General features: G+C 69.2%; 84 protein-coding genes, 1 tRNA gene, 3 rRNA genes and 4 pseudogenes (1 of these 92 cut by a window edge). 38 read left to right on the top strand and 54 right to left on the bottom strand.

Going from position 1 to position 115,343, the window contains the following annotated elements:
• The 5 genes from DEJ47_RS28585 to DEJ47_RS28565 all read right to left on the bottom strand — a co-directional run.
• On the bottom strand, positions 1–885 hold the 5' portion of the coding sequence (locus DEJ47_RS28585) for an ATP-dependent DNA helicase (RefSeq protein WP_150172993.1). Its footprint begins 1,086 nt before the window's first position; only the first 885 of its 1,971 coding nucleotides appear in the window; it begins with the start codon at positions 883–885; its stop codon lies off the left edge, out of view.
• A 40-nt stretch (positions 886–925) separates the two neighbouring features.
• Positions 926–3,016 carry an IucA/IucC family protein gene (locus tag DEJ47_RS28580; protein ID WP_150172991.1) on the bottom strand — a complete coding sequence of 697 codons (2,091 nt, stop codon included), beginning with the start codon at positions 3,014–3,016 and terminating at the stop codon, positions 926–928.
• 58 nt (positions 3,017–3,074) lie between these two features.
• On the bottom strand, positions 3,075–3,839 hold the full coding sequence (locus DEJ47_RS28575) for a GNAT family N-acetyltransferase (RefSeq protein WP_398336739.1): 765 nt from the start codon (positions 3,837–3,839) through the stop codon (positions 3,075–3,077).
• Between the two features lie 35 nt (positions 3,840–3,874).
• The gene (locus DEJ47_RS28570; RefSeq protein ID WP_150172989.1) at positions 3,875–5,899 is read right to left on the bottom strand and encodes an IucA/IucC family protein; all 2,025 of its coding nucleotides are present in this window, start codon (positions 5,897–5,899) and stop codon (positions 3,875–3,877) included.
• Positions 5,900–6,003: 104 nt separating this feature from the next.
• Positions 6,004–7,425, bottom strand: a complete 1,422-nt coding sequence (locus tag DEJ47_RS28565; RefSeq protein WP_150175916.1) for a diaminobutyrate--2-oxoglutarate transaminase family protein — start codon at positions 7,423–7,425, stop codon at positions 6,004–6,006.
• Positions 7,426–7,876: 451 nt separating this feature from the next.
• Here DEJ47_RS28565 and DEJ47_RS28560 point away from each other — a divergent pair, with 451 nt between their 5' ends.
• Both DEJ47_RS28560 and DEJ47_RS28555 read left to right on the top strand, forming a co-directional pair.
• Positions 7,877–9,106, top strand: a complete 1,230-nt coding sequence (locus DEJ47_RS28560) for a trypsin-like serine peptidase (RefSeq protein ID WP_150172987.1) — start codon at positions 7,877–7,879, stop codon at positions 9,104–9,106.
• A gap of 182 nt (positions 9,107–9,288) precedes the next feature.
• The gene (locus tag DEJ47_RS28555) at positions 9,289–10,500 is read left to right on the top strand and encodes a trypsin-like serine peptidase (protein WP_150172985.1); all 1,212 of its coding nucleotides are present in this window, start codon (positions 9,289–9,291) and stop codon (positions 10,498–10,500) included.
• 143 nt (positions 10,501–10,643) lie between these two features.
• Here DEJ47_RS28555 and hflX read toward each other — a convergent pair whose 3' ends face one another.
• The 6 genes from hflX to miaA form a co-directional block, all read right to left on the bottom strand.
• On the bottom strand, positions 10,644–12,134 hold the full coding sequence (gene hflX / locus DEJ47_RS28550) for a GTPase HflX (RefSeq protein ID WP_150172983.1): 1,491 nt from the start codon (positions 12,132–12,134) through the stop codon (positions 10,644–10,646).
• A gap of 195 nt (positions 12,135–12,329) precedes the next feature.
• Positions 12,330–13,814, bottom strand: coding sequence for a M1 family metallopeptidase (locus tag DEJ47_RS28545; RefSeq protein ID WP_150172981.1), 1,485 nt, complete (start codon positions 13,812–13,814; stop codon positions 12,330–12,332).
• Positions 13,815–13,897: 83 nt separating this feature from the next.
• On the bottom strand, positions 13,898–16,051 hold the full coding sequence (locus tag DEJ47_RS28540) for a RelA/SpoT family protein (protein WP_150172979.1): 2,154 nt from the start codon (positions 16,049–16,051) through the stop codon (positions 13,898–13,900).
• A gap of 142 nt (positions 16,052–16,193) precedes the next feature.
• A complete protein-coding gene (gene dapF / locus DEJ47_RS28535; protein WP_150172977.1) occupies positions 16,194–17,072 on the bottom strand; it encodes a diaminopimelate epimerase in 879 nt (292 codons plus the stop codon).
• Positions 17,073–17,119: 47 nt separating this feature from the next.
• Positions 17,120–17,596 carry a hypothetical protein gene (locus DEJ47_RS28530; RefSeq protein ID WP_150175915.1) on the bottom strand — a complete coding sequence of 159 codons (477 nt, stop codon included), beginning with the start codon at positions 17,594–17,596 and terminating at the stop codon, positions 17,120–17,122.
• Positions 17,597–17,703: 107 nt separating this feature from the next.
• Positions 17,704–18,642: a tRNA (adenosine(37)-N6)-dimethylallyltransferase MiaA gene (gene miaA / locus DEJ47_RS28525; RefSeq protein WP_150172975.1), complete on the bottom strand. Its 939-nt coding sequence runs from the start codon at positions 18,640–18,642 to the stop codon at positions 17,704–17,706.
• A gap of 182 nt (positions 18,643–18,824) precedes the next feature.
• Between miaA and DEJ47_RS28520 the strand changes: the two genes are divergently transcribed.
• Complete coding sequence (locus tag DEJ47_RS28520) at positions 18,825–19,124, top strand: hypothetical protein (protein WP_150172972.1); 300 nt, start codon at positions 18,825–18,827, stop codon at positions 19,122–19,124.
• Positions 19,125–19,149: 25 nt separating this feature from the next.
• Positions 19,150–19,434, top strand: a complete 285-nt coding sequence (locus DEJ47_RS28515) for an antitoxin (RefSeq protein ID WP_150172970.1) — start codon at positions 19,150–19,152, stop codon at positions 19,432–19,434.
• A gap of 109 nt (positions 19,435–19,543) precedes the next feature.
• On the opposite strand, the gene DEJ47_RS28510 is transcribed toward DEJ47_RS28515, so the two are convergent.
• Together DEJ47_RS28510 and miaB are read right to left on the bottom strand one after the other, a co-directional pair.
• Positions 19,544–20,284 carry a class III extradiol dioxygenase subunit B-like domain-containing protein gene (locus DEJ47_RS28510; protein WP_150172968.1) on the bottom strand — a complete coding sequence of 247 codons (741 nt, stop codon included), beginning with the start codon at positions 20,282–20,284 and terminating at the stop codon, positions 19,544–19,546.
• Positions 20,285–20,323: 39 nt separating this feature from the next.
• On the bottom strand, positions 20,324–21,814 hold the full coding sequence (gene miaB, locus DEJ47_RS28505; RefSeq protein WP_150172966.1) for a tRNA (N6-isopentenyl adenosine(37)-C2)-methylthiotransferase MiaB: 1,491 nt from the start codon (positions 21,812–21,814) through the stop codon (positions 20,324–20,326).
• A gap of 139 nt (positions 21,815–21,953) precedes the next feature.
• On the opposite strand from miaB, the gene DEJ47_RS28500 reads away from it, so the two are divergent.
• Positions 21,954–22,949 carry a TAXI family TRAP transporter solute-binding subunit gene (locus DEJ47_RS28500; protein ID WP_150172964.1) on the top strand — a complete coding sequence of 332 codons (996 nt, stop codon included), beginning with the start codon at positions 21,954–21,956 and terminating at the stop codon, positions 22,947–22,949.
• Between the two features lie 30 nt (positions 22,950–22,979).
• Here the strand turns inward: DEJ47_RS28500 and DEJ47_RS28495 are convergent, their stop codons facing one another.
• Both DEJ47_RS28495 and DEJ47_RS28490 read right to left on the bottom strand, forming a co-directional pair.
• Positions 22,980–24,395: a sensor histidine kinase gene (locus tag DEJ47_RS28495; protein ID WP_150172962.1), complete on the bottom strand. Its 1,416-nt coding sequence runs from the start codon at positions 24,393–24,395 to the stop codon at positions 22,980–22,982.
• A gap of 16 nt (positions 24,396–24,411) precedes the next feature.
• Positions 24,412–25,101: a response regulator transcription factor gene (locus DEJ47_RS28490; RefSeq protein ID WP_150172960.1), complete on the bottom strand. Its 690-nt coding sequence runs from the start codon at positions 25,099–25,101 to the stop codon at positions 24,412–24,414.
• Positions 25,102–25,403: 302 nt separating this feature from the next.
• Here DEJ47_RS28490 and DEJ47_RS28485 point away from each other — a divergent pair, with 302 nt between their 5' ends.
• The 8 genes from DEJ47_RS28485 to DEJ47_RS28455 all read left to right on the top strand — a co-directional run bounded on the left by DEJ47_RS28485 (position 25,404) and on the right by DEJ47_RS28455 (position 32,074).
• Positions 25,404–26,183, top strand: a complete 780-nt coding sequence (locus tag DEJ47_RS28485) for an amino acid ABC transporter ATP-binding protein (RefSeq protein ID WP_150172958.1) — start codon at positions 25,404–25,406, stop codon at positions 26,181–26,183.
• A gap of 46 nt (positions 26,184–26,229) precedes the next feature.
• Positions 26,230–27,150, top strand: a complete 921-nt coding sequence (locus DEJ47_RS28480; RefSeq protein WP_150172956.1) for a glutamate ABC transporter substrate-binding protein — start codon at positions 26,230–26,232, stop codon at positions 27,148–27,150.
• A 120-nt stretch (positions 27,151–27,270) separates the two neighbouring features.
• A complete protein-coding gene (locus DEJ47_RS28475) occupies positions 27,271–27,918 on the top strand; it encodes an amino acid ABC transporter permease (protein WP_150172954.1) in 648 nt (215 codons plus the stop codon).
• Complete coding sequence (locus tag DEJ47_RS28470) at positions 27,915–28,883, top strand: amino acid ABC transporter permease (RefSeq protein WP_150172952.1); 969 nt, start codon at positions 27,915–27,917, stop codon at positions 28,881–28,883. The genes DEJ47_RS28475 and DEJ47_RS28470 overlap by 4 nt, the downstream gene beginning before the upstream one ends.
• A 288-nt stretch (positions 28,884–29,171) precedes the next feature.
• On the top strand, positions 29,172–30,842 hold the full coding sequence (locus DEJ47_RS28465; protein ID WP_150172951.1) for an FAD-dependent monooxygenase: 1,671 nt from the start codon (positions 29,172–29,174) through the stop codon (positions 30,840–30,842).
• Positions 30,843–30,849: 7 nt separating this feature from the next.
• Entirely contained in the window at positions 30,850–31,050 is a 201-nt protein-coding gene (locus tag DEJ47_RS37695) for a putative leader peptide (RefSeq protein ID WP_398336716.1), read from the top strand.
• An 80-nt stretch (positions 31,051–31,130) separates the two neighbouring features.
• Positions 31,131–31,670 carry a cysteine dioxygenase gene (locus DEJ47_RS28460; RefSeq protein WP_150172948.1) on the top strand — a complete coding sequence of 180 codons (540 nt, stop codon included), beginning with the start codon at positions 31,131–31,133 and terminating at the stop codon, positions 31,668–31,670.
• On the top strand, positions 31,667–32,074 hold the full coding sequence (locus DEJ47_RS28455; protein ID WP_317850845.1) for a rhodanese-like domain-containing protein: 408 nt from the start codon (positions 31,667–31,669) through the stop codon (positions 32,072–32,074). The genes DEJ47_RS28460 and DEJ47_RS28455 overlap by 4 nt, the downstream gene beginning before the upstream one ends.
• 16 nt (positions 32,075–32,090) lie before the next feature.
• On the opposite strand, the gene DEJ47_RS28450 is transcribed toward DEJ47_RS28455, so the two are convergent.
• The 6 genes from DEJ47_RS28450 to DEJ47_RS28425 form a co-directional block, all read right to left on the bottom strand.
• A complete protein-coding gene (locus tag DEJ47_RS28450; protein ID WP_150172944.1) occupies positions 32,091–34,655 on the bottom strand; it encodes an FtsX-like permease family protein in 2,565 nt (854 codons plus the stop codon).
• Positions 34,652–35,443 (bottom strand): helix-turn-helix domain-containing protein, encoded by a 792-nt coding sequence (locus DEJ47_RS28445; protein ID WP_150172941.1) that lies wholly within the window; start codon positions 35,441–35,443, stop codon positions 34,652–34,654. Before DEJ47_RS28445 ends, DEJ47_RS28450 begins: the two co-directional genes overlap by 4 nt.
• Positions 35,444–35,587: 144 nt before the next feature.
• Positions 35,588–36,457: a recombination regulator RecX gene (gene recX, locus DEJ47_RS28440; RefSeq protein ID WP_150172939.1), complete on the bottom strand. Its 870-nt coding sequence runs from the start codon at positions 36,455–36,457 to the stop codon at positions 35,588–35,590.
• A gap of 3 nt (positions 36,458–36,460) precedes the next feature.
• Positions 36,461–37,585, bottom strand: coding sequence for a recombinase RecA (gene recA, locus DEJ47_RS28435; RefSeq protein WP_150172937.1), 1,125 nt, complete (start codon positions 37,583–37,585; stop codon positions 36,461–36,463).
• 278 nt (positions 37,586–37,863) lie between these two features.
• On the bottom strand, positions 37,864–39,141 hold the full coding sequence (locus tag DEJ47_RS28430) for an AI-2E family transporter (protein WP_150172935.1): 1,278 nt from the start codon (positions 39,139–39,141) through the stop codon (positions 37,864–37,866).
• A 115-nt stretch (positions 39,142–39,256) separates the two neighbouring features.
• Positions 39,257–39,451, bottom strand: a complete 195-nt coding sequence (locus DEJ47_RS28425; RefSeq protein WP_055564104.1) for a DUF3046 domain-containing protein — start codon at positions 39,449–39,451, stop codon at positions 39,257–39,259.
• A 78-nt stretch (positions 39,452–39,529) separates the two neighbouring features.
• On the opposite strand from DEJ47_RS28425, the gene DEJ47_RS28420 reads away from it, so the two are divergent.
• On the top strand, positions 39,530–40,492 hold the full coding sequence (locus DEJ47_RS28420; RefSeq protein WP_150172933.1) for a hypothetical protein: 963 nt from the start codon (positions 39,530–39,532) through the stop codon (positions 40,490–40,492).
• A 36-nt stretch (positions 40,493–40,528) separates the two neighbouring features.
• Here DEJ47_RS28420 and DEJ47_RS36615 read toward each other — a convergent pair whose 3' ends face one another.
• The 4 genes and pseudogenes from DEJ47_RS36615 to DEJ47_RS37685 all read right to left on the bottom strand — a co-directional run.
• Positions 40,529–40,711, bottom strand: coding sequence for a hypothetical protein (locus DEJ47_RS36615; RefSeq protein ID WP_164441065.1), 183 nt, complete (start codon positions 40,709–40,711; stop codon positions 40,529–40,531).
• 43 nt (positions 40,712–40,754) lie between these two features.
• A pseudogene (locus tag DEJ47_RS28415) lies at positions 40,755–41,361 on the bottom strand (AzlC family ABC transporter permease); the annotation flags it as partial.
• 172 nt (positions 41,362–41,533) lie between these two features.
• Positions 41,534–41,623 (bottom strand): annotated as a pseudogene (locus tag DEJ47_RS37690) (AraC family transcriptional regulator); the annotation flags it as partial.
• 262 nt (positions 41,624–41,885) lie between these two features.
• Positions 41,886–42,149, bottom strand: a pseudogene (locus DEJ47_RS37685) (AraC family ligand binding domain-containing protein); the annotation flags it as partial.
• A gap of 80 nt (positions 42,150–42,229) precedes the next feature.
• Between DEJ47_RS37685 and DEJ47_RS28405 the strand changes: the two are divergent.
• The 3 genes from DEJ47_RS28405 (at position 42,230) to DEJ47_RS28395 (ending at position 48,699) form a co-directional block, all read left to right on the top strand.
• A complete protein-coding gene (locus tag DEJ47_RS28405) occupies positions 42,230–46,915 on the top strand; it encodes an ATP-dependent helicase (protein WP_150172931.1) in 4,686 nt (1,561 codons plus the stop codon).
• Positions 46,916–46,996: 81 nt separating this feature from the next.
• Positions 46,997–47,797, top strand: coding sequence for an Fpg/Nei family DNA glycosylase (locus DEJ47_RS28400; RefSeq protein ID WP_150172929.1), 801 nt, complete (start codon positions 46,997–46,999; stop codon positions 47,795–47,797).
• 107 nt (positions 47,798–47,904) lie between these two features.
• Positions 47,905–48,699 carry an SDR family NAD(P)-dependent oxidoreductase gene (locus DEJ47_RS28395; RefSeq protein ID WP_150172927.1) on the top strand — a complete coding sequence of 265 codons (795 nt, stop codon included), beginning with the start codon at positions 47,905–47,907 and terminating at the stop codon, positions 48,697–48,699.
• Here DEJ47_RS28395 and DEJ47_RS37110 read toward each other — a convergent pair.
• The 10 genes from DEJ47_RS37110 to DEJ47_RS28345 form a co-directional block, all read right to left on the bottom strand.
• Positions 48,647–49,009: a hypothetical protein gene (locus DEJ47_RS37110; RefSeq protein WP_398337099.1), complete on the bottom strand. Its 363-nt coding sequence runs from the start codon at positions 49,007–49,009 to the stop codon at positions 48,647–48,649. The genes DEJ47_RS28395 and DEJ47_RS37110 overlap by 53 nt on opposite strands.
• A 272-nt stretch (positions 49,010–49,281) precedes the next feature.
• Positions 49,282–49,752, bottom strand: coding sequence for a Dps family protein (locus DEJ47_RS28385; protein ID WP_150172923.1), 471 nt, complete (start codon positions 49,750–49,752; stop codon positions 49,282–49,284).
• Between the two features lie 205 nt (positions 49,753–49,957).
• Complete coding sequence (locus tag DEJ47_RS28380; RefSeq protein WP_055564110.1) at positions 49,958–50,332, bottom strand: helix-turn-helix domain-containing protein; 375 nt, start codon at positions 50,330–50,332, stop codon at positions 49,958–49,960.
• 109 nt (positions 50,333–50,441) lie between these two features.
• Positions 50,442–51,014 (bottom strand): CinA family protein, encoded by a 573-nt coding sequence (locus tag DEJ47_RS28375; protein WP_398337097.1) that lies wholly within the window; start codon positions 51,012–51,014, stop codon positions 50,442–50,444.
• A 71-nt stretch (positions 51,015–51,085) separates the two neighbouring features.
• Positions 51,086–51,784: a CDP-diacylglycerol--glycerol-3-phosphate 3-phosphatidyltransferase gene (pgsA, locus tag DEJ47_RS28370; RefSeq protein WP_150172920.1), complete on the bottom strand. Its 699-nt coding sequence runs from the start codon at positions 51,782–51,784 to the stop codon at positions 51,086–51,088.
• The gene (gene rimO / locus DEJ47_RS28365; protein WP_150172918.1) at positions 51,781–53,253 is read right to left on the bottom strand and encodes a 30S ribosomal protein S12 methylthiotransferase RimO; all 1,473 of its coding nucleotides are present in this window, start codon (positions 53,251–53,253) and stop codon (positions 51,781–51,783) included. The genes pgsA and rimO overlap by 4 nt, the downstream gene beginning before the upstream one ends.
• 137 nt (positions 53,254–53,390) lie before the next feature.
• On the bottom strand, positions 53,391–54,281 hold the full coding sequence (locus tag DEJ47_RS28360; RefSeq protein WP_150172916.1) for a helix-turn-helix domain-containing protein: 891 nt from the start codon (positions 54,279–54,281) through the stop codon (positions 53,391–53,393).
• 205 nt (positions 54,282–54,486) lie between these two features.
• Complete coding sequence (locus DEJ47_RS28355) at positions 54,487–57,303, bottom strand: DNA translocase FtsK (protein WP_150172914.1); 2,817 nt, start codon at positions 57,301–57,303, stop codon at positions 54,487–54,489.
• A 146-nt stretch (positions 57,304–57,449) separates the two neighbouring features.
• Complete coding sequence (locus DEJ47_RS28350) at positions 57,450–58,133, bottom strand: two-component system response regulator (protein WP_150172911.1); 684 nt, start codon at positions 58,131–58,133, stop codon at positions 57,450–57,452.
• A 244-nt stretch (positions 58,134–58,377) separates the two neighbouring features.
• Positions 58,378–63,786, bottom strand: a complete 5,409-nt coding sequence (locus DEJ47_RS28345) for a HAMP domain-containing protein (protein ID WP_164441066.1) — start codon at positions 63,784–63,786, stop codon at positions 58,378–58,380.
• A gap of 446 nt (positions 63,787–64,232) precedes the next feature.
• Here DEJ47_RS28345 and DEJ47_RS28340 point away from each other — a divergent pair, with 446 nt between their 5' ends.
• On the top strand, positions 64,233–66,854 hold the full coding sequence (locus tag DEJ47_RS28340; RefSeq protein WP_150172907.1) for a SpoIIE family protein phosphatase: 2,622 nt from the start codon (positions 64,233–64,235) through the stop codon (positions 66,852–66,854).
• Positions 66,855–66,958: 104 nt separating this feature from the next.
• On the opposite strand, the gene DEJ47_RS28335 is transcribed toward DEJ47_RS28340, so the two are convergent.
• A tRNA-Thr gene (locus DEJ47_RS28335) sits at positions 66,959–67,031 on the bottom strand.
• Positions 67,032–67,148: 117 nt separating this feature from the next.
• On the opposite strand from DEJ47_RS28335, the gene DEJ47_RS28330 reads away from it, so the two are divergent.
• On the top strand, positions 67,149–68,069 hold the full coding sequence (locus tag DEJ47_RS28330; RefSeq protein WP_150172905.1) for an alpha/beta hydrolase family esterase: 921 nt from the start codon (positions 67,149–67,151) through the stop codon (positions 68,067–68,069).
• 17 nt (positions 68,070–68,086) lie between these two features.
• Here the strand turns inward: DEJ47_RS28330 and DEJ47_RS28325 are convergent, their stop codons facing one another.
• From DEJ47_RS28325 to thyX, 7 genes are all read right to left on the bottom strand, one after another.
• Positions 68,087–68,749, bottom strand: a complete 663-nt coding sequence (locus DEJ47_RS28325) for a DegT/DnrJ/EryC1/StrS family aminotransferase (RefSeq protein WP_150175913.1) — start codon at positions 68,747–68,749, stop codon at positions 68,087–68,089.
• A 114-nt stretch (positions 68,750–68,863) separates the two neighbouring features.
• Positions 68,864–68,980 (bottom strand): 5S ribosomal RNA (rrf, locus tag DEJ47_RS28320).
• Positions 68,981–69,067: 87 nt separating this feature from the next.
• Positions 69,068–72,188: ribosomal RNA gene (locus DEJ47_RS28315) — 23S ribosomal RNA — on the bottom strand.
• Between the two features lie 296 nt (positions 72,189–72,484).
• Positions 72,485–74,010, bottom strand: a 16S ribosomal RNA gene (locus DEJ47_RS28310).
• The 16S, 23S and 5S rRNA genes sit together here, the layout of an rRNA operon.
• 516 nt (positions 74,011–74,526) lie before the next feature.
• Positions 74,527–76,212, bottom strand: a complete 1,686-nt coding sequence (locus DEJ47_RS28300; protein WP_150172903.1) for a ribonuclease J — start codon at positions 76,210–76,212, stop codon at positions 74,527–74,529.
• 149 nt (positions 76,213–76,361) lie between these two features.
• The gene (gene dapA / locus DEJ47_RS28295; protein ID WP_150172901.1) at positions 76,362–77,261 is read right to left on the bottom strand and encodes a 4-hydroxy-tetrahydrodipicolinate synthase; all 900 of its coding nucleotides are present in this window, start codon (positions 77,259–77,261) and stop codon (positions 76,362–76,364) included.
• 190 nt (positions 77,262–77,451) lie between these two features.
• Positions 77,452–78,192 (bottom strand): FAD-dependent thymidylate synthase, encoded by a 741-nt coding sequence (gene thyX / locus DEJ47_RS28290; protein WP_150172899.1) that lies wholly within the window; start codon positions 78,190–78,192, stop codon positions 77,452–77,454.
• A 200-nt stretch (positions 78,193–78,392) separates the two neighbouring features.
• Between thyX and DEJ47_RS28285 the strand changes: the two genes are divergently transcribed.
• Positions 78,393–78,632 carry a hypothetical protein gene (locus DEJ47_RS28285; RefSeq protein WP_150172897.1) on the top strand — a complete coding sequence of 80 codons (240 nt, stop codon included), beginning with the start codon at positions 78,393–78,395 and terminating at the stop codon, positions 78,630–78,632.
• Positions 78,633–78,753: 121 nt separating this feature from the next.
• Positions 78,754–79,317, top strand: coding sequence for a hypothetical protein (locus DEJ47_RS28280; protein ID WP_150172895.1), 564 nt, complete (start codon positions 78,754–78,756; stop codon positions 79,315–79,317).
• Here the strand turns inward: DEJ47_RS28280 and DEJ47_RS28275 are convergent, their stop codons facing one another.
• From DEJ47_RS28275 to eccD, 6 genes are all read right to left on the bottom strand, one after another.
• On the bottom strand, positions 79,318–79,770 hold the full coding sequence (locus tag DEJ47_RS28275) for a hypothetical protein (protein WP_150172894.1): 453 nt from the start codon (positions 79,768–79,770) through the stop codon (positions 79,318–79,320).
• An 8-nt stretch (positions 79,771–79,778) separates the two neighbouring features.
• The gene (gene dapB / locus DEJ47_RS28270) at positions 79,779–80,531 is read right to left on the bottom strand and encodes a 4-hydroxy-tetrahydrodipicolinate reductase (protein WP_150172891.1); all 753 of its coding nucleotides are present in this window, start codon (positions 80,529–80,531) and stop codon (positions 79,779–79,781) included.
• A gap of 45 nt (positions 80,532–80,576) precedes the next feature.
• Entirely contained in the window at positions 80,577–81,956 is a 1,380-nt protein-coding gene (locus tag DEJ47_RS28265; RefSeq protein ID WP_150172889.1) for a M16 family metallopeptidase, read from the bottom strand.
• Positions 81,953–84,169 (bottom strand): polyribonucleotide nucleotidyltransferase, encoded by a 2,217-nt coding sequence (locus tag DEJ47_RS28260; RefSeq protein ID WP_150172887.1) that lies wholly within the window; start codon positions 84,167–84,169, stop codon positions 81,953–81,955. The genes DEJ47_RS28265 and DEJ47_RS28260 overlap by 4 nt, the downstream gene beginning before the upstream one ends.
• A 382-nt stretch (positions 84,170–84,551) precedes the next feature.
• Positions 84,552–84,839, bottom strand: a complete 288-nt coding sequence (gene rpsO / locus DEJ47_RS28255; RefSeq protein ID WP_055568703.1) for a 30S ribosomal protein S15 — start codon at positions 84,837–84,839, stop codon at positions 84,552–84,554.
• A 239-nt stretch (positions 84,840–85,078) separates the two neighbouring features.
• Positions 85,079–86,548, bottom strand: a complete 1,470-nt coding sequence (gene eccD / locus DEJ47_RS28250; protein WP_150172885.1) for a type VII secretion integral membrane protein EccD — start codon at positions 86,546–86,548, stop codon at positions 85,079–85,081.
• 162 nt (positions 86,549–86,710) lie between these two features.
• Between eccD and eccCa the strand changes: the two genes are divergently transcribed.
• The 8 genes from eccCa to DEJ47_RS28210 all read left to right on the top strand — a co-directional run bounded on the left by eccCa (position 86,711) and on the right by DEJ47_RS28210 (position 98,327).
• On the top strand, positions 86,711–90,670 hold the full coding sequence (eccCa, locus tag DEJ47_RS28245) for a type VII secretion protein EccCa (RefSeq protein WP_150172883.1): 3,960 nt from the start codon (positions 86,711–86,713) through the stop codon (positions 90,668–90,670).
• Positions 90,671–90,726: 56 nt separating this feature from the next.
• A complete protein-coding gene (locus DEJ47_RS28240) occupies positions 90,727–91,245 on the top strand; it encodes a hypothetical protein (RefSeq protein ID WP_223828534.1) in 519 nt (172 codons plus the stop codon).
• A gap of 147 nt (positions 91,246–91,392) precedes the next feature.
• Positions 91,393–92,940 carry a hypothetical protein gene (locus DEJ47_RS36610; RefSeq protein ID WP_223828533.1) on the top strand — a complete coding sequence of 516 codons (1,548 nt, stop codon included), beginning with the start codon at positions 91,393–91,395 and terminating at the stop codon, positions 92,938–92,940.
• Between the two features lie 17 nt (positions 92,941–92,957).
• Complete coding sequence (mycP, locus tag DEJ47_RS28230; RefSeq protein WP_150172881.1) at positions 92,958–94,319, top strand: type VII secretion-associated serine protease mycosin; 1,362 nt, start codon at positions 92,958–92,960, stop codon at positions 94,317–94,319.
• Between the two features lie 32 nt (positions 94,320–94,351).
• The gene (locus DEJ47_RS28225) at positions 94,352–94,774 is read left to right on the top strand and encodes a hypothetical protein (RefSeq protein WP_190415604.1); all 423 of its coding nucleotides are present in this window, start codon (positions 94,352–94,354) and stop codon (positions 94,772–94,774) included.
• Between the two features lie 20 nt (positions 94,775–94,794).
• Entirely contained in the window at positions 94,795–97,071 is a 2,277-nt protein-coding gene (locus DEJ47_RS28220) for a DUF6571 family protein (protein WP_150172879.1), read from the top strand.
• Between the two features lie 3 nt (positions 97,072–97,074).
• Complete coding sequence (locus tag DEJ47_RS28215; RefSeq protein WP_150172877.1) at positions 97,075–97,737, top strand: hypothetical protein; 663 nt, start codon at positions 97,075–97,077, stop codon at positions 97,735–97,737.
• A 272-nt stretch (positions 97,738–98,009) separates the two neighbouring features.
• Positions 98,010–98,327: a DUF397 domain-containing protein gene (locus tag DEJ47_RS28210; protein ID WP_150172875.1), complete on the top strand. Its 318-nt coding sequence runs from the start codon at positions 98,010–98,012 to the stop codon at positions 98,325–98,327.
• Positions 98,328–98,400: 73 nt separating this feature from the next.
• Here DEJ47_RS28210 and DEJ47_RS28205 read toward each other — a convergent pair whose 3' ends face one another.
• The 4 genes from DEJ47_RS28205 to eccB all read right to left on the bottom strand — a co-directional run bounded on the left by DEJ47_RS28205 (position 98,401) and on the right by eccB (position 102,104).
• Positions 98,401–98,709: a WXG100 family type VII secretion target gene (locus DEJ47_RS28205; protein ID WP_150172873.1), complete on the bottom strand. Its 309-nt coding sequence runs from the start codon at positions 98,707–98,709 to the stop codon at positions 98,401–98,403.
• 32 nt (positions 98,710–98,741) lie between these two features.
• Positions 98,742–99,074: a WXG100 family type VII secretion target gene (locus DEJ47_RS28200; RefSeq protein WP_150172871.1), complete on the bottom strand. Its 333-nt coding sequence runs from the start codon at positions 99,072–99,074 to the stop codon at positions 98,742–98,744.
• Between the two features lie 210 nt (positions 99,075–99,284).
• Positions 99,285–100,523 (bottom strand): type VII secretion-associated serine protease mycosin, encoded by a 1,239-nt coding sequence (mycP, locus tag DEJ47_RS28195; RefSeq protein WP_223828532.1) that lies wholly within the window; start codon positions 100,521–100,523, stop codon positions 99,285–99,287.
• 51 nt (positions 100,524–100,574) lie between these two features.
• Positions 100,575–102,104 carry a type VII secretion protein EccB gene (gene eccB / locus DEJ47_RS28190; RefSeq protein ID WP_150175911.1) on the bottom strand — a complete coding sequence of 510 codons (1,530 nt, stop codon included), beginning with the start codon at positions 102,102–102,104 and terminating at the stop codon, positions 100,575–100,577.
• 174 nt (positions 102,105–102,278) lie between these two features.
• Here eccB and eccE point away from each other — a divergent pair, with 174 nt between their 5' ends.
• The 3 genes and pseudogenes from eccE to DEJ47_RS37680 all read left to right on the top strand — a co-directional run.
• Positions 102,279–103,613 carry a type VII secretion protein EccE gene (gene eccE / locus DEJ47_RS28185; RefSeq protein ID WP_150172867.1) on the top strand — a complete coding sequence of 445 codons (1,335 nt, stop codon included), beginning with the start codon at positions 102,279–102,281 and terminating at the stop codon, positions 103,611–103,613.
• A gap of 92 nt (positions 103,614–103,705) precedes the next feature.
• Entirely contained in the window at positions 103,706–104,527 is an 822-nt protein-coding gene (locus DEJ47_RS28180) for a hypothetical protein (RefSeq protein WP_202456534.1), read from the top strand.
• Between the two features lie 334 nt (positions 104,528–104,861).
• Positions 104,862–104,942 (top strand): annotated as a pseudogene (locus DEJ47_RS37680) (SCO5717 family growth-regulating ATPase); the annotation flags it as partial.
• 23 nt (positions 104,943–104,965) lie between these two features.
• Here the strand turns inward: DEJ47_RS37680 and DEJ47_RS37675 are convergent.
• Positions 104,966–105,160: a hypothetical protein gene (locus DEJ47_RS37675; RefSeq protein ID WP_161235349.1), complete on the bottom strand. Its 195-nt coding sequence runs from the start codon at positions 105,158–105,160 to the stop codon at positions 104,966–104,968.
• Positions 105,161–105,830: 670 nt separating this feature from the next.
• On the opposite strand from DEJ47_RS37675, the gene DEJ47_RS28175 reads away from it, so the two are divergent.
• From DEJ47_RS28175 to DEJ47_RS28150, 6 genes are all read left to right on the top strand, one after another.
• Positions 105,831–108,572, top strand: a complete 2,742-nt coding sequence (locus tag DEJ47_RS28175; RefSeq protein WP_190415601.1) for a MinD/ParA family protein — start codon at positions 105,831–105,833, stop codon at positions 108,570–108,572.
• Between the two features lie 327 nt (positions 108,573–108,899).
• Complete coding sequence (locus DEJ47_RS28170) at positions 108,900–110,813, top strand: ABC transporter substrate-binding protein (protein ID WP_150172863.1); 1,914 nt, start codon at positions 108,900–108,902, stop codon at positions 110,811–110,813.
• Positions 110,814–110,816: 3 nt separating this feature from the next.
• A complete protein-coding gene (locus DEJ47_RS28165; protein WP_150172862.1) occupies positions 110,817–111,911 on the top strand; it encodes an ABC transporter permease in 1,095 nt (364 codons plus the stop codon).
• Positions 111,908–112,873, top strand: a complete 966-nt coding sequence (locus DEJ47_RS28160; RefSeq protein WP_150172860.1) for an ABC transporter permease — start codon at positions 111,908–111,910, stop codon at positions 112,871–112,873. The genes DEJ47_RS28165 and DEJ47_RS28160 overlap by 4 nt, the downstream gene beginning before the upstream one ends.
• Entirely contained in the window at positions 112,870–113,904 is a 1,035-nt protein-coding gene (locus tag DEJ47_RS28155; RefSeq protein WP_223828531.1) for an ABC transporter ATP-binding protein, read from the top strand. The genes DEJ47_RS28160 and DEJ47_RS28155 overlap by 4 nt, the downstream gene beginning before the upstream one ends.
• A 29-nt stretch (positions 113,905–113,933) precedes the next feature.
• Positions 113,934–114,944, top strand: coding sequence for an ABC transporter ATP-binding protein (locus tag DEJ47_RS28150; RefSeq protein WP_150172857.1), 1,011 nt, complete (start codon positions 113,934–113,936; stop codon positions 114,942–114,944).
• Positions 114,945–115,343 lie beyond the last annotated feature (399 nt).

The raw sequence follows: 115,343 nt of genomic DNA, 5'->3' as shown, positions 1-115,343 counted from the left end.
GCCCGGCAAGGCCAGCTCCATCAGCCGCTCGAAGCCCTCCGAGGCGGTCTGGAGCTGGTCCGCGGCCTTCTCGTTGACCAGCTTCGCTGCACGGCGCACGGCACGGTTGACCTGCCCAGGAGTGAGCTCCCCCGTGGCCACGCCGGTGACGCGGGACACCAGCTCATGAGCCTCGTCCACGATCAGCACTTCGTGCTGGGGCAGGACAGGGGCGCCCTCGATGGCGTCGATGGCGAGCAGCGCGTGGTTCGTGACGACGACATCGGAGAGCTTGGCGCGCTCGCGGGCCGCCTCCGCGAAGCACTCAGCCCCATAGGCACACTTCGAAGCTCCCAGGCATTCCCTGGAGGAGACGGATACCTGGGACCAGGCCCGGTCGGAGACCCCGGGGGTCAGATCGTCGCGGTCACCGGTCTCGGTCTCGTCCGCCCAGTCCCGCATGCGCAGGAGGTCCTGGCCCAGCTTGCTGGTGGGAGCGGCAGCCTCGAACTGATCGAAGAGGCCTTCTTCCTCATCCTGCGGCATGCCTTCGTGGAGGCGGTGCAGGCACAGATAGTTCGAGCGGCCCTTGAGCATCGCGAACTGCGGACGGCGGCGCAGCAGCGGATGCAGGGCGTCCACGGTGCGCGGCAGGTCGCGTTCCACGAGCTGGCGCTGCAGGGCGAGGGTGGCCGTCGCGATCACCACACGCTCGCCGTGGGCGAGGGCCGGCACCAGGTATCCGAGGGATTTACCGGTGCCGGTTCCGGCCTGGGCCAGCAGGTGGGAGCCGTCGTCGATCGCCTCGGCGACGGTCTCGGCCATGGACACCTGGCCAGGGCGTTCCGTACCGCCGACAGCGGCGACGGCGGCGTGCAGGAGCTCGGGGAGCGAGGGCTTCGTCATAGCGCGACCACCCTACGGTGCCCCACTGACAATCCGCCGATCAAGGCTGATGGAGGGGGTTGGCCACCGTTCCGTGCACGGCGGCGTGCGGACGCTGGGGCCGGTCACGGTATCCGTCGAGGTGAAGGCGGTTCCGGTTCAGGCAGAGCCGCTCGATACGGGGGGTGAGCAGGTCGAACATCTCGTACCGTTCCTTCAGCTCGGGAGCGCGGGCCTGGTGACGCAAAATCTCGGCCCGTACGAAGGACCAGAAGTCGGCCTCCGCAACACCCAGTTGTTCCTCGCAGAGCGGCGCGAGGTACCGGAAGACACCCACGAAAAGACCCGAGTGGATGAACTGGGTGAGGAAGCCGGGCGGCTCGGTGAGGAGTACGTCGCGCACATCGCCGGGCATCGCGTCGTGTTCGGGCAGCGGCACCGCGCTCACGTTGACGTCGTCCACGAAGTCCTTCACCGCGAGTCGGACGGGCACGTCCTTGTCGTCGAAAACGACGATGGCGTTCTCCCCATGAGGGGAGAACACCGTGCCGTAGCGGTAGAGGAAGTGCAGCAGGGGCGGCAGCAGTGCGGCGAAGAGCCGTCGCAGCCAAGCCTCGGGGGCCAGCCCCGAGCGCTGCACGAGCTCGGCGACGAACGCGCGCCCGTCGGAGTCGGTGTGCGTGAGGGAGGCGAGGGTACGGGCACGTTCACCGGGCGCGAGGTACCGGTGGAGGGGCTCCCGCCAGATGGCGCCGAGCAACTCGCGGTACTGGTAAGGGACTTCCGGCAACCCGTCGTACACGGGGTGCTCGACGGCCACCGACGCCACCTCGCCGAGAAGAATGACCCCGCATTCGTCACGCAGGAAGGGGTCGGCGTCCCGCAGCGCGTGCATCCAGGCCGTGACGGCGGGTGCGGCGACCGTGCGGCCGGTGGGCAGGCCCCTCCACACGAGCGTGTTCAGGACCGACAGCGGAAGCTTCACGGTGTGCCGGTCGGGGCGGGTGGTGTTGAGGAACGTACGGATGGACTGCTGGGGAAGGCGCAGGTCACCGTCGGAGAAGAGCGGAACGATGGCGTTCGCGGCGATGGACGGGGCAAAGAGCGGGAGCACGGTCTCGTCCCACTGCCAGGGGTGCACCGGCAGGTAGAGGTAGTGCGCCGGGTCCAGCCCGCGTGCGCGCAGTAAGCCCGCGAAAGCTTCCCTTATGTCGGCGGAGAGTTCACGCGCGTACAGCTGCTGGGCAGTGTCCAGTCCCGCGACGCCGCGGTACACGGCGAGGTCGGAGTGGACGGCGATCCATGGAAGCGTCGTGGAGCGGCGTGCCTCGGGCGCCCAGCGGTCGGTGTCGCCTGCGGAGAATCCGATCCGGCCTTTGTTGAGGACGAGCCACGGGTGGCCCGTCTGATGCCCTTCGAGTTCCGCATAGCCGAGGTCGGCGAGCTGAGCCGCGCTGAGCGCCGTGTGATCGATCCGGGCGTCGGCACTGAGGGTCACGGTGAGCTCGCGGATGAGATGACCAAGGGTGGCACCGTCCAGGCCCAGGGTCCGACGGGCCAGTACGAGGAAGCGCAGGGGGTCGCTCAACGCGACGGCCGGCCCGTTGCCCTCGGTGAGGGTCAGGCCGGCCGGGTCCACATACCAGCTTCCGTACGATCCGCGGCGCGCCCGGAAAGTGAGGACGGTGCCTTGCTGCCCGGCGGAGCCGGTGGGTTCGGCCGAGCGGGTGCGTTCGTGAGCGCCGGTGGGCTCGGCGGAGCCGGTGGGTTCGTGAGCGCGGGTGGGCTGCTGGGCGCCGGTGGGTTCGTGGGAGCCGGTGATTCCGCCCCGCTTCCCCGCCGCATCGACGGCCTCGCCCCACCTCCGCGGCCCGTCCACGGCTGCCTCCGGTCCGGCCGGTTCGAGTCGAAGCCGGTAGGTGGCCGCTTCACCGCCCCCGGCACCGCCGCGGCTCGCGTCCCCCTCTCCATCCCGCTCCCCTTCGGCCAGGGGCACGGGGACCGGCCGGATGATCTCTTCGTACGCGAACTCGCCGATCATCTTGGCCAGCAGCCTGCGTCCGGCCTCTCGCCATCTGTCCTGGGTCAGTTCGGGTGGGTCGTGGAGCTCGGTGGACGGTCGGAGAAACGGGCTGGGGGACGGATTCGGCACGGGGACTCCTCAGGGAGGGAACCGGATCGGGTCGAGCGGTGCACTAAGAGTGACCAGGTCAGAGCAGGGCGCGCAGGGCCCGGTCACGGACCATGAGCGCCGCGCGTTTGTCGGGCAGATCCACCTCGGCGAAGAAGCGGAAACCGGCGCTCAGGAAGGCGGAGACGGAGGGGGTGTTGCGCAGGTCGGGTTCAGCTACGACGCGTGCGCAGGAAGGGCGGTGGTCGAGCACGAGGTCGGCCACGGCTCTGAGCAACGAAGTGCCGAGGCCGCGGCCGCGGTTGGCGACGCTGCCGATGAGGAGGTGGATGCCGGTGTCGTGCGGCCGCGAGGCGTAGTGCCGGGCCAGCGGATCCAGGTCCGCCCGGTACAGCTCCCAGTAGCTCATCGGCATGCCGTCCAGCACACCCAGGCAGGGAACACTGCGTCCGTCCCCGTCCAGCTGTGTCCGGAGGTGGGTCTCCGTCACGGCCTCGGGTCCGGCCAGTTCCCAGAAAGCGGCCACCGCGGGGTCGTTCATCCAGCGGCTGATCACTCGGAGGTCACGTTCGAGACGTACGGGCACGAGTTGGAAGACACCGGCGCCGGTGGTGACAGGGCCCCAGTCACCGACGCCGTCCAGGAGATCGTCCTGCGCCCCACCGATCCGCCGCTCGCCCTCTGCCAACAGGGCGACGAGCTCATCGGGCAACCGCAGGTCGAGGGTGTCCGCGCAGTCGGCGCCGCCCGCAGTGGATTCGATTCCGGCATCGCGTCCGGGGTCAATACCGGCGTCGATCCCATCGTCGATCCCGTCATCGGTGCTCGCATCGGTGGGAGACACGACGTCGCTCCTGTCAGCAGAGGTGGGGCATGTCCTCAGGAATGGAGGGGGTTGGGGATGGTGACGTAGACGGACTGGGTGTCGACCGGGCCGACGAGCTCGTCAAGACCGTGCAACCGGGTCAGCAGGTTGGCCTTGCAGCGCAGCACGGGTGAGTCGAGCAGGGTCGCGGGCAGCGAGGTGCGCAGCTTGGCGGGGCCCGAGGCCACGTCGGCGAGGAAGCGACGGAAGGCGGCGAGCAGCAACCGTTCGTCCGCGAGCCGTTCGGCGCCGAGAGCTCCGATGAGGCCGAGGACGTTGTTGATGCCGAGGTAGTAGGCGAACCGTTCGTCCGTCACCCCGTCGGACACGAACGTGTCGCTGTCCCTCCCGATGCCGGGAAGGCGTCGTTCGAGGTCGGCGCGCCGGGACTCGCGGAAGTAGTAGCCCTGGTTGTCGCGGTACCGGCCGCCCACGGGCCAGCCGTCGGGGTCGAGCAGGAGGAGGGTGTTCTGCTGGTGCGCCTCCAGGGCGACCCCTGCCTCGCTGTCCAGCCAGAGCACGGGGCGTACGACGGTTTCCAGATAGCGCAGGAACCACTCGGTGGCAACTGCGCCCCGGGAGCGGCCCGTTCGTCCGGCGAGGCGGGTGACGGTCTCGCCGAGCCGGGAGCGCATCGCGTGGCTGTCCTGGCAGGAGGGCAGCACCGAGGGCCGGGGTGAGACGAGTCCGGCGATGCAGGTGGCGTCGTCTCCGGGTCGGAAGGGGTTGTGCCGGATCATGACGTCGAGCCCGGCGACGGGCGTGCCGTCGGGCTGCGTCACGGCGAGCCATGCAGGGTCGCGGACCACGTCGAAGCAGGGGTGGACCGACTGCCACTCCTCGGCGAGGCCGCTGCGCAACAGCCGGTGGACCTCGACGCCGCGGTGGAGTTCTTTGCGGAGGTTCTCACGACGGGAGTTGGTGATGCGCAGGCCGAGCGACAGCTTCAGCATGGCGGCCGCGCCGGGGCGGTAGAGGGTCCGGACGGAGGAGGTGGGGCGCCAGGGGGCGCCGTGGGTGCCGAGATCCTGGATGAGATCGGCGTCGAAGAGCGCGGCGGTCGAGGGCCGGTGCCGGAGCTCGCGGATTTGCCACGGGTGCACGGGAAGGGCGACGCGGTCGTCCGGGAGCGGCAACTCGCCGCCTACGAGGCGGGCGGCGAGCTGGTCGGCGGGGACGGTGCGGCCGCGCTCGGTCCACGCCGAATCGGAGGCCAGTACAGAGCGGTCGACAGCGAGCCAGTGCAGCGCGAAGGTGCCGCGCAACTCCGGGGAGTACAGGCGGGATTCGGTGTCGGAGAGGCCCTCGCGGCTCTTGGGGGTCGGATGCAGGGGGTGCCCGAGAAGGAGGGACTGCTCGGCGGCGAGGAAGAGGTCGGGTTCGTCGGCGGGCCGGTCACGACGGTCGGCGATGAAGGTGGCCGTGCGCCGAACCGAGTCGGCGACGCGACCGACGAGGTCGGCACCGTCGACGGGCTCGGACGGGTTGACCGCTGCTTCCGTGCCGACCGCTGCGGCTTGGTCGGCCGCATCGGCTTTGTCGGCCGCATCGGCAACGGTTGTCGCTTGCTCCGCACTGCCGTCCTGAGCCCATGGTTCCGTCGTACGCCGGGCTGACTCGCGGCCAAGGAGGGCTGCGACGGTGACGGCGTCCACGGGTGGCGCGCCGGCGGGGCCGTCCTCCAGGTAGGGGAGGCTGAAGCGGTGCCAGCCGGTGGCCGACCAGTAGTGCACGGGGACGAGCAGCGCCGTTCCGCTGGCTTCGAGGGGGACCCGCAGGATTCCGTGGTCCGGAGCGGGGAGGTTGTTCTCCCTGACCCAGCAGCGGAGGAGGTTCTCGACGGCCGCTGCCTGTGCGGCGATGTGCGGGTCGGGGTGTTCCAACAGGTCGCTGGAGACCCCGCGCAGGCGCTCGGCCTCCTGGCCGCCACCCTTCTGCCGGGGGACCGTACCGGACTCCGCCACCAGTGAGGTGTGCGCGCCGCACGCGCCTGGGGCGTCGGGTTGGGGGCGGCCTTCGGATGCGGGGGTGGCGTTCAAGAGGGCTTCCTTGTGGGGTTGTTCGGGGTCTCCGTGTGGCGATGCGGCCCGGGACGTGCTCGGCGGATCACGTCCACCGGGACGGCCGCTCGGGCCCGTCTCGGCTATCTGAGGTGGGCGTGCGCCGCGGTGGCCAGCGCGTCGGCGAGGCGGTCGAGGACCGCGGTCGCCTGTTCGTCGGTGAGGGTGAGGGGAGGCAGGAGACGTACGACGCTGGAGTGGCGGCCGCCCAGTTCGACGATGAGGCCGCGGCGCAGACACTCCCGCTGCACGGCGGCGGCGAGTTCGGGCGCCGGGGGGCGGGGCTGCGCGGTGGGGGCGAGGTCGGCGAGGGGTGCGTCGAGGTGCTGCTGTGCGGATGCGGCACCCGGTTCGGCGTTCGCGTGCGGGTCCACCAGTTCCACGCCGATCATCAGTCCCCGACCGCGGACCTCGCCGATGCAGGGGTGGTGCGCGGCCAGCGAGCGGAGTTGGGCAAGCATGCGGGCGCCGAGGGTGGCGGCGCGTTCGGCGAGGCCGTTCTCACGGACGTACGCGAGGGTCGCCGCACCCGCGGCCATGGCGAGCTGGTTGCCGCGGAAGGTTCCCGCGTGGGCGCCGGGGGGCCATACGTCGAGGTCGTCGCGGTAGACCACGACGGCCAGGGGGAGGCTGCCACCGATCGCCTTGGAGAGCACCATCACGTCCGGGACGATGCCGCTGTGCTCGACGGCCCAGAAGGCGCCGGTGCGGCCGACGCCCGTCTGCACCTCGTCCGCGATGAGCGGGATGCCGCGGGCGGCGGTGATCTCGCGCATCCGGCGGAGCCAGGCGTCGGGTGCGGGGTAGACCCCGCCTTCTCCCTGGACGGGTTCGAGGATCATGCCGGCGGGGGACGGTACGCCCGATTTGGTGTCGTCGAGGAGGTTTTCCGTCCACCGGGCGGACAGTTCGGCGCCTCGTGCGCCGCCGAGGCCGAAGGGGCAGCGGTAGTCCTGGGGGTAGGGCAGGCGTCCGACCCGGACGGTCGATGCGCCGCCGGATGCTTCGAGCGCCCCGGCGGTCATGCCGTGGTAGGCGCCGGTGAAGGCGAGCAGGCCGTCGCGGCCGGTGGCCGCACGGACGAGCTTCAGCGCCGCCTCCACCGCGTCCGTCCCGGCCGGGCCGCAGAACTGGATCCGCGCACGGTCCGCGAGGCCGGGCGGCAGCGTGCGGAACAGTTCCGTGGTGAAGGCGTCCTTGACCGGTGTGGCCAGATCGAGGACGTGCAGCGGGGCCCCGGAGTCGAGGACCTTCCTGATCGCTTCGAGCACCACGGGGTGGTTGTGGCCCAATGCGAGGGTTCCTGCGCCGGAGAGGCAGTCGAGGTAGCGGCGGCCGTCGGCGCCCTCGATCGTCAGGCCGCGGGCCCGGACCGGGACGATCGGGAGGGCTCGCGCGTAGGTACGGGCGGCCGATTCGCGTGCGGCCTGGCGCCGCAGGATGCCTTCGTGAGCTGTGGTCTGCGCCGCGGGAGCCGCCACGGGCTGCGCCCCTGCGTGCGGCAGCGGTTGCGTCACGGGCTGCGTCACGGAATTCACTGCGGACGCCGCCGCGGGCGCAGGATCGGTCACGGCCACGACTGTTGGTCCTCCCGCTGTGGACGGATGCGGCCGTCCGATGACGGTCCGGAGAGCGTCATGTGGGCGAACGCGCAGGCGAGTTGGGCAGGGGGATGAACGCATGCGGCGATTCCCCCGTACGTACCAACGACGAGAGGCCCGGCGGAACACGGGCAAGGGGAAGATCCTTGCCGTGACGGAACCGTTGCCCTTCCGTCGGCCGTCCCCAACGGCACCGGCATAGTGTGGGGGCCGTTCATCAGCCACGGATGGCGCCGCTCCCCCGAGCAAACCCGAGCAAATCGAGCGAAGGGGTGCCGCACCGGTGGCAACGGGTGCTCCGTACCCGGATGTCCAGCACTTTGGAACAATTTCGAGGCCCAGGGGGAATCTCACGATGCGACCCATACGTCCGCTCTTCGCTGTTCGCAGTAGGAGGAGCACGCGCTCCAGAACTTCCTCTGTGGCGGCTGTGGCGCTCGGCGCGGCGCTCGTACTGACCGCCACGGCCTGCGGTCCCAGCGAGGACAACGCCGCCGGTGACTCGTCCTCGGCCCAGCCCGGCGACAGCAACGGTGACGACAAGATCCAGATCCCGGACGCCTGGAAGGACAAGCTCAAGGAGAACGGGATCGACCTGGACGAATGGAAGAACGGCGCCTGGAAGAACTGGAACAAGGACGACTGGCTGCGCGAGGCCGGCGACTTCGTCAACCCGATCATCGAGGACCTGTGGGACCCGGACCGGATGCGGGACGCCGACAAGAACCCCGACCGGGGCGTCGACGAGAACGACATCTCCGGTGACCAGGGCGTCACCGACCCGACCCCCAAGCCCGTGGAGGCAGCCGCCGTGAAGGCGCCGTACCACGACCAGGTCGCCGAGTCGGGCAAGCTCTTCTTCGACGGCCCCGAGGGTTCGATGGTCTGCTCCGCGACCGTCGTGAAGGACCCCGCCCACCCGGGCAAGTCCAACATGGTGTGGACCGCGGGCCACTGCGTGCACGCGGGCGCCAAGGGCGGCTGGTACCGCAACATGGTCTTCGTGCCGTCGTACAACAACAGCGGCAAGTCGGTCGCGGAGCTGCAGAACGCTCCGAAGGAAGAGGTCGCTCCGTACGGCGTCTGGTGGGGTGACTGGGCGCAGACCTCCGACCAGTGGATCGAGCAGGGCGGTCCGACCGGCGGCGCGGGCGCGCCGTACGACTTCGCGGTCATCCACGTGAAGCCGGAGAAGGGCAGCGAGGGCAAGTCGCTCGAGGAGACGGTCGGTTCGGCGCTCCCGGTGGACTTCAACGCCCCGGCCGTTCCGCAGATCGACACGATGACGGCGACGGGATACCCGGCGGCGCCGCCGTTCGACGGCCAGAAGATGTTCCAGTGCGCCGACAAGCCGGGCCGTCTCTCGCTGACGAAGCCCGACCCGACCATGTACCGCGTCGGCTGCACCATGACCGGCGGGTCGTCCGGCGGCGGCTGGGTCACCAAGGGCCAGGACGGCAAGCCCGCGCTCGTGTCGAACACCTCCATCGGTCCGGTGACGGCGGGTTGGCTGGCCGGTCCGCGCCTCGGCAAGGAAGCCAAGGGCATCTACAGCGCGGTGAGCAAGAAGTTCGCCGACAAGTAGTTCGTTCCCACAGGGATTCCTGTACGGCGGCGGGGCGCCGGAAACCTTCACGCCCCCGCCGCCGTTCGTACCCAACCCCACGGGCATAGTGGGGTGTCGCATCGACGTCCGGCGTGGGGAGCCGCGCCGACAGACATGACACGCACATGGCAGATTTTCGTTCCATCGGGGGTAACAGCACCATGCGTTCCACTCGTGCGCCGTTCGCGCGCAACCGCGGACGGCGGGTGGCGCTCGCCGCCACCGGGCTCGCGGCCACTCTGGCGCTCACCGCCACCGCCTGTGGTCCCAGCGACGACAAGGCAAGCGACAAGCCGGACTCCACCACGTCCCAGGGAGCCGACGGCTCCGACTCCGGTTCCGACGTCAGGCTTCCCGACGGCCTCGCCGACAAGCTCAAGGACAAGGGCATCGACCTGGACGACTGGAAGAACGGCGCCTGGAAGAACTGGGACAAGGACGACTGGGTCCGGGAGGCCAAGGACTTCGCCAACCCGGTCATCGAAGGGCTCTGGAAGCCCGAGCGGATGAAGAAGGCGAAGGACCCGAACAAGACGATCGCCGCGAAGGACGCGGTCGCCGATCAGGGCGCGACCGACCCGGCGCCGACGCCGGTCCAGGCCAAGCAGGAGAAGACGCCGTACCACGAGAACGCCGCTCCGGTCGGCAAGATCTTCTTCGACTCCCCCAAGGGTTCGATGGTCTGCTCGGGCACCGTGGTGAAGGACCCGCGCAACCCCGGCAAGTCCAACCTCGTGTGGACCGCGGGCCACTGCGTGCACGCGGGCGCCGAGGGCGGCTGGTACCGCAACATCGCCTTCGTGCCCTCGTACAACGACCTGGGCAAGTCCGAGACCGACCTGCGCAACGCGGCTCCGCAGGAGATCGCCCCCTACGGCCAGTACTGGGCCGACTGGGTCTCGACCTCGAATGAGTGGATCAACGACGGGGGCCCGACGGGCGGCGCCGGTGCGACGTACGACTACGCCGTCATGCACGTCAAGCCGGAGCAGGGCGGCAAGTCCCTCGAGGAGACCGTCGGCAACGCGCTCGACGTCGACTTCTCGACCCCGGCCGCGCGGAGCGTGAGCTCGATGGGCGCCTGGGGCTACCCGGCCGCTCCCCCGTACAACGGCCTGATCATGCACAAGTGTGTCGACAGGCCGGGCCGTCTCTCGCTGTCGCCGTCGCTGCCGACGATGTACCGCATCGGCTGCACGATGACGGGCGGTTCGTCCGGCGGCGGCTGGTTCCGCGTGGCGAACGGCAAGACCACGCTCGTGTCGAACACCTCGATCGGCCCGGCCGAGAACACCTGGCTGGCGGGCCCGCAGCTGGGCCGCGGCGCCCAGCAGGTCTACGACATGATGAGCAAGAAGTACGGCGCTCAGTGAGCGCCTCCCGGCCGCGCGACCTCATGTGCGCGCGCCCGGACTGACACGGCGAAGGCCCGCCCCCTGCGAGAGGGGGCGGGCCTTCACTCATGCGCGCACCTGGTCTGCGCGTACCTGGGCGCCCGCGCGGGGCGCGCCGAGGTTCAGTGCGTGGCCAGCACGTACGGAGCGAGCTCCGCGGCGAGTTCCTCGTGGACCTGCGCCTTGAGCAGGGTGCCGTCGGCGGTGTGCTCCTCGGAGAGCACCTCGCCCTCGGCGTGCGCCCGCGAGACGAGCTGTCCGTGCGTGTACGGAACGAGGGCCTCGATCTCGACCTCGGGCCGCGGCAGCTCGGTGTCGATGAGCCCGAGCAGCTCCTCGATGCCGGCGCCGGTCCGCGCGGAGACCGCGATCGCGTGCTTCTCGTTGCGCAGCAGGCGCTGGAGGACCAGCGGGTCCGCCGCGTCCGCCTTGTTGATCACCACGATCTCGGGCACGTCGGTCGCGCCCACATCACGGATGACCTCGCGAACGGCGGCGAGCTGCTCCTCGGGCACCGGGTGCGAACCGTCCACCACATGCAGGATCAGGTCGGAGTCGCCGACCTCTTCCATCGTGGAGCGGAACGCCTCGACGAGGTGGTGCGGCAGGTGCCGGACGAACCCGACGGTGTCCGCCAGGGTGTAGATCCGGCCGCTCGGCGTCTCGGCCCTGCGGACGGTGGGGTCCAGAGTGGCGAACAGTGCGTTCTCCACCAGGACGCCCGCGCCCGTGAGGCGGTTGAGCAGCGAGGACTTGCCCGCGTTCGTGTATCCGGCGATGGCGACCGAGGGCACCTTGTTGCGCCTGCGTTCCTGGCGCTTGATGTCGCGGCCGGTCTTCATCTCCGCGATCTCCCGGCGCATCTTCGCCATCTTCTCGCGGATCCGTCGCCGGTCCGTCTCGATCTTGGTCTCACCGGGGCCACGGGTGGCCATGCCGCCACCGCCGCCGCCACCCATCTGCCGGGAGAGCGACTGGCCCCAGCCGCGCAGCCTCGGCAGCATGTACTGCATCTGCGCGAGGGCGACCTGCGCCTTGCCCTCGCGGGACTTGGCGTGCTGGGCGAAGATGTCGAGGATCAGGGCGGTCCTGTCGACCACCTTGACCTTGACGACGTCTTCGAGGTGGATCAGCTGGCCGGGGCTCAGCTCACCGTCGCAGACGACGGTGTCGGCGCCGGTTTCGAGCACGATGTCGCGCAGCTCCAGGGCCTTGCCGGAGCCGATGTACGTCGCCGGGTCGGGCTTGTCGCGGCGCTGGACGACGCCGTCGAGCACGAGCGCGCCCGCCGTCTCGGCGAGAGCGGCCAGCTCGGCGAGGGAGTTCTCCGCATCCTGGACCGTGCCGGAGGTCCATACGCCGACGAGCACCACGCGCTCCAGGCGGAGCTGTCGGTACTCGACTTCGGTGACGTCCTCGAGCTCGGTGGAGAGGCCGGCGACGCGGCGCAGAGCCGCGCGCTCGGAGCGGTCGAGCTGCTCGCCGTCCCGCTCTCCGTCGATCTCGTGGCTCCAGGCGACGTCCTCTTCCATCAGGGCATCGGCCCGAAGACCTTCGGGGTAGTTCTGCGCGAAGCTCTGTGCGTCCTGGGAAGGGGAAGAAGAGGAGGTCATTGGGTCCTTACGTCGATCCGTCGATGGGAAGGCGACGGATGCGGGATCCGTCACAGTCGACAACGCCCGATGCGGTCCGGAGATTCCCGGAACCTGCCGATCGTGCCCTGGGATGTCCCCGAGGGGATGTCCCTGACGGGCCCGTGCCGTCGACCTGACGATGGTTGCACGACACGGCCCGTCTCGTCATCCGGGTTATTTCCCGGACTTCCACTCCGGATGCCCCGGCATCGGCGGCGTCTTCTTTCCGTACAGCCAGCCGTCGAAGAAGGCGGTGAGGTCACGCCCGGCGACGCGGGAGGCGAGCCGCACGAAGTCGGCGGTCTCGGCGTTGCCGTCGTGGTGGACGCGGGCCCAGTTCCGCTCCAAGTGCTCGAAGGCCGGTCGGCCGATCTCCTGGCGGAGGGCATAGAGCACGAGGGCGCTGCCGTCGTAGACGACGGGGCGGAAGATGCTGATCTTCTTGCCGGGCGCGGGCGCCTTCGGCCTGGCCGGAGGCCCTCCGGCCGCGCGCCAGCTGTCCGACTGCCGGTAGGCCTGCCGCATCCGGTCGGCCACGGGCTTGTGCGCCTTCTCCTCGGCGTAGAGGGCCTCGTACCAGGTGGCGTGGCCCTCGTTGAGCCAGAGGTCCGACCACGACTTCGGGCTGACGCTGTCGCCGAACCACTGGTGCGCGAGCTCGTGCACCATGATCGAGTCGACGTACCACTCGGGGAACTCGGGTCGGGTGAAGAGCTCTCTCTCGAAGAGAGAGAGCGTCTGCGTCTCCAGTTCGTAGCCGGTCTTCGCCTGGGCGATCAGGACACCGTAGACCTCGAAGGGGTAGCGACCGACCTTCTTCTCCATCCAGCCGAGCTGGGCCGGGGTCTTGTTCAGCCAGGGCTCCAGGACCTTGCGGTCCGCCGTGGGCACCACGTCGCGTACGGGGAGGCCGTGCGGCCCCTCGCGGTGCAGCACCGTGGAGCGGCCGATGGACACCTGCGCCAGCTCGGTCGCCATGGGGTGGTGGTGCCGGTACGCCCACGTGGTGGTGGCCCCGCGCCGCGTCGCGCCGGCGGGGAGGCCGTTGGCGACGGCGGTGTACCCCTTCGGGGTGGTGACGCGGAACGTGAACGCCGCCTTGTCCGCCGGATGGTCGTTGCAGGGAAAGACCAGGTGGGCGGCGTCGGCCTGGTTGGCCATGGCAAGACCGTCGTCGGTGCGCACCCAGCCTCCCTGGGTGCCCTTCGCGTACACGGGGTCGCTGGTGTGGCGGACGGTGATCCGCAGCCTGTCGTCCCGTCGGACGGGCGCGGTCGGCGTGACGACCAGGTCCTCACCGCTGCTTTCGAAGCGTGCGCGCCGGCCGTCCATGTCGACGGAGCGCACTTTGCCGTGCGCGAAGTCCAGATTCACCCGGTCCAGGGCTTCGGTCGCCTTCGCCTCGATCTTGGTGACGGCGTCCAGCGGCTTGCGGTTGTCACCGCGGTAGGTGAAGGCGATGTCGTACGACTGCACGTCGTATCCGGGGTTGCCCAGGTGCGGGAAGAGTCGGTCGCCGATGCCGAGCGGGGTGGCGGGCGAGGGCGCGCTCGCCGCGAGGAGGGCGGCGGACACGGTCGCCGTGATCAGTGCGGCGGCGACGCGAGGGGGGCGGAGGGCCTTCGGCCCCGAGGCCGTGGTCCGAGGGGTGAGCAGCATGAACAACCGCTATCAGCGCACGTCTTCCCCGTGGTGACGGCGCGCACGGGGCCACTCGAACGAGTTGCCGTCGGCAGTGCTCTTCAGTGGGCGGCGGCCGCCGGATGCTGGGCGCGGCTCACGTCGTACACCCCGGGGACCTCGCGCATTGCGCGCATCAGTCCGGGGAGGTGTGCGGCGTCGGGGAGTTGGAGCGTGTACGTGTGGCGTACGCGCTGCTGCGTCGGCGGCTCCACGGTCGCGGAGATGATCGCCACACCTTCGAGGGCGATCGCCTCGGTGAGGTCGGCGAGCAGATGCGCCCGGCCGAACGATTCGGCGATCAGGGTGACGCGGCATTCGGCGGTGTCTCCCCAGCGCACGCCGATCTCCGGGCGCCCCACTTCCTTCATGCGCTCCACGGCGGGACAGCCGACCCTGTGGACGGTCACGACGCCGCCGCGCACGGCGAACGCGGTGACGTCGTCGGGGGGCACCGGCGTACAACAGCCCGCGAGGCGCACGCTGGCGCCCTCGCGGTCCACGACGGCGTTCGCCGCCGTGGGCCGCAGGGCAGCGGAGTCCTCCGGCGCGGGGACGACCGCTGGCGTCTGCTGGGGCGGCCGCCGTGTGGACGCCATCGGCGTGACGGCCGCAGGTGCGGGCGCGGGGTGCGTGGTGAGCCAGCGCCGGATGGCGATCCGCGCGGCGGGCGTGCGCGCGTGGTCCAGCCAGTCGCGCGAGGGCCCGGACGTGGGGTCCTGGCTCATGAGCAGCTGGACGGTGTCGCCGTCCCTCAGGACCGTGCTGAGCGTCGCCAGGCGGCCGTTCACGCGCGCGCCGATGCAGGCGTGGGCGTCCTCGCCGTACTGGGCGTAGGCGGCGTCCACGCAGCTGGCGCCCGCGGGCAGGCCGAGGGTGCCGCCGTCGGGCCGGAAGACGGCGATCTCTCGGTCCTGGGCGAGGTCCTCGCGCAGCGTCGACCAGAACGTGTCCGGGTCGGGCGCGGCCTGTTGCCAGTCGAGGAGCCGGGAGAGCCAGCCGGGCCTGGTCGGGTCCGCGCGCTCGTCGTCGGCGCGGTCGGACGGCTCCTCCGAAGGAGGAGCGTAGGGATTGTGCAGGGCGACGACGCCGGCCTCCGCGACCTGGTGCATCTGGTGCGTGCGGATGAGGACTTCGGCGACCTCGCCGTCGGAGCGGGTCACGGCCGTGTGCAGCGACTGGTAGAGGTTGAACTTCGGTACGGCGATGAAGTCCTTGAACTCCGAGACGACCGGGGTGAAGCAGGTGTGCAGCTCGCCCAGGACTCCGTAGCAGTCGGCGTCCTCGTTGACGAGCACGAGGAGGCGGCCGAAGTCGGATGCGCGGAGTTCGCCGCGTTTGCGGTGCACGCGGTGGACGGAGACGGAGTGCCGGGGCCTGATGAGCACCTCGGCGGTGATGCCCGCGTCGCGCAGGACGTTGCGCACCTCGCCCGCGATGTCCCCGAGGGGGTCTCCCTCGCTCTCGGCGTTGGCGGCGATCATGGCCTTGACCTGCGCGCAGTCCTCCGGGTGCAAGATGGCGAAGACGAGGTCCTCCAGCTCCGTCTTGAGCGCCTGCACGCCGAGACGCTCGGCCAGCGGGATGAGCACGTCCCGGGTGACCTTCGCGATGCGGGCCTGTTTCTCGGGGCGCATGACGCCGAGGGTGCGCATGTTGTGGAGGCGGTCGGCGAGCTTGATCGACATGACGCGCACGTCGTTGCCGGTGGCCACGAGCATCTTGCGGAAGGTCTCGGGTTCGGCCGCCGCTCCGTAGTCCACCTTTTCGAGCTTGGTGACGCCGTCGACCAGGTAGCAGACGTCGTCGCCGAACTCGGCCCGCACCTGGTCGAGTGTGACGTCGGTGTCCTCGACGGTGTCGTGGAGCAGGGAGGCGGTCAGGGTCGTGATCTCGGCGCCGAGCTGGGCGAGGATCAGGGTGACCGCGAGCGGGTGGGTGATGTACGGCTCACCGCTCTTGCGCGTCTGGCCGCGGTGCGAGGACTCCGCGAGGACGTACGCACGACGCAGCGGCTCCAGATCGGCGTCCGGGTAGTGGTTCCGGTGGGCCTCCGCCACATGGCCGATCGCGTCGGGCAGACGGTCCCGGGTGCCGGATCCGAGCAGGGCGGCCCTGCCGAGCCTGCGCAGGTCGAGACGCGCACGGCCGCGCTTGCGCTGGCCCCCGGACACGACGGGGCCGGGCGTGGCAGGGTTCGTGGCCTCCGCACTCATGAGCACCTCCGGCTGCTTCGACCGGCGGTGTGCGGACGGCGGCGTACTCCGTCCGGGCCGGTGCTTGATGCTACCGAGCCCATCACGTGGCGCTGACCGCCTCTCGCCGAGCGTGAAACGGATCACCCATTCGAGCGACAGTTCATGCGCTTGCCGTTTCGAACCATTCGGACGCGATCTCGCCCTCGGCGACGATCACGGCGCCGCCCGTCATCTCGATCTCGCCGTCGGGGCGCTCGGTGATCACCAGGCGCCCACCGGGCAGGTCGACGGTGTATGTGGCCGGGGCCCCGGTCACGGTCGGATCGAGGCCGTCCTTGCGGGCCGCCGCCACGGCCACGGCGCAGGCGCCGGTGCCGCAGGAGCGGGTCTCGCCCGCGCCGCGCTCGTGCACGCGCATGGCGACGTGCTGCGGGCCCCGGGGGACGACGAACTCGACGTTCACGCCGTCCGGGTAGGCGGAGGCGGGGCTGAAAGGGGGTGCTTCGTAGAGGTCGCCCGCTTCGGAGAGGTCGTCGACGAACGCGACCGCGTGCGGGTTGCCCATGTTCACGTTCCGCGCGGGCCATCGGCGGTCGCCGACCGAGACGGTCACGTCTCCTTCGGGGAGGAGCGCCTTGCCCATGCCGACGGTGATGTCGCCGCCGGACTCCTCCTTGGCGATGTGCACGGTCTTCACGCCACCGCGGGTGGCCACCGCCAGGTCGCCTTCGACGGCGTGCCCGGCGCGCTGCAGGTAGCGGGCGAAGACACGCACTCCGTTGCCGCACATCTCGGCGACGGACCCGTCGCCGTTGCGGTAGTCCATGAACCACTCTGCGCGGTCGGCCAGATGGCGGGCGTCGGGGTGGGCCGCGGAGCGTACGACGTGGAGGAGGCCGTCGCCACCGATGCCCGCGCGGCGGTCGCACAGGGCGGCCACGGCCGACGGGGACAGCTCGACGGCGTTGTCGGGGTCGGGGATGATCACGAAGTCGTTCTCGGTCCCGTGCCCCTTGAGGAAGGCGATCCGCGTGCTCATTCCTCGATCGTACGGTGTGGGTACGACACCCGGTCCACGCGGTGGGCTCAGCGGAGCCTGGCCACCCGCCACACGGCGAGCACCACGGCGCCCAGGAACAGCACGGCGTACCCGGAGACGACGCGCCAGTCGGGGCGGCTCCCTGAGCCGCGCTCGGGCAGTCCCGGCCAGGTGTGACCGACGCGGCGGGCGGCCATCATGCCCCAGCCGGCGGCGCAGCAGCTGATCAGCAGACCGAGCATGGCGACCACCGCACCGCCGTCGCCGAACTCGAAGGCGAGCGGGAAGGCGAACATCAGGGAGCCGACGGCGGCCAGGATCACGATCGGCGCGAGCTGCCAGACGCGCAGCCGGGGCTGGGGGCGCAGCTCGACCTCGACCTCGGCCGCGGCGGACATCTCGTCCGCGTCGGGACCGTCGTCCGTGACGCCGCTCGACGTCACACCACCCGACACCTCGTCGGGACCGTCGGGACTGAGTTGCTCTCCGCCGTCATGTGCGGTGTCACGAGGGCCGGCCTCCATCGCCACGCGCCCTCCCACTTCGGACTTCACCGGTCGATCGATGGTCGATGATGGCACGGCGTCAGGTGCCGGGATGACCGCCGGAGCGTCCCGATGCCATCACGTGATCAGGCTGTGACCGGTCGTTCGACCAACGCCAGCGCGCGTGCCGGGAGTTCCTCGTGGTCGGCCAGTGCCCCGCTCAGCCAGTGCACCCGTGGATCGCGGCGGAACCAGGAGTCCTGGCGCCGCGCGAAGCGCTTGGTGGCGCGCACGGTTTCGGCGCGCGCCTCGTCCTCGGTGCACTCCCCCGCGAGCGCCGCGAGCACCTGCTGGTAGCCGAGTGCGCGTGCGGCCGTACGCCCCTCGCGCAGCCCCTGAGCCTCCAGGGCCCGCACTTCGTCGACCAGGCCGCGCTCCCACATGCGGTCCACGCGCGTGGCGATGCGTTCGTCGAGCTCGGGGCGTGCCACGTCGACGCCGATCTGGATCGTGTCGTACACGGATTCGTGGCCGGGGAGGTTGGCGGTGAAGGGCTTGCCGGTGATCTCGATGACCTCCAGAGCGCGGACGATCCGACGGCCGTTGCTGGGCAGGATGGCCCGGGCCGCCTCGGGGTCGGCGGCGGCGAGGCGGTCGTGCAGGGCCCCCGAACCGCGCAGCGTGAGCTCTTCCTCCAGGCGGGCCCGCACGTCGGGGTCGGTGCCGGGGAACTCCAGGTGGTCCACGGCCCCCTTGACGTAGAGGCCGGAACCGCCGACGAGGATCGGCCAGCGCCCCTCGGCGAGGAGACGGTCGATCTCGGCGCGGGCCAGCTTCTGGTACTCGGCGACACTGGCGGCCTCCGTGACGTCCCAGATGTCGAGGAGGTGGTGGGGCACGCCGCCGCGCTCATCAGGCGTCAGCTTGGCGGTACCGATGTCCATCCCTCGGTAGAGCTGCATCGAGTCGGCGTTGACGATTTCGCCGCCGAGACGCTGGGCGAGGAAAACGCCCAGATCGGACTTTCCTGCCGCGGTCGGACCGACGACGGCGATGACCCGCGGGGCGGGGGCAGTGCTACTCACCGCCCCAGTCTCGCAAACATCGGACCTCGTCCCCGAACGAGCTACGTGACGGCACGGCTCTGGGGTCGTTGCCTGTTGCGAGGTTCCGGCCGCCGGTTTCGAGGACCGATGACCCGGGCGACGCAATGGGACGCACCGGGCGGGGCGGGATTTCGCCCACACGAGTAACGTATGGAGTAGATATGGGCGTTTTTGCACGTTTCCGCCGAAAGTCCAAGGACAGCGACGAGGCGTCGACGACTGACGCGACAGCGGCCACGCTGACGGCCGAGCCCGAGGCAGCCGAGGAGGCCGCCTCCGAGGCCGACAGCGACGCGAAGCCCGCAGCCGATGCCAGTGCCGACACCGACACCGAGAGCGCCGCCGAGGACAAGTCCGCGGAGTCCGGCGAAGCGGCTGATGCGGAGGGTGTGGACATTCCGAAGCAGCAGTCCGCCGGAGAGGCGGCCGACAACGAGGCCGGCGAGGGCGCCCGCAAGTAGATCCCCAGCGAGGGAAGGTGGACCCATGGGCTTCCTGGACCAACTGAAAGCCAGACTCGCCCCTGCCAAGGGCAAGGTCTCGGACCTGGCGCAGCAGCACGGGGGCAAGATCGACCAGGGCCTGGACAAGGCTGCGAAGGTGGTCGACGAGAAGACCAAGGGCAAGTACAGCGACAAGATCCAGGCGGGCACGGGGAAGGCGAAGGACGCCCTCGGCCGCATCGCCGGGGCCGACGGGGAGAAGGGCGCGGGCGGCAGTGCCGGGCCTTCGACCCCACAGTCGCCTCCGTCGCCCCCGCCTGCTTCCTGAACCGCAGCGGAGGACGGCCGCGAAGCACCTCGCTTCGCGGCCGCCACCGTGTGTACGCGGGCGCGCCGGACCGCCGCGGCAGCCGGACCACGACGACACGGCAACCCCGCTACGACCAGGCAGCCACCATGTACCCGACACCGTACGGCGCGTCCTCGTAGAGCAGCTCGCCGCGCAGGGCAGCGCCCTCCGCCGCTCCGGCGAGCACCTGCCAGGGCGCACGGCCGGCCGCCTTCAGTTCGTGCGCGAGGCCCGCGTCCAACGCCTTCAGCGCCTCGATGTCGGCCTCGCCGAGGGCACGCCCGACCGCGGCGTCGAAGCCGGCCGCCCGCTCGTCGAGGTACCCCGGCGCCTTCAGCGTGCGGCACGCGCTGGCGTCGCCCATCACCAGCAGTGCCACCCGGTCGGCCCGGGACCCGAGGCCCCCTCCGACTTGGATACACCGCTCGGCCTCGTCTGGTTCCCCCACACCGAGACCTTCCACCGGCGCCGCCGACCACTGTGCGCGCTCCAGCAGCCAGCCGGCGACAGCGAGCGACGACGGAAGCTCACGACGTCCCTCGGCTCCGACCTCCGATACTGCTTCCGCTTCCGGCGGTACCGGGCCGAGCCGCACGTCCACGTCCACGCCGAAACCCCGGAACGACCCGGCCGTGCCCTGCGGGTGCGGACCGCGCCCGTTCTGCTCGGCCGGCCCGATGACGACGAGGAGATCGGGCCGAGCGGCGGCGAGCACCCCGATGGCATCCGAACACGCCGCGCGCGCGGCGTCGAGTTCGGGAGCGGCACCCGCGGCGACCTCGGGAACGAGCACCGGCGGACAGGGGCAGACGGCTGCGGCGACAAGCATGATCCGCAGCGTAACGCGCCTCGGTCGGAGCCGGCTCCGTCAGTCGCAGCCGCAGCCGCTGCCCGTCGTCACCGGCAGCGGCGCCGGAGCGCCGATCTTCGGCAGGCCCAGCATCACGCCCGCGGGCTTGGCGGCAGCCTCGGTGTTCCGCTTCTCCCAGGCGTCGCCCGCGCGCGTGGGACGCACGTTGAGGACGGCCCCCTCGGCGAGCAGGTGGTGCGGTGCGGCGTAGGTGATCTCGACGGTCACGACGTCACCGGGACGCACCTCGGTGTCCGGCTTGGTGAAGTGGACCAGGCGGTTGTCGGGTGCGCGGCCGGAGAGACGGTGGGTGGCGCCGTCCTTGCGGCCCTCGCCCTCGGCGACCATGAGGTCCAGGGTGCGGCCGACCTGCTTCTTGTTCTCCTCCCAGGAGATCTCCTCCTGGACGGCCACCAGGCGCTCGTAGCGCGACCGGACGACCTCCTTGGGGATCTGGCCCTCCATGGTGGCCGCCGGGGTCCCGGGGCGCTTGGAGTACTGGAAGGTGAAGGCGTTCGCGAAGCGGGCCTCGCGGACCACGTGCATCGTCTGCTCGAAGTCCTCCTCGGTCTCGCCGGGGAAGCCCACGATGATGTCCGTCGAGATGGCCGCGTCCGGCATGGCCGCGCGGACCTTCTCGATGATGCCCAGGAAACGATCCTGCCGGTAGGAGCGGCGCATCGCCTTGAGGATCGGGTCCGAGCCGGACTGCAGCGGCATGTGGAGCTGCGGCATCACGTTCGGCGTCTCGGCCATGGCGGCGATGACGTCGTCGGTGAAGTCGCGCGGGTGCGGGGAGGTGAAGCGCACGCGCTCCAGGCCGTCGATCTTGCCGCAGGCCCGCAGGAGCTTGCTGAAGGCCTCGCGGTCACCGATGTCCGAGCCGTACGCGTTCACGTTCTGCCCGAGGAGGGTGATCTCGGAGACGCCCTCGCCGACGAGCGCCTCGATCTCCGCGAGGATGTCACCGGTCCTGCGGTCCTTCTCCTTGCCGCGCAGCGCGGGCACGATGCAGAAGGTGCAGGTGTTGTTGCAGCCGACGGAGATGGAGACCCAGGCCGCGTACGCGCTCTCACGGCGGGTCGGCAGCGTCGACGGGAAGGCCTCGAGCGACTCGGCGATCTCGACCTGCGCCTCTTCCTGGACGCGGGCACGCTCCAGAAGGACCGGCAGCTTGCCGATGTTGTGGGTGCCGAAGACGACGTCGACCCAGGGCGCCCGCTTGACGATGGTGTCGCGGTCCTTCTGCGCCAGACAGCCGCCGACGGCGATCTGCATCCCGGGCCGCTTGGTCTTCATCGGCGCCAGGCGGCCGAGATTGCCGTACAGGCGGTTGTCGGCGTTCTCGCGCACGGCGCACGTGTTGAAGACGACGACGTCGGCGTCGCCGTCGGCTCCTTCGGGCGCACGTTCGTAGCCGGCGTCCTCCAGGAGGCCGGAAAGCCGCTCGGAGTCATGGACGTTCATCTGGCACCCGTAGGTGCGCACCTCGTAAGTCTTCGCGCTCATCTCGCCCCCCAGGGTACGGGGTCGCCACGCGCGCGTGCCCGCGGATTGCGACCGCGGCACCCGGGGGCCGGGCCGCGCGACGGCCCGGTGTGACCTCTCCCCTGGTCATCACGGTGAGTGGGCTGGCAGGATCGCGCGCATGCTCAAGGCACTTCCCCAGATCAGCAGGCGCCGCGCTCTGCAGGGTTCCGCCGCGGCCCTCGTGGTGTTCGGTCTGCTGATGTGGTGGCTGCTGCCCATGGGCGAGGACTCCCCGAGCGGGCGGATCACGTTCAGCACGGGCGTACGGGAAGGCGTGTACGAGCGGTACGGCAAGCTCCTGGAGACGGCGATCTCCAAGGACATGCCGGACGTCGACGTCGAGCTCCTCAACAGCGAGGGCTCGCAGCAGAACGTCGCGCGCGTGGCCACCGGGAAGTCCGACTTCACCATCGCGGCGGCCGACGCCGTGGAGACGTACCGTCTGGACGCCGCACCGGGCTGGTACCGGCTGCGTGGCTGCACGCGCCTGTACGACGACTACGTCCAGCTCGTCGTGCCCCGGTCCTCGAAGGTCAAGGACGTCGCCGACCTGCGCGGCAAGCGCGTGGCGGTGGGCCAGGACCACTCCGGGGTGCGGCTCATAGCCGATCGGGTGCTGAGTGCCGCGGGCCTCGAACCGGGAACCGACATCAAGCCGGTATCCGCCGGGATAGACACCATGCCCGGTCTCCTGAAGAGCGGCTCCATCGACGCGTTCTTCTGGTCCGGCGGGCTCCCGACCAACTCCGTGCGTGCCCTCTCCAAGAAGATGGACATCAGGCTGGTGAAACTGGGTTACCTCGTGGAGGCGCTGCACAAGCAGGGCGGCGGCTCGCGGTACTACCGGGCCGCGACGATGCCGGCGGACGCGTATCCCGAGGCCCAGCAGGGGTCCGCCGTCCCGACGCTGGCCGTGGCGAATCTCCTGGTGACCACGGACCGCACCGATCCCGCGCTCACCGAGCAGCTGACGCGCACCGTCATCGACAGCCGCGACCACATCGGCGACCAGGTGCACGCGGCGCAGGTGGTGGACTTGCGCACCGCGCTCTTCACGGACCCGCTCCCGCTGCACAAAGGGGCGCGCCGCTACTACCGCTCGGTCAAGCCCTGACCCGTCGTCCGCGCGGCGCCGAGCCGTTCGTCAGGCCGTGTCCGGAGGCTCGCTGCGCGGGATGCTGACCGTCACCCGCAGGCCGTGCGGTTCGTGGCGTGCGTACGCGATGGAGCCGCCGCCCGCCGCGAGCAGCGTCCGCGAGATGGACAGGCCGAGCCCTGAGCCCTGCACGTTCTGGTGACGGTTGCTGCGCCAGAAGCGGTCGCCGACGCGGGCGAGCTCGTCCTCGGTCAGGCCGGGCCCGCCGTCGGTGACCACGACGGTCGTCGTCCCGTTGCTCGACGCGACCGCCACCCGCACGTCCCCGCCCTCGGGCGTGAACTTCAGGGCGTTGTCGATCACCGCGTCCAGCGCGCTGGAGAGGGCGATCGGGTCGGCCCAGCCCGTGGTGGCCGGGCAGTCGCCCGTGAGCCGCACGCCCCGCTCGTCGGCGAGCGGCCGCCAGGCGGCGACGCGCTCGGCGGTGAGCTCCCCGATGTCGACGACGCTTAGGTCCGCCGCGGCGTGCTCGGCCAGCGCGAGGTCGAGCAGATCGTCCAGAACCTGGGCCAGGCGTTTGCCCTCGGTGCGGACCGACGCGACCTCTTCATTGCCCTCGGGCAGTTCGAGGGCGAGGAGCTCGATGCGGAGCAGCAGCGCCGAGAGCGGGTTGCGCAGTTGGTGGGAGGCGTCGGCGACGAAGGCACGCTGCTGCTCCAGGACGTCCTGGACGTTGTCGGCCATCTCGTTGAACGAACGGGCGAGGCGCTGTAGTTCCGGTGGGCCGCCCGCCGCCGCGACCCGGGACTTGAGACGCCCTGTCGCTATGTCGTGCGTGGTCGCGTCCAGGATCCGCACCGGGCGCAGCACCCAGCCGGTGAGCCGCAGGGCCGCGCCGACGGCCAGCAGCATCGCCGCCGATTCACCCGCGGCGATGAGCAGCCAGCCGTGCAGGGTCTTGGAGCGCATGCGTCCGGTCGGCGAATCCGTGACGACGACCGCGATGACGTCCCCGTCCTTGATCACCGGGGAGGCGACGGCGAGTCGCCCTCGCTGCCAGGGCCAGACCTGCTCCGGGTCATGGCTGCCGCGGGAGCGCAGCGCCTCCTCGAAGGCGCCGCGCAGGGCGCCGTGGCGGGGCAGGAACCAGCCGCTCGGGGACTTTGCCATGGCGCCGTCGTCGCGGTAGAAGACGCCCGCGCGGATGCCGTAGACGTCGTAGTAGTCGTCCAGTTCGTTCTGCAGCGTCTCGCGGCGCTCGTCCGTGCCGCCCGATCCCGATGGACCTCGGGGACGTTTGGTGACGAACTGTGCGAGCGAGGCGAAGCGCGCGGTGTCGTCGATCCGGTCGACGACCACCTTCTGCTGCTGGGCCGCGGCGACGCTGACGGCGAGCGGGAAGCCGAGTGCGAGCAGTACGCCCGCCATGAGGACGATCAGCAGCGGGAGGAGGCGGGAACGCACCTGTTCTTGCTCCTGGCTACGCGGCCGGGGCGACGAGGCGGTAGCCGACGCCGCGCACGGTCTCGATCAGGGCGGGCATGTGCAGTTTGGAGCGCAGGGAGGCCACGTGCACCTCCAGCGTGCGTCCGGTCCCTTCCCAACTGGTGCGCCACACCTCGCTGATGATCTGCTCGCGCCGGAAGACCACTCCGGGGCGCTGTGCGAGGAGTGCGAGCAAGTCGAACTCCTTGCGGGTCAGTTGGACGACTGAACCGTCAACGGTGACCTGCCGGGTGGGCAGCTCGATGTGCACCTGCCCGAGACGCAGTTCGCTGTCCTCGGATGCCGGTGCGCCTCCGGGGGTGGGCCGGCGGATGACGGCGTGGATGCGGGCGATGAGTTCCCCGGTGTCGTACGGCTTCACTACGTAGTCGTCGGCTCCGAGGTTGAGGCCATGGATCCGGGAGCGTACGTCCGAGCGCGCCGTCACCATGATCACGGGTATCGAGCCGCGCTTGCGGATCTTGCCGCACACCTCGTATCCGTCCTGGTCGGGCAGCCCCAGGTCGAGGAGGACCACTCCGAAGGGGGGCGTTTCCGCGGGCAGCAGAGCTTGCAGGGCTTCCTCGCCGTTGCGGGCGTGCTTCACGTCGAAGCCGTGCCGGGCGAGGACCGCGGAGAGGGCGGCCGCCACATGGTCGTCGTCCTCGACGAGAAGCAGTCTCATAGGGGCCCCCTCCAGTTCACCGGTCGTTCCGTCGCGGCTGGTCATCATGGTCGGCGGTCGCGCGCGAGGAAGCCACACGCGAGCCATCAAGGCATCCACGCCGATGCATAAGGACCACGTCAAGGGGGTTCAGGTCACGAGCACGTTCCGTTACCCACCCGGTACGCACTCCGTGGACCCTCTTCACACGGAGTGTCCGGTTGCGGCCGGATCGTTATGCTCAATTTCCCCTCAGATGTAATGACGCTGGTCGCACTGGGTTATTACTGTCCTCCCAACCGAGGAGGATGGAGCAACAAGCCGTGACCGAAGTATCGGTGACCAAGGACGCCATACCGCCCGGGGCGGACGACCTGGTCGTGCTGAAGAACGTCAACAAGCACTTCGGCGCTCTGCACGTGCTCCAGGACATCGACCTGACCATCGCCCGCGGTGAGGTCGTCGTCGTGATCGGCCCCTCCGGGTCCGGCAAGTCGACCCTGTGCCGTGCCGTCAACCGCCTGGAGACGATCGATTCGGGAAGCATCTCGATCGACGGCAAGCCGCTGCCCCAGGAGGGCAAGGAGCTCGCGAGGCTCCGTGCGGACGTGGGCATGGTCTTCCAGTCCTTCAACCTTTTCGCGCACAAGACCGTGCTCGAGAACGTGACGCTGGGCCAGACCAAGGTGCGCAAGATCGGCAAGGCCGAGGCGGAGGCGAAGGCACGCGGTCTGCTCGACCGGGTCGGCGTCGCCTCCCAGGCCGACAAATACCCCGCGCAGCTCTCCGGCGGCCAGCAGCAACGCGTGGCCATCGCGCGCGCGTTGGCGATGGACCCCAAGGTGATGCTCTTCGACGAGCCCACGTCGGCGCTCGACCCGGAGATGATCAACGAGGTCCTCGAGGTCATGCAGCAGCTCGCCCGGGACGGGATGACGATGGTCGTCGTCACCCACGAGATGGGCTTCGCACGCTCCGCGGCCAACCGTGTCGTCTTCATGGCGGACGGCCGCATCGTCGAAGAGGCAGTGCCGGACCAGTTCTTCAACAACCCGCGCAGCGACCGGGCCAAGGACTTCCTGTCGAAGATCCTTAAGCACTGAGGCTCCCACGCCGTCTCAACACCAGTCGAAACAGAGGATGTTCACCATGAAGCTCCGCAAGTCCGCTGCCGCGGCGGCCGTCGTCGCCGCTCTCGCCCTGACCGCCACGGCATGCGGCGGCGAGGAGGGTACGGCCGGCGACAAGCCGAAGGACCCGACCGGCGGCAAGAACGCGCCCAAGCTGCCCACGTACGAAGTGAAGTCCGACGTCAAGGTCGACTCCTCGGTTCTGAAGAAGGCCCAGAAGGCCGGCAAGCTCGTCATCGGCGCCAAGGACGACCAGCCGTACCTGGGCTTCAAGGACAGCGCCGGCAAACGCTCCGGCTTCGACATCGAGATCGCCAAGATGGTCGCCGCCGACCTCGGTTTCAAGCCCGACCAGATCGAGTTCAAGACGATCGACTCCGGCGTCCGCGAGACCACCATCTCCAAGGGCGACGTCGACCTCTACGTAGGCACGTACACGATCAACGACGAGCGCAAGAAGCAGGTCGGCTTCGCCGGTCCGTACTTCATGGCGGGCGCCGACCTCCTCGTCCGCTCGGATGAGAACGACATCACCGGTCCGGACACCGTGAAGGGCAAGAAGGTCTGCTCGATCGTCGGCTCCACTCCGCTCCAGGAGATCAAGAAGTCGAAGTACGGCGCGAAGACCGTCGAGCTGGCCAAGTACTCCGAGTGCGTGCAGCAGCTCATCAACAAGGAGGTCGACGCCGTCACCACTGACGACGCCATCCTCAAGGGGTACGCGGCGCAGCAGCCGAAGGCGCTGAAGGTCGTCGGCAAGCCCTTCACCAAGGAGCCGTACGGCATCGGCATGAGCAAGGACGACAAGGCCCTGCGCGACGCCGTGGCGGACGCCGTCGAGGCGCACCAGAAGAACGGTGACTACAAGAAGGCGTACGACGCGACGCTCGGCCTGTCGAAGTCCAAGTACACCGAGCCGCCGGCCCTCGAGCGCTACTGACCGCGCCGAACCGTCCGTCCCACTCCCCGGCAGTGAGTTGACCGGGTCCCCGTACGCATCACGGTGCGTACGGGGGCCGGCTCACCCTGCCCGACCACTGCCGCCCACGAGGACATCCCCGTGAACGTACTGCTCGACCACTTCGCGGAATTCCGCGAGGGATTCATAGGCACGGTCTGGCTGACCGTGGCCAGCAGCGTGCTCGCGCTGATCCTTGGCGTCGTGCTCGCCGGTTTCCGGGTCTCCCCGGTACCGCCGCTGCGGTTCTTCGGCGCCGCCTGGGTCACCCTGTTCCGGAACACGCCGCTGACGCTGCTCTTCCTCACCATCTGGTTCGCCGTGCCGCAGGTCTTCGACTTCGGCTTCGACCCCTGGACCAAGGCGCTGATCGTACTCAGCGTCTACACCTCGTCGTTCGTCTGCGAGGCCGTACGGTCCGGTATCAACACCGTGCCGCTCGGGCAGGCCGAGGCGGCCCGCTCGCTCGGCATGACGTTCTTCCAGACGCTCGGCACGATCGTCCTGCCCCAGGCCGTGCGCACCGTCCTGCCGCCGCTGAGCAGCATCTTCATCGCCCTGACGAAGAACTCCGCCATCGCGGGCGCCTTCAGCGTCACGGAACTGTTCGGCTGGCAGAAGATCCTCAGCGACCGGGGCTTCGCCATCGCCTGGCTGTTCCTCTGGGTGGCGCTCGGCTACCTCGTGATCACATTCACCATCAGTGGCCTGTTCCGGCTGCTCGAGCGGAGCCTGGAGGTCGCACGATGAGCTCCAGCGTCCTGTACGACGCCCCGGGCCCCAAGGCCCGGATGCGCAACCGCATCTACTCGGTCATCGGAACGGCCGCGATCATCGGCCTCATCGCCTTCGTGATCATGCGGCTCGCCGACCGGGGCCACTTCGCGTCCGAGGTCTGGAACACCTTCAACTACGCCAACGTGCGGATCGCCATCCGCGACGGCATCTTCACCACGCTGAAGGTCTTCGCCCTCGCCGGTGCGCTGTCCCTGGTGCTCGGCGCGCTGCTCGCGGTCACCCGCGCGTCGGATCACCGCGCGATCCGCTGGCTGGCCACGGGATTCATCGAGCTGTTCCGCGCCATCCCTCTGCTGATCACGATCTACGCCCTCTGGGTGCTCTTCCTCACCTACAAGAGTGACCTGGGGTTCGTCGGCGAGAACAACGGCTTCTGGGCCCTGGTCATCGGTCTGGCCGTCTACAACGGCGCCGTGCAGGCAGAGGTCCTGCGGGCCGGTTTCAACGCCGTGCCGCGCGGCCAGGTGGAGGCGGCGTACGCACTGGGACTGCGCAAGTCCCAGGTGATGACGATGCTGCTGCTGCCGCAGGCGGTCAGGTCCATGCTGCCGACGATCATCAGCCAGCTGGTGGTCACGCTCAAGGACACGTCGCTCGGCTACATCATCACGTACGCGGAGCTCCTGTACGCGGCGCGACAGCTGGCCAACACGACCCTCGTCAACGGCCAGTACATCTACGTTCCGGTGATCATGGTCGTCGGCACGATCTACGTGGCGATGTGCATGGCCCTCTCCGGCCTGGCCACCTGGGTCGAGAAGCGCGGACGCCGGGCCAAGACGGGCATCGCCGTCGCCGCGGCCGCCGAGCCCGCCGAGGCACCGGGGGCGCTCGACCCGTCCGACCCCAAGGGGCCGACGGTCGACGCCGAGCAGGCGGCCGCCAAGGCCGACGAGCCGCCCGGCAAATCGGACTGAGCGGGTCTCGGCGAACGAACCGAGGTAAGGGGCGGTGTCCATGGGACGCCGCCCCTTACCGTTCCCGGACCTGCCTCCGGCCTCCGATGTAACGACATGTGACGATCGGACAGGGCGATGGCACGGTAGGTCCCGTCGGAGCGGGCGTCGCTTGACGCAAGCAGCGGCAATAGGTTGCATACGTTCTGTGATCGTGCACCGGGCTCCAACTGCCAGTTCCTGTACGTACGTCCAGAGCATCCGGGCAGCCCGGACCCTCGGAGCCCGCCGGGCCGGAGGATGTGCGCCGTGGACCCGGTGATCGTCGTCGGCGCGGGTCCGGTCGGACTCGCGCTCGCCCTCGCACTCGCCCGCCACTCGGTGCCCACCGTCGTCCTCGACGAGGGCCCCGGCAAGGACGAGCAGCGACCCGCGCGGACCGTCGTCCTCCGCGACGACACCGCGGCGTTCGCCGAGCGGCTCGCGGGTCACTCGTTCGGCGACACGGAGACGGGCGCGCGGTGGGCGGGCTGGCGCTCCGTGCGGCGGAAGCAACTGATGCGGGAACTCGACTTCGACGAAGCGACCCCGTCACCGCTGCACCTGCCACAGCACGAGCTGACCTCCGCGCTGCGCGAAGCGATCGCCGACGAGCGGCTGGTCAAGGTCGCGGTGGACAGCAAGCTCGACTCCCTCGAACAGGACGCCGGCGGCGTGACCGTCCACACCCGCGGCCCCAAGGGCACATGGTGGCGTGGCAGTTACCTCGTGGGCTGCGACGGCTCGCGCTCCACCGTGCGCAAACTCCTCGACGTCCGCTTCCCGGGCCGTACCGCCGTCGAGCGACACGCCGTCGCCGCGCTGCGCACGGAACTTCCGTGGCCCGGTCAGGCGTTGTTGCACCGGATGCCTCCGTGGCGCCACGGAGGCGCCGAGGTGGTGGGGCGACCGCTGGCCGGCGGCGTGTGGCGGCTCGACTGGCTGCTTCCGCCGCGCGGCGACCTGGTGACGCCCGACGCCCTCGTCGTCCGCATCCGGGAGACCCTCGCGGGCTGGTGCGGGGGCTCCACACCTCCGTACGAACTGCTGGACACGGGCGTGCACACCGTCCACCACCGACTTGCCCGACGGTGGCGGGTCGGCCGCGCCTTCCTCGCCGGGGACGCCGCGCACCTGCTCGGCGCGCTCGGCACCCAGGGGCTCGACGAAGGGCTGCGGGACGCCGACAACCTGGCGTGGAAGCTGGGGTTCGCCTGGCACCACGGCGCGCGCGAAGCGCTGCTCGACAGCTACCAGGTCGAGCGCCGGGCCGGTGTGGCCGCCCGCCTGCGCGCCGCCGACCAGTCGCTGCCCGCGCTGCGCGGCAACAAGAACCTGCGCTCGTACGTCCCCGGATCGGCCCGGGGGCACGACACGCTCCTCACGGACGGTCACGTCGGACGCGGCCCCCTGGGCGCTCCCTCGTCCTACGCCGATTCGCCGCTGGCCCCCGTGTTCTCCGAGTCCTTCACGGCGGTCGGCACGGAGCCCGGCGCGCCCGTCGTCGATGTGCGGGTGACGGCGCCGGACGGGTCCTTCGTCCAACTGCGCGACCGGCTCGGACTCGGGCACCTGATCGTCGTCCTCGTCGCGCCGGGCACCGTGGTGTGGGAGCGGCGGCACTGGGTGACCGCGGGGATCATGCCGCGGCTCGCCGCCGCGGTCACGGCCCTGCCGCACGCCGCCGAGCTGCTCGTCGCGGAGAGCTACCCCGGTGCCGCGGCCCACTCGGTCCTGCTCGTACGCCCCGACGGCCACCTGGTCACCGCGCTGTCCGGGGTACGCCCGGCCGAGCTGTACGCGGCGGCCGAGACAGCCCTGGGCGGGTCTGCCCCGACGGGACGGGCGGACGGCGAGGAGCGGCCCGGTCGCACGGGTACGAGTACGGGCGAGGAGGAGAACTCGGCGGGGGCCGCGGGGGTGGCACGGCGTTCAGGGTGAGGAGCAGGTGAGGGCAAGGGGCACCACCTCGGTCGTGCTCCCCACCGCGTCCGCGGACGGTCCCCGTTCGCATGTTGAGCCGGGGTTGACCGGTCTGCACCCCCGTGGTCTACTCCGGATCGTGACCGACACCGATGTGCGCCTGTGGCGGAGGGTCCATATGGACCTCGTCCGCTACGCAGGCTGCGTGTGTCACCCGTCCTGCTGAATTCGCACTCTTCCCCCGCGCACCGAGCACCGCTTTGGGCCATACGTGCGCGCATTTCGCGAACCTCCAGGACGGTATCCGTGTCTGTTGCCCCTTCCTCCGCCGCGCCCTCGGCGTCGCGCTCTTCGGCGCCCACCGCCGCCGAACTCCTCTCCTTCGTCCGCCGCACCGCGGCCGACGCCGAACTCATCGCCTCCTTGCCGCTCGACCCCGAAGGCCGTACCTGGGTACGCCTGGAGGGGCCAGGCGGCAGTGAGGCCTGGCTGATCGGCTGGCCGCCCGGCACCGGCACCGGCTGGCACGACCACGCGGAGTCGGTCGGCGCCTTCCTCACGGCGGCGGGCACCCTCAAGGAGAACTCCTTGGCCGCGCGCCTGCCCACCGACGGGTGGAAGACCCTGGAGCTCTCCGAGGACGTCGATCGCGAACGGGAGTTGACGTCCGGCGAGGGCCGTGCCTTCGGCCGGAACCACGTGCACGAGGTGCTGAACGAGTCGACGACCGAGCACGCCGTCTCCGTGCACGCCTACTACCCGCCACTGCCACGGATTCGCCGCTACAGCCGAACGGGCGACGTGCTTCGCCTTGAGTCCGTCGAGCGTCCGGAGGACTGGCAGTGAGCGACGAACAGCCCTTGGGCATCGACGCGTTGCTGGAGCGCGTACGCCTCGATCTCGACCGGCTCTCTCCGGAGGAGGCGTACGAAACCGCCGAGGGCGGTGGTCTGCTGGTCGACATCCGCTATGCGGCACTGCGGGAGCGGGACGGGCTCATCCCCGGCGCACTCGTCGTCGAACGCAACGAACTGGAGTGGCGGCTCGATCCCCAGGGCAGCCATCGTGCCCCGCAGGCCACGAGCCATGACCTGCGCGTCGTCGTGGTCTGCAACGAGGGGTACGCGTCCAGCCTCGCGGCCCTCTCCTTGCGGCAGTTGGGGCTCCGCCACGCCACCGACCTCACGGGGGGATTCCAGGCGTGGCGGGCGGCGGGCCTGCCCGTCGTGACCGCCACCCAGGAGGCGTGAGAACCGGCCGTGCCGCCTACTCCTTGGCCGTCGCCACCGCTACGGGGAGCGGCCTCAGGGCGGCGCGGCCGGGCAGGGCGGTCGCGGTGAGGGCGAGCAGGCCGGCGACAGTGAGCACGGAAACGTACACCAGAGGGACGACCGTCGGCGCGGCGCTTCCGGTCATGCCGACGCTGAATGCCGTCAGGACGGCGAGCGCCACCCCGCTGCCGAGGCCGGTACCGATGAACAGGACCGCCAGTGCCTCGGTCCGGAGCATCCGCAGCACCTGACGACGCGTCGCACCGGCCAGGCGCAGCATCGCGAACTCACGGATGCGTTCGGAGACGGACATCGCCAGCGTGTTGACGACGGCGATGGCGGTGAAGGCGAGGACGAGGCCCATCGCCAGCAGATTCACCTCGGCGTTGGTCCTGCGGCTCTCCGCCTGGAGGTCGTCCGCCGCTGACGGGGTGAGCACATGGACACCCGGGAACTTGTCGAGGGCCGCCGCGAGTTGTTGCTGTGTACGGTCACTCCTGACGAGGACCGTGGTGGCGAGCGGGTTGTCCACGTGGCGGGCGACCAGATCGTGCGCCATGGTCAGATCCCCGAAGCCGAGCCCGCGTGCGTAGACGGCGCGCACGGTGAGCTCTGTCCTCGTGCCGTCTCCCAAGGTGAACTTGAGCGTGCTGCCCGGCTTCAGCCCGAGCCGGTCGGCGGCCAGTTCACTGACGGCGACGCTTCTCTCGCCGAAGCCCTCGATCGTTCCGGCGGTGACGTCAGGGTCCCAGGTCCGGGCGAGGTCCTCGGGGGTGACGCCCTGCGCGGAGTACTTGTCGAGCCCCACGCGGACCGTCGTGCGGACGACCTCGGTGGCCGCCTCCACCCCGTCGGTCGTACGCAGCTTCCGGGCGGCCTGCGCCGGAACACCGGGTCCCTGCGCGGCCAGTACCCAGTCCGCGCGGATGCCTTCGCGTGCCTGGGCGCGGGCGGCGTCGTCGAGGGTGGGCTGGACGAAGAGGACGGTGCAGGCCATGCCGGTGAGGAGGGCGAGCGGCGTGACGACGGCGGCCATGCGGGCCGCGTTGCCGCGCAGGTTGGCGTGGGCGAGCTTGCCGCCGGGGCCGGTCAGCCGGAGCGGGCCCCGGAGCAGTGCGGCCGCTGCTCGGACGACGAACGGGCCCAGGAGGGCGATGGCGCAGGCGAACACCACGACCGTCAGGAACGTCACGGGGGTCGACGCCGCCTCGGTGTGCAGCACGCTCAGCACGGCGACCAGGACGACACCGCCGACGAGCAGCACCAGGCCGGCGACGATGCGGCTCCACGCGGCCCGCCCCGGCTCGACCTGCGCTTCGGCGAGGGCCTGCGCCGGGCGGATACGGACGATTCTGCGCCCCGCGATACGCGCGGCGGCCCAGGCTCCCAGCAGGGTGGCACCGACGGCGACGAGCGGCGGGAAGACGCTGACGGTGCGCTCAAGGGTGGCGGGCACGGCCCCCGTCGCCACGAACCGCTCGTGCAGCCACCCTCCGAGCGGGAGCCCGGCGAGCGCACCGACCGCACCCGCCACCGCGCCGACGACCAGTGCCTCGCGCCCGAGAAGCCTACGGATCTGCTTCGGGGTCGCGGCGACGGCACGCAGCAGGGCGAGTTCGCGGTGGCGTTGCTGGATCGAGAGAGCGAAGGTGCCGACCACCACGAGGACGGCGACGAGAAGCGAGGTGCCACCCATGGCCCCGCCCATGCTGACGAGCTTGACGCGCGCTCCCGCAGCGTCCAGAAACTCCACGGGCCCGCGATCGTCCCCCGTGCTGATCTGCGCCGTCGTCCCTTCGACGGCCTGCTCGACCGCCGTCTTGAGATCAGCGACGGAGGTGCCCTTCGCCGGTACGACGCCGAAGGCGGTGACCTTCCCGGGATGCGCCGCGAGCCGTTCGGCCTTTTCGGAGGAGAAGAAGAGCGAGGTCTGATGGGTCAGGGCGCCGTGCTGGGGCGCGGCCACTCCGGTGATGCGGTAGTCGCGCGGGCTCTGCGTCGACTGGACGGTGAGGCGGTCGCCGGGCCGCAGCCCGGTGCGGTCGGCGAGACCGCGGTCGATGACGAGATCGTGCGAGGACCGCGGCGCCTTTCCGTCGACGAGGTGGAAGGGGGTGAGGGTCGCGGACTTCCACGCGTGCCCGTACGTGGGTGCGTCGGCCCCGCCGTCGGGTCCCGCTCCCTTTCCGGCTTTAGGGATCACCGGCTGGGCGAGGAAGGTGAGTTCCGGTACGACGGTGGCGACGCCCGGGGCGCTCTTGATCCTGCTCTCGATGTCGTCGGCCCGGAGCCACGCGCGTTCGGCGATCGGTTTCGCCTTGTGCTTGACCTTGGTCTTGCCCTTTTTGTGCTTGACCGTGGTCTGGTGCACGTTCTGGTCGGCAGAGACGATCACGGGGGCCGCGGCGTAGCGCTCGGTCTTGATCGTGCCGCGCAGGCCGGTTTCCAGGAGGGTGCCGCAGGCCGTGACGAGGGCCGCGGCGCACATCAGCGCGAGGAAGGCGCCGACGAAGCCACCCTTGCGGTCCCTGACGGTCTGCAGTGCGTAGCGCAGCATCATGAGGGCTCGGACTCTTTTCGGTTGTCGGAGGAGGCTGGGGGCGCGGAGGGGGCCAGGGGCGCGGAGGAGACCGGGGGCTCGGAGGCAGCTGTAGGCGCGGGGAAGGCCAGGAAGCGGGTGAGAACGGGGCGGGCGCCGTCCGGGGTGGCGGCGTCGGACCGCTTGTAGCGGTTGAGGAGCGCGATGTACTCCTCGAAGAACTCATGGAGTTCGGGGAGGGTCAGCCGGATCGTGCCTCGTGAGTGAGGCAGTGCGTCCGCCCACTCGTCGGAGCCGGGCTCCCGTTGCAGTTGCGCGAAGAGCTCCAGGTCGGCCGCGTACGAGAGGCGGCTGAGCTCGTCCATGACGAGCCGCGTCTCCGGGCTCTGCCGGCTGCGCGGCGGGAAGCGCCGGTCGCCCGGGACGGCGCGCCACCAGCGCTCACGTCCGTGCCCGGAGCCGCGTGTCTCCTCGACGAAGCCGTATCGGGCGAGTTCGCGCAGGTGGTAGCTGGTCGCGCCGGTGTTGAGCCCGAGGGCCCTGGCGAGCGTCGCGGAGGTGGCCGGGCCCTGCACGGTGAGGTGCTGCAGCATCTGCTGCCGCCGCGGTTGCGCGAGCGCCTTCAGTACGCGCAGATCACTCAGTTCTTGCGGGCCCTCGACCGCGCTCGGTTCATACGCGCCCTCGCCCGCACTCAGCTCTCGCGGGCCCACGGACGCGCTCGGATCGTGCGGGCCCCGGGTCCGGGGCGGCCGTTTCGCGCCGGTCGCGGGCCGTTTCGCGCCGGTCCTGCCGGGTTCCTCTGCCATGCGTACACAGTCGCCTGTGCACACGACCCTGTGCATTGCGGCAACCCGGCGTCTCCGCAGGGGGGTTGCCCCCACCCTGCGGAGCGCGAGCCGGAGTGCGGGGATCGTTCCGACTGCCGCCCCACCCCCGTGGGGGCGGCCCGCTCAGAACGCCTCGTACCCCAGGTCGTCGGTCTCTTCGCCCTCTTCCTCCAGCGCCTGCCGGACCACGCGGAGCGCCATACCCTCCGCGTATCCCTTGCGGGCGAGCATGCCCGCGAGGCGACGCAGGCGCTTGTCGCGGTCGAGGCCCCGCGTGGAGCGGAGCTTGCGGGCGACGAGCTCGCGCGCGGTCGCCTCCTCCTGCTCCGCGTCGAGCTGCCCCACGGCCTCGTCGATCAGCGTGGACTCCACACCTTTGGTGCGCAGCTCCCGCGCGAGCGCACGGCGGGCCAGGCCCCGGCCGTGGTGCCGGGACTCGACCCAGGCGTCCGCGAAGGCGCTGTCGTTGATGAGGCCGACCTCTTCGAAGCGGGAGAGGACCTCTTCCGCCACGTCGTCGGGGATCTCCCGCTTGCGCAGTGCGTCGGCGAGCTGCTTGCGCGTGCGGGGGGTGCCGGTGAGGAGGCGCAGGCAGATCGCCCGCGCCCGCTCGGCCGGATCCGTGGGCGGTTCCCCCTTCTCGGCCCTCGACGAGGAAGGGGAACCGCTGTCCTGATGGCCGCCGGAGCTGCCGGAGTCCCGGCCGTCGGAGTCCCCGAAGCGGCCACGGCGGCGGCGTCCACGACTCCGGGCGCCACCGCCCCGGAAGCCTTCGCCGCCCTGGTGGCCCCCACTGCCCTGGAAGCCGTCGGCGTCCCGGAAGCTTCCGCCGTCCCGGAGGCTTCCGCCGTCCTGGAAGCCGTCACCATCACCCCGGTCGGCGTACCGGCCCGCCACGCCGTCCTGATCCACACCGCCCCCGTGGCCCCGCCCGGCAGCACCGGTGCGGCTTTCGGGGGCGGTGTCGTCCGCCCAGTCGGTTCGTCGCGTCACGGACTAGCTCTTGGCCGCCGCGGCCTTGGACTTGGTGGCCTTGGCCGCCGGAGCGGGCACCGTCTTGGCGTCGTCGGCAGCCGGGGCAGCACCCGCCGCGTCCGCGCTCGGCTCCTCGGTCGGAGCCTCGGGCTTCACACCGACGCCCAGCTTCTCCTTGATCTTCTTCTCGATCTCGTTGGCGAGGTCGGGGTTGTCCTTCAGGAAGTTGCGGGCGTTCTCCTTGCCCTGGCCGAGCTGGTCGCCCTCGTACGTGTACCAGGCTCCCGCCTTGCGGACGAAGCCGTGCTCGACGCCCATGTCGATCAGGCCGCCCTCGCGGCTGATGCCCTGGCCGTAGAGGATGTCGAACTCGGCCTGCTTGAAGGGCGGCGCGACCTTGTTCTTGACGACCTTGACGCGGGTGCGGTTGCCCACCGCGTCCGTGCCGTCCTTCAGGGTCTCGATGCGGCGGATGTCCATGCGCACCGACGCGTAGAACTTCAGCGCACGGCCACCGGTCGTGGTCTCCGGGGAGCCGAACATCACGCCGATCTTCTCGCGCAGCTGGTTGATGAAGATCGCGGTGGTCTTGGACTGGTTGAGCGCGCTGGTGATCTTTCGCAGGGCCTGGCTCATCAGACGAGCCTGCAGACCCACGTGCGAGTCACCCATTTCGCCCTCGATCTCCGCGCGCGGCACCAGGGCGGCCACGGAGTCGATGACGATCAGGTCGAGGGCGCCGGAGCGGACCAGCATGTCGACGATCTCGAGGGCCTGCTCGCCGTTGTCCGGCTGGGACAGGATGAGGTTGTCGATGTCGACGCCGAGCTTCTTCGCGTACTCGGGGTCGAGGGCGTGCTCCGCGTCCACGAAGGCCACCGCGCCGCCCGCCCGCTGGGCGTTGGCCACGGCGTGCAGGGTGAGGGTCGTCTTACCGGAGGACTCCGGGCCGTACACCTCCACCACACGGCCGCGGGGGATGCCGCCGACGCCGAGCGCGACGTCGAGCGCGGTCGACCCGGTGGGGATGACCTCGATGGGCTCGTTCGGCCGCTCGCCCATGCGCATCACTGCGCCCTTGCCGAATTGCCGTTCAATCTGTGCGAGCGCGGCGTCGAGCGCCTTCTCGCGGTCGGTTCCTGCCATGGGTTCCACCCGATTTGCTTGAGTCGATCGCTTCACGTCAAAGACGCTAACGCCTGCCACTGACAATCCGCCCCGACGCCCGTCCAGCCTGTGGATAACTCGAGGCCCGCCCCGCAGAATCGCCGCCGGTCAATCCATGAGAATGGATGTTCGAATTTAGTGTCAAGCGTGGCACGCCGGGGTCGGCGCCGTCCGCCCACGCCTCCTGGCGCCCGCTTCTCCCCGGCGGTCCCCGACGCCCGCTCCTCCCGGAGACCGCCCCCGGCGCTCGCCCTCTCCTACCCGCGCTTGCCCGGCTTCGGCGAGGGGCCGCCGGGCTCCGCCGGGGCCTCCGGCCTGTTCGGCCCCCGCAGCGCTCGCCGCATCCGGGCGAGGAGGGGTGCTCCGACCTGCCGCCGATGCCCGTGCACCCGGGGGTCGTCCGTGACGTCGTACCTCTTCACGTACGCCCCGAGGAACGCCTGCAGCGTCGCGACGGCCGGGATGGCGATGAGCGCCCCGACCGCGCCGAGGAGGGCGGTGCCCGCGATGACCGAGCCGAACGCGACAGCGGGGTGGATGTCCACACTCTTGGCGGTGAGCTTGGGCTGCAGCACGTAGTTCTCGAACTGCTGGTAGACGACCACGAAGATCAGCACCCAGAGCGAGTACCAGGGGTCGACCGTGAAGGCGATCAGCATCGGCAGGGCACCCGCGAGGTACGTGCCGATGGTGGGGATGAACTGGGACACGAGGCCCACCCACACGGCGAGCACGGGCGCGTAGGGCACTTCGAGCACCTGGAGCAGGATGTAGTGCGCGATCCCGGAGATCAGCGCCATCAGGCCGCGCGAGTAGAGGTAGCCGCCGGTCTTGTCGACCGCGATCTCCCAGGCCCGCAGCACCTCGGCCTGCTTGGCGGGCGGCAGCACCGAGCACAGCGCGCGGCGCAGCCTCGGCCCGTCGGCCGCGAAGTAGAACGAGAACAGCAGGATGGTCAGGAGCTGGAAGAGACCGCCCAGGACCTGCGCGGACACGTCCAGGACGCCACTGGCGCTGTTCTGCACGTACTTCTGCAGCCAGTCCGAGTGGACCAGGCTGTCCTGGACCTCGACGCGGGAGAGGTCCGTGTGGAAGGTCTGGTTGATCCAGCTGATGACCTTGTCCAGATAGTCGGGGAAGTCCTCGACCATGTCCACGATCTGGCCCGCGAGCATCGACCCCATCAACGCGACGAAGCCGGCGCTGGCGATCACGACGCTCAGGAAGACCAGGAACGTGGCGAAGCCCCTGCGCATCCCGCGCGCGGCCATCCAGCTCACCGCGGGCTCGACCGCGAGCGCCAGGAAGAACGCGATCAATACGTTGATCAACAGCCCGGTCAGCTGATGGAACGCCCAGCTGCCCAGCTGGAAGCAGGCGACGAGCGCGAGGGCGAGAACCATGGCGCGCGGCAGCCACCGCGGCATGCGGGCACCATGCCCTGCCTCTGCCCCCGCGGGGGGCTGTGCGGGCGGCGTCGTGCCGGGCGGAGCGGTGTCCTGGGTGACCTGCGCGGTCTCGTCTGTCGGTGCCACGGGCCAAGTCTCGCCCACGTCGGTGACGATCGGACGCCACCCTCACATCTTGGGACGGGCTCGAAACGGACCACGCGCGCGTGGAGCCCCTCCGACGCCACCGAACTGCCCCTAATCAGCGCTTTTCGGCGGGCACGTCCATCGCCGTGCACACCGCACGCCAGACGTCCTTGGCCTCCCAGCCCGCTTCCAGTGCCTCATGGACCGTACGACCGCCCAACTCGGCCATCACGTGATCGCGCGCGAAGGAGTCGGCGTACCCCGCACCGAAGTGGGCCGCCATCCGCTGCCAGAAGACCGTCAACCGCATGACTCCAGTATCACGCCCCTGAGGGTGCGGCCGGGCGCAGGGGCTCGTCGAGAACGCTTTCCGCCCTACGGTCGGTGCATGGCCGAAACCGGAGCATCTCCCGCAGTGCCCTCACCCGACGCGGCGCTCTCCCCGCTCGCCCGCGCCGAGCGCTTCGTCTGGCTCACCGCGCGCGTCCTGGAGCAGCGACGGTTCGCGTACCACTTCCTCGACGGCGCGGGCTGCGACGCGGCCGCTGACGCGGTGGAGACCGCCCTGACCTCGTACGCCACCACGGACGGCGGATACGGCTACGCGCTGGAGCCCGATCTGCGCGGCCCGGTGAGCCAACCGTTGCACACCGGGCACGCGCTGGGCGTCCTGGACTCGATCCGCCGCTGCGGCGGGCAGCGGGTGGAGCGCGTGTGCCGGTATCTGACGTCGGTGTCGACGCCCGAGGGCGCCCTTCCCGCGATCCATCCCAGCCAGCGCGGCTACCCCGCGGCACCGTTCATGCCGATCGTGGACGATCCGCCCAGCGAGTTGCTCGCCACCGGCCCGGTGGTGGGTCTACTGCACCGCAACGAGGTGTGGCACGCCTGGCTCTTCCGGGCCACGGACTTCTGCTGGACGGCCGTCGAGTCGCTGGAGGAGTCGCATCCCTACGAGATCCAGGCGGCCGTCGCCTTCCTGGACGGTGTGCCCGACCGCCCACGCGCGCGTGCCGCCGCCGACCGTCTGGGACGCCTCGTGCGCGAGCAGCGGCTCGCGGCGCTGGACCCGGCGGACCTCGACGCGTTTCCGGTGCAGCCCGGTTACGCACCGGGGGAACACCACTTCCCGCACGACTTCGCGAAGGTCCCGGAGTCGCTCGCGCGCTCGTGGTTCACCGACGAGGAGATGAGGCGCTCCCTCGACTTCCTGGCGCGGGACCAGGAGGCGGACGGCGGCTGGCCGGTGCGTTGGCGGCAGTGGGCTCCCGGTACGGCCATGGAGGCGCGGCCCATCGTCACCATCCAGGCGCTGCGCACGCTCCGGGCGTACGGACGGGACATCGGCTGAGGGGGCGTCGAGCGTCAAGGGTGCCGGGCTCGCCCGTCACCCCGCCAACGCGCGCAGCCCCGCCGTGACGGTGACGGCCGCGGCGATGACGACGAGGAACGGCGCGCGCAGCAGCAGCGCCACGGCCGCTGCCGCGAGCCCTCCCGCCTTCGCGTCCAGGATGAGCACCCGCATGTCGCCGAAGGCCTGTTGGGCCGTGAGCGCCGCGAGGAGAGCCACGGGAGGAGCGCGGCCATCCGTCGGACGAGCGGGCGTTCCAGTGCAGCACCGGCAGCAGACCGAGCCCCGGGAGGACGGCGATCGCGGCGACGGCGCGTTCCGTCGTGGTACGCGGCATCGGGGCGAGCAACGCCAGGAAGACCGCGGGACCCGCCGCGTCGAGCCCCCGCGCGTCGGTGTCGCCGATCGCCTCCGCGCCCAGCGCTCCGAGCAGCGTGGTGAGGTTCCACAGGACGTACAGGCTGAGACCCGGTGACCGTGAAGCCGATCCGCGCACCGCGCCACGTGGGCTGGGCGAGCGAGACGGCAGCGGTCTCGTCGATGACCCAATGCGCGGCGAACGGCCGCACCGCGCGCGGGAGGGCGAGCAGTTGGGAGAGGCGGAGCCCGTAGAGCGCGTTGCGCACTCCCAGGAAGAGGACGCCCGCGGCGGCCGTGAACGGGTTCCCCCCCCCGCCCGCGAGCGCGCCGACCAGGGCGAACTGGGACGCTCCGGTGAACACCAGCAGGCTGAGCGCACACGTCTGGAGCAGGGTGAGGCCACTGCCCGCGGAGGTCACTCCGAAGGCGAAGCCGGAGAGTCCGACGGCGACGCCGACGCCGAGCGCGTCCCGGACGACAGCGGCATCGGGGTTCTCCGTTTGATCCATGCCCGCTAGGGGTCTCTGTTCCGCCACGCGTCGGACGGTACGAGCCCGTCCGCAGCCGGGTCGTGTACGTTCTTGCGCCCACGCCGGTACACCCCCGGCGGCACCCCCCCCCGATGCGGGTGAAGTGCCGGTTGAGGTGCGGCTGGTCGGTGAAGCCCACTGCGAGGGCCGCCTCGGCGGGCGACGTGCCCGCGTCGAGCAGATGGCGGGCCCGACGCACGCGCGCGTCGGTGAGCCAGGCGTGCGGCGGCATCCCGTACATGTCCCGGAAGGCGCGCAGCAGAGCGAAGGAGCTCTTGCCGAGCGCGGTGGCGAGCCGCTTCAAGCTCGGCGGATCGGCGGATCGGCGGATCGGCGAGATTCTCCTCGAGGACTGTACGCGCGCGTGCCGCGGTCCTGGCGCCCGCCGTGCGTACCGTGCGCTGCGGCAGATGCCCGCCGTTGCGCCGGAGCAGCCGCGTCACCGCCACCCGGAGCAGCGTATCGGCGACGACGGCGGCGACCACGTCCGGTGCCGAGTAGACCGCTCCGTACCGCCGGCCCCCGGGGTCACCGGCCCGGCCCGTGTGCGGGGTGTCGGGGTTGACCAGGGCGAGGCAGCCAGGCCCCGCGTGCCGGTCGGCACCGCTGTGGCGGAAGATCTCGACGCCCTCGGCGATCGCCGCGATCACGAAGTGGTCGTGGGTGTGGCGCGCGACGATCCGGCGGACGTAGCGGGCGCGCAGCAGGGCGACGTCGGGCAGCGCCGCGTACCGCCAGCGCCGCGCCTGTTCCGCCGAACCCGCCATGCCTTCCATGCTGCGACGGACGCGCGACCTCATCTCCGCAGGTCGGCGCCGATGTCAGTGGCGGGGTGCACGATGGGGTCATGGTCAGCTCCGCGTCCAGTGCTCCCGGCGCCTCCAGCGCTCTTGACGGCTTCTCCCCCGCGACCCGCGGCTGGTTCACGGGTGCCTTCTCCGCGCCCACGTCCGCCCAGGCCGGGGCGTGGCAGGCCATCCGCGAGGGCTCGGACGTGCTCGTCGTCGCGCCCACGGGCTCCGGAAAGACGCTGGCCGCGTTCCTCGCCGCTCTCGACCAGCTGGCGTCGACGCCGCCGCCGGCCGACGCGAAGAAGCGCTGCCGGGTGCTGTACATCTCGCCCCTGAAGGCGCTCGCCGTCGACGTGGAGCGCAATCTGCGCAGCCCGCTGACCGGCATCCGTCAGGAGGCGGTGCGTCTCGGCATGCCCGAGCCGGAGGTGCGGGTCGGGATCCGTTCGGGTGACACTCCGGCCGCCGAGCGCCGTGCGCTGTCGACGCGTCCGCCGGACATCCTGATCACCACGCCCGAGTCGCTCTTCCTGATGCTCACGTCGGCGGCGCGGGACGCGCTGACCGGCATCGAGACGGTGATCCTCGACGAGGTCCACGCGGTCGCGGGCACCAAGCGCGGCGCCCATCTCGCCCTCTCCATGGAGCGGCTCGACGAACTGCTGCCCAAGCCCGCGCGGCGCATCGGTCTGTCGGCGACGGTGCGGCCGGTGGACGAGGTGGCGCGGTATCTGTCCCCGAAGCGCAAGGTGGAGATCGTCCAGCCGGACTCCGGCAAAGAGTTCGACCTGTCGGTGGTCGTTCCGGTCGAGGACCTCGCGGAGCTGGGCGGCTCCCCGGTCAGCGACTCCGGGGAAGGGCCGGGTGCCGAGGCGGAGCGCCCGTCGATCTGGCCGCACGTCGAGGAGCGCATCACCGACCTCGTGCAGGCGCACCGCTCCACGATCGTGTTCGCCAACTCGCGTCGGCTCGCCGAGCGCCTGTGCAACCGCCTCAACGAGATCGCGTACGAGAGGGCGACCGGCGAGGCCCTCCCCGAGGACCATTCCCCAGCGGAGCTGATGGCGGAGTCGGGCGCCGCCAAGGGTGCCCCGCCGGTCCTGGCGCGCGCCCACCACGGATCGGTGTCCAAGGAGCAGCGTGCGCAGGTCGAGGAGGACCTGAAGGCGGGCAGGCTGCCGGCCGTCGTCGCCACGTCCAGTCTGGAGCTGGGCATCGACATGGGCGCGGTCGACCTGGTCGTGCAGGTCGAGTCGCCGCCGTCGGTCGCGTCCGGGCTCCAGCGCGTGGGCCGCGCGGGCCACCAGGTGGGCGCCGTCTCGACGGGAGTCGTCTTCCCGAAGTACCGGGGGGACCTGGTCCAGGCCGCGGTCGTCACGGAGCGGATGCGGACCGGCTCCATCGAGTCCCTGCGCATCCCGGCCAACCCTCTGGACGTGCTGGCCCAGCAGCTGGTCGCGATGGTCGCACTCGACACCTGGCAGGTCGACGACCTGCTGGCGGTGGTCCGCCGCGCGGCCTCCTTCGCGTCGCTCCCCGAGTCCGCGTTCACCGCCGTGCTCGACATGCTCGCCGGCCGGTATCCCTCCGACGCCTTCGCCGAGCTGCGGCCGCGCGTGGTCTGGGACCGCGTCGCGGGCACGGTCACCGGACGGCCGGGGGCGCAGCGGCTCGCGGTCACCTCCGGAGGCACGATCCCCGACCGCGGTCTCTTCGGGGTGTTCCTCGCGGGCGCCGACCCCAAGAAGGGCGGCGGCCGCGTCGGAGAGCTCGACGAGGAGATGGTGTACGAGTCGCGGGTGGGTGACGTCTTCACCCTCGGCACGAGCTCCTGGCGCATCGAGGACATCACGCGCGACCGCGTCCTCGTCTCCCCCGCACCCGGCGTCCCTGGACGACTCCCCTTCTGGAAGGGCGACCAGCTGGGCCGCCCGCTCGAACTGGGCCGCGCCCTGGGCGCGTTCCTCCGGGAGGTCGGCGCGCTCTCGCAGGAGGACGCGCGCGCACGCCTCCTCGCCACCGGGCTCGACACGTGGGCCGCCGACAACGTCCTGTCGTACCTCGGTGAACAGCGCGAGGCCTGCGGGCACATCCCCGACGACCGCACCATCGTGGTGGAGCGGTTCCGCGACGAGCTGGGCGACTGGCGGGTCGTCGTGCACTCCCCCTTCGGAGCCCAGGTGCACGCTCCGTGGGCCCTCGCCCTCGGCGCCCGCCTCACGGAGCGGTACGGCATGGACGCCCAGGTCATGCACGCCGACGACGGCATCGTGCTCCGCCTCCCGGACGCCGACCTCATGGGCTTCGACCTGCTCGACCAGGAGCCTGCCGCGCCCCCGGTGGAGTACGACGCGGACACGCCCCCCGTGGGCGCCGGTGACGTCACCTTCGACAAGGGCGAGGTCAACCAGATCGTCACCGACCAGGTGGGCGGCTCCGCGCTGTTCGCCTCGCGCTTCCGCGAGTGCGCCGCCCGCGCGCTGCTGCTGCCGCGCCGCAGCCCCGGCAAGCGCACCCCGCTGTGGCAGCAGCGCCAGCGCGCCGCTCAGCTCCTCGAAGTGGCCAGCGAGTTCGGGTCCTTCCCCATCGTCCTGGAAGCGGTCAGGGAGTGCCTCCAGGACGTCTTCGACGTACCGGGCCTGACCGAGCTGATGGGCGACATCGAGTCGCGCCGCGTCCGGCTCGTCGAGATCACCACCCCGGAGCCCTCCCCCTTCGCCCGCTCCCTCCTGTTCGGGTACGTGGCGCAGTTCCTGTACGAGGGCGACTCCCCCCTCGCCGAGCGGCGGGCCGCGGCCCTCTCCCTGGACTCGCGGCTGCTCGCCGAACTCCTCGGTCAGGCGGAACTGCGCGAGCTGCTCGACGCCGATGTCCTGACGGAACTGGAGCAGGAGCTCCAGTGGCGCACCGAGGACCGCCGTGTCAAGGACGCCGAAGGCGTCGCCGACCTGCTGCGGCTCCTCGGCCCGCTCACCGCGGCCGAGCTGACCGAGCGCGGCGCCGCGCCTGAGTGGGCGGAGGAGCTGGCGGCCGCACGCCGTGTCATCCGGGTCCGCATCGCGGGCGCCGAGCACTGGGCGGCCATCGAGGACGCGGGACGGCTGCGGGACGCCCTGGGCACCGCCCTGCCCGTGGGCGTACCCGAGGCCTTCACGGAGCCCGTCAAGGACCCCCTGGGCGACCTCCTCGCCCGCTTCGCCCGCACGCACGGCCCGTTCACGTCCGCCGCGGCCGCGGCCCGCTTCGGACTCGGCGCCGCGGTCACCGAGGGCGCGCTGCAGCGCCTCGCGGCCAACGGCCGTGTCGTGCAGGGAGAGTTCCACCCGGCGGGCATCGGCCAGGAGTGGTGCGACGCGGCCGTACTGCGCCGGCTGCGCCGCCGCTCCCTCGCCGCCCTGCGGCACGAACTGGAACCGGTGCCGCCCGCCGCTCTGGCTCAGTTCCTGCCCCAGTGGCAGAACCTGAGCAAGCACAGCCTGCGCGGTATCGACGGCCTGGTGCGCGCCATCGAGCAGCTGCAGGGCGCCACCGTTCCCGCCTCCGCCCTGGAGAAGCTTGTCCTGCCCTCGCGCGTGACGGGCTACAACCCGGCCATGCTCGACGAACTGACCGCGGCCGGCGAGGTCATCTGGGCGGGCGCCGGTTCCCTGCCGGGAAAGGACGGCTGGGTCTCCCTGTATCTGGCCGACACCGCGCCCTTGCTCCTGCCGCCCCCGCACCCTCTGGAGCTCACCGCACTGCACCAGTCGATCCTGGACACCCTCTCCGGAGGGTACGGACTGTTCTTCCGCCAGATCGCCGACCAAGTGCGCGCCACCACCCACCCGGACGTGCTGGATCCCCAACTGGCCGACTCCATCTGGGAGCTGTCCTGGTCTGGCCTGCTCACGAACGACACACTCGGCCCGATGCGCTCGCTCCTGGGCTCCGGGCGCACCGCGGGCTCCACGGCCCACCGCGCCAAGCGCGGCGTCCCGCGGGGGCGCTACGGAAGCCTCACCGCCGCCGCCCGCACCGCATCGCGCACCGGCCCGCCCACCGTCGCGGGCCGCTGGTCCCTGCTCCCTCCCCGGGAGCCCGACCCGACCCTGCGCGCCCACGCCCTGGCCCGTGCCCTCCTGGACCGGCACGGTGTCGTCACGCGCGGCGCGGTCGCGGCCGAGGGGGTCGAGGGCGGCTTCTCGGCGGTGTACCGCGTCCTGTCGGCCTTCGAGGACAGCGGTCAGGCGCGTCGCGGCTACGTGGTCGAGGGGCTCGGCGCCGCCCAGTTCGCCATGGACGGGGCCGTGGACCGGCTCCGTGCCACCGCGAACTCCCGCGACCGCACGGACGGTTCGCGGCCCTCGGACGCACAGGCCGCGGTGGTCCTCGCCGCCGCCGACCCCGCCAACGCGTACGGCGCCGCGCTGCCCTGGCCCGAGCCGCCGAACGGCGCGAGCCACAAGCCGGGCCGCAAGGCCGGTTCACTGGTCATCCTGGTCGACGGTGACCTGACGCTCTACATGGAGCGCGGCGGCAAGACACTCCTCGCCTGGCCCGCCGCCCCGGACGCCCCGATCGCCGACGACCCCCGCCTGCACGCCGCCTCCGAGGCGCTGGCCGGAGCCGCCCGCGCGGGCTCCCTCGGCACGGTCACGGTGGAGCGGGTCAACGGCGCCGCCGCGCTCACGTCCCCCTTTGCCCCCCTCCTGGAGGGAGCCGGTTTCCACGCCACACCGCGCGGACTGCGGCTACGCGCGTGAGCAGCCCCTACAGCCTCACCCCAGCGCCCGCCGCCCCCGTCCACATCGCCCCCCTCACCCCCGTCATGCCACCCTGGACCCATGCCCGAAGGTGACACGATCCACCAGGCGTGCCGACGCCTGCACGCCGCCCTTGCGGGGCACACGATCACGCGCTCCGACCTCCGCGTCCCCAAGCTCGCGACGGTCGACCTCACAGGGCGCGCCATCCTGGACGTCACCCCGCGTGGAAAGCACCTCCTGACCCGTATCGAGGGCGGCCTCACCCTCCACTCGCACCTCCGGATGGACGGCTCCTGGCAGCTGTACGCCCCCGGAGAGCGCTGGCGCGGCGGCCCCTCGTACCAGATCCGGGCGATCCTCGGCACCGCCGAACGCACCGCCGTCGGCTACCGCCTGCCCGTCCTGGAGCTGCTCCGCACCGCCGACGAGGACAAGGTTGTGGGCCACCTGGGCCCTGACCTGCTGGGCCCCGACTGGGACCCGGAGCGGGCCCTGCGCAACATCCTGGCGGTGCCCGACCGCGCCCTCGGCGAGGCTCTCCTGGACCAGCGCAACCTCGCGGGCATCGGCAACGTGTTCAAGAGCGACATCTGCTTCATCCTCGGCGTCACCCCGTGGCTCCCCGTCGGCGAGCTCTCCGAAGAGACGGCCGCCCGCGTGCCGGACCTCTCCAAGAAGCTCCTGGAGGCGAACCGGGACCAGCCCAACCGCACCACCACGGGCCGCGACCGTCCGGGCCAGCGCCTCTTCGTCTACGGCCGCGCGTCCCGCCCCTGCTGGCGCTGCCGCACCCCGATCCGCCGCGCCCAGCAAGGAGACGGCTCCCGCGACCGCCCCACGTACTGGTGCCCCACCTGCCAGCAGGGCCCGACCCCCTGACCCGCACCCCGACATCGCGCACCACGCACCACGCACAGAACCCCCGCCAGCATCGCGCGCCACCGCACTAGTTGACGACCCGTCAGAAACCGCCGTACCGTCCCGTCATGCCCGTCAAGGCGTACGACCTCACCGGACGCACCGCATTCATCACCGGCGCCGCCAGCGGCATCGGCCGCGCGACGGCACGACTCCTCGCGGAAGCGGGCGCCGCCGTGCACTGCGCCGACCGCGACGAGCAAGGGCTTCAGGAGACCGCCGCACTCATCACCGAAGCGGGCGGCACCGCCACCGCACACCCCTTGGACGTGTCCGACAGGGCACAGGTCGACCGGGCGGTGACCGCGGCAGCCACACCCCGCCTCGACATCCTCGCCGCCATAGCAGGCGTCATGCACAGCAGCCCGGTCCTGGAAACCCGCGACGAAGACCTCGACCGTGTCATGGCCATCAACTTCAAGGGCGTCCTGTACGCCTGCCAGGCCGCGGCCCGCACGATGGTCGACGCAGGTTCCGGCGGCAGCATCATCACGATGGCGTCGGGCGCCGTCGACACGGGCGCCCCCGGACTCCTCTGCTACGGAGCGTCAAAGGCGGCCGTCGTCCAGCTCTCAAAAACTTTGGCCACGGAGCTCGGCCCGCACGGCATCCGTGTGAACGTCGTCGCACCGGGATGGATCCGTACTCCCATGACGACGACAACGCGCCCCGGCACCGAACAACAGGCGCAGGCGCATCAGCAGACACACACCGAACGCACCATGGTGCGCATGTCGCCGCTCGGCCGTGTGGGCGAACCGGACGACATCGCGCACGCCGTGCTGCACCTGGCGTCGGACGCCGCGTCCTTCACGACGGGCCAGATCCTCCGCCCGAACGGCGGCGTCGCCATGCCCTGGTAGCCCGCACCCTCAGAGCGCGCGCCCGCACCCGCCCGGCCGACACGACGGCCCGTCCCCACCACGCGAGAGCCGTACGTTCCCCGGGCCACCGCAGTTCCCCGTCGGGGCGCCGCGCGTACTGCGCGGGGTCCGCTCCCCTGGCCGCTCTCGCCTCATCCAGCGCGCGGGCCCTGGGCACGCAGTGCACGGGCAGCACACTCAGTCCCCAGCCACCGGCGGCGACCGCGCCCTCCAGAACTCCCGCGTCGGGCGAGAAGGCGAGCCGCAGCACGCCCCACCACCACAGAGCGCCGAGCGCCAGGAAGGGCACCCACCGTACGGTCCGCCATGTCACGGCTGTCCCGTTCACGGCTGCCACAGATGCCACCTCCCGCCCAACGCGAGATCGACGCTAAACGCCGGGGTTCACCCCATGGGAGGGCGTATCGGCGGCGCCTGGAGCGCGACGGGAAGCATCCGCCCCGCCGCACGCCCCACGACGCCCGCACGCCCCAATGCGCCCGCATACCGCAAGGCGCCTGCACGCTTCACGGCGCACGAACAGTCACGTCCTCCCATGGGAAGCGCCCTCACGCGCGTGGGTCAGCTGTTCTCCGCCTGGAACATCCAGTGGTGCTTCTCCAGGTCGGCCGTGATGCCGATGAAGATGTCCTGGCTGACCGGGTCGGCCTCGCCCGTCGCCTCAACGCGCTCACGCATGCGCGTGATGACCGCGCCGAGCGCGTCCACGAGCGTCCCGACCGCGTCGACGTCCTTGACCCAGCCCTCGGGAACCTTCCCGATGCCACTGCTCTGGGACACGGTCGCCGCGCGCCCGTCGGGCGAGACACCGAGCGTGGATGCACGCTCCGCGACGGTGTCCGAGTGCTGCCTTGCGGTGTCCACGACCTCGTCGAGCTGCAGGTGCACGGAACGGAAGCGCGGGCCGACCACATTCCAGTGGATCTGCTTGGCGACCAGTGACAGGTCGACCAGGTCCACGAGCGCACCCTGCAGGGCCTCCGAGACCGCCTTGAGATCCGCGTCGGACAGCGGGCTCTTCACGACGTACATCTGTCTCCTCCAACACACGAGCGAATGAGGTAAATCCCCACCAACCATGTCACAAAATAACCAAATAGGTCGATTCGCGAATGGCTGACCCCAGACCATGCGGTACAGGGCTCAGGCGGGCTTACCTCAACAAACGGAAGCCCCGACCGGGTACCCGGTCGGGGCTTCCACACACTTCACAGAGCCGCTCAGGAGCAGCGTCGCATCACGCCGCGACGACGTCGACCGCCTCCGCGGGTGCCTTGATCGTGACCCGTTCCGGTGGCACACCGGCCACGGAGACGGAATTGAGCATCGAGCGAACCGGCGCGCGCACCGGTTCGGGGACTGCTGCAGACTCAGCCAGCTCGGCGAGCGACAGTTCGTCGCTCACTTCACGCATGAGCTCGGACATCCGTACGTCAAGCGCGTCGCAGATCGCGGAAAGCAGCTCGGAGGAAGCCTCCTTCTGCCCCCGCTCCACCTCGGAGAGATAGCCGAGCGAGACTCGGGCGGACGAGGAGACTTCGCGCAGAGTACGGCCCTGGCGCTGGCGCTGCCGACGCAGCACGTCACCCAGCAGGCGACGGAGCAGAATCATCGGTGGCTCCCTCCTCGGACCGCGTAGCCGCATCCTTCACGCCCCACCGTACCGCCTTGCGCGGCGGCCGTGCGGGGAGCGATGTCGTGTTCACTCAGGGCTGCAAACATCAATTCCCCCCGTTCTGTTCCGTATCCTGTGCCCGCCCATTCCCGGAACGTTCTCCGGACAGCCGCTCGAGAAGCAACGTGAGCACGCTGCGTACGCTCTCCATACGGATTTCCGAACGGTCACCGTTCAACCGCAGGGCGGCCACTTTCCCACGCGCTCCGCCATCGGCGTAACCGCGCATGCTTTCGAAATCGGGCCCGTCAACCACGCCGTCCGGCCCCGCGACCGCCACGTAGACGGTCCCGACCGGCTGCCCGTCCTGCGGCTCGGGCCCGGCGACCCCGGTCGTGGCGAGACCCCAGTCCGCACCGAGAACCCGGCGCACACCGTCCGCCATCTGCCGCGCGACCTCGGGATCCACGGCCCCGCGCTCGTCCAGCAGAGTGCCGTCGACCCCGAGCACGTCCCGCTTCAGCTCCGTGGCGTACGCGGTGACCGATCCGCGGAAGACCTTCGAGGCGCCCGGCACCGCCGTGATCTCGGCGGCCACCAGGCCTCCGGTCAGCGACTCGGCCACGGCGAGCGTCTCACCGCGCGCGGCCAGCAACCGCACCAGGCCGACAGCCGGCAGACCGGCGGTCGACGGACCGGCGGTCGACGGACCGGCAGCCGGCACACCCTCGGCCGAGAGCCCGCGGGACGTCACTTCGCTGCCTCCCGGGCGGACTCCGCAGCCGCCGCACGCGCCTCGGCCATGCCCTGCCTGCGCAGCACGATGGCCTGCTTCACATAGTCGAGCCCCGTCACCACGGTCAGCACGACGGCGACGGCCATCACCCAGAACCGCAGGGTCGCGAGCGGCCCGGTCAGGGCAAGAACGTACATCCCGACCGCCGTGCCCTGCGCCAGCGTCTTCATCTTTCCGCCGCGACTGGCCGGAATGACGCCGTAGCGGATCACCCAGAATCGCAGCAGCGTGATCCCGAGCTCGCGCCCGAGGATCACCCCGGTCACCCACCAGGGCAGATCACCGAGCCAGGACAGACAGATCAGCGCCGCCCCCATGATCGCCTTGTCGGCGATGGGGTCGGCGATCTTCCCGAAGTCCGTGACCAGGTTGTATGTGCGCGCCAGGTGACCGTCGAAGAGGTCGGTGATCATGGCGATGGCGAAGGCGGCCCAGGCGAACGAACGCCACGCCGGGTCGTACCCTCCGTTGCCGAGCAACAGCATCACGAAGCCGGGCACGAGCAGCAGCCGCACCATGGTCAGCAGGTTCGCGACGTTCCACAGGCTGGCCTGATTCACCGCCGCGGCGCCCAGCTTCCCGCCGCGCACCGGCTTGGCGCTCGACGCGCCCTGAGCGCCGGAGCTGCCCGCGGGTGCCGGGACTCCTGTCATCTGCGGGCCTCCTCGAGACACTCGGCCACCAAGTCCACGCCCTCCGTGCCGACGACCTTTGCCACGACCATACGGCCGACCTGCAAGGCATCCCCGCCGGCGGTGCCCGTCAAGCGGATCTGACCGTCCGTCTCGGGGGCCTGGTGCGCGGCCCGGCCGAGGGGGCCCTCCTCCTCGTCGAGGGATTCGACGAGGACCTCGACGGTCTCGCCGACCCGCTCGTCGGCGCGCTGCGAGGTGAGCTCCTCGGCGAGCCGGGAGATGTGGGCGAGCCGCGCGTCGACGACGTCCTGGTCGAGCTTCGCGTCGTACGTGGCCGCTTCGGTGCCCTCCTCGTCGGAGTAGCCGAAGACGCCGATGGCGTCCAGGCGCGCGCCCGTGAGGAAGCGCTCGAGCTCAGCGACGTCCGCCTCGGTCTCGCCGGGGAAGCCGACGATGAAGTTGGACCGGACGCCGGCCTGCGGCGCCTTGGAGCGGATGGTGTCCAGGAGCTCCAGGAAGCGGTCGGTGTCGCCGAAGCGCCGCATGGCACGCAGGACACCGGGCGCGGAGTGCTGGAAGGACAGGTCGAAGTAGGGCGCGATCTTCTCCGTCGACGTGAGGACGTCGATGAGGCCGGGGCGCATCTCGGCGGGCTGCAGATAGCTGACGCGCACCCGCTCGATGCCGTCGACGGCGGCCAGCTCGGGGAGCAGCGTCTCCAGGAGCCGGATGTCACCGAGGTCCTTGCCGTACGAGGTGTTGTTCTCGGAGACGAGCATGACCTCCTTGACGCCCTGCTCGGCGAGCCAGCGGGTCTCGCCCAGGACGTCGGAGGGGCGGCGCGAGATGAACGAGCCGCGGAAGGACGGGATGGCGCAGAACGAGCAGCGCCGGTCACAGCCGGAGGCCAGTTTCACGGAGGCGACGGGGTTGGTGCCGAGGCGGCGGCGCAGCGGGGCGCGCGGCCCGGACGCGGGCGCGACACCTTCGGGGAGGTCCGCGGGCGCCGCGGCGTCAGCGTGGCCGGGGAGCGCGACGTCCGCCTTGGCCAGCTGGCGCTCGGCAGGGCTGATCGGCAGCAGCTTGCGCCGGTCGCGGGGGGTGTGGGCCTCGACGCTGCCGCCGCTGAGGATCGTCTGGAGGCGGCCGGAGATGTCGGCGTAGTCGTCGAATCCGAGCACGCCGTCGGCCTCGGGCAGCGCCTCGGCGAGCTCCTTGCCGTAGCGCTCGGCCATGCAGCCGACCGCGACGACGGCCTGGGTCTTGCCGTGACCCTTCAGATCATTGGCTTCGAGGAGGGCGTCGACGGAGTCTTTCTTGGCGGCTTCGACGAAGCCACAGGTGTTGACGACGGCGACGTCCGCGTCCTCGGCGTCCTCGACGAGCTGCCAGCCGTCCGCCTCCAAGCGGCCTGCGAGCTCCTCCGAGTCCACCTCGTTACGGGCGCAGCCAAGGGTGACAAGGGCGACGGTGCGGCGTTCGGGCATGGTCTCAAGACTACTTCGTCCGCGCCTCGGCCCCCGCCGCCAGGGTTACCCGGCGGTCGGCCCACGGTCCCCGGCGCGTCACCCCGCCGTCACCGCGTCCCGCACGGATCCGCAGGTCAGCGGCGTGCGGGAGGCGGTCAGCCGACCTCGGGGTCGCCCTTCGTGTACGTGAGGCGCTCCACCTGGCCGGGCTCGAATTCGTTCTCGACCTGCTTGCCGTTCACGTACAGCTCGATCGCTCCGGCGTCCCCCAGGACGAGGTCGACCTTCTGCTTGTCCTGAAACGTTTTGTCCTCGCCCTGCTCGAGGACGCCGTCGAAGAGCGTGCGCCCGTTGTGGTCCTTGGCGGAGATCCAGCTGCGGCCGTCGGCGGCCTGGACCTTGACCGTGACCTTGTCGCGCGGGACTCCGGCGATGGCGCTGTCGGAGGGGTCGGGCTTGGGGTCGGCGGGCTTGGAGGGCTTCGGCTTCTCGCTCGTCTGGGTGGGCGCCGCGGTGGCGCCTTCGGCGACGGACTTGGAGCCTTCGTCGCTGTCGTCGCCGCCGCTGAACGCGGTGAAGCCGACGAAGCCGATCACGGCGACGATCGCGGCGACCATGGCCGCGGTCCAGTTCGGGCGGCGCGGCTCGGAGCGGATGCGCTCGGCCTCGAAGAGGGGCGCCGCCGGGGTGGGCGCGGGCGGGTGGCCGCCGTGGCCCTCGTCGTACTGGGCGACCAGCGGGGCCGGGTCGAGGCCGACGGCGCGGGCCAGCGTCCTGATGTGGCCGCGGGCGTACACGTCGCCGCCGCAGCGCGAGAAATCGTCCTGTTCGATCGCGTACACGATCGGGACGCGCACGCGCGTGGAGGTGCTCACTTCGTCGACGGTCAGGCCGGCGTCGATGCGGGCCTGCTGCAGGACGTGGCCGATCGAGGGCCGCTGCTCGGCCGGGCGGTCGTCTGCCGGACTCGCGTCCGTGACACGTTCGGTGCGGTCGAGGCGGTCGTCCGAAGGTCGGTCTTCTTCAGGGGAGTTGCCGATGGACACGGGGGCGCCTTTCGAGCGTGTAGCCACCTGCCGGAGGTTCATTTTAGGGGGGTCGCGAAACGGTGGGGCAACCGGGCGGACGGACTTTGTACGCCATCAGAATGGCCGGACATCCTGATGGTGGGACATCGTGCTCTTCTCTCCTCAACTTGACGTATGCCGAAGAGAAACGGTTGCCTGCCGTTCCCTTACGGGTGAGCCTCGCTCATCCTTCTGGCTGAGCCTCCCCGCGGATGACCGCGAGCACGCCGTCCAGCTCGTCAGGTTTCACAAGAACGTCACGTGCCTTCGAGCCCTCGCTGGGCCCCACGATGGAGCGCGACTCCATGAGGTCCATGAGCCTGCCGGCCTTGGCGAAGCCGACGCGCAGCTTGCGCTGCAGCATCGACGTGGACCCGAACTGGGTGGAAACGACCAGTTCAGCGGCCTGGCACAGCAGGTCGAGGTCGTCGCCGATGTCCTCGTCGATCTCCTTCTTCTGCTTGGTGCCGACGGTGACGTCGTCGCGGAAGACCGGCGCCATCTGGTCCTTGCAGTGCCGCACCACGGCGTGGATCTCGTCCTCGGTGACGAAGGCGCCCTGCATACGGGTGGGCTTGTTCGCCCCCATCGGCAGGAACAGGCCGTCGCCCTTGCCGATGAGCTTCTCCGCCCCCGGCTGGTCGAGGATGACGCGGCTGTCGGCGAGCGAGGAGGTCGCGAACGCGAGCCGTGAGGGCACGTTCGCCTTGATCAGGCCCGTGACGACGTCCACGGACGGCCGCTGGGTGGCGAGCACCAGGTGGATGCCGGCGGCGCGCGCGAGCTGCGTGATGCGCACGATGGAGTCCTCGACGTCGCGCGGCGCGACCATCATCAGGTCGGCGAGCTCGTCGACGATCACGAGCAGGTACGGATAGGGCTGCAGCTCCCGCTCGCTGCCCTCCGGCGTCTTGAGCTTGCCCTCGCGCACGGCCTGGTTGAAGTCGTCGATGTGCCGGTAGCCGAACGCCGCCAGGTCGTCATAGCGCAGGTCCATCTCGCGGACGACCCACTGGAGCGCCTCGGCCGCCCGCTTGGGGTTGGTGATGATGGGCGTGATCAGGTGCGGAATGCCCTCGTACGCGGTGAGCTCGACGCGCTTGGGGTCCACGAGGACCATCCGCACGTCCTCGGGCGTCGCTCTTATCATGATCGACGTGATCAGGCAGTTGATGCAGGACGACTTGCCGGATCCGGTGGCACCGGCCACCAGGATGTGCGGCATCTTCGCCATGTTGGCCATCACGTAACCGCCCTCGACGTCCTTGCCGAGCGCGACGAGCATCGGGTGATCGTCCTCGGCCGCGTCGGCCAGGCGCAGCACGTCTCCCACGTTGACCATCTCGCGGTCGGTGTTCGGGATCTCGATGCCGACGGCGGACTTGCCGGGGATGGGCGAGATGATCCGGACGTCCGGGGACGCGACCGCGTACGCGATGTTCTTGGCCAGCGCCGTGATCTTCTCCACCTTCACGGCGGGGCCGAGCTCGATCTCGTAGCGCGTGACCGTCGGTCCGCGTGTGAAGCCGGTGACGGCCGCGTCGACCTTGAACTCGGTGAAGACGTTCGTCAGCGAGTTCACGACGGCGTCGTTGGCCGCGCTGCGGGTCTTGCCGGGGCCGCCGCGCTCCAGGAGGTCGAGCGAGGGCAGCGCGTACGTGATGTCGCCGGAGAGCTGGAGCTGCTCGGCGCGCGGCGGCAGCTCGCGCTGGGTCTCGGGCGTGGACTTGGTGAGGTCGGGTACGGGGCTGTCCACGCTGTCGGCAGCCGTCTGCGGCTTCTTCTTGAGCTTGCCGGGCACCGGCGCGTCCGTGGCGCGCGCGGTCGGTACGGGTGCCTTGCGCTCCTGCTCCTGACCCTGTTCGTGCCGGCGGCTCTGTTCGCGCTCCTCGCGCTCCCCCGAGACGCCCTGCGTCAGATCGGCGACCAGCGGCGAGGGCGGCATCCCGTGCATCACCGCGCCGTCCAGGGACGCGGCCGCGGCCGCCGCCACGTCCACGGCGTCCATGGGCCGGTCCATGTCCGGCTGTACGGGGGTCCTGCGCGGCCTGCGGCGCCGGGTGAGCGCCTCTTCCTCGGCGTGGTCGGGGTCGTACGCCTCAGGGGCGGTGGAACGCCTGCGCGCGGGGCGTGCGGGCAGCGCCTCGCGCCACTGTTCGTCGTACCGCTCGTCGTCGTCCGTGAATTCGTAGACCTCTGGCTCCGCCTGGATCACCCCGAGCCGCACACCGAGCAGCCGCAGCCGCTGCGGGATGGCGTTGACGGGCGTCGCGGTGACGACGAGCAGCCCGAAGACGGTGAGAAGCACCAGGAGCGGCACCGCGAGGATCTCGCCCATGGTGAAGATCAGGGGGGTGGAGGCGCCCCAGCCGATGAGGCCGCCGGCGTCCCTTATCGCCTGCATGCCGTCGCTGCGGGCCGGCGAGCCGCAGGCCACGTGGACCTGCCCGAGGACGCCGATGACGAGGGCGGACAGGCCGATCACGATGCGGCCGTTCGCCTCGGGCTTCTCGGGGTGCCGGATGAGCCGTACGGCGATGGCACCGAGCAGCAGCGGCACGAGCAGGTCGAGGCGGCCGAAGGCGCCGGTCACCAGGACCTCGACGAGGTCGCCGACCGGGCCGCGCAGGTTCGACCACGTACCCGCGGCGACGATCAGTGAGACGCCGAGCAGCAGGAGCGCCAGGCCGTCCTTGCGGTGTGCCGGGTCGAGGCCCTTGGCGCCCCGCCCTATGCCGCGGAACATCGCGCCGACCCCGTGCGCCAGGCCGAGCCAGACGGCGCGCACGACCCGGTACAGGCCCCCTGTGGGGCTGGGCGCCGGTCTGGGTGCGGGCTTCTTGGCGACGACCTTTTTGGCCGGTGCCTTCTTCGCGGGCGCCTTCTTCGCCGCGGCTTTCTTCGCGGGAGGTCGGGCGGCGGCCTTCTTCGCCGGAGCCTTCGTCGGCGCGACCGCCTTCTTCACGGGCGTCTTCTTGGCTGCGGGCTGACGTGAGGCCATGGGTGTGAGGTTACCGGTGCGAGCCACTGTGGACACGTGTGCCCACTGCTTCACCCGTTCGTGTCGCCCCTGAGGAGGCCTGGAAGTGACGGTGGTTCACCGGATGCCGACGGCACGAAACCCCGTCAGTGAGGCTTCGTGCCGCGTCAGTTCTGCGAGGGCACCGAAGGGGCGCCGGTGCCGGTGCCCGGTTCCAGGGCGTCAAGAGCCCGCCGCAGACCGGTGAGTTTGCGTTCGAGATGGGCGGCCGTGGCCACCGCCGCCGCGTCCGCCGACTCGTCGTCCAGCTGTTTGGACAGCGCTTCGGCCTGCTCCTCGACCGCGGCGAGCCGCGCCGACAGCTCGGCGAGCAGCCCCGCGGGCTCCTTCGCGTCGCCGGGCGTCGCCTTGCCGCCGCCCTCCAGCTGGAGACGCAGCAGAGCCGCCTGCTCCCGCAGTTGGCAGTTCTTCATGTACAGCTCGACGAACACCGAGACCTTCGCGCGCAGCACCCACGGGTCGAACGGCTTGGAGATGTAGTCCACCGCCCCCGCGGCGTACCCGCGGAAGGTGTGGTGCGGCCCGTGGTTGATGGCGGTGAGGAAGATGATCGGGATGTCCCGGGTCCGCTCCCGCCGCTTGATGTGCGCCGCGGTTTCGAAACCGTCCATTCCTGGCATCTGGACGTCCAGCAGAATGACCGCGAAGTCGTCCGTGAGTAGTGCTTTGAGCGCTTCCTCCCCGGACGATGCCCGCACCAGCGTCTGATCGAGCGCAGAGAGGATCGCCTCCAGCGCCAGCAGATTCTCCGGCCGGTCATCGACCAGGAGGATCTTGGCCTTCTGCACCATGGCCCGCCCTCCTCGTCCCGGCGAAACACCGGGCGCCGCCCCAGGGGACGACTCCCTTGCGCCGCCCGTCCTTGTGCCGGTCATGGTAGCCGCACCCCGCCTGTCGCCACACCCTGTCACCGCGATGTCACTGTGCACGTAGCAGAAACGCGGTGGGAGACCAGAAGGTTCCCCGAATACCGCGGTTCTACACGACCTCGGCCACACTCTGTCAGCAACTCCGTGTGACGAAGCCGGTTCTCGGTCACTCGCCGCGCATCCACTGCTCCATGACCGACAACAGGTGATCCGGGTCGACCGGCTTCGTGACGTAATCGGAAGCTCCGGAGTCGATGGCCTTCTCCCGGTCCCCCTTCATGGCCTTCGCGGTGAGCGCGATGATCGGGAGCCCGGCGAACTGCGGCATCCTGCGGATCGCGGTCGTCGTCGCGTACCCGTCCATCTCGGGCATCATGATGTCCATCAGCACCACCGTCACATCGTCGTGCTGTTCCAGCACTTCGATGCCTTCCCGGCCGTTCTCCGCGTACAGCACCGCCAGACCGTGCTGCTCCAGGACGCTGGTGAGCGCGAAGACGTTGCGGATGTCGTCGTCGACGATCAGCACCTTCTCGCCGCCGAAGTGGAAACCGGGCCGCGCCGCGGCCGGTGTCTCCTGACCCGCGGTCGGCCACGGCTCCTGCGTCCGCTGCTCCTCCTGGGTCCCGCCGACCGGCTGCCCGGGCAGCGCCGAGGGCTCCTGCACGGGCGCGGCGCGACGGCGCCGCCGGAACAGCGCGGAGGGTCCCAGGGGCTCCTCACGGCGCGCCGGAGCGGCCTCCGGCTGCGCGGCGTCCTCGGGCGCGGGAGCCTCCTCCAGGGCGGGCAGCTCCCGCGGCTGGGGGGTGGGCGCCAGCTGCGCGTAACCCTGGGGCGGCAGTTCGCTCGGGTGCAGCGGCAAATAGAGCGTGAACGTGGAGCCACGGCCGGGCTCGCTCTGCGCGTGGATCTCACCGCCGAGCAGCCGCGCGATCTCCCGGCTGATGGACAGGCCGAGGCCCGTACCGCCGTACTTCCTGCTCGTGGTGCCGTCGGCCTGCTTGAACGCCTCGAAGATGACGCGCATCTTGCTGGCCGCGATGCCGATGCCGGTGTCCGTCACCGAGAAGGCGATCAGGTCGGCGTCCGCGTCCCGCAGCGAACCGGCCTCGAGGAGCTGCTCGCGGATCGCGTTCGGCACGTCGTTGCTGGCGTGCCTGATCACCAGCTCGACCGCGCCGGAGTCCGTGAACTTCACCGCGTTCGACAACAGGTTGCGCAGCACCTGGAGCAGGCGCTGTTCGTCCGTGTGCAGCGTCGCGGGCAGCTCCGGGGACACCCGTACGGAGAAATCGAGTCCCTTCTCCGCGGTGAGCGGCCGGAAAGTGGCCTCTACGTAGTCGACGAGTTGGACCAGGGCGATGCGCGTCGGGGAGACGTCCATCTTGCCCGCCTCGACCTTCGACAGGTCGAGGATGTCGTTGATGAGCTGCAGCAGGTCCGATCCCGCGCCGTGGATCGTCTCGGCGAACTCGACCTGCTTGGGGGTGAGGTTCGCGTCGGCGTTGTCGGCGAGCAACTTGGCCAGGATCAGCAGGGAGTTGAGCGGCGTACGCAGCTCGTGCGACATGTTCGCGAGGAACTCGGACTTGTAGCGCATGGAGACCGCGAGCTGTTCGGCCCGCTCCTCGAGGACCTGCCTGGCCTCTTCGATCTCGGTGTTCTTGACCTCGATGTCGCGGTTCTGCTGGGCCAGGAGCTCGGCCTTCTCCTCCAGCTCCGCGTTGGAGTCCTGGAGGGCCTTCTGCCGGTTCTCCAACTCCGCCGACCGCTCCCGCAGTTGCTCGGTCAGCTCCTGCGACTGCTTGAGCAGCACCTCGGTCTTGGTGTTGACGCTGATGGTGTTGACGCTCGTCGCGATCATCTCGGCGATCTGGCTGAGGAAGTCCTTCTGGATCTGCGTGAACGGCTGGAAGGCGGCCAGCTCGATCACGCCGAGCACGGTCCCTTCGAAGAGCACCGGCAACACGATGACCTGTGCGGGCGGCGCCTCCCCCAGACCGGACGCGATCCGCAGGTACCCGGACGGCGCGTTCTCCACCAGGATGGTGCGCCGCTCCTTGGCTGCCGTCCCGATGAGGGTCTCGCCGGGCCGGAACGACGTCGGCATGGACCCCATCGAGTACCCGTAGCTGCCGAGCATGCGCAGTTCGTACGCGTCCTCGTGATCGCCCCCGAGATCCTGCCCGTCGTCCGTGGGCATCGCCAGGAAGAACGCGCCGTGCTGCGCGGAGACGACCGGCGTCAGCTCACTCATGATCAGCGAGGCGACGTCCTCCAGGTCGCGGCGGCCCTGCATCAGGCCGGAGATCCGCGCGAGGTTGCCCTTGAGCCAGTCCTGTTCCTTGTTGGCCAGCGTCGTGTCGCGGAGGTTCGCGATCATGGTGTTGATGTTGTCCTGGAGGACCTGGATCTCGCCGGCCGCGTCGACCTCGATCTTCAGGTTGAGGTCGCCGCGGGTCACCGCGGTGGCGACCTTCGCGATGGCGCGTACCTGACGGGTCAGGTTCCCCGCCATCTCGTTCACGGACTCGGTGAGGTCGCGCCACGTGCCATCCACGTCCCGCACCCGAGCCTGGCCGCCCAGCTGGCCCTCCGTGCCCACCTCGCGGGCGACGCGGGTCACCTGCTCGGCGAAGGACGACAGCTGGTCGACCATCGTGTTGATCGTCGTCTTGAGCTCCAGGATCTCGCCCCGGGCGTCGATGTCGATCTTCTTGGTCAGGTCTCCCTTGGCGATCGCGGTGGTGACCATCGCGATGTTGCGGACCTGCCCGGTCAGGTTGGACGCCATCGAGTTCACGGACTCGGTGAGGTCCTTCCACGTACCGGAGACGCCCGGCACGCGCGCCTGCCCGCCCAGAATGCCGTCCGTGCCCACCTCGCGGGCCACGCGCGTGACCTCGTCGGCGAACGAACTGAGCGTCGTCACCATGGTGTTGACCGTGTCGGCGAGCTGCGCGACCTCGCCGCGCGCCTCGACCGTCACCTTCTTGGTCAGGTCGCCGTTGGCGACCGCCGCCGAGACCTGGGAGATGTTCCGCACCTGGCTCGTCAGGTTGTTGGCCATCAGGTTGACGTTGTCGCTCAGGTCCTTCCAGATGCCGGTGACACCCGGCACCCGCGCCTGCCCGCCCAGCTGACCCTCCGTGCCCACCTCGCGCGCCACGCGCGTGACCTGCTCCGCGAACGACGACAGCTGGTCGACCATCGTGTTGACGGTCGTGACGAGTTCGAGGATCTCGCCCTTCGCGTCGACGGTGATCTTCTTGGAGAGGTCACCCATGGCGACGGCCGTCGTGACCTCGGCGATGTTCCGCACCTGAAGGGTGAGGTTGTTCGCCATGCCGTTCACGGACTGCGTGAGGTCCTTCCAGGTGCCCGAGACGCCCTGGACCTCGGCCTGGCCGCCCAGAATGCCGTCGGTGCCCACCTCGCGGGAGACCCGCGTGACCTGCTCGGCGAAGGCGGACAGCTGGTCCACCATCGTGTTCAGGGTGTTCTTCAGCTCCAGGATCTCGCCGCGCGCGTCCACGTCGATCTTCTGCGACAGGTCACCGCGCGCCACCGCCGTCGCGACCTGCGCGATGTTGCGCACCTGCGCGGTGAGGTTCCCGGCCATGCCGTTCACGGAATCCGTCAGATCACGCCACACACCGGCCACACCCGGCACCTGGGCCTGCCCGCCGAGGCGCCCCTCCGTGCCCACCTCGCGGGCCACCCGGGTCACCTGGTCCGCGAAGGCCGACAGCTGGTCGACCATCGTGTTGATGGTGTTCTTCAGCTCCAGGATCTCGCCCCGGGCGTCGACCTCGATCTTCTGCGAGAGGTCACCGCGTGCCACGGCCGTCGTGACCTGCGCGATCTGACGCACCTGCGACGTCAGGTTCCCCGCCATGAAGTTGACGGAGTCCGTGAGGTCCTTCCACGTACCGCTCACGCCGTCCACGCGGGCCTGCCCGCCGAGGCGCCCCTCCGTGCCCACGTCGCGCGCCATCCGCGTGACCTGGTCGGCGAACGACGACAGCTGGTCCACCATCGTGTTCACGGTGTTCTTCAGCTGGAGCATCTCACCGGAGACGTCGACCGTGACCTTCTGCGACAGGTCGCCGTTCGCGACCGCCGTCGTCACCTGCGCGATGTTGCGGACCTGCCCGGTCAGGTTGCGGAAGGCGGTGTTGACGGAGTCCGTCAGGTCCTTCCACGTACCGGCCGCGCCCTGCACCTGCGCCTGGCCGCCCAGCTCACCCTCGACACCGATCTCCCGCGCCACACGCGTCACTTCGGAACCGAAGGCCGACAGCTGGTCGACCATCGTGTTCACGGTGTTCTTCAGCTCGAGCATCTCGCCCGCGACATCGACCGTGACCTTCTGCGAAAGGTCGCCGTTCGCCACCGCGGTCGTCACCGTCGCGATGTCCCGCACCTGCGTGGTGAGGTTGCGGAAGACCGTGTTGACCGAGTCCGTCAGGTCCTTCCACGTACCCGCGGCGCCCGGCACGTTGGCCTGCCCGCCGAGCTGCCCCTCGGCGCCGACCTCGTTCGCCACACGCGTGACCTCGTCCGCGAACGTGCGCAGCGTCTCGGTCATCTGGTTGATGGTCTCGGCGAGCTGGGCGACCTCGCCGCGCGCGCTCACCGTCACCTTCCGGGACAGATCACCGTTGGCGACCGCCGTCGTGACCTCCGCGATGCCGCGCACCTGGGCAGTGAGGTTGCCGGCCATGAGGTTCACCGAGTCGGTGAGGTCCTTCCACACACCCGCCACGCCCGGCACCTGCGCCTGGCCGCCGAGCTCGCCCTCCGTGCCGACCTCGCGGGCGACGCGCGTCACCTCCGACGAGAACGACGAGAGCTGGTCCACCATCGTGTTCACGGTGTTCTTCAACTCCAGCATCTCGCCCGCGACATGGACGGTGACCTTCCGCGACAGGTCGCCCTTGGCCACCGCCGTCGTCACCAGCGCGATGTCCCGCACCTGAGCAGTCAGGCGGTACGCCATGGTGTTCACGGAGTCCGTGAGGTCCTTCCACGAACCGGACATCCCGCGCACCCTGGCCTGCCCGCCGAGCTTGCCCTCGGTGCCGACCTCGCTGGCCACGCGCGTGACCTCGTCCGTGAAGGTGGAGAGCTGGTCGACGAGGTTGTTGACCGTCCGCCCGACCTTCAGGAACTCACCGCGCAGCGGATGCCCGTTTCCGTCGGCCCCCTGCGCCCGCAGCTCCATGCGCTGCTCCAGGTCGCCGTCCGCCACCGCGGACAGGACCCGGCCGACCTCGGAGACCGGACGCACGAGATCGTCGACGAGCGCGTTCGACGCGTCGATCGCGGCCGCCCACGACCCTTCGCTCGCGCCGCTCTCCAGCCGTTCCGTGAGTTTTCCCTCACGTCCGACCATGCGCCGCACCCGCGACAGCTCTCCGGTCAGATGCAGATTCCGGTCGGCCACCTCATTGAAGACGGCGGCGATCTCCGACATCACATCGTCACCGGAGACCGTCAGACGCTTGCGGAAATTGCCGTCCCGCATCGCCACCAGGGCCGCGAGCAGCCTGTTCAGAGCCGCCGCATCCACCGACGCCGTCGTCCCGTTGCGCGGTTTGCGCTGTTTGTTCAGGGACTGTCCGTCTTTCGCGCGCGTCTTAGTGCCCCGCGTCGCTGCGCCAGACTCCACTGTGTCCCTCCCGCAAGGGTCGACCGGTACTGCTCGGGTTGTTCTGAGCTGCTGCATGAAGCTTGCCCAGTGTTTCACCATGGCCGAACCAGGCCATAACAGTTCGGCAGCTTCGCACACCGTCCGCACACCCTCCGGGCGGAAACACTGACGACCGGCATCAGCATGGACGGCGAAGGTAAGTAACCTTGCATCCGGCTGTCCAACCACCCCGGTCCTGCCCGGCCTGGGCGGTGGTACACGAAACAAGCGGGCATCGGAGGGGCGGCCGCACCATGGGTTCGGGAGAATTGGGCGTCGAGACAGTCGCCACTGTCGACGCCGTCGATACTCGTACGAGGAGTGCTGTGATCACCGCGCGCGCGGCTGCCACCTTCGAACCCGTCGGACGTTCCGTCGCGACGGCCCGCTCCTTCGTGCGCGACACCCTCCAGGGCTGGGGGTTCTCCGACGTCATCGACGACGCCGTCGTCCTCACCAGCGAGCTGGTCACCAACGCCGTGGTGCACGCCGGCACGGCCGCCGACGTCGAGTGCCTGCGCAGCGAGGACGCCGTCCGCATCGAGGTCTCCGACCGCTATCCGGAGCGCGAGATCCCGCTCCAGCAGTCCTCCATGAACATGGGCAGCCCCGACCGCGAGGGCGGCCGCGGCCTCCAGCTCTGTGCCGCGCTGGCCACCCGCTGGGGCGTCGACTACACCCCCACGCACAAACAGGTCTGGTTCCAGCTCGACCTCCCCCACCGCTCCGTCGGCACCCGCACCGCGGGCCCCTCGCTCCCGGCCGACCTGCTGCCCATCGCCGACGGCAGGGTCCGCGTCGCCGTCATCCAGATCGACCGCCTGGGCGCCATCTCCGCCTGGAACGAGGACGCCGAGGAACTCTTCGGGTACGTGGCCGAGCAGGTCATGGGCAAGCCCCTCAACGACCTCGCGGCCTGGCCGCACACCCCGGGCACCAGCACCGGAATCGCCGAGGCCCTCCAGCTCTCCCGCTGGGAGGGCAGCTACGGCGTCCGCAACGCCCACGGCCGCGTCGTCCCCGTCTACGCCTCGCACCTCCGCGTCCGCGACGCAGACGGCGAACCCTCCACGGTCTGCCTCCTCGTCCGCGACGACGAGCGCGCCGTCCTCCAGACCCCGCTGCGCGGCACGGCCCCCGAACCCGGCTCCCTCAGCGAACCGCACGCCGCGGACCCCTTCGAGGTGTTCATCGGCTCGCCCGCCCCCGACGACCTCGACGGCCTGCTCCAGCGCACCGTCGAGCGCGCCCGCGACATGCTCGACGGTGACGCCGCGTTCCTCCTCCTGGCCACGGACGACGAGACCGAGCTGGAAGTACGCGCCTCCACGGGCCTCCCTTCGGCCCGCCAGCGCTTCGCCCGCGTCCAGGTCGAGTCGGCCCCCGGACGCTACGGCTCCGCCCGCATGCCGGCCGTCCACGAGGACCTCACGGTCGTGCCCGGCGCGGTCCCCCTGCTCTCCGGCACCGGCATGCGTTCCGTCGTCACGGTCCCGCTGAAGGTGGAGGGCCGCCTCACCGGCTCCCTGGGCGTCGCCGCCGAGGCGTCGGGACGGTACTCGAACGAGGAGGCGCTGCGCCTCCAGTTCGCCGCCGACCGCATCGCCCTGGCCGTGGAGTCCGCCCGCCTCGGCGAGCTGGAGAGGCTCCGCCGCGGTTCGCTCTCCTTCCTCGTTGAGGCCTCCGACCTTCTGGCGGGCACCCTCGACCGCGACCAGACGCTGGCCCTCATGGCCCAGATGACGGTCCCCACCCTCGCCACCTGGTGCGCGGTCTACACGATCGCCGACCAGTCCGCCGAGCCCTATCTTTCGTACGTCCTGCACGAGGACGAGGAGCGCATCGACGGCCTCAAGGCGCTCCTCTCCAAGATCGCCCCGCCGGACCCGGTGCCCACGCCGGGGGCCCGCGTCTGGGCGGCCCCCTCCGAAGCCGCCCACCAGGCCGCCCTGCGCACGTCGATGCGCAGCCTGGGCCTGGGCGAGACCCCGGGCCTCGGCTCGGGCATCGGCACGACGCTCTCCACGGCTTCGGCGGTGGGCGGCGAGACCGTGGTCCTCCCGCTGGTCGCCCGCAACCGCGTCATCGGCATGCTCACCCTCGGTAAGCCCGCCGACGAACACTTCCGCCAAGAGATCCTGGAATTGGCCGAAGATCTCTCCCGCCGGGCGGCCCTCGCCCTCGACAACGCCCGCCTCTACTCGGAGCGCATGGCCATCAGCCAGTCCCTCCAGCGCAGCCTGCTGCCGCCGGGTCTGCCGCAGGTGCCGGGCGTCGAGGTCGACGTCATCTACCGCGCGGCCGGCGAGGGCAACGAAGTCGGCGGTGACTTCTACGACCTCTTCCCGATCCGCGACGGCGCGTACGGCTTCGCGATCGGCGACGTCTGCGGCACGGGCCCGGAGGCCGCGGCGGTCACCGGCCTCGCCCGGCACGCGCTGCGCCTGCTCGCCCGTGAGGGCTTCGGCGGCCCGGCGGTCCTCGAACGCCTCAACGCCGCGATCCTCGACGAGGGGGCCCGCAGCCGCTTCCTGACGCTCCTGTACGGCGAGTTGTGGCCGCAGGAGGACGGCTCGGCGGTCCTGAAGATCGTCTGCGCGGGCCATCCGCTGCCGCTGCGCCTGCGCCAGGACGGCACGGTCGAGCCGTACGCGGAGCCGCAGCCCCTGCTCGGCGTCATGGAGGACCTGGAGCTGTACGAGCAGACGGCGACGCTCGACCCGGGCGACGTCCTGTTGTGCGTCACCGACGGGGTGACGGAGCGCCGCGAGGGCACACGCATGCTCGGCGACGACGGTCTGGCCGACGTCCTGACGACCTGCACGGGTCTGACGGCCGGCGCGGTCGCGGCCCGCATCATGCGCGCGGTGGAACGCTTCGCGACGGACGCGCCCTCGGACGACATGGCGATCCTCGCCATGCGGGTCCCGGGCCTGCAGAAGGACTGACCCGCAGGGGCACCCGACGGTGCCCCTGCCCCTCTCTCCGGACACCGGGCACCCCGGATACGCCAAAGGCCCCCGCCCGACTGGGCGGAGGCCTTTCCTGTTTGAGCCCCCAAGCGGAATCGAACCGCTGACCTTCTCCTTACCATGGAGACGCTCTACCGACTGAGCTATAGGGGCCTGTTGCCCTTCGGGGGTTTTCCCCGCGGCAACGGAATAGATCATACCCGAAATCGAAGGTGCCTCGAACCGCCCGTTCCTCTGGACCGCTTCTTCCGACGCTGCCACTCTGCGCCCATGCCGAGCCAACGCGGTACGCATGTGCGGTACGCCTGCCCCCTGGCCCTCGTCGTCCTGCTCCTTCCCGTGGCGGCCTGCGGCTCCGACAACGACAAGCCCCCGAAACGGACACCAGCCCAGAAGCCGTCGCGGGCGGAGAGCCCTCGCCCGGGAGACCAGAAAGTCACGCTGTCCTGGAAAGGCGAGAAGCGCGTCTACACCGTCCACGCCCCTCCCGGTTTCTCCCGTACCAAGAGCCTCCCGCTCATCGTGGCCATGCACCCGTATCCGGGCGACGGCGGGGCCGCGGCAGCCATCAGCGGCCTCAACGCGAAGGCGGACGACGAGAACTTCCTCGTCGCCTATCCCGATGGCCTCAACAAGGCGTTCAACGCGATGATCTGCTGCGGCACGGAGGACGACGTGGGATTCATCCGTACGCTCACGAAACGGCTGACCCGCACCTGGAACGCCGACCCGGACCGCGTCTACGCCACGGGTATCTCCAACGGCGGCGACATGACGTACAAGCTCGCCGTCGAACTCCCCGGCACGTTCGCTGCCATAGCCCCGGTCAGCGGCGGATTCCTGGGCACGGACGCCGAGAAGGCGTCCTACAAACCGAAGACCCCGGTCTCCGTGATCACGTTCCTCGGCGGCGCGGATCAGTACTTCACCTCGATGGACAAGGGCATCAAGACCTGGCAGAAACGCCTGGCCTGCACGACGGGAAGCCCCGACACACTGGGGAAGACCAACATCAAAAGGACGGAGGCCAAGTGCCGCGACGGCTCGGCCGTGGTCGTCTACCGGCTCCCGGACATGGGGCACGCCTGGCCAAAGGGCGCGGGCGGCGGAATGTCCGATCCGACGTCAGGCATCAGCGCGACCGACCTGATGTGGGACTTCTTCAAGTCCCACACCAGGAAGGCCGGATAGAGCCGACCGAGCAAAGCTCAGAAGGCCGGCTGCAGAAGCCCGCCGAGCGCATTGCACGCGGACACGACGCGCTGGAGTTCACGCCGCGTCATGGACGCCTCGATCGGAAGCGCGAGCGTCTCGTCCGCGGCCCGTTCGGTCTCGGGCAGCTGTACGTCGCGCCAGAACCGAGGCATGCGGTGCACGGGCGTCTTCACCGGCACATGACAAGCAACACCTTTGGCTCGTACGGCACGTGCGAAGGCGTCCCGGTCGGGCCGCCCGTTCCCGGGCACGCGCACGACGTACTGCTCGTAGCTGTGCCCTGCGCCGCCGTCGGGCGTCACGACTCCGTTGAGGCGTCCACTGAGGTACGCGGCGTGCTGCCGCCGCCGTGACAGCCCGTCGCCCGATGCCTCGGCTTCACCCTGCTCCAGGACGAGCAGCCCGTGCCGCTGTCCTACGTCTCTCAGTCGTCGTACGTCGGCCTGGTTGCCGAAGCGATGCACGACGACGACGGCGGCCGTGCGCGGGGTGACCGCGGCGGCGACGGCGTCGGGGTCGAGGCAGTAGGTGGTGGGCTCTATGTCCGCGAAGACGGGCACCGCCCCGGTGAGGGTCACGGCTTCGGTCACCTCGGTGTTGCCGTAGGCCGGTACGACGACTTCGTCTCCGGTACCGACGCCGGCGGCGCGCAACATTGCAACTGTCCCCATGAAGCGGATGGTGGCTGCGCAACGTGAACGGCAAGTGACGGAAAACAAAAAAGAGCTGGTCCCTGAACCGAAGTTCAGGGACCAGCTCTATTAAAAGGAGTTCGGCGGCGTCCTACTCTCCCACAGGGTCCCCCCTGCAGTACCATCGGCGCTGTGAGGCTTAGCTTCCGGGTTCGGAATGTAACCGGGCGTTTCCCTCACGCTATGACCACCGAAACACTATGAAACTGTCAACCGCACCATGCGTGACCATGCATGGGGTTGTTCGTGGTTTCAGAACCAACACAGTGGACGCGAGCAACTGAGGACAAGCCCTCGGCCTATTAGTACCAGTCACCTCCACCCGTTACCGGGCTTCCAGATCTGGCCTATCAACCCAGTCGTCTACTGGGAGCCTTAACCCCTCAAAGGGGGTGGGAATACTCATCTCGAAGCAGGCTTCCCGCTTAGATGCTTTCAGCGGTTATCCTTTCCGAACGTAGCCAACCAGCCATGCCCTTGGCAGGACAACTGGCACACCAGAGGTTCGTCCGTCCCGGTCCTCTCGTACTAGGGACAGCCCTTCTCAATATTCCTACGCGCACAGAGGATAGGGACCGAACTGTCTCACGACGTTCTAAACCCAGCTCGCGTACCGCTTTAATGGGCGAACAGCCCAACCCTTGGGACCGACTCCAGCCCCAGGATGCGACGAGCCGACATCGAGGTGCCAAACCATCCCGTCGATATGGACTCTTGGGGAAGATCAGCCTGTTATCCCCGGGGTACCTTTTATCCGTTGAGCGACGGCGCTTCCACAAGCCACCGCCGGATCACTAGTCCCGACTTTCGTCCCTGCTCGACCCGTCGGTCTCACAGTCAAGCTCCCTTGTGCACTTACACTCAACACCTGATTACCAACCAGGCTGAGGGAACCTTTGGGCGCCTCCGTTACCCTTTGGGAGGCAACCGCCCCAGTTAAACTACCCATCAGACACTGTCCCTGATCCGGATCACGGACCGAGGTTAGACATCCAGCACGACCAGAGTGGTATTTCAACGTTGACTCCACGAACACTGGCGTGCCCGCTTCACAGTCTCCCACCTATCCTACACAAGCCGAACCGAACACCAATATCAAACTGTAGTAAAGGTCCCGGGGTCTTTCCGTCCTTCTGCGCGAAACGAGCATCTTTACTCGTAGTGCAATTTCACCGGGCCTATGGTTGAGACAGTCGAGAAGTCGTTACGCCATTCGTGCAGGTCGGAACTTACCCGACAAGGAATTTCGCTACCTTAGGATGGTTATAGTTACCACCGCCGTTTACTGGCGCTTAAGTTCTCAGCTTCGCACGCCCGAAAGCGCACTAACCGGTCCCCTTAACGTTCCAGCACCGGGCAGGCGTCAGTCCGTATACATCGCCTTACGGCTTCGCACGGACCTGTGTTTTTAGTAAACAGTCGCTTCTCGCTGGTCTCTGCGGCCACCCCCAGCTCAGAGTGCAAAACTCATCACCAGGAATGGCCCCCCTTCTCCCGAAGTTACGGGGGCATTTTGCCGAGTTCCTTAACCATAGTTCACCCGAACGCCTCGGTATTCTCTACCTGACCACCTGAGTCGGTTTAGGGTACGGGCCGCCATGAAACTCGCTAGAGGCTTTTCTCGACAGCATAGGATCATCCACTTCACCACAATCGGCTCGGCATCAGGTCTCACCCACATGTCATCCGGATTTACCTAGATGACGGGCTACACCCTTACCCCGGGACAACCACCGCCCGGGCTGGACTACCTTCCTGCGTCACCCCATCACTCACCTACTACCACCTTGGGTCAGCGGCTCCACCACTCCCCTTTGCCCGAAGGCTCCAGGGCGGCTTCACGGCCTTAGCATTAATGGGCTCGATGTTTGACGCTTCACAGCGGGTACCGGAATATCAACCGGTTATCCATCGACTACGCCTGTCGGCCTCGCCTTAGGTCCCGACTTACCCTGGGCAGATCAGCTTGACCCAGGAACCCTTAGTCAATCGGCGCACACGTTTCTCACGTATGTATCGCTACTCATGCCTGCATTCTCACTCGTGAACCGTCCACCACTGCCTTCCGGCGCAGCTTCACCCGGCACACGACGCTCCCCTACCCATCCCAGCGGGCGTTGGCCCTCATGCTGGAATGACACGACTTCGGCGGTACGCTTGAGCCCCGCTACATTGTCGGCGCGGAATCACTAGACCAGTGAGCTATTACGCACTCTTTCAAGGGTGGCTGCTTCTAAGCCAACCTCCTGGTTGTCTCTGCGACTCCACATCCTTTCCCACTTAGCGTACGCTTAGGGGCCTTAGTCGATGCTCTGGGCTGTTTCCCTCTCGACCATGGAGCTTATCCCCCACAGTCTCACTGCCGCGCTCTCACTTACCGGCATTCGGAGTTTGGCTAAGGTCAGTAACCCGGTAGGGCCCATCGCCTATCCAGTGCTCTACCTCCGGCAAGAAACACACGACGCTGCACCTAAATGCATTTCGGGGAGAACCAGCTATCACGGAGTTTGATTGGCCTTTCACCCCTAACCACAGGTCATCCCCCAGGTTTTCAACCCTGGTGGGTTCGGTCCTCCACGACCTCTTACAGCCGCTTCAACCTGCCCATGGCTAGATCACTCCGCTTCGGGTCTTGAGCGCGCTACTAAACCGCCCTATTCGGACTCGCTTTCGCTACGGCTTCCCCACACGGGTTAACCTCGCAACACACCGCAAACTCGCAGGCTCATTCTTCAAAAGGCACGCAGTCACGAGGATGAAGCAAGCTCCATCCCGACGCTCCCACGGCTTGTAGGCACACGGTTTCAGGTACTATTTCACTCCGCTCCCGCGGTACTTTTCACCATTCCCTCACGGTACTATCCGCTATCGGTCACCAGGGAATATTTAGGCTTAACGGGTGGTCCCGCCAGATTCACACGGGATTTCTCGGGCCCCGTGCTACTTGGGTGTCTCTCAAACGAGCCGCTGACGTTTCGACTACGGGGGTCTTACCCTCTACGCCGGACCTTTCGCATGTCCTTCGCCTACATCAACGGTTTCTGACTCGTCTCACAGCCGGCAGACTGTGAAAGAGAGATCCCACAACCCCGTATGCGCAACCCCTGCCGGGTCTCACACGCATACGGTTTGGCCTCATCCGGTTTCGCTCGCCACTACTCCCGGAATCACGGTTGTTTTCTCTTCCTGCGGGTACTGAGATGTTTCACTTCCCCGCGTTCCCTCCACACTGCCTATGTGTTCAGCAGCGGGTGACAGCCCATGACGACTGCCGGGTTTCCCCATTCGGAAACCCCCGGATCAAAGCCTGGTTGACGACTCCCCGGGGACTATCGTGGCCTCCCACGTCCTTCATCGGTTCCTGGTGCCAAGGCATCCACCGTGCGCCCTTAAAAACTTGGCCACAGATGCTCGCGTCCACTGTGCAGTTCTCAAACAACGACCAACCACCCATCACAGCCCGCCGAAACGAACCTTCACTGGGGTCGGCATTGAGGTCGGGAACAAGTCCGTACCCTCAGATACCCAACAGCGTGCCCGGCCCGATCTCTCAACTTTCACGTTCCACGCCGAAGCAGTACTAGCGAAGCCAATCAATCGTGCCGAGTAGTCAACGTTCCACCCATGAGCAACCACCGTCGGACGTTTGCCGACGTAGTGGCCTCTGACCGAGCGGACTCGGTAAGAAGTGCTCCTTAGAAAGGAGGTGATCCAGCCGCACCTTCCGGTACGGCTACCTTGTTACGACTTCGTCCCAATCGCCAGTCCCACCTTCGACAGCTCCCTCCCACAAGGGGTTGGGCCACCGGCTTCGGGTGTTACCGACTTTCGTGACGTGACGGGCGGTGTGTACAAGGCCCGGGAACGTATTCACCGCAGCAATGCTGATCTGCGATTACTAGCAACTCCGACTTCATGGGGTCGAGTTGCAGACCCCAATCCGAACTGAGACAGGCTTTTTGAGATTCGCTCCACCTCGCGGTATCGCTGCTCATTGTACCTGCCATTGTAGCACGTGTGCAGCCCAAGACATAAGGGGCATGATGACTTGACGTCGTCCCCACCTTCCTCCGAGTTGACCCCGGCGGTCTTCTGTGAGTCCCCATCACCCCGAAGGGCATGCTGGCAACACAGAACAAGGGTTGCGCTCGTTGCGGGACTTAACCCAACATCTCACGACACGAGCTGACGACAGCCATGCACCACCTGTACACCGACCACAAGGGGGGCACCATCTCTGATGCTTTCCGGTGTATGTCAAGCCTTGGTAAGGTTCTTCGCGTTGCGTCGAATTAAGCCACATGCTCCGCTGCTTGTGCGGGCCCCCGTCAATTCCTTTGAGTTTTAGCCTTGCGGCCGTACTCCCCAGGCGGGGAACTTAATGCGTTAGCTGCGGCACCGACGACGTGGAATGTCGCCAACACCTAGTTCCCACCGTTTACGGCGTGGACTACCAGGGTATCTAATCCTGTTCGCTCCCCACGCTTTCGCTCCTCAGCGTCAGTAATGGCCCAGAGATCCGCCTTCGCCACCGGTGTTCCTCCTGATATCTGCGCATTTCACCGCTACACCAGGAATTCCGATCTCCCCTACCACACTCTAGCCTGCCCGTATCGACTGCAGACCCGGGGTTAAGCCCCGGGCTTTCACAACCGACGTGACAAGCCGCCTACGAGCTCTTTACGCCCAATAATTCCGGACAACGCTTGCGCCCTACGTATTACCGCGGCTGCTGGCACGTAGTTAGCCGGCGCTTCTTCTGCAGGTACCGTCACTTTCGCTTCTTCCCTGCTGAAAGAGGTTTACAACCCGAAGGCCGTCATCCCTCACGCGGCGTCGCTGCATCAGGCTTTCGCCCATTGTGCAATATTCCCCACTGCTGCCTCCCGTAGGAGTCTGGGCCGTGTCTCAGTCCCAGTGTGGCCGGTCGCCCTCTCAGGCCGGCTACCCGTCGTCGCCTTGGTGAGCCATTACCTCACCAACAAGCTGATAGGCCGCGGGCTCATCCTTCACCGCCGGAGCTTTTAACCCTCCCTCAGGAGAGGGAAGGTGTTATCCGGTATTAGACCCCGTTTCCAGGGCTTGTCCCAGAGTGAAGGGCAGATTGCCCACGTGTTACTCACCCGTTCGCCACTAATCCCCACCGAAGTGGTTCATCGTTCGACTTGCATGTGTTAAGCACGCCGCCAGCGTTCGTCCTGAGCCAGGATCAAACTCTCCGTGAATGTGTACCGGTAATCCGGTGACACAGCACGAGAGCGGAACGGTCGGGAGGAATAATCCCGTCCGTTCACAGCGTCCTCGCTGTGTTTTTCAAAGGAACCTCCAACTCACCGAAGTGAGCCGGGGTTATCAACATATCTGGCGTTGACTTTTGGCACGCTGTTGAGTTCTCAAGGAACGGACGCTTCCTTTGTACTCACCCTCTCGGGCTTTCCTCCGGGCGCTTCCCTTCGGTGTTTCTTTTGTTCTTGCGTTTCCGACTCTATCAGACTCTTTCGTGTCCGATTTCCTCGGTGCTTTTCCGGTTCCCGCTCCAGCCTTTCGGCTTTCGCGTTTCCCTTTCCGGCGGTTCCGACTTTATCAGAAGTTCTGAGTCGGATTTCCCGCCCCCGCTCGGTCGGTCCCAGGCACGTGAGTGCTCGGGGCTTCCCTCGCTGGCGGAGCCGTAAACCTAACGGAGCGGGGCGCCCCGATGCAAATCGAGGCGCCCCGCTCCAGAGATCACGCAGTCGTGAGGGTCAGACCTCGACGACCACGGGCAGGATCATCGGGCGACGGCGGTAGTTGTCCGAGACCCATTTGCCCAGCGTGCGGCGGATGAGCTGCTGCAGCTGGTGCGGTTCGACGACGCCGTCCTGGGCCGACTTCTCCAGTACTTCCTGGATCTTCGGCATCACGGCGCCGAACGCCGAGTCCTCGATGCCGGAACCGCGCGCCTGGATGGTCGGGCCGCTGGTGATCTTGCCGGTGCTGGAGTCCACGACCACGAAGACCGAGATGATGCCCTCGTCACCGAGGATCTTGCGGTCCTTCAGTGCCGGCTCGCCGACATCGCCCACGGAGAGGCCGTCCACGTAGACGTACCCCGCCTGGACCTTGCCGACGATCTTCGCCTTGCCCTCGACGAGGTCGACCACGACGCCGTCCTCGGCGATCACGATGCGGTCGTGCGGGACGCCGGTGAGGGCGCCGAGCTCGGCGTTCGCGCGCAAGTGGCGCCATTCGCCGTGGACCGGCATCAGGTTCTTGGGCTTGCAGATGTTGTAGAAGTACAGGAGCTCGCCGGCCGACGCGTGGCCGGAGACGTGCACCTTGGCGTTGCCCTTGTGGACGACGTTCGCTCCCCAGCGGGTCAGGCCGTTGATCACGCGGTACACCGCGTTCTCGTTGCCGGGGATGAGCGACGACGCCAGGATCACCGTGTCGCCCTGGACGATCCGGATCTGGTGATCGCGGTTGGCCATGCGGGAGAGCGCGGCCATGGGCTCGCCCTGCGATCCCGTGCAGACCAGGACGACCTCGCTGTCCGGCAGGTCGTCGAGCGTCTTGACATCGACGACGAGGCCCGGCGGCACCCGGAGGTAGCCGAGGTCGCGGGCGATGCCCATGTTGCGGACCATCGAGCGGCCGACGAAGGCGACCCTGCGGCCGTACTCGTGGGCAGCGTCCAGGATCTGCTGGATGCGGTGCACGTGGCTGGCGAAGCTCGCCACGATGATGCGCTTCTGAGCGCCGGCGAAGACACCGCGGATCACGTTCGAGATGTCACGCTCGGGCGGGACAAAGCCCGGGACCTCGGCGTTCGTCGAGTCGGAGAGGAGGAGGTCGATGCCTTCCTCGCTCAGCCGCGCGAACGCGTGCAGGTCCGTCAGACGGCCGTCCATCGGGAGCTGGTCCATCTTGAAGTCGCCGGTGGCGACGACCATGCCCGCGGGGGTGCGGATGGCGACGGCCAGGGCGTCCGGGATGGAGTGGTTGACGGCGACGAACTCGCAGTCGAACGGGCCGAGGTGCTCGCGGTCGCCCTCGACGACCTCGAGCGTGTACGGACGGATGCGGTGCTCCTGGAGCTTCGCCTCGATCAACGCGAGGGTCAGCTTGGAACCGATCAGGGGGATGTCCGGCTTCTCGCGCAGGAGGTACGGGACACCACCGATGTGGTCCTCGTGCCCGTGCGTGAGCACGATGCCCTCGATGTCGTCGAGGCGGTCCCTGATGGACGAGAAGTCCGGCAGGATCAGGTCGATTCCGGGCTGCTCCTCCTCGGGGAAGAGCACTCCGCAGTCGACGATCAGAAGGCGGCCGTTGTACTCGAAGACGGTCATGTTGCGGCCGATCTCGCCGAGGCCGCCGAGCGGCGTGACGCGCAGGCCGCCCTTCGGGAGCTTCGGCGGAGCACCGAGTTCAGGATGCGGATGACTCAAAAGACTCTCCTCACCACGCGCGCCACGTACCTCCAAGGCACGTGGCGCGTATGACGTTCGTGCAGTAGCAGTTGTTGTGTGGGGTTGCGGGCGGCTGTTCGTCCGGGACGCGCCCGCGGGTGTCGCTTATTCAGTTGTGAAGTCTGTGGTTACAGCTGTACCCCGCCGGCCGCGAGGTCGATCTTGAGCTGGGCCGTCTCGTCGGGTGACAGCTCCACCATCGGGAGGCGGAGCGGGCCCGCGGGGCGCCCCTGGAGGGCGAGCGCCGCCTTGGTCGTGATCACGCCCTGGGTGCGGAACATACCGGTGAAGACGGGAAGCAGCTTCTGGTGGATCTCCGTTGCCTTCTGTACATCACCGGTGAGGTGCGCCTCCAGCATGGCGCGCAGTTCGGGGGTGACGACGTGGCCGACGACGGAGACGAAGCCGCACGCGCCGACGGACAGGAGCGGGAGGTTCAGCATGTCGTCGCCGGAGTACCAGGCGAGGTCCGAGCGGGCGATGGCCCAGCTGGCGCGGCCGAGGTCGCCCTTGGCGTCCTTGTTGGCGACGATCCGGGGGTGCTCGGCGAGCCGGACGAGAGTTTCCGTGTTGATCGGAACGCCGCTGCGGCCCGGGATGTCGTACAGCATGACGGGCAGGTCGGTGCTGTCGGCGATGGCGGTGAAGTGCCGGAACAGGCCCTCTTGCGGGGGCTTGTTGTAGTACGGCGTGACGGTCAGGAGGCCGTGGGCGCCTGCCTGCTCGGCGGCGCGGGCGAGCTCGAGACTGTGGCGGGTGTCGTTGGTGCCGACGCCCGCGACGATGTGGGCGCGGTCTCCGACGGCGTCCAGTACGGCTCGTACGAGATCGTTTTTCTCCGCGTCACTGACGGTCGGGGACTCACCGGTGGTGCCGTTGATGACCAGGCCGTCATTGCCTGCGTCCACCAGGTGGGCGGCGAGCTGCTGCGCGCCGTCGAGGTCGAGTGCGCCGTCCGCCGTAAAGGGCGTGACCATGGCGGTGAGGACCCTCCCGAAGGGGGTCTGCGGAGTGGAGGTCGGAGCCATGGGTAACACGCTACTCGCTGCTCAGCGCGGGGTCGCCCCTCGGGGGATGTGTGGGGACCTGACAAGTGTGGAGCCCGGCACTGCCTGCTCGGGGGTTCAAGCAGTGCCGGGTCCGTTTGATCAGGCTAGATGAACTTCACGAAGTGCCGCAAACCGGACACTTCGCTCGGCGCACCCGCACATCAGTGCCTTAAGGCGCCACGCGTCCGTTCTTGTTGAAGGCCGCATGGGTGAGGGGCATGAGCTTGGCCCACTGCTCCTCCATCTTCTCGCCGACCATCTCGATCTCCCGCTGCGGGAAGGACGGGACCTTGGCGAGCTCGTGCTGCGTGCGCAGTCCGAGGAAGTGCATCAGCGAACGCGCGTTGCACGTCGCGTACATCGAGGAGAAGAGGCCGACCGGGAGCACCGAGCGGGCGACTTCGCGGGCGACACCGGCGGCGAGCATCTCCTGGTACGCCTCGTACGCCTGGCGGTACGAGTCCTCCATGACGCGGCCCGTGAGCTCCTGCTGGGCCTCGCTGCCCTCCACGAAGACGTACTTCCCCGGGCGGCCCTCCTGGACGAGCTTGCGGGAGGCGTCGGGGACGTAGAAGACGGGCTGCAGCTCCCTGTACCGACCCGATTCCTCGTTGTACGACCAGCCGACGCGGTGCCGCATGAACTCGCGGAAGACGAAGATGGGGGCGCTGATGAAGAACGTCATCGAGTTGTGCTCGAAGGGGCTGCCGTGGCGGTCCCGCATCAGGTAGTTGATCAGGCCCTTGGAGCGCTCCGGGTCCTTCTGGAGCTCGTCGAGCGACTGCTCACCCGCCGTGGAGACGCGGGCGGCCCACAGGACGTCGGAGTCGGTGGCGGCGTGCTTCACCAGCTCGACGGTGACCTCGCTGCGAAAGCTGGGCTTGAGGTCTTCGGTGGGGGTCTCGCTCACTGGCGGGGGTCCTTCCATGTGCATCTCTCGGGCGGCGCCCACTCTATGGGCAGGCACCGACAATCGGCCGTTCGGTGACTCGCCACGACATTCTTCGACCAATTTGCTGAAACAGGGCACCTTCTGGGCGATTCACGCGTCTATCCAAGTAACAGAGCTCACACAGCTCCGTTCGAGACCCGTGAGGAGAAGCGCACCCCATGTTCCGTCGGCGAGAGCCCGTCCCGTTCGCCTTCATCGCCGAAGCCGAGAAGTTCCGCAGTAACGTCACTCCCCCTCCCCGCGAGCGCGCGACGGCCAGTCAGGTCCTGAGCCGCACGCTGATCGGCCTCACCGTCGTGGCCGGTCTGGTGGGATCCCTGCTCTTCGGGATGCCCGCGATGTCGGCCGACCAGTCACCCGCGCACACGCAGAAGTCGGAAGCCTCCGACAACCGCTGACCGGCGCCGACCATGATCGTCCGGCACTGACTCGTCCGGACCCCCAAGGGTGGTAGCAGGGGGCACGGCTCGATAGCCTCACCGGGCACAGCCCATGTGTGGATCGAGTGAGGATCAGCCCGTGCCCCTGCCCTTCCTGACCGCGGACCGCGCGTTCGACGACGCGGCGCACGACGCCGCGCTGCCCTTCGACGACCGCGATCACTGGCGCCGGCCCTACCGTCCGGGCCCCTGGCGCGTGGGCGCGGGCGCGGTCCTGCTGCTGCTCGCCTCGTTCGTCCTGTTCGCCGCCGTGATCATCGCGTTCGCGGACTCCCTGGCGGGCGCCGCCATCTGTGCGGGGCTCGCCGCCCTCATCATCGTGAGCGCCCTGCGGCTGCTGCGCATGGGCACCTGGGTCAGCGCCCACGGACTGCGCAGAGTCGGCTTCCTGACGACGCAGACGCTCGCGTGGGGGCAGATCTCCGCCGTGCGGACCGCGCAGCAGCCGGTGCGCTGGCTGGGGCTCCCCCGCACGGTCCAGGGCCAGGCACTCGTTCTCGTACGACGTGATCAGCAGCCGGCCGGACCGCAGCAGTTGCTCCTGACCGACCGGAACGCTGACTTCCTCGCGCGTCACGAGGCGTTCAACCGCGCGGCCGACTCCATCGAGGTGTGGGCCGACGAGTACCGGCCCACCGCCTGATCAGACGTTGACCGGCTTGCCCGCGTGCAGGGCGATGGCGCGCTGCATGGCCTTCCGCGCGCGGGGCGTGTCCCTGGCGTCGTGGTAGGCGACCGCCAGCCGGAACCAGCAGCGCCAGTCGTCCGGCGCGTCCTCGGTCTCGGCCTTCCGGCGGGCGAACACCTCGTCCGCCGAGTCGCGGTCGATGCGGCCCGCGGGAGTGCGCTTCAACTCGTCGACGGGCAGCCCGCCCTCGGCCTCCAGCTCGGCCGCGAGGCGGTTGGCGCGCTGGACGAACTGGGTGTTCTTCCAGAGGAACCAGATGCCGATGAACGGCAGGATGAGCACCGCGACACCGAAGGTGACGGTGAGCGCGGTGCCGTGCTTTATCAGGAGCACGCCGCGGCTTCCGACCAGGACGAAGTAGACGACCAGGACGGCAGCCGTGACGGCGTAGGTGATCTTCGCGCGCATGGCCCTGATCAGCCGAGGTCCAGGAAGTGTTCCAGGCCGAACGTGAGGCCCGGCGTGCTCACCACGCGGCGCGCGCCGAGCAGGATGCCCGGCATGAAGCTGCTGTGGTGCAGCGAGTCGTGACGCACGGTCAGGGTCTCGCCCTCGCCGCCGAGCAGGACCTCCTGGTGGGCGAGGAGACCGCGCAGGCGCACGGAGTGCACCGGCACACCGTCGACGTCCGCGCCGCGGGCGCCGTCCAGGGCCGTCGTCGTGGCGTCGGGCTGCGGGGCGCTGCCCGCTTCCCTGCGGGCCTCGGCGATGAGCTGGGCGGTGCGCGTGGCGGTGCCGCTGGGGGCGTCCGCCTTGTTCGGGTGGTGGAGCTCGACGACCTCGACGGACTCGAAGTACGGCGCCGCGATCTGCGCGAACTTCATCGTCAGGACCGCGCCGATGGAGAAGTTCGGGGCGATGAGCACGCCCGTCTCCGGGGATGCGGCCAGCGACGTGCGCAGCCGCGCGAGGCGCTCGTCGGTCCAGCCCGTCGTACCGACCACGGCGTGGATGCCGTGTCGTACGCAGAAGTCGAGGTTGTCCATCACCGAGTCGGGGTTGGTCAGCTCGACCGCGACCTGGGCACCCGCCTCGGTCAGCGACTCCAGCTTGTCGCCCCGGCCGAGGGCGGCGACCAGCTCCATGTCCTCGGCGGCCTCGACGGCCTTCACGGCCTCGGAGCCGATGCGGCCCTTGGCGCCGATGACCGCCACGCGCAGCTTGCTCATGTCCTTCATTCCTTCGAGGGGTATCGAGGTGGGCCCGTACGGAGACTAGGCGACCGCTTCGTGAAGGCGGGCCGCCTGCTTGTCCTTGAGCGGGCCGATGGCCGACAGGGACGGGCGGTGGCCGAGCACGTCGCGGGCCACTTCGCGCACGTCGTCGGGGGTGACCGCGGAGATCCTGGCCAGCATGTCGTCGACCGACATGTGCTCGCCCCAGCAGAGCTCGCTCTTGCCGATGCGGTTCATCAGGGCGCCGGTGTCCTCGAGGCCGAGGACGGTGGACCCGGAGAGCTGGCCGATGGCGCGGCCGATCTCGTCGTCCGTCAGACCGTGCTCGGCGACCTGGTCGAGCTCGTCACGGCAGATCTTCAGGACGTCGTGCACCTGGCTCGGGCGGCAGCCCGCGTACACGCCGAAGAGGCCCGTGTCGGCGAAGCCCGACGTGTACGAGTACACGCTGTAGGCCAGGCCGCGCTTCTCCCGTACCTCCTGGAAGAGGCGGGACGACATGCCGCCGCCGAGGGCCGTGTTCAGCACGCCCAGGGCCCAGCGGCGGTCGTCGGTGCGGGCCAGGCCCGGCATGCCGAGGATGACGTGGGCCTGCTCGGTCTTGCGGTTGACGACCTCGACGCGGCCGGCGGTGCGCAGATTGCGGGAGCCCTGGCGCGGGATCATCGGGGTCGCGTCGGTGTCGCGGAGGGCGCCGGCCTTCTCGAAGGCGGCGCGGACCTGGCGTACGACCTTGTTGTGGTCCACGTTGCCCGCGGCCGCGACCACCAGGTGGGTCGGGTCGTAGTGCTTCTTGTAGAAGCGGCGGATGCGGCCCGCGTCGAGGGCGTTGATCGTGTCGACGGTGCCGAGGACCGGGCGGCCGAGGGGCGTGTCGCCGAGCATCGTGTGCGCGAACAGGTCGTGCACGCAGTCGCCCGGGTCGTCCTCGGTCATCGCGATCTCTTCGAGGATGACGCCGCGCTCGGCGTCGACGTCCTCCTGGAGGATGAGGGAGCCCGTCAGCATGTCGCAGACGACGTCGATGGCGAGCGGCAGGTCCGTGTCGAGCACGCGCGCGTAGTAGCACGTGTACTCCTTCGCCGTGAAGGCGTTCATCTCGCCGCCGACCGCGTCGAGCGCGGCGGAGATGTCGAGGGCACTGCGCTTCTTGGTGCCCTTGAAGAGGAGGTGCTCCAGGTAGTGCGTGGCGCCGTTCAGGGAGGGGGTCTCGTCGCGGGAGCCGACGTTGGCCCAGATGCCGAAGGTGGCGGAGCGCACGGACGGCAGGGTCTCCGTGACGACGCGCAGGCCGCCGGGGAGGGTCGTCCTGCGGACGGTGCCGATGCCGTTCTCGCCCTTGATGAGGGTTTGGGTACGGGCGACGGCCCGCGCCTCCGAAGAGGTGCGGGCCGTCGTCGTGGTGCTACGCGACGTCACTTGTCGGTGTCGTCCTTCTGGTCTTCGCCCTCTTCGCCCTCGACGACGGGGATGAGGGAGAGCTTGCCGCGGGAGTCGATCTCGGCGATCTCGACCTGGACCTTCTGGCCCACCCCGAGGACGTCCTCGACGTTCTCCACGCGCTTGCCGCCGGCGAGCTTGCGGATCTGCGAGATGTGCAGCAGACCGTCCTTGCCCGGGAGCAGGGAGACGAACGCACCGAAGGTCGTCGTCTTCACGACGGTGCCCAGGTAGCGCTCGCCGACCTCCGGCATGGTCGGGTTGGCGATGCCGTTGATCGTGGCGCGGGCGGCCTCGGCGGCCGGGCCGTCGGCGGCACCGATGTAGATGGTGCCGTCGTCCTCGATCGTGATGTCGGCGCCGGTGTCCTCCTGGATCTGGTTGATCATCTTGCCCTTGGGGCCGATGACCTCACCGATCTTGTCCACCGGGATCTTGACGGTGATGATGCGCGGCGCGTTCGGGGACATCTCGTCCGGAACGTCGATGGCCTCGTTCATCACGTCGAGGATGTGCAGACGCGCGTCGCGGGCCTGCTTCAGCGCGGCGGCCAGGACCGAGGCGGGGATGCCGTCGAGCTTGGTGTCGAGCTGCAGCGCGGTCACGAACTGCTTCGTACCGGCGACCTTGAAGTCCATGTCACCGAAGGCGTCCTCCGCACCGAGGATGTCGGTGAGGGCGACGTAGTGCGTCTGGCCGTCGATCTCCTCGGAGATCAGACCCATGGCGATGCCGGCGACGGCGGCCTTCAGCGGCACACCGGCGTTCAGCAGCGACATCGTGGAGGCGCAGACCGAGCCCATGGACGTCGAGCCGTTGGAACCGAGGGCCTCGGAGACCTGACGGATCGCGTACGGGAACTCCTCGCGCGTGGGGAGCACCGGCACGATCGCGCGCTCGGCGAGCGCGCCGTGGCCGATCTCGCGGCGCTTCGGCGAACCGACGCGGCCGGTCTCGCCGACCGAGTACGGCGGGAAGTTGTAGTTGTGCATGTAGCGCTTGCGCGTCACCGGGGAGAGGGTGTCGAGCTGCTGCTCCATGCGGAGCATGTTGAGGGTGGTGACGCCCAGGATCTGGGTCTCGCCACGCTCGAACAGCGCCGAGCCGTGCACGCGCGGGATGGCCTCGACCTCGGCGGCCAGCGTACGGATGTCCGTGATGCCGCGGCCGTCGATGCGGACCTTGTCCTTGATGATGCGCTCGCGGACCAGCTTCTTGGTCAGCGCGCGGTAGGCACCGGAGATCTCCTTCTCGCGGCCCTCGAACTGCGGGAGCAGCTTCTCGGAGGCGATCTCCTTGACGCGGTCCAGCTCGGCCTCGCGCTCCTGCTTGCCGGCGATGGTGAGCGCCTGGGCGAGCTCGGTCTTGACCGCGGCGGTCAGGGCCTCGAGGACGTCGTCCTCGTAGTCCAGGAAGACCGGGAACTCGCCGGTGGGCTTGGCGGCCTTGGCGGCGAGGTCCGACTGGGCCTTGCAGAGGACCTTGATGAAGGGCTTCGCGGCCTCGAGACCGGCGGCCACGACCTCTTCGGTCGGCGCCTCGGCGCCGTCCTTCACGAGCTGGATGGTCTTCTCGGTGGCCTCGGCCTCGACCATCATGATCGCGACGTCGCCGTCCTCCAGGACGCGACCGGCGACGACCATGTCGAAGACGGCGTCCTCGAGCTCGGTGTGCGTCGGGAAGGCGACCCACTGGCCCTTGATGAGCGCCACGCGCGTGCCGCCGATCGGGCCCGAGAAGGGCAGGCCGGCCAGCTGCGTGGAGCAGGAGGCTGCGTTGATCGCGACGACGTCGTACAGGTGGTCGGGGTTGAGCGCCATGATCGTCTCGACGATCTGGATCTCGTTGCGCAGGCCCTTCTTGAAGGAAGGACGCAGCGGGCGGTCGATCAGGCGGCAGGTCAGGACCGCGTCCTCGGAGGGGCGGCCCTCACGACGGAAGAACGAACCGGGAATCTTGCCTGCGGCGTACTGCCGCTCCTCGACGTCCACCGTCAGGGGGAAGAAGTCGAGCTGGTCCTTGGGCCGCTTGGAAGCGGAGGTGGCCGACAGCACCATGGTGTCGTCGTCCAGGTACGCCACGGCGGAGCCGGCGGCCTGCTTGGCGAGGCGGCCCGTCTCGAAGCGGATGGTGCGGGTGCCGAACGTGCCGTTGTCGATGACGGCCTCGGCGTAGTGGGTCTCGTTCTCCACTGTTCTCCTACGTGTCTACGTTTCGTCGTCCCGCCTGGATCCCGTGTGGACCCGGGCGGTGTCCCGTTCGTCTGCGTCCACGCGTCGTGCGCGGGCGCCGGGACGGTGTGGAGAAGCGCGCCGTGGTTGCGGGCCGGTCTTCGATCGAAGCACCCGGGGATGTCTCCCGGGGGCCACTACCGAGGACCGGCGGCGGCTGGTGCGCCTCTCCCTCGTGGGGGTTTTTCGTTTGTACGTCGTTCTCGCCGCCCCCGGGATTCTCTTGCCCCGGAGACGTGCGTATGTCACCAGACTACAAAGCGTCGGTGACAGCGCGCATGTACAGCAAAGGGAGCGGCCCCCTTCGAGTGCTTCGAGTGGGAACCGCTCCCTTCACGCCGTCTTACTTGGCGCCCGCCGCGCCGCGGCGGATGCCCAGGCGCTCGACCAGCGCACGGAAGCGCTGGATGTCCTTCTTGGCCAGGTACTGCAGCAGGCGGCGACGCTGACCGACCAGGATCAGCAGACCACGACGCGAGTGGTGGTCGTGCTTGTGGGTCTTGAGGTGCTCGGTCAGGTCCGAGATGCGGCGAGAGAGCAGCGCCACCTGAACCTCGGGGGAGCCGGTGTCGCCCTCCTTCTGGCCGAACTCGGTCATGATCTGCTTCTTCGTAGCGGCGTCGAGCGACACGCGTACTCCTCGTGATGTCTTCGAGTGCCTCCGAGTGCCCCTGGTCTACGTCTCAGGGGGGCTTCCGTGACTCGGGAGGCGGGGATGAGCCGTCGGGCGCGAGTCCAGGTCCTTGTGTGGGCCCGGGATCCGGATCCCTGGGGATTCGGGGGTGCGCATACAGACGGTCGTTTCACAGGGTACCAGTCTGCTTGTGGGGGGTTTGCCCGGGGTGATCGCGGCGCTGCCCCGGGAGCCCCTCAGCTGGTCAGGGACCGAGCGGCGCTGTAGACGTCGAGCACGGCCAGGCACAGCGGGACCAGGGAGAGCAGTATCGCCGATTCCGTGAGGTCGAGGAAGCGGCCCCAGAAGGGAGAGAGCCCCTTCGTCGGAATGATCAGGGCGATGGCCGTCAGCAGGGCACACCCCAGTGCGATGGCGGCCGTGAGCCAGACCGCGCGCAGCTCCAAGGGGCCGCTGTCGCCGTGCAGGGTCAGCTCACCCAGGGCGTCGCCCGGCGGATTCAGGGCCAGGCCGACGAGCAGGAGGGCGATGGCCGTGATGCCCGCCACGAGGGCGCACACGACTTGCGAGGTGTAGCGGAAGAGGCGGGCTCGCAGCAGCATCGCCAGGCCTGTGGCGAGCGCGAGGAGCTGCCCCCAGACGTCCTTCGAGAAGCCGAGGACGACGGCCGACCCCACGACGACGGAGGCCGATCCTGCGACCAGGCCGAGCAGCAGCTCGTGGCCGCGCCGAGCCTGGGCCGCGATGCGGCCCGCGTCGAGGGGGCCGGGGTCGACGGTCGGGTTCAGGTCGGCGTCGAAGTCCTCCTGCACGGAGCTCCGCGGCGAGGCGTAGCCGATGGGCAGCCTGGCGAAGCGGGAGGACAGGCCGGGCAGGAACGCGACGAGGGCGATGGTCACGGGGGCGGTGACGGCGGCGGCGTCCGTCGGTGTGGCTTCGGCGGTGATCGCGACGAAGGTCGCCAGGGCGCCGGCCGCCGACAGGAACGTGGCGGCCACGAAGGGGGCGTCGCTGCCCGGGGAGACCACGACGAGCAGGACCGACGCCACGAGCACAGTGACGCAACCGAGCAGGAACTGCAGTCGGCCGGGTCCCTGGCCCGCGTCCGGGGCGATGAGTCCCGATCCGGCGATGAGGAGGAGCGGCAGGGCGGCGAGGCCCATGACGGCGCCGACGGCACGGTCCTCGTAGACACGCACGCGTACACCGGCGAAGGCCATGAGGAGCAGGCCCATGCCGCCCGCGACGATGCCCGGCAGTCCGTGCATGTCGTGGCGCACGGGGTCGGCGTACCAGAGCACGAAGGCCATCAGGAGCAGGACCAGGAAACTGCCGGTCAGGCCGGCGCCGCGCAGCAGCGCGTCTCGCCACAGCCTGCGGTCCTTGACCACGGCAGTGGCGACCGCGTCCGCCACGTCGTCGTACACGGCGGGCGGCAGCGACATGGCGAAGGGCCGCAGGCTGAGCACCTCGCCGTCGAGGACCCGCTGCGCGGCGAGCGTCCGGGCGCCGTCCAGGACGGTGCCGTTCTGGCGTACGAGGTTGTAGCCGGTCGGGGTCCCGGCCGGCTGCGTCTGGCGAGTCAGCCGGAGAACCTCCGGGTAGATGTCGGCCACGGCGATGTCCTCCGGCAGAGCGACATCGATACGGCTGTCGGGCGCGACGACAGTGACCCTGCAGAAACCGGTCGCTGCGGGCGAACTCACCTTGCATGACCCCCTGATTCGCGGTTGCGCACCGTGCGCGCGTCACCCTACCGCTACGCGCTGTCAGTGCCTGCACATAGGATCACCCGGGTGCGGAGCGAGACCGCACCGATGAGGCGGCGGTATGGAACTGCCCGTCCGCATAGGGGGATTGATGCTCCGGTGAGTCAGATCGTCATCAAGCGCCCGCCGCGCGCACTGCCACCCGAAGTGCCCCGTGATGAGCTGCAATTGGCGCCTCCGCCGGAGCTTCCGCGCGGGCAGCAGGAGGGCGTGCTGATGCAGGTCCTGCCGACGCTCGGCATGGGCTCGTCGGTGGTCTTCTTCTTCGCGTCGCCCAACGCTCATCCGTTCATGCGGATCATGGGCGTGGTGATGCTGGTGTCGACGGTCGCGATGGTCGTCGCCCAGGTCGTCCGGTACCGGCGCGGTACGCAGGGGCAAATGGCCGACGTGCGCCGCGACTACCTCAAGTACCTCGCGCAGACCCGACGTACGGTGCGGCGCACCGCCCTCAAGCAGCGTGACGCGCAGTTCTATCTGCACCCTGCCCCGGAGCAGCTGTGGTCGGTGGTCGCCGAGGGGAGCCGGGTGTGGGAACGCCGCATCGGGGACGCGGACTTCGGGCAGGCACGGGTGGGCCTGGGGCCGCAGCAACTGGCCACTCCCCTGGTCGCGCCCGAAACGGCGCCGGTCGACGAGCTGGAGCCGCTGGCGGCGGGGGCGATGCAGCAGTTCCTCGCCGTGCACAGCTCGCTCGACGGGCTGCCGGTCGCGGTCTCGATGCGCGCCTTCTACCACTTGACGGTCTCCGGGGAGCCGGAGTCGGCGCAGGGCATCGCACGCTCGCTGGTCGCTCAACTGGCGACCCTGCACGGCCCGGCGGACCTGGTGGTGGCGGTGATCGCGGCCCCCGGTGCCGTCGGGCGATGGGACTGGACGAAGTGGCTCCCCCATTGCCAGGTGCCGGGGCAGGTCGACGGCGCCGGTGCGAAGCGCCTCTTCGGCGACGACCTCGGTGAGCTGGAGCAGCTCCTCGCCGACCGTCTCGACGGGCGGCCACGCTTCAGCCGGGACGGGCAGCCCGTACTCGACCAGCCGCACCTCGTGGTCGTACTGGACGGCGGCATGGTGCCGCCGACGTCCGCGTTCGCCGCGCCGGAAGGCCTGCAGGGCGTGACGATCATCGAGGTGGTCACGGGAGAGCTGGACGAGCCTCGCGGGGGCCTGTCCGTGGTGGCCCGGCCGGGCAAGCTGCTCCTGGAGTCGACCGGTGGCGTCGCCTACGAAGGCGTACCGGACACGTTGTCGCTGCCCGCCGCGGAGGCGCTGGCGCGACAGTTGGCGCCGCTGCGGATGGGCGGGGGCGATGACGACGAACCGTTGCTGGCCAACCTGGACTTCACCGATCTGCTGAATCTGGGGGACGCGGGGTCGGTGGACGTCACGCGCACGTGGCGGCCCCGTTCCACGGCGGAGCGGCTCCGTGTCCCCATCGGGGTGGGCGAGGACGGCCGGCCGGTGATGCTGGACCTGAAGGAGGCGGCGCAAGAGGGCATGGGCCCGCACGGCCTGTGCGTGGGGGCCACGGGTTCGGGCAAGTCCGAGCTGTTGCGCACGCTGGTCCTTGGACTGGCCGTGACCCACTCCTCCGAGACCTTGAACTTTGTCCTCGCAGACTTCAAGGGCGGTGCGACGTTCGCCGGGATGTCGGACATGCCGCACGTCGCGGCGGTCATCACGAACCTCTCGGACGACCTCACTCTCGTGGACCGCATGGGTGACGCGATCCGCGGTGAACTCCAGCGCCGTCAGGAGCTGCTGCGGTCGGCGGGCAACTACGCGAACATGCACGACTACGAGAAGGCGCGCGCCGCTGGTGCACCGCTGGCTCCCCTGGCGTCACTCGTCCTGGTGATCGACGAGTTCAGCGAACTGCTGACGGCCAAGCCGGATTTCATCGACATGTTCATCCAGATCGGCCGCATCGGCCGGTCTCTCGGCGTGCACCTGCTGCTCGCCTCGCAGCGCCTGGAGGAGGGCAAGCTGCGCGGGCTCGACACGTACCTGTCGTACCGCGTCGGACTGCGCACCTTCTCCGCTTCGGAGTCCCGTACGGCGCTGGGCGTGCCGGACGCCTACCACCTGCCGTCCGTGCCGGGCTCCGGCTACCTGAAGTTCGGTACGGACGAAATGACCCGCTTCAAAGCGGCGTACGTCTCCGGGGTGTACCGCGCGGGAGGCGCGGACCCGGCGTCGGCCCGGCTGCCCATCGATCGCCGGCCCGCGCTCTTCACGGCGGCTCCGGTCGCGGCGACGTACACGGTTCCGGACGCGGGTGTGCCCCCCGCGTCCTCCCGAAGGGAGGACGACGCGCTGGCCGACACCGTGCTCGATGTCGTGGTGCGCCGCCTCGAGGGGCAGGGCGTGCCGGCGCACCAGGTGTGGCTGCCGCCGCTGGACGAGGCCCCCACGCTGGACCAGCTGCTGCCGCGGCTCACGGTGTCTCCGGAGCGGGGCCTGCACGCCGGTGACTACACCCGCCCCGGGGGCCTGGTCGTCCCCCTGGGCCTGGTCGACAAGCCCTTCGAGCAGAAGCGCGAGGTGCTGTACAGCGACTTCTCGGGTGCGGCGGGCAACATGGTGGTGGTCGGCGGTCCGCAGTCGGGAAAGTCGACGCTGCTGCGTACGTTGATCACGTCGTTCGCGCTGACCCACACCGCGCACGAAGTGCAGTTCTACTGCCTGGACTTCGGCGGTGGCGGTCTGGCCTCCGTCGCCGATCTGCCACACGTGGGAGGGGTGGCCTCCCGGCTCGACCCGGAGCGGGTGCGGCGCGCGGTGGCGGAGGTCGCCGGTGTCCTGAACCGCCGCGAGGCCTTCTTCCGTGCCAACGGCATCGACTCGATCACCACCTACCGGCGCCGGCGCGCGGCAGGGCAACTTCCGGGTGAGGCGTGGGGTGACGTCTTCCTCGTCATCGACGGGTGGGGAAGCTTCAAGAACGACTACGACATGCTCGAGGGCGTCGTCAACGACATCGCCGGACGCGGTCTCGGATACGGCATCCATGTCGTCGTATCCGCGTCGCGCTATATGGAGGTGCGGGCGGCGCTCAAGGACCAGATGCTCGGACGCCTGGAGCTGCGTCTCGGTGACGTCATGGACTCGGAATTCGACCGCAAGGTTGCCATGAACGTGCCCGCGGGGGTGCCCGGCCGCGGCCAGGTGCCGGAGAAGCTGCACTTCATGACGGCGATGCCGCGCGTCGACTCCTCGCCTGATCCGGCGGGGCTTTCCGATGCGACGGCCCAGTTGGTTGAAACAGTGAAAAGCAACTGGCAAGGACCCGCGGCCCCGACGGTGCGACTGCTGCCGCGCAAACTCCCGGCCGATCAGCTGCCGAAGGGATTCGAGTTCCCGCAGCACGGCGTCGCCATCGGTATCGACGAGACGAACCTGGAACCGGTCTTCGTCGATTTCGAGACAGATCCCTTCTTCCTGGTCTTCGGCGAAAGCGAATCGGGCAAGACGAACCTGCTCCGCCTGATCGCGAAGCAGATCGCGGAGAGGTACACGCCCGCGCAGGCCCGCATCGTCGTCGGTGACTACCGGCGCACCATGCTGGAGGCGGTGTCGGAGGACCACCTGCTGGAGTACGCGCCGATGGCGTCGGCCATGGACGTCCACATGAACGCCATCGCCACGTTCATGGAGAAGCGGGCGCCGAAGCCCGACATCACTCCGCAGCAGCTGCGTGATCGAAGCTGGTGGAACGGCCCGGAACTGTTCGTCATCATCGACGACTACGAACTGGTGGCCACCAACTCCACCAACCCGCTGAGCGTGTTGGTCGAACATTTGCCCTTCGCGCGCGACGTCGGCGTCAAGTTCATCATCGCGCGCAGCTCCGCCGGCGCATCGCGCTCGATGTACGAGTCCTTCATGCAGCGGGTGAAGGAACTGGGCGCGCAGGGCGTGTTGTTGTCGGGCGATCCGAGCGAAGGAGACATCCTCGGAAATGTCCGCGCACGCCCGATGCCGCCGGGCCGCGGAACCTTCGTGTCGCGAAAGCGCGGGACCGCCCTGATTCAAGTGGGGCGGCTACCCGACCACTACTAGAGTGCGTGCTGGTTACATGACTGGACTTGAGTACACGGCTCAACGGGGAGGCAGGCGTGGGGAGTTCGAGCGGGGGCGGCGGCGGGACGCCGGATACGGGCAAGTCCTTCGACACCCTTTACGGCGTAAACCCGCAAATGGCGCTGGACATCCAGGCCAGTGCGATGAAGGGCTTCAAAAAGCGCGTCGACGACCTGCTCACCGAGCTCGAGGGTTCCGAGGCGGCGCCGGGCAGAGTCGGAGCCGACCGGCTGTCGCGGGGGCAGCTCGGTTCGGCGGACTTCAAAGAGGCACAGTTCCTCTACGACTCGTACGCCGTCGTGCACGACGAGCTGGAGAAGCTCTCGAAGGCGTTGGGCGCCCAGATCGAGGGGCTGGGGCTCGCGGTCCATGCGTCGCGGGTGGGCTACGACAACCTTGAGGACGATATTCGGGCGCGGATGAAGGCGATCAACGCGGAGGCGGAGAAGTACTACGAACCGGATCGGGATCCGTATGTGCGGGGGCCGGGCGGCTCGGGCTCCGGCTCTGATGGTTCCGGTCCGAAGGCGACGGAGAAGGACACGGCGCTTTGATGACCGTACGGGGACGAGGACCAGGACCAGGACCAGGTCGAGCGCTGAGACGGGGACGAGAACGAGGACGGGGAACGGGGGTACAAAGCAATGGCTGAAGGATCCAAGGGCGGCACGCCGAAGCTCGCGCACACGGACTTCGAGTCCATGACGCACGAGCAGCTGCTCGCGCTGGTGGAGTCCGCCAGTCCGGAGGGCGCTTCCCAGCTCGCCGGGAAGCTGGGCAAGGCCGCGTCGACGATCACCAAGATCGGCGACGACCTCATGACCTACACGAAGGGCCTGCACTGGCAGGGCGAGGGCGGCGACGCCTTCCGCACGTGGGGCACGCAGTCGGCGAGCGCCACGCTGTACCTCGGGCAGTACAGCGAGGTCGCGTCGCGCTGGATGGGTGTGGTGGCCGAGGCGATCGCCGAGGCGAAGGCGTCGATGCCGCCGGCTTCGGACACGACGCAGGCCAAGGCGGACCTGCGCGCCGCCAACAAGAGCGTGGACGCCGCCCGGAAGGCCCATAACGATCCCGACGCCGCTAAAGTCACCCGCGACTCCAAAGCGGACGCGGCGGCGGCACAGAAGCGGATCGAGGCGGCGCACGCTGAGGCGGTTCAGCGGATGCGGAAGTTGGCACAGACGTATCAGCAGTCCGCGCAGCAGGTGAATGGGGTGACGCCGCCTACGTTCGCCCCGCCGGCGAGCCATGCGGAGAATCCCGGTGAGTGGGTGCGGCCCCAGAACTACGAAACAGTACCGGGCTCGGGAAGCGCTCATTCCGGCGGTGCTGCGGCTTCCGGGCCCTCCATCGCCGGAGGAGGCCCCGGCGGAGACGGCCCCGCTTCCGGCGGAGGTCCCGGTCCGGTCGGCGGCGGTCCCGCTCCAGTCGGCCGTCATCCGGTCCCTGGCGGCATTCCCGAGAACAATCCCGTATCCACGCCGCCAACTGCTCCTCCGCCCTCCCCTGAGCCCGCCGCCATGGGGATTGACCGCGTGACGCTCCCCCAGGCCCCGCACGTTCCGGATGGCCCGCCGTCTTCTGTCCCTCCCACCGGCCGTCCTGAAGGCACGACTCCCCCCGCCCCGGGCACCGCACCGCCTCCGTTCAATCCGAGCCCGAGCAACCCGGGGCCCAGCGCGCCACTGCCGAACCGTCCCACTCCAGGAGTGCGGCCACCGGCCGTTCCAGGCCTGACAGGTCCCACCAACGGCCTGGGCAACCGCCTCCCCCGGGATCCCGGCGTCATCGGCGGCCGTCCGGTCCCGCCCAACGCAGGGCGCCCGACGCCCGGGATCCCTCGCAGCAACGTGTTCGGCGGTGACCACATGCAGGGTCGTCCGTCCATGGGCATGGGTACGGGGGCCGGACTCGGGGCCGGTGGGACGGGCCCCGCCCGTACGGGCCCTGTCGGAGGTCGACGCCTCACGGGAGAGCCGGGCGGTACGGTCGGTCGGCAGCTTTCTCAGCCTGGCCGGGTGGGCGGGCGTCCCTTCACTCCGGGGGGTACGGGGCTCGTACGAGGATCCACCTCAGGTGAGCCGTCCCGCCCGGCCGCGGCGGGACGCCCGGCTCCGGTGCCCTCCAACACCCGCAGTAATTCCTCTCGCGACGAGGATCGGCGCGACAGGCCGAACTACCTCGCCGAAGAGGAAGAGACCTGGCAACCCAACCGACGTCGTATCGTCCCGCCAGTCGTCGAGTGACCTGACAAGGAACGCAGATGCCCATCAGTCGGAAGAGCATCGTCCTCTCCAAGGTCGCTCTGTCAGCGGCACTGGGATTCCTCTTGACGAGCGTCGCGGCGACGCCTGCGCACGCCGACAGTGTTCGTTCCCGCCAGTGGCACCTTGACGCCATGCGGGCCGATGAGATGTGGGAGACCAGCACCGGTCGTGGGATCACCGTCGCAGTCATCGACTCCGGAGTCGATGGAACGATCGCCGACCTGCGTGGTCAGGTGTTGGACGGGAGGGACTTCTCCAGCCTTGCGGGAGACGAGCACACGGACGATGCCAACCACGGCACTGGCACAGCGGCCCTCATCGCGGGAACAGGCGCTCGAGGCGGGAGGGCGGGCTCATTCGGCCTGGCTCCGGACTCCAAGATCTTGCCCATCAGGATGTCCTACGGGTCCGAGCGCTCCCGGCAGGGGGCACAACTGTCGGGCTACTCCCGTGACATGGCGAAGGCCATTCGCTACGCCGCAGATTCACGGGCTCAGATCCTGAACATTTCCATGGCGGCAGCCAACCATCGTGGCTTCAAGAATGTGGACACTCCCGAACTGACGGCTGCGGTCAAGTACGCGCTCAGCAAAGGGAAGCTGATCTTTGCCGGGGTCGGCAATGACGCCGCCAAGGGCAACCCACTGATGTACCCGGCGGCGACTCCTGGCGTGGTCGGAGTCGGCGCGATCGACCGCAAGATCAAGCGGACCAAGGAATCGCAATGGGGCCCGCAGGTCGACATGGTGGCGCCCGGGGACGACATCTGGAACGCGTGCACCGGCGGCACCAAGGTATGCAGCGGTAGCGGGACCAGCGCGAGTACGGCCCTCGCCTCCGCCTCCGCCGCCCTCATCTGGTCCAAGCACCCCGACTGGACGAACAACCAGGTCCTGCGGGTCATGATCAACACGATGCAGGGCAACGACGAGGGGTGGAGCCGGGACGACTCGGTCGGATATGGGGCGGTGCGACCTCGTGTCGCACTCAAGAACCCGGGTGATCCCGGGCCGGCCGACAAGTACCCGTTGCCGGACCTGGCAGCGGCGGTCAAGTCACCCGCGCCCAAGGTGTCTGAGACCAGCGGTGCCCCAGAGAGCATTCAGGAGAACGAGTTGGCTGCGCCAGCGCCGGCGAAAGACGACGACAACAGCGCTCTCTGGATCTCTATGGGTCTCGGCGCCGCCATGCTCGCCGGAACCGCGGTCATCGTTGCTCGCGTCCGCTCACGACAACGTGACTCCACACAGCGCGATTCTTTCACCACCGCTCCGTCGCAGCCCGCGGGGCCGGACTCTCACTCCTCTCCACCCTACGGTCCACCGTCGGGCCCAGATCAGATGCATCGACCTCACTGACCGTTGCCATTTCTCACCCTCACGAGAGAGCCATGTCGTTCGAAGAAGAGTGGGCTACAGCCCGATCCACAGCTGTGTCCGAGACAAGGATGCGGCTCAACGCCGTGGACGACGGGAGCGGCAATCGCGGACTAGGCCGGGGGCTCAAGGTCACTTCCAGCGTTCTCAATCAACGAGCAGATAAAGCCGACATCGTTCGTGAGGACTTCCTCAAGGCGGATAACGCGGCCATGACCGAGACAGCCCAGGTCGGCCCCAGCCTAAAGGGATTTGAATCTGGTCCGGCGTTCGCGAACTTTATCGATAGATGGAAAAGCCAAATGGCGTACGTCGAAAAGCTTGTCCAGAACGATGTGGCTGGAGCACTTCGCAGGAGCGCTCAAACCTTCACGGAACGGGAGAAGAAGGAAAGAGATCGAGCCAGGAATGAGCATCAAGGTCAGGATCTCAAGTAAGCGGGAAGAAAAAGGGCCGCATGCTGGACTATGAAACGCTGCTACACGCGAACTTCTCCGAACTTTCCCAGGCCGTTGCCAAGTGGAGCAAGCTTCCTGAAAAGTTCAGGAAGATCAGCACACAGTACAGCAATACGGTAGAAAAAGGCCTGCAAGGATCTGACTGGGATGGCGAAGCCGCAGCAGCCGCCGTGGAGAAGCTCAAGTACGTGGAACGGCAGATCGATCACGCCGCCGACGAGGCCCAGGACGTACACAAGCTATTCGACGATGCGTATGAGGTTTTCACCCATGCGCAAACGCGGCTGCGCACGATCAAGCGAGATATCGACAAAGACGAGTATCTGTCGATTCGGCCCGACGGTGAAGTCTATATGGACCCGCCGAAGGATTTCCCACCGGACCAGCTGGGAATGCTCAATAAGAGCTATCGGGAAACCATCCAAGCTTACCGAGGTAATATTCAGACACACATCAATGCCGCTCAAGAGGCCGATGAGGCCTTGGCGTGGGTGCTCAATCAAGACCACAATGGGCGCAAGAAGGGGTTCGACTCCAACGCGTACCACAGCATCGCCGACGCCAAGAAGGGGCGCGAAAAGGTTCTGCGCGACCTCAAGGAACTCGAGGAACTCACCGGCGCGAAGAGTGAACTCGCGCTCGCCGGCGCGCACGACTCTCTGGACACGGCCACCCTGAAGAGGGTCAATGCGATCTTCGCTCACCACGAGGGTGATCCCTATTTCGCAGAGAAATTTGCAACCCGCACCGGCGCCAAAGGAACTCTGGAACTGTGGACCCGGATTGCCGACCGGAAACAGTTTGGCGACGATCAGACCAAGATCTCCGCTCAGATTCAGAAGTCCCTTGGCTACACTTTGGCCACCGCCTCACACTCGGATAGCGATGCCATGGGTCGATGGAAAAAGGACATGATCGAGCTTGGCCACAAGCCTGTCACATATCTCGATATGAGCACCTCGTCGACCACCGAGGGACCTCGAGGTTTTCAGGTAATGAGCAGCTTGATGCGCCATGGTGAATACGATAAGGGCTTCCTCGACAAGTACGGCGACAAGCTGATTTCTTTTGAGAAGGACAGCAAGGAGAAGCCGACAGATCTATGGAACCATGACGTTTTCCTGAACTTCGGTTCTGGAACCGACCATGGACTGGATCCTATGGCTGGCTACATGGAAGCGCTCGGACATAACCCGGAGGCTGCGAAGGAGAGGTTCTACTCCAAAGGTTGGGAAGATCACGACAAGCTCGACGCAGACCTCAAATATATGCTCAAGGACCGCGAATGGCCGGATGGGAACCCACTCGCTCAGAATAAGCGCGGTTTTGGGTATGACGAACTCGGTCATGCGCTGGAGGCGGCAACGCTGGGGGCACCCTACGACCGCCCGGATCTGGGTCTCCACCGAGACGAAACCACTGCCAATATCATGTCGCAGGTCGTCCACACCGTTGCACAGGACCAAAACTTCCTGGAAAATAAAACCGGCCTCGGTAACAGCCTCGCCAAAATGGGAGCTGGTTACATGGACGATCTCAACTGGGCCGTATCAAACTTTACGCAGGGTGAAGACGGGCAGAGTCTGCGCGATAAGGCGTTCAATCATGACGATTCAGGCAAGCACATCGGGCTGAAGCACGAGACGGCTTCCGCCTTTTTGGCCAATGTCGGTCAACATGCCGGGAACTATGAAATTCTCTCCGCCGCGCAGCGTGAGTACACCGTGAGCGCACTCAAAGCCCATGAGGCGCCTGATGCGGTACTGGGAACTGCAATCGAGACCGGCGCCAAAACGCATGGAATTCTGGACCAAGCCCGCGTGAGCGAGATCAATAAAGTTTACGGCGAGGCCACAGACGCAGCCAATCAGAAGCTTGCCGAGGCAGCCGAGTGGAAGAAGTTCGGAGTAAGTCAAGGTGTTGGCCTGGGAGTTGGGCTAGCTGTTCTACCCTTTGGTGGGCCCACCACGTCCGCCGCGGTGGCATTTGCAGTGCCCAGCCTCGTAGAAAGCCTTGGGGGCGCAATCGAAACGAGTCAGAGCAACGCCATCGACCGGGAGGTGGCCAAGCAAGAGGCCGACTTCGACCACAAGGAAGTGATGACCAAGAGCGAGTTCGTGAACGCAGGCAGGGCACGATCAGGTGACCCTCTGGAAGCATATGTCGCGGCGCATCCGAACGTGGAGGGGACCGACTGGCACACGGATATGCGGAGAAATATTGAATTGAAGTACAACGCGGGTGACAACGAGACGGACCAGACCGATGCGGATTAACCTATGAAAGTATTTCCATTCCCCCACCCAGTCGCTGTTTTTATGCTCTGCTTCCTCTTGACAGGCGCAACTGCCTGCAGCGACAACGGTAGCGGCAGGAATTCCGCACCGGAAAAGCCACACAAGACACAGCTCATCTCGCTGAAACAAGCTTGTGGTGGCAAGGTCTTCGATGAGCGGACATATAAGGAAATAGTGTCCAGCCGCAGGGGTGGCACCTTGCGCGACGGAGTGCAGGCAGACGGCGTCAAATACGGCATGACTAAAGAGGCCTCCCAGTATCTCGGAGTAGAAGTCGACGCTTCGAGCGACGCGAAGGTGACATGTTTCGTCGATGGCGCCTCTGGGGGAGAGGCGGAACTAGAGGTCCAGTTCGGATGGTGGCCCGAAGCTTTCCCAAGCAAGACACCTGATCCAGGAATCGGCGCAGTATTCAGAAGCGGTGATGCCTTCGAGCTGCTCGTAGACTGCCGCATCAGTGATTCATCGACTGCGTCAGCGAAGCCGAAGACACTGCGCGGAACCATCGTCGATCGAGTGGGGCTGACCGGCCGCACAGCGGCAAAAATCCTCATCGCCTCCGCCAGAGAGGTCACGGCTGGCATGAACTGCAGCGAGCCCATCAAGTTCCCTGATCCTCCCAAGGTCCAGGACGGATTGAAGTAATCGCTGTTGCTGCCGGGACCCCACCGCCGTTCTTCTACCTCCGGAGTCGCAACTTGGATGATGTTGGGGGTCCGGTCGTCGAGAGGGTCGCCTCGCGTCCGTATCCGAATGAGTGGGATGCCGTACACGGCGGGTGAACTGCCCCTCGGGGCATGCACAGAGGGACGTCGACGCTTCGTCGCTCCAACCGGTGACTTACGCTCCCACCCCCCACCCCGCCAAGTAGGCTGAGTCACCAGTGGTTTCGTACGTTGGGAAGGGGCCGGGTCGGCATGGGCGAGGGACTGGATGAGGACGTCAGGGCGCGTAAGGAGCGGGAGAAGGACGAGCTCTACGCGCTTGATATCTCCGGCATCGAGTGGCACAGCGCGCCCGGCACGGAGGAGGCCGAGGAGCGCGTCGAGATCGCTTACCTGCCCGAGGGGGCCGTTGCCATGCGGTCGTCGCTCGATACAGGGACCGTGCTCCGGTACACCGCGGCCGAGTGGCGGGCTTTCGTGCTCGGGGCGCGGGACGGGGAGTTCGATCTGGAGCCGACGACGCGGAACGGTGGGCTGCCGGCGGATGACGGGGCCGACGCCGTCGGGTGACCGTATGTGAAGTGTGAGGGTGGGGGTCGGGGCTGTGTGTGCCCGCGACCCCCTCACTTGTGTGGCGGGGTCGTCAGCTCAGCATGCGGAAGCGCGCCGCGTTCCCCTTGTCCGTGTCGCTGTAGCCGACGACGGACTCGTCCAGGAGGCCGGCGATGCGGTGGAGCTTGTGCACCATCGCGTTCATCTCGGCCTCGCTCTGCCGCTGAATGCCGTGGTACGCGGTCTTGGCCTCGCCCTCCCAGCTCTCGGCCACTCGCGCCACCTCGCGCATGAGAGTCTCAAGACCCTCGTCCATGCTCCTGGCGTTGTTCCGCACATCGGTGGCCGCCGTCGTGACGGTGTCGTAATTCACTGCTGTGCGGTCGAAGTTGTCCGACATGTTGGTACTCCCTGACTTTCGGTCGCAGCGTCTCAGGCGTGGTCGACGATCCGGCTCGGCACCTCGTACGAGTTGTCCACCTTGCGGATCTGCGCGATGCGCTCCTGCTCGTGGCTGTCGAAGCCCTTGACGCTCATTCGCATCACGTCTTCGAGGTCGACGAGGTTGTCCTGAAGCTTTTTCAGGTGCTGGTTCACGCCACGCTGCAGGGTGTCGAACTCCTTGCCCGCCGCGCCCTTCCAGCCGGCCTGGATCATGTCCACGACCGTGTTCAGCGAGGTGACACGCTTGCTCACATCCATGTGGAAGTTGCGGATCCTGTCCGCCAGTTTGGTCAGATCGTCATTGCTGTAATCGACGCTCATCGCTCTTGCCCTCCTCATTCACCGACAGCGGTGGTAGCCGCTGTTCGTTTCGACTCCGTGCCAGGGCTCCCCCGGCTCTGGCGGGCATGCGATCCGCGACGCTGCGCCGCCCCCGTGCGACATCAACTCGTGATGCCGTACGTCACTCTAGTCAAAGTGATTCCGCAACTTGTCTGTGTTGGACGCGAGTTCGTACCGTGGGGCGGGAAATCATGCCCTGAGGTTTCTTCTTCTGCGGGCCTCGCGGAGGGCCGCCGCCGCGCCCGCGATCACCGCCACCACGACCACGGTGATGCCGACCGTGTACGTCGCGTATCGCTCGGACCGTTCCTGCGAGGTCTCGGCGAGCGAGAAAGCCGCCGTGTCCGGGGGCGGGGCCTTCGACACGCCGGGGTCCGGGGTCGGCGAGGTCGCGGGTGAGGTGGTGTCGGAGGTGGTGAGGGCTCGTACGGGGTCGATCACGCCCCAGCCGACGTAGTTGTCGTGGCCGTTGATGGAGCGCTCCGCCGTCTGCTCGATCCGCGTGGCGATCTGTGCGGGACTCCAGTCCGGGTGGCGGGATTTGAGGAGAGCTGCCACGCCTGCGACGAAGGGGGACGAGAAACTCGTGCCGTTGTCCGTGCACTGACCCCCGCCGGGGACGGTGGAGACGATGTCCACGCCGGGCGCCGCCACGTCGACGAAGTCGCCCGGCTGGGAGAAGGATGCTCGTTCGTTGTTGCGGTCGGACGACGCGACCGCGAGCACTCCGTCGAAGGCCGCGGGATAGGTGTTCTTCACCTTGCCGTCCAAGCCGTCGTTCCCCGCGGAGGCGACCACCACGACATCGGCGGCGAGAGCGTCACGTACCGCCTTGGCCAGGACCGAGGTGCGGGACAACGGCTTCGTCGTGTCCTGGGAGATGTTGATGACGTCGGCGCCTTTGGCGACCGCGTGGTCGATGGCCTGCGCCATGGTGTCGGAGTCGCCGCTGTTGTCGGCGTCGTTCTGCCGGATCGGAATGATGGTCGAGGCCGGGGCGATGCCGACAAAGCCCGTTCCCTTGTGCGGGCGGGCCGCGATGATGCCCGCGACCTTCGTGCCGTGCCCGACCTCGTCCTTCGTGGGGTCCGCTCCCTTGCCCTTCGTCAGGTAGTCGCGCCCCGCGCGGGCATCCACCGCATCGGTGAGCTGCGGGTTCTTGTCGTCCACCCCGGTGTCGATGACCGCGACCCGGATGCCCTTGCCCTTCTTCCCGTCCTGCCACAACTCGTCGAGCAGCACGCGCTGCAGCGGCCAGGGACGGCCCTTGATCTGCTCGGCGGGGATCTGGCACGCGCCGTCGCCGGTGAGGTGCATCGGTGCGCGCGGGCGTGGGCCCGCGTCGTCGACGGCCGCCGCGGGGGCAACCGCGCCCGCGGCTGTCACCAGGGCGGCCCCGACCAGCAGGACTCTCTTCGTCGGCGGCACCGCTACCTCTGTCCTCTCCGTCGATGGCATCAGGGGGTGGCTGGGGTCAGGTCAGGACCCCTGGGGCTGTCGGGCGCTGTTGGTGTCGAGGCGGGGCCCCTTCGCGAGGAAGTCCGACCAGGACAGGGGGACTTTGGCGGGCCGTACGTTCTTGTAGCCGAGCTTGACCTGTGCCTCGCTGGGTTCGGGGCTGCCGTCGGTCGTCTGTGGCTTGTCGTCCGCGCCGATGTCGGACTTCTCGCTGTCGCTGTCGCCGTTGGCCTGTACGGCGTACCGCAGGCCTGTGTCCGTCACGAGAAAGAGTGAGCCGGTCTTCGTCTGCGTACCGCGGACCTGGGTGTAAAGCAGGCCCGTTCCGGGTGTCACGTACGTGCTCGTGCCGCCGGCGACGATGTCGGCGGGGTACTTCGGGCCCGCCCAGGTACTCAGCGTCGTACCCCCCTGTTCGTCCACGTTCCGCAGCACACTGCACACGGTGTCCCGGCCGCTGCCGCTGGTCCCGCCGTTGACCTGGACGGGGCGGTGCCGCGGCCACTGTGCGGCCTCGCCCTCGAAGGTGCCGTCGGCGGACACGAAGTCCTGGAGGCCGACGGTGCGGGCCTGACCGTCCATGTTCAGTTCCGCCGTCTGCCGCGAGTTGATCAGGAGCCAGGCGGTGAATTCGGTGATCGGCTGGACCTTGCCCGGCAGCACCACGAAGTGTTTGGTGCCCTCTCCCGTCTCCGCCTTCAGGACCATGCCGACCCGGTTCTCCTCCGGCGACAACTGGCCCGAGGCGTCGGCCGGGTCCCCCACACTGGCGGGCAGCTGCGGGAAGGCGATCGGGCTGCCGCGGTGCAGCGTGGCGAGCCACTCCTTGGTCACCAGCTGCGGCTCCCTGGTGGGCCCCACCAGCGCGTCCGCAAGGAGGTCCCCCTCGGAGCCCTTGACCTCGTACGACACTCCGGCCGCGTCCACCAGGTGGCGTGCTCCCGAGCGCGTCTTCACGTACAGCACCTCGCCTTTGCGGAGCCGCCGGGAGCCGTCCATCTTGTCCGCCTCCCGGTCGGCGAGGACGAACGTCGCCTCCTGCGTCGTACGGCCGCCGGACCCCGGCTGCTCGCAGACCGCCCACCGCTTGGTCTTGCCGGCCTCGTCGGAGGACGGGAGCCGGTCGGGGGCGTAGGGGATGCCGATGATGGGGCCGCGCGGTGGCTTGCCCGCGTCGAGGATGCTGTCGGCGACCTGGATGACCTTGTAATCGGCGCCGTTCATCAGCAGGCGCGCGGAGGCCAGATTGAGGACGGGGTGCAGACGTGTCCTCTTGCCGGTCTTCAGTACGACGTACCGCGTCGTCGAATCCTTGCCCACGATCACGCGGGTGCCCGGCGCGTCCCACCCGGGCGGCGCCTTGGGCTGGAACATCCCCCAGGCACCGAACACGGCGAGGACGAGGACACCCGTGATCACACTCGGCAGGAAGGCACGAAGAGGACGCGGCGCCCCCTCTTCGGAACCCGTCGGCGAGGGCTGGAGAAATGCCGCCAACGTCCGCTTCTTCGCGAAGGTGTACGCGTTGAGCTCGTCCCGCCGTGATGCCATGAGCGCCTGCTTCTCCCCCACCGCGCGTCGGGGCGCGAACCCCATGCCTGCATTGCAAGACCCGGCCCCTACTATGCAGGGTGAGTAGTCAGGCGTGTGCAGGGGGTAGGGCACCGGGACACGCAAACGCCCTACTGGGCACGGGAATTCGCCTGATTCGGGGGGTATGGAGTGATGGCTACGGCCACACGGAGAAGGTCGCGGGCGCACCTGCACACCCCGGTCGGCGGGCCCGGCGGTCCGCCGTCCGGCCCCGAGGGGGCGGGGTCGCCCCCGCCCCGCGGACCGGCTTCCGTCCAACTCCGCCTTCGAGCGCAGCAGTACGGTTCGTTTCGGCTGCAACAGCTCGTGCTCGTCGAGGTCGCCGCCGCCCTGCTCCTCTCCGCCTGGGCTGTGGATCAACTCGTGGTCGTTCCGGCCCTCTTGGTGGCGGTGCCGCTGCTCCTTCTGGCGGTCGTACGCCGACGGGGGCGCTCGCTGCCCGACTGGCTCGGCACAGCACGGGCGTTGCGCGCTCGGCAGAGGCGGGCGTCCACCACTCCGGTGCGTCCCGGCACCGAGCCCGGTCTCGCACCGGCCGTCGAATGCGACCCCGCGCTGAGGACGTACGCCTACGGCGACAGGGACCGACGCTCCGTGGGCATCATCGGGGACGGCACCTTTGTGACGGCCGTGCTCCAAGTCGAGTCCGAGGCGACCTCGTTGCGTGCCGACAGGCTGCAACGCCCGCTCCCCTTGCAGCTCGTGGCGGACGCGCTCGAGGTTGACGGCATCCGTCTCGAGTCTGCGCAGGTAGTGCTGCACACGCAGCCCGCACCCGCCCTCCATCTGCCGCAGCAGTCGGTCGCCGTCGGCAACTACGCGCCTCTGCAGGCGCAGACCGGGGCTCCCGCTGTACGGATCACCTGGATCGCGCTCAAGCTCGACCCCGAGCTCTGCCCGGAGGCCGTGGCGGCACGGGGAGGGGGACTGGTCGGCGCCCAGAAGTGCGTGGTGCGAGCCGCCGACCAGCTGGCGAGTCGGCTGACCGGGGCGGGCTTCCGGGTCACGGTGCTCGACGAGGAAGAGCTGACGTCCGCGGTCGCCACGTCCGCAGGCGCCAATCCCCTGGTCACAGCCCAGGCGGGGCGCGCCGAGGCGCCGGAGCGCCGGACGGAGGAGACGGCGCGGTCGTGGCGCTGCGACAACCGCAGGCATACGACGTACTGGGTACGACGCTGGCCGCACCTCGGCGGCTCCGCGGGGCAGCCCCTCCCCCAGCTGGTGGCCTCGCTCACGGCGGTACCCGCGCTGGCGACGACGTTCAGTTTGGCGTTGCGGCTAGACGATCGCAGGGAGGTGTCGCTGTGCGGGCACATGCGCGTGACCGGGCGCGGGGACGCCGAACTCGTTTCCGCGCGCCGCGCGTTGGAACACACCGCACGCCAGGCGCGGGTCGGCCTGGTGCGACTCGACCGCGAACAGCTTCCTGGCATGCTCGCCACTCTGCCGCTCGGGGGCACGCGCTGATGACGGTACCTGTGCATGGACATGGGCAAGGGTCTGGCCCTGGGCAGGGGCAGGGGCACGGACACGGGCACGGGCATGCTGTTGTGACGGGGATGGGGCCTGTGGCGGGGATCGGGCCCGTACCGGGGGCCGGGCCTGTGCCCGCGCCCGCACCTGGGGTGCCCGCACGGTCCGGGGGGCCCGCGCCTTCGGCGGCGGCTCGCGCACGGCAGCTGATCCGTTCGGGGTTCGGCCTGATCGGGCCGCGGCACCCCCGGCACGCGCTCCCCCTGGACTCGTTGCCCGAACTCGGCCTCCCCATCGGGGACGACGGCGTGGTCATAGGCGTCGACGCCGACGGCGGGCCCGCCGTGCTCGGCGTCAGCCGGCCCACTCCGTACGACATGGTTTTCATCGGTGGCCTATGGACGGCGCAAGTCATCGCGTTGCGGGCCGCCGCGACCGGGGCGCGGGTGGCTGTGGAGACCGGGCGGGCCGGGGCCTGGGCGCAGTTGGTGCAGGCGCTCGGGGTCGGGCAGAGCGTGATGGCCGTGCATGACGTGGGGCGGGTGCCGCCGCAGGGGGCGTCCGCGGGGAGTCCCGTGCTGGTGGTGCGGGACTGTGGGATGCGGCCACCCCGGGGGCGGGTCGTCTCCGCGCCCTGGCAGTCCGTCCTCACCGTGCTGCCCTATCTGAGTCCCGTCGCGCCCCGGCTCGTGCGGCAGGCGCGGCTGGTGGGCGTGCAGCGGGTGTCACCGGACGAAGCGGCGCAGATCGGGCGGTTGCTCGGGTTGCCGGGCGCCGACGTCGAGTCGCTGCCGACGCTCGCGGACGGCGTGACCCTGTGGTGCGCCGACCGGGACCGGCAGTACGTGATGACGCAGGCCACGGATGCCGAGACCGGATTGTTGGGTGCCGCTCGGCGGATGGACTGATCGGGCGGGGACGGGCAAGGGCGGGTGAGAGCCGACGCGGAGTGTGCGGCGTTCGTAATTCACGGTGGAGTGTCTGTTGTTGAGCGGTTTGTCCGTCACTGTTTGATGTACGTGGATCGCTCCTGAGTGGTGCGTGACGCAATGGACAGCATTGGTGGGGCGGACTGCCCTGCCGTGCTCCTGGTTTTGGTGATTAGGCTGGGACAGGGCGCGACGCCAGAACCCTCGAACGGGTCGTACGCGTCCCTCAACGGGGAGAGCCAGGCGGATCGGACGACAGGAACGGTCGCCCCCCACCACGGCACGAGGGTGCTCGACCACATCAGGAGGCATTGTGAACAGCGATCGGGACGAGATCCGCGGGGGCTGGGACTCACCCGTCGATGATCAGTCCGACGCGGAGTCCGCTGCCGAGACGACGGGCGAGTTCACCATCGACTACGCGCCGCCCGCCTGGTACACGCAGAACGCTTCCGGCAGCGCGGGGGAGACGCCTTCGGCGGCGCCTGTTTCCACACCGGGGGCGTCGTCCGACTCTTCTGCGGCTTCTGACTCCTCCGACCTGTCGGAGCCTTCCGGTGTGGCGGCGACCGACTCCGGGGATTCCGACTCCGCGGATTCCGGCTCGGACATCTCTGGGGCTGCTGCTTCCGCGCCCGCGGCCCCCGCCATGCCTTCCTTCGCGGCTCCGCCGCCTCCGCCTCTGCCGCTGGGGCCGCCTTCGGCCGGTGTTCCCAGTGTGGTGCCGAAGTTGCCCGTGGGGAGTGGGTTCCAGCCTGCGGGGTCGGGAGCTTCGGCTTCGGTGGATGAGGTTGAGGTTGGGGTCGGAGTTGACGTCGAGGTTGAGGTTGAGGACAAGGGTGCCGCGGCTCCTGCTGCGTCTTCCGACACGCCTGCTGAGGCGCCTTCTTCCGTGCCGCCCGTCGCTTCCGGCGGTGGCGCCTCCGACTGGAGCGGGGCTGTCGCCGGGCCTGCTGCCTCCGTGCATGTGACTGGTGTCGTGCCCAAGAAGGACGTCGACGCCCTCGCGGAGGCCAAGGAGCGGGAGGGTGATGGTGATGATGGGGGTGACGGTAACGGTCGGGGCAGCGGTGCGGATGAGTCGGTAGGTGCCTCGTCCGGGGCTCCCTCTGGTTCTGGCTCCGGTGCTGGTACTGGTTCTGGCTCCGGGTCTGGTTCTGGCTCCGGTACTGGTACTGGTACTGGTACTGGTAACGACTCTGGCCCTTCCTCTTCCGACAGTGATGTCGTCGAACCCTCCGTTGAGGGCCTCGGCAGTGGCGATCTTGAGAGCGGCGCCACCATGCGGTTCTCCGCTCGCGCCCTGAAGCGGGAGTTCGAGGAGCTGGCCGCTGCGGCGGGGCGGGACGCGGACGCCGACCGGTCCGACGTGGGTTCGTCCGAGGTGGATGGGTCCGGGCAGGTCCAGTCCGATGGGGCCGACAAGTCCGGTGAGTCTGCCGAGACTGCCGAATCCGGTGAGTCCGAGTCCGTGGCCGAGGCCGGTGGCTCGCCCGACTCCAGCGGTGCTGACGAGGCCGTACAGGACGCCGTACCGTCCGCTTGGCCTCCGCCGCCCTCTCCGCAGGACGTGCTGCCTCCGCTGCCGCCCGCGTTCCAGCCTGCCGCTCCGGCCGCGGCACCCCAGTGGCCCGCGCCTGTACCGGACGCGCAGCAGCCTGCCGCCGAGCAGCCGCAGGCTCAGGCACCAGGGGCGCAGGCTCAGCCCGCCCCGCCGGTTCAGCCGCAGGCTCCGCAGCCCGCGCCGGGTACGTGGCCTACGTCCGCGTCTGCGCCCGCCGCTGCCCCCGGCGCGCCGTTCGCGGCGCCCGCTCCGCCCGCTCCGCCCGCCCAGAACTCCACTCCGCCCGCACCTGGCACCCCCGAGGCGCCGCAGGGCGGGTACGGATTCCCGCAGGCCGCGCCCGCCCAGAACTCGGCCCCCGCGCCTGTCGCTCCCGACGCCGCGCAGAGTGGGTATGGGTTCCCTCAGACCGCCCCTACCGCCCCCACCGCCACTCCCGGCGCACCGTTCGCCGCTCCCGCTCCGCCCGCACAGAACTCCACTCCGCCCGCGCCTCCCACTCCTGAGGCGCCGCAAGGCGGTTACGGGTTCCCGCAGACCGCCCCGCCCTCTGCCCCCGCCACGCCGGTCCCGCCCGCGCAGAACCCCACCCCCGCCCCCGCGCCTGCCGCCCCGCAGCCGCCGCAGAGCGGTTACGGGTTCCCGCAGACCGGAGCCGCCGCGCCCGCCGCGCCCGGCGCGCCCTTCACCCCTGCCTCTGCCACCGCCCCTGCCCCTGCCCCTGCCCCTGCCCCTGCCCCGCAGAACGCCACACCCGCCCCCGCCCCCACCCCTCCGGTAGCCCCCGAAGCGGCCGGTCCGGGCAGTGGGTACGGGTTCCCGCAGGCGACCGCACCGCAGGGACAGCAAGCGACCGCTCCGCAAGCAACCGCACCGCACGGACAGCAGCCGCCCGTACAGCCCGCGCAGCAGCCGTTCCCCGGGCAGCCGCAGGTTCCCGGGCAGCAGGTCACCCCCGGTGCGCAGCCCCTCCCCAACCAGCAGCCCCAGCCGCCCGCGCAGCAGCAGGCCCAGGCCCAGCCCCAAATCCAGCCCCACGCGCCCGCTCAGCCCCCGGCCCAACCCCACGTACCCGTCCAAGCCCAGTCCCAGCCCCAGCCCGAGCCCCAGGCCCCCGCACCCCACCAGCCCCAAGCCCCCGTCGACCCCCGCACCGGTGCCGCTTGGCCGCAGGCCGTGCGGCACGATCAGCGGGAGCGTACGAACCCCGGGGCCCCGCTCGGGTACACCGCCGCCGTCGAGCTGTCCTCCGACCGGCTGCTGCGCAACACCAAGTCCAAGGCCAAGAGCAGTCGGCCCGCGGGCGGTTCGCGGTTCAAGCTCGGCGGCAAGAAGGAGGAGGCCGAGCGGCAGCGCAAGCTGGAGCTGATCCGGACCCCGGTCCTCTCCTGCTACCGCATCGCCGTCATCAGCCTCAAGGGCGGCGTCGGCAAGACGACGACCACCACCGCGCTGGGCTCCACGCTCGCCACCGAGCGGCAGGACAAGATCCTCGCGATCGACGCCAACCCCGACGCCGGCACGCTCGGCCGGCGCGTGCGGCGTGAGACCGGTGCGACCATTCGTGACCTCGTCCAGGCGATCCCGTACATCAACTCGTACATGGACATCCGGCGCTTCACCTCGCAGGCGCCGTCCGGGCTCGAGATCATCGCCAACGACGTGGACCCGGCCGTGTCGACCACGTTCAACGACGAGGACTACCGGCGCGCGATCGACGTACTGGGCAAGCAGTACCCGATCATCCTCACCGACTCCGGTACGGGGCTGCTGTACAGCGCCATGCGCGGGGTCCTCGATCTCGCCGATCAGCTGATCATCATCTCCACGCCGTCCGTGGACGGTGCGAGCAGCGCCTCGACGACGCTGGACTGGCTCTCCGCGCACGGGTACGCGGACCTCGTCTCGCGGTCCATCACCGTCATCTCCGGTGTGCGCGAGACCGGCAAGATGATCAAGGTCGACGACATCGTGTCGCACTTCGAGACGCGGTGCCGCGGCGTCGTCGTCGTCCCCTTCGACGAGCATCTCGCCGCCGGTGCGGAGGTCGACCTCGACATGATGCGGCCGAAGGTGCGGGAGGCGTACTTCAACCTCTCCGCGATGGTCGCGGAGGACTTCGTACGGGCTCAGCAGCAGCAGGGGCTGTGGACGTCGGACGGGAATCCGCCGCCGCACATGGCTCCCCCGATGCCGGGACAGCAGGTGCAGCAGCCGCAGGCCCATCAGCCGCAGGCGCAGCAGCCCCAGTCGTACGTACCTCAGCAACCTCAGCCGTACGCACCTCAGCAGCCCCAGCAGGCGCCGCCGCCCCAGCCTGGACAGCAGCAGCCCTACCCGCAGCAGCCCGGCGCCCCGCAAGGGTGGCAGCAGCCCCAGCCGCCGCAACAGGCACAGCAGGCTCCCCCGCCCGCGCAGCCCGGCGCGCCGTTCCAGCAGCCGCCGCCCCCGCAGCAGTAGCAGTCGTCGCCGACCCTCATGTGGGCCCGCACCGTTCCCCGGTGCGGGCCCACCCGCATGTTTGCCTCCGCACGCCGCACCCGGCACCGGGGGCCGTGCCCGTCCTCCCCCAGCCGTCACTCCCTCACCAGCCACGCGTCACTGGTCTCGACCAATGTGTGCTCCATACCGGTCAACTCGTTGTTTCCGCAGGCCACATGGGGTGCGCACGCCGTTGACGCGCGCAGACCGGCGCTGGTAAACACACAGCAACCAGCTGACGTTTCTTGATCGAACAATGTGCAACCAGCCATCCCTGCGCGAGCGATGACGCGAGGTCACCGACCCATGGACACACAAGATCAGCACGGCAGATCAGCAGTACCGGCAGCAGCGCCGAGAGCAGCAGCACACCCCCACCCCCGCTTCCGCCCTCACCCCCGCCTCAAGCTCGCCCTCGCCGGTGGCGCCGCCGCGTTCACTCTGACGGCCGGTCTCGCCACGCCGCTCAATCCGGCGCCACAGCTCGCGCAGGCCGAGGACGACGGCGGGAAGGACGTGCTCACCGTCGCCGTGGCGCAGAGCGTCGACTCGCTCAGCCCGTTCCTCGCCCAGCGGCTGCTCAGCACGAGCATCCACCGCCTGACGTACGAGTACCTGACGAACTACGACGCCAAGGACAACAAGGCGATCCCGGGGTTCGCCACCAAGTGGGAGTCCTCCGACGACAAGCTGACCTGGACGTACACCATCCGGGGCGACTCCAAGTGGTCGGACGGGAAGCAGGCCACCGCCGAGGACGCCGCGTGGACGTTCAACAAGGTGATGTCCAAGGAAGGCACCGCCACCGCGAACTCGAACTTCGTGACCAACTTCAAGAAGGTGACCGCGCCGAGCCCCACCAAGCTGGTCATCGAGTTGAAGAAGCCGCAGGCGACCATGGCCGCCCTCGATGTGCCGATCGTTCCCAAGCACGTCTGGGAGAAGGTCGACGACATCTCGAGGTTCAACAACGACAAGGACTTCCCCGTCGTCGGCAATGGGCCGTTCACCCTGACGGACTACAAGGTCGACCAGTACGTACGGCTGAAGGCCAACAAGGACTTCTGGCGCGGGGCGCCCAAATTCGACGAGCTGGTCTTCAAGACGTACAAGGACCAGGACGCCGCCGTCTCCGCCCTCAGGAAGGGCGAGGTGTCGTTCGTGGCCGGGCAGCCCGCGCTCACGCCCGCGCAGGCCGAGTCCTTGAAGAACGAGGACAACATCAAGGTCAATGAGGGGCCTGGGCGGCGGTTCTTCGCCCTCGCCACCAACCCCGGCGCCAAGACCCTCGACGGCAAGAAGTTCGGCGACGGGCATCCCGCGCTGCTCGACAAGAGGGTGCGACAGGCGCTTTTCCTCTCCGTCGACCGGGAGGCGCTCGTGGACAAGGTCTTCCAGGGGCATGCCGTCGAGGGGGCCGGGTACATTCCGCCGCGCTTCTCCGAGTACGCCTGGAAGCCGTCCGCCGACCAGGAGCTGAAGTACGACCCGAAGAAGGCCGCGCGCCTCCTCGACGAGGCGGGATACAAGAAGAACAGTGACGGGAAGCGGGTCGGGAAGGACGGGAAACCGCTCGACCTCCGCATCCTGTGCCACGCCACCGACCCCAACGACAAGGCCGTCGGGAAGTACCTGAAGGAGTGGTGGGGGGAGCTCGGGATCGGACTCAAGGTGAACTGCCTCGACGACGTGTCCGTGCCCTGGTACGCGGGTGAGTACGACCTCGCCTTCGACGGGTGGTCCGTCAACCCCGACCCCGACTTCGTCCTCGGCATCCACACCTGTGCCGCGCTGCCGAAGAAGGCCAAGGAGAGCGCCGCCACGGACAACTTCATCTGCGACAAGAAGTACGACGCGCTCTATGAGAAGCAGCTCGCCGAGTACGACCCGGGCAAGCGCGCCGACATCGTGAAGCAGATGGAGTCATGGCTGTACGACTCCGGGTACATGAACATCCTCGCGTACCCGAACGCCGTCGAGGCCTACCGCACCGACCAGATCAAGTCCATCACCACCATGCCGTCGGCCGCGGGCAACATTTACGGCCAGGACGGATATTGGAGCTGGTGGTCGGCCGTGCCCGCGGATGGGAAGAGTTCCTCCAAGGACGGCAGCTCGACCGGTGTCATCATCGGTATCGCCGCTGCCGCGGTGGTGCTCGTGGGCGGCGGAGTCCTGTTCGCCCTGCGCCGCCGTTCTACCGCAGAGGACCGCGAGTAACGCATGACCGCTGACAGCAATCCCGCACTGCTCGACACCGAGGGCCCCAAGGGTCCCGGGGCCGACGGCGACCCGGCTGCGGCCGGGGCGGCGTCGGCCCGCGGGCCCCGGGCCCGCAACACCCGCGCCTACCTCCTCTATGTGGCGGGCAAGATCGGCGGCGCTGTCGTGTCGCTGTTCGCCGTGCTCGTCACCAGCTTCTTCCTGTTCCGCCTGATCCCCGGCGACCCCGTCAAGCAGATGACGGGCGGCAAGCGCGTCTCCGGCGAGCAACTCGCCGCGATGCGCAAGGAGTTCGGCCTCGACAAGTCGGTCATGGCCCAGTTCTGGGACTACACCGGCAACGTCCTGACCGGCGACTTCGGTACGTCGTACCAGTTCCACGCGCCCGTGATGGACAAGATCACGGAGGCGCTGCCCGCGACGCTCCTGCTCACCGGAACGGCGTACGTCCTCTACACGATCATCGGCATCTGGCTCGGCACCCGCACCGCGTGGCGCAACGGCAAACTCGGCGACCGCCTCAACACCGGGCTCGCCCTGACGCTGTACTCGGTGCCGTCGTTCTGGCTGGGGCTGCTGCTGATCATCACCTTCTCGGTGGGCATCGGGCCCATCCCCGGGATGTTCCCGACCGGCGGTCTGGAGTCCGGGGGCGAGACGGGCTTCGCGTACGTCGTCGACGTCGCGCACCACATGGTGCTTCCCGTCGTCACGCTGGTCGCCGTCGGATACGCCCAGACGCTGCTCGTCATGCGGTCCTCCCTCCTCGACGAGATGGGGAGCGACTACCTGACGACCGCGCGGGCGAAGGGGCTGCGGGACGATCTCGTACGGCGCCGGCACGCCGTCCCCAACGCCATGCTGCCGACCGTCACCCTGATGTTCGTCAACCTCGGCACGGTCGTGGCGGGCGCCATCCTCGTCGAGACCGTGTTCTCCTGGCCGGGTCTCGGCGGGCTCTTCTACCAGGCGCTGAGCGTGCCCGACCTGCCGCTGGTGCAGGGGCTGTTCTTCGTCTTCTCCGTCGCGGTGATCCTGATGAACACCCTGGCCGACGTGATCTATCCGCTGCTCGATCCCCGGGTGGGCCGATGACGACCGAATCCGCACCGACCGACCCCGTACCGTCCAACCCTGCACCCGCCACCCAAGCGTCGGCTGTCCCGAAGAGCGCGCGGTCGCTCGCCTGGACCCGGCGCAGGCACTCCGTGGCGCGCTTCTGGCGCGAGTACCGCACGCACCGCGCCGGACTCGTCGGCCTCACCGTGCTCGTCCTGATCGCCCTCGCCGCGGTCTTCGCGCCGCTGCTCGTCGGCTCCGACGCGCAGAGCGTGACCGGCGCGCCGGGCGACCCGATGGAGTCGCCGAGCGGGGAATTCCCGCTGGGGACCGACCAGTTCGGGCGCGACCTGCTGGGCCTGCTCGTGTGGGGCGCGCGCATGTCGCTGACCGTGGGACTGCTCGCCGCCGTGCTCTCGGTGGCCATCGGCACGCTCGTCGGGATCACCGCAGGGCACTTCAAGGGCTGGTACGCCACCGTCATCATGCGCATCACCGACTGGTTCCTGGTGATGCCGACGCTCGTGCTCGCCATCGCGCTCGCCGCCGTGATGTCCGGCACGATCTGGACGATCATCCTGGCGATCGGCGTGACGACCTGGCCCACCACGGCACGCCTGGTCCGGGCGCAGACCCTCGCCGTGGAGTCCCGCCCCTACATCGAGCGGGCCCAGGCCCTCGGCGGCGGCCACGGCCACATCATGGCCCGGCACGTCCTGCCCAACGTCATGCCGCTCGTCCTCGCGCAGACCACCCTCGTCATCTCCGGCGCCATCCTCACCGAGGCCACGCTCGCGTTCCTCGGCCTCGGCGACCCGACGAGCGTCTCCTGGGGCGGGCTGCTGCAGGACGCGCGCGAGGCGGGCGCGGTCAGCGCGGGGCACTGGTGGTACCTCGCCCCGCCCGGTCTCGCCATCGCCGTCGTCGCGCTGGCGTTCACGCTGTGCGGCCGCGCCGTGGAATCCGTGCTCAACCCCAGGCTGGGGGCCTCCCGTTGACCTTGTCCGACAACACCGAAGCAAGCTCGCCGCGCCTCCTGGACGTACGCGAGCTCGAAGTGACGTACGCGAACGGCGCCGCCGCGGTCCGCGGTGTGAACCTGCACGTCGACGCGGGCCACAAGCTCGGCGTCGCGGGCGAGTCGGGGTGCGGCAAGTCCACGCTCGCGCTCGCCCTGCTGCGGCTGCTGCCCGCCGGCACGAAGGTGTCCGGCGAGATCCTGCTCGACGGCGAGGACGTCCTCACCATGAAGTGGGGGCGGGTCCGCGCGGTTCGCTGGGCCGGCGCGTCGATCGTCTTCCAGGGCGCGATGCACTCCCTGAACGCCGTCCACCGCATCGGCGACCAGATCGCCGAGCCGATCCTGCTGCACAAGAAGGCGACGCAGGCGGGCGCGAAGACCAAGGTGGGCGAGCTCCTCGAACACGTGGGGCTGCCCGCCGCCCGTGCGGAGGCCTACCCGCACGAGCTGTCCGGCGGCCAGCGTCAGCGCGTGATGATCGCGATGGCGCTCGCCTGCGATCCGCGTCTGATCATCGCCGACGAGCCGACCACCGCGCTCGACGTCATGATCCAGGCGCAGATCCTGCGCCTGATCGAACAGCTGGTGTCCGAGCAGGATCTGGGCCTGATGATGATCAGCCACGACCTGGCCGTGCTCTCCGACACGTGTGACCGGCTCGCCGTGATGTACGCGGGCCGCGTCGTCGAGGAGGGCCCGGCCTCCGAGGTCTACGAGAACGCGCGGCACCCGTACGGGAAGGCCCTCTCGGCGGCGTTCCCGCGCATCGGAGACGCCGCGTCGCGGTTCGCCCCGCGCGGCCTGCCGGGCGATCCGCCCGACCCGTCCGCGCTCCCCACGGGCTGTACGTTCCATCCGCGCTGCCCGGTCGCCCTCGACACCTGCGCCACGGAGGACCAGGCGCTGCGGGACGCGGGGCCGCACCATCGCGCGGCCTGCGTCCATGCGGGCGCGCCGCTGCCCGCGCAGCCGACGTCGGCTCCCGCGACGGCGGAGCGCACACCGTGACCGAGAGCCCCCGTGAAGAGGACGCGCGCATGACCACGCAGGAACCAGACACGACGGCCGAGGCGCCCGGCGGCCCGCTGCTGACCGCCGCCGCCCTGCACATCGCGTTCCCCGGCCGCCGCGGCGGGCCCACCGCGCGCGCCGTGGACGGCGTCGACCTCGACATCAAGGCCGGCGAGATCGTCGCCCTGGTGGGCGAGTCGGGCTGCGGCAAGACGACACTGGCCCGCTCGCTGCTGGGCCTGGTGCCCCCGACGTCGGGAAAGGTCACGTTCGGCGGCGAGCCTCTGAACTACTCCGGCCGCGCCCTGAAGGCATACCGCAAACGCGTCCAGCTGGTCCTCCAGGACCCGAGCGGGTCGCTCAATCCGCGGCACACGGTGTACGACGCCGTCGCGGAGGGGTTGCGCATCCACGGCTACCGGGGCGACGAGCGGGCTGCGGTCGCCGGAGCCCTCTCCCGGGCCGGTCTGCGCCCCCCGGAACGCTTCTTCCTGCGCTACCCGCACGAACTCTCCGGCGGCCAGCGCCAGCGCGTCGTCATCGCGGGCGCGCTGGTCCTCGAACCCGAACTCATCGTCGCCGACGAGCCGGTGGCGTCGCTGGACGCGTCCGTACGAGGCGAGATCCTGGCGCTGCTGCTGCGACTCCGCGACGAACTGGGCCTGTCGGCGCTGGTGGTGACGCACGACCTCGGCCTGGCTTGGAACATCGCGGACCGGGTGGCGGTGATGTACCTGGGCCGGATCGTGGAGACGGGTACGGTGGAGGAGGTCCTGACCTCGCCGCAACACCCGTACACACAAGCCCTGTTGTCGGTCCTGCCGGAGGCCCCCGGCGCCCCGGTGGTCCTCACGGGCGAGCCCCCGGACCCGTCCCGCATCCCCGACGGCTGCCGCTTCCACGCCCGCTGCCAGGTACTCGCTTCGGGCGAGGCGGAGCGCGCGGGGGTCGCAGGCCGCTGCCGGGGGGAGGACTTGCCGGTGCTCTCGGGGGACGGCCGGACCCAGGTCGCCTGCCACTGGGCAGCGGCGCACTGACTCCCGCCGCGCCCGGCCCGTGGGCGGGCTGAGCGCGGCGGTGCCTGTTCGCGCAGTTCCCCGCGCCCCTGCAACCCCCTCGCCGCGACGCCCCGGCCCGGTGACCGAGCGCGCGTGCATCGTGGTTGCTCGCGCAGTTCCCCGCGCCCCTGAAAAAGCACCCTGCGGGTGCTTCCCGGGGGCGGCGGCCCTGCGACGACGGTCATGGCCCGACGAACAGGGGGAGGCCCCACGACATGGGAGCACCCAACGGGCGCTTTCAGGGGCGCGAGGAATCGTGCGACCGGACCCCACTGGCCCGCAGCCGCGCGAAGACCCGACACCGCCCCCCAGCGGGTGGGCTCAAGGGGCGCGGGGAACTGCGCGAGCAACCCCCGCCCAGCCGCAGGCAGAACCGTT

This window comes from Streptomyces venezuelae (assembly GCF_008642355.1).
Taxonomy (GTDB): domain Bacteria; phylum Actinomycetota; class Actinomycetes; order Streptomycetales; family Streptomycetaceae; genus Streptomyces; species Streptomyces venezuelae_B.
The sequence above is the reverse complement of the archived record's forward strand: the minus strand, read 5'-3'. Positions and strand labels throughout refer to the sequence as shown.

Coding starts and splice junctions, on each gene's coding strand:
- DEJ47_RS28560 (WP_150172987.1), top strand. CDS start 7,877: ATGCGACCCATACGTCCGCTCTTCGCTGTTCGCAGTAGGAGGAGCACG.
- DEJ47_RS28555 (WP_150172985.1), top strand. CDS start 9,289: ATGCGTTCCACTCGTGCGCCGTTCGCGCGCAACCGCGGACGGCGGGTG.
- hflX (WP_150172983.1), bottom strand. CDS start 12,134: ATGACCTCCTCTTCTTCCCCTTCCCAGGACGCACAGAGCTTCGCGCAG.
- DEJ47_RS28545 (WP_150172981.1), bottom strand. CDS start 13,814: ATGCTGCTCACCCCTCGGACCACGGCCTCGGGGCCGAAGGCCCTCCGC.
- DEJ47_RS28540 (WP_150172979.1), bottom strand. CDS start 16,051: ATGAGTGCGGAGGCCACGAACCCTGCCACGCCCGGCCCCGTCGTGTCC.
- dapF (WP_150172977.1), bottom strand. CDS start 17,072: ATGAGCACGCGGATCGCCTTCCTCAAGGGGCACGGGACCGAGAACGAC.
- DEJ47_RS28530 (WP_150175915.1), bottom strand. CDS start 17,596: ATGGAGGCCGGCCCTCGTGACACCGCACATGACGGCGGAGAGCAACTC.
- DEJ47_RS28520 (WP_150172972.1), top strand. CDS start 18,825: ATGGGCGTTTTTGCACGTTTCCGCCGAAAGTCCAAGGACAGCGACGAG.
- DEJ47_RS28515 (WP_150172970.1), top strand. CDS start 19,150: ATGGGCTTCCTGGACCAACTGAAAGCCAGACTCGCCCCTGCCAAGGGC.
- DEJ47_RS28510 (WP_150172968.1), bottom strand. CDS start 20,284: ATGCTTGTCGCCGCAGCCGTCTGCCCCTGTCCGCCGGTGCTCGTTCCC.
- miaB (WP_150172966.1), bottom strand. CDS start 21,814: ATGAGCGCGAAGACTTACGAGGTGCGCACCTACGGGTGCCAGATGAAC.
- DEJ47_RS28500 (WP_150172964.1), top strand. CDS start 21,954: ATGCTCAAGGCACTTCCCCAGATCAGCAGGCGCCGCGCTCTGCAGGGT.
- DEJ47_RS28490 (WP_150172960.1), bottom strand. CDS start 25,101: ATGAGACTGCTTCTCGTCGAGGACGACGACCATGTGGCGGCCGCCCTC.
- DEJ47_RS28480 (WP_150172956.1), top strand. CDS start 26,230: ATGAAGCTCCGCAAGTCCGCTGCCGCGGCGGCCGTCGTCGCCGCTCTC.
- DEJ47_RS28470 (WP_150172952.1), top strand. CDS start 27,915: ATGAGCTCCAGCGTCCTGTACGACGCCCCGGGCCCCAAGGCCCGGATG.
- DEJ47_RS28450 (WP_150172944.1), bottom strand. CDS start 34,655: ATGATGCTGCGCTACGCACTGCAGACCGTCAGGGACCGCAAGGGTGGC.
- DEJ47_RS28445 (WP_150172941.1), bottom strand. CDS start 35,443: ATGGCAGAGGAACCCGGCAGGACCGGCGCGAAACGGCCCGCGACCGGC.
- recA (WP_150172937.1), bottom strand. CDS start 37,585: ATGGCAGGAACCGACCGCGAGAAGGCGCTCGACGCCGCGCTCGCACAG.
- DEJ47_RS28425 (WP_055564104.1), bottom strand. CDS start 39,451: ATGCGGTTGACGGTCTTCTGGCAGCGGATGGCGGCCCACTTCGGTGCG.
- DEJ47_RS28420 (WP_150172933.1), top strand. CDS start 39,530: ATGGCCGAAACCGGAGCATCTCCCGCAGTGCCCTCACCCGACGCGGCG.
- DEJ47_RS28405 (WP_150172931.1), top strand. CDS start 42,230: ATGGTCAGCTCCGCGTCCAGTGCTCCCGGCGCCTCCAGCGCTCTTGAC.
- DEJ47_RS28400 (WP_150172929.1), top strand. CDS start 46,997: ATGCCCGAAGGTGACACGATCCACCAGGCGTGCCGACGCCTGCACGCC.
- DEJ47_RS28395 (WP_150172927.1), top strand. CDS start 47,905: ATGCCCGTCAAGGCGTACGACCTCACCGGACGCACCGCATTCATCACC.
- DEJ47_RS28385 (WP_150172923.1), bottom strand. CDS start 49,752: ATGTACGTCGTGAAGAGCCCGCTGTCCGACGCGGATCTCAAGGCGGTC.
- DEJ47_RS28380 (WP_055564110.1), bottom strand. CDS start 50,332: ATGATTCTGCTCCGTCGCCTGCTGGGTGACGTGCTGCGTCGGCAGCGC.
- pgsA (WP_150172920.1), bottom strand. CDS start 51,784: ATGACAGGAGTCCCGGCACCCGCGGGCAGCTCCGGCGCTCAGGGCGCG.
- rimO (WP_150172918.1), bottom strand. CDS start 53,253: ATGCCCGAACGCCGCACCGTCGCCCTTGTCACCCTTGGCTGCGCCCGT.
- DEJ47_RS28355 (WP_150172914.1), bottom strand. CDS start 57,303: ATGGCCTCACGTCAGCCCGCAGCCAAGAAGACGCCCGTGAAGAAGGCG.
- DEJ47_RS28350 (WP_150172911.1), bottom strand. CDS start 58,133: ATGGTGCAGAAGGCCAAGATCCTCCTGGTCGATGACCGGCCGGAGAAT.
- DEJ47_RS28330 (WP_150172905.1), top strand. CDS start 67,149: ATGCCGAGCCAACGCGGTACGCATGTGCGGTACGCCTGCCCCCTGGCC.
- DEJ47_RS28325 (WP_150175913.1), bottom strand. CDS start 68,749: ATGTTGCGCGCCGCCGGCGTCGGTACCGGAGACGAAGTCGTCGTACCG.
- dapA (WP_150172901.1), bottom strand. CDS start 77,261: ATGGCTCCGACCTCCACTCCGCAGACCCCCTTCGGGAGGGTCCTCACC.
- DEJ47_RS28285 (WP_150172897.1), top strand. CDS start 78,393: ATGTTCCGTCGGCGAGAGCCCGTCCCGTTCGCCTTCATCGCCGAAGCC.
- DEJ47_RS28275 (WP_150172894.1), bottom strand. CDS start 79,770: ATGCGCGCGAAGATCACCTACGCCGTCACGGCTGCCGTCCTGGTCGTC.
- dapB (WP_150172891.1), bottom strand. CDS start 80,531: ATGAGCAAGCTGCGCGTGGCGGTCATCGGCGCCAAGGGCCGCATCGGC.
- DEJ47_RS36610 (WP_223828533.1), top strand. CDS start 91,393: ATGACGCACGAGCAGCTGCTCGCGCTGGTGGAGTCCGCCAGTCCGGAG.
- mycP (WP_150172881.1), top strand. CDS start 92,958: ATGCCCATCAGTCGGAAGAGCATCGTCCTCTCCAAGGTCGCTCTGTCA.
- DEJ47_RS28225 (WP_190415604.1), top strand. CDS start 94,352: ATGTCGTTCGAAGAAGAGTGGGCTACAGCCCGATCCACAGCTGTGTCC.
- DEJ47_RS28220 (WP_150172879.1), top strand. CDS start 94,795: ATGCTGGACTATGAAACGCTGCTACACGCGAACTTCTCCGAACTTTCC.
- DEJ47_RS28215 (WP_150172877.1), top strand. CDS start 97,075: ATGAAAGTATTTCCATTCCCCCACCCAGTCGCTGTTTTTATGCTCTGC.
- DEJ47_RS28210 (WP_150172875.1), top strand. CDS start 98,010: ATGGGCGAGGGACTGGATGAGGACGTCAGGGCGCGTAAGGAGCGGGAG.
- DEJ47_RS28205 (WP_150172873.1), bottom strand. CDS start 98,709: ATGTCGGACAACTTCGACCGCACAGCAGTGAATTACGACACCGTCACG.
- DEJ47_RS28200 (WP_150172871.1), bottom strand. CDS start 99,074: ATGAGCGTCGATTACAGCAATGACGATCTGACCAAACTGGCGGACAGG.
- eccB (WP_150175911.1), bottom strand. CDS start 102,104: ATGGCATCACGGCGGGACGAGCTCAACGCGTACACCTTCGCGAAGAAG.
- eccE (WP_150172867.1), top strand. CDS start 102,279: ATGGCTACGGCCACACGGAGAAGGTCGCGGGCGCACCTGCACACCCCG.
- DEJ47_RS28180 (WP_202456534.1), top strand. CDS start 103,706: ATGGGGCCTGTGGCGGGGATCGGGCCCGTACCGGGGGCCGGGCCTGTG.
- DEJ47_RS37675 (WP_161235349.1), bottom strand. CDS start 105,160: ATGTCCGAGCCGGAATCCGCGGAGTCGGAATCCCCGGAGTCGGTCGCC.
- DEJ47_RS28175 (WP_190415601.1), top strand. CDS start 105,831: ATGCGGTTCTCCGCTCGCGCCCTGAAGCGGGAGTTCGAGGAGCTGGCC.
- DEJ47_RS28170 (WP_150172863.1), top strand. CDS start 108,900: ATGGACACACAAGATCAGCACGGCAGATCAGCAGTACCGGCAGCAGCG.
- DEJ47_RS28165 (WP_150172862.1), top strand. CDS start 110,817: ATGACCGCTGACAGCAATCCCGCACTGCTCGACACCGAGGGCCCCAAG.
- DEJ47_RS28160 (WP_150172860.1), top strand. CDS start 111,908: ATGACGACCGAATCCGCACCGACCGACCCCGTACCGTCCAACCCTGCA.
- DEJ47_RS28150 (WP_150172857.1), top strand. CDS start 113,934: ATGACCACGCAGGAACCAGACACGACGGCCGAGGCGCCCGGCGGCCCG.